Raw genomic sequence first — 115,343 nt, 5'->3', positions numbered from 1 at the left:
CCCGGCGGGCAGGAAGTACGGGTCGTTCCGGCCCCACACCGCGAGCAACGGCGGCCTGCTCTTCCTGAAGTACTCCTGGAACGTGGGATAGAGCGCGACGTTGGTCGCGTAGTCGAGGAAGATGTCGAGCTGGACGTCGACGGCGCCGGGCCGGGCGAGATAGAAGTTGTCCAGGCCGTAGCCGTCCGGGCTGACCCGCGTCTCGTCGGGCACCCCGTGGGTGTACTGCCAGACGGTGGTCTCCGGCTGGACGAGCATCCGGACCGCTTCCCGATTGGCCTGCGACGGCTCCTTCCAGTACGCCTGGACCGGCGCCCAGCCCTCGCTCAGTCCCTCTTCGTACGCGTTGCCGTTCTGCGAGACGATCGCGCTGATCCGCTCGGGGTGCCGCGCGGCGATCCGGAAACCGACCGGGGCGCCGTAGTCGAACACGTAGAGCGCGAACCGGTCCAGGCCCAGGATCTCGGTGAGGCGGTCGATCACCTCGGCCATGTGCTCGAAGGTGTAGTCGAAGTCGCCGCGCGCGGGCATGTCGGACTTCCCGAAGCCGGGTAGGTCGGGGGCGACGATGTGGAAACGGTCGGCGAGCAGCGGGATCAGCTCCCGGAACATGTGGCTCGACGACGGGTATCCGTGCAGCAGGAGCAGGGTCGGCGCGTTGGGTGCGCCGGCCTCCCGGTAAAAGACATTCAGACCGTCCACGCTCGCGGTGCGGTAGGCGATGTCGGCCATGGCGGGCCATCTCTTCTCTTCAGGACGCGGTGGGTGGTGTGCGGCCGCGTTGTAACTGTCTTGTAGGCCTGTAAAGGGTTATGCAATGCGAGACGCGAGCTCTCCGGCGCGGCGCCCCTTGCCCGGCCGTGCCCGATGAGGCCAGCCGGACCAGCCGGGCCGACCGGGCCTCAGCGCCCGGATTCGGCCTCGCGCACCGCTTCCATCACGATGCCGACGACCTCGCCCGGCGCCGTGATCATGGGCACGTGGTCGACGGGGGCCGTCCGGGTCCGCGCCTTCATCCGCTCGGCCATGAAGTGCTGGTTCGCGGCCGGGATCATGCGGTCCTCCTCGGCCACGAGGAACCGGCTCGGCCGGTCCCGCCACAGCGGCCGGCCCACCGGGGTCCCGATGCACGCGGCGGCGAGCGGCCGCTGGGTGGCGGCGAGCAGTGCCTGCTCCTCCTCGGACGCCTGCTGGGCGAAGGCGGCACCGAAGGCCTCCTCGGGCAGCCAGATCAGCTCGTGCGGGTCGGGGGCGAGTTCGGGGGCGCGCGGGTGGGGGTCGGTCCGGTAGAAGATGTCGGCCACCGTCTCGCCCTCGTCCGGGGCGAGTGCGGCGACATAGACCAGCGACGCGACCTTCTCGTCGTGCGTGGACGCGATGACCGCGCCGGCGTAGGCGTGCCCCACCACGACCACCGGGCCGTCGAAGCGCTCCAGCGTCCACTCGAGCGTCGCGACGTCGTCGGCGAGCGAGGTCAGCGGGAGCGGCGCGGCGACCGCCTTCACCCCTTCCGACCGCAGTCCCGCGATCACCTGGTGCCAACTCGATCCGTCGGCCCAGGCGCCGTGCGCCAGCACGACCCCGATGCTGCTCTCCTGCACTTCCTGCACTTCCCGCACTTCCTTCATTTCCTGCTCCTTCCACGTCATCTCTGCTCGGGCCACAGACAGGCGCTGCGAGCTAACCTCTCTGAAGACGTTCGTCAGGTTATGGAGCGCCGGATAACTTGTCAACAGGACTCAAGGCGGTTACTGTCGCCATCGAACGCTCCTTGTCCGAGGGAGCGGTCAGCAGACAAACCAGGCAGACACGACAGAGAGGACAGTCAGGATGGTCCAGCACGGTCCGGCTCTGTTCCTCGCCGACACGCTCGGCCTGGACTTCCTCAACTCGATCGCCACACCGGTCGACACCGAGATCGACTGGATCGACGACGGCGACGGTCTGCTGGCGTGGCTCGAACAGGCGGAGCTGGTGCCGGCCCGCACCCTCGCCGAGCTGCGGGAGCAGGCGCTGCCGGGCGAGCTCGACCAGATCGCGGCCCAGGCGCGCAGTCTGCGCGAGGACCTCAGGGCTTTCGTCCGCGAACACCGGGGCCGGCCGCTGGATCCCGGCGCCCTCCAGGAGCTGGCGCCGCTGAACCGGCTACTCGCGCGCGACGAGGGATTCCTCCAGCTCGTCGCGGACGGCCAGGGCGGGACGGACGGGGCGGACCGGGTGAGCAAGACCGGCCTCCGGCTACAGTCCACGCGCCGCTGGCGCTCACCGGACGCGCTGCTGCTGCCCATCGGCGAGGCGCTGGCGCGATTCCTCAGCACGGAGGACTTCTCGGACGTCAAGGCCTGCGAAGGCCCGGCCTGCACCCTGATGTTCGTCGACCACACCCGGGGCCGCGTCCGCCGCTGGTGCAGCATGGCGATGTGCGGCAACCGCGCCAAGCAGGCCGCCCACCGCGACCGGCTCAAGAAGGGCCGCGTCACCGGCTGACGAGCGGACGCGGCGCGCGCCGGGGTGTGAGACGCCCGCCCCGCTCGACCGGCTCCACCCGCTCCACCCGCTCCACCAGGGCGAGTTGCCGGCGGTCATCAGCGTAATCGGCCCGGGTACCGGTCGTTGGGACCGGGCCCGGGCCGACCGTTGGCGCCGGTGTGGGCCGTCGCCAAGCGGCTTGACCTCCCTGGGCGTTACGCGGTGATGAGGTCGCCCGGGTCGGTGACGGCGGTGGCCGTCGCGGCGGCGGTGCGGCGGCGGGCCAGGACTCCGGAGAGCCAGTAGCCGGCGATCATCAGGGCGATGACCAGAAGGGTTTCACCGGTCCCCCACACCCAGGTGGACGCGCCGACCTCCTTGGTGGGGATCTTGGGCAGGTCGTCGAGCGAGACCGCGGAGTGCTTGGCCGCGCCGGCCTGGAACGCCTGGTTGCGGGCCGAGCCGTGCAGGAAGGGCGCGACGAAGACCACCGACATGCCGAGGAGCGCCTCGATGGTGATCACGACCGGGAAGTCCCGGACGAGGACGGTACGCAGCGGACGTTCGTCGCCGGCCGCGCGCAGTGCGTCCACCCGGGGGTGCAGCCAGAACTGGTTGAAGCCGCCGAGCAGCAGCAGGGCGCCGAAGATGAGGATCTTCACGCCGAGCACCCGCCCGTACATCGTGGTGAAGAGCTGTGTGGGACCGTCCACATGCTCCCAGTAGAGGAAGAGCCCGGACAGCGTGATGGCGGCGACGCAGCCCATGGCGGCGACGGAGAAGCGGCGGATCACCGGGGACCAGAACGCGCCCCGGTCGTTCGCGCCGACAGCGCCCGGGAGCGTGAGCAGCGCGAGTCCCGCCAGGCCGCCGAGCCAGACGGAGCCGCCGAGCAGGTGCAGCATCCACATGAGCGTCTCGAAGACGGTACGGCCCCAGTCGTCCGGCACCTCGTCGGGGAATTTGGTGGTGCCGAGGGCGACGGCCCCCGCGCCCAGACCGGCCGCGAGCAGCCACCGCCGGGCGGGTCCCGCCGCGACCGGGCGGAAGGCGAGCGGGGCGACCAGCAAGGCTCCGACCAGGACGAGGGTCACCTCAAGTCCGAGCAGACGGCCCTCGTTGCTGCCGTCGTAGAGCGTGTGCCACGCGGCGGCGTAGTCGTAGCCGCCGCTCTGCGAGGCGTCGTGCGCGATGTCGGTGAGTACGGCCGGCCCGGCCAGGATCCCCAGCACGACCGCGACTCGGGAGAGCCGCACGGTCACGGCGGCGAGCGTGTCGGAGCCGATCCGCCGGGCGACCGGGCCCACCGCCACCAGCGCCAGCGCGGTGATGCCGACGAATCCCATCAGGGTTACCCAGGTCGCCCAGGCCACGGCACTGTCTTCGAACGGACCGAGCGGCGTCGACGGCGCCGCCGCGGCAAGCGGCAGGGCATGCGGAATCGAACCGGGCAGGGGCATGGCTGAACCATCCTCGCGCAGGGGACCGGGGGACAACGGCACATTAGGTTAGGCATGCCTAATTTGAATCGTCAACAATGCGGCGGTCAACAACCCCCGGCGGCCCCAACGGCCCCCGGCGGAACCAGCAGGCGAGCAGCGGCCTGGCGGTGAACTGCTCCTGCCCGGTCGGTCCCGCCGCCCCGTACAGGCTCTGGATCCTGACGCCGGCGCAACCCGCTGACGTCCCTCCCGCCGGGGTCCGGCGCATCGGGCGTGCTCCCGGCGGCTTGTGACGGCTCATCAGATCCGCATGGTCCACGGGTTCGCGGACGACGGACGACCGCCCGATGCGCGCACTCGCCCCCGTTTGGTCAGGTTTTCTACCGTTTACCGAGCATTTATTGGTGTTTCGGAAGAATTTTCCGCCAGCTCCGGGGTAGCAGCCCCTGGTCGCACCCGGCGGTCCGCCATGGGTGGCGCCGGGCGCGTCCCGGCGAGTGCCACCGCGCCGCGACCGCCGCCGCAACCGGTAGGACGGACCACATCATGGAGGGCCCCGTGAGCCACCACCACGTATCCACCACCGAACGCCTGCCGAAAGTGCTCGGCTGGGCCGGTCTCGGGCTGCGAGCCGCCCAGGTCACCGCGCCGAAGGCGGTCAGCCGGCTGACGGGCGTCCCCGACGCCCTCCTCACGGCGCGTACCGCCATCCCGCTGGTGGGCAACCCGGGCAGCCGGGAGCCGGGGCACGCCGCCCTGCTGCCGGCCGGCCGCGAGCCCGCCACCTGGGTGTGGACCCGGGTCACGGGCGACACGATCGACCTGACCGCACTGGGCCGCGCGCTCGCCGCCCGGGGCGCCGAGTTCAGGGGCAACGAGCGCAAGGACGCGGGCGCGGGCCGCGGCGGCCGGGGCGCCGGCGGCAAGCTCCGGACGGCGGTCACCGCCGCCGCGCTGGCCGCGATCACCGGGGCGGGCGTCTACGCGGCGATCCAGGAGCTGCGGCGGCAGAAGGACGAGGACCGCCGGGGCACCATGAGCCTGTACGCGAGCATCACCATCGACCGGCCGCGTGCGGAGGTCTACCGCTACTGGCACGACCTGGCCAACCTGCCGCGCTTCATGGCCCACCTCGAATCGGTGGAGACCGAAGGCGCCACCCGTTCGCACTGGAAGGCCAGGGGACCGGCCGGGCGCACCATCGGATGGGACGCCGAGATCACCGAGGACCGGACCAACTCGGTCATCGCCTGGCAGTCGAAGGGCCCCACGCCGGTGGGGAACACCGGCTCGGTGCGCTTCTCCGACGCTCCCGGCGACCGCGGCACCGAAGTGCGGGTGGAGCTGTCCTACGACCCGCCCGCCGGCAGCGCGGGCACCGCTGTCGCGAAGCTGCTCGGCGAACACCCCGAACAGCAGGTCCGCGACGATCTGCGGCGCTTCAAGCAGGTCATGGAGACCGGCGAAGTGGTCCGCTCGGACGCCAGCCCCGAGGGCACCCGCGCCTTCCGCCAGGCCAGGCAGCGGCCGGCCCAGCCGCTCGCCGCCGCCGCTTGATACCCGATCCGCCAAGGAGAACCGCCATGAAGGCCACCTGCTGGACCGGGCGCAACTCGGTCGACGTCCTCGATGTCCCTGACCCGAAGATCCTCAACGCGAGCGACGCGATCATCCGTGTCTCCTCCACCACGATCTGCGGCTCGGATCTGCACCTCTACGACGGCTACATCCCCACCATGAAGAAGGGCGACATCCTCGGCCACGAGTTCATGGGCGAGGTCGTCGAGGTGGGCCCGGCCGTCCGCAAGCTCAAGGTGGGCGACCGGGTGGTCGTCCCCTTCCCCATCGCCTGCGGCCAGTGCTGGGCGTGCCGGCACGAGCTGTACTCGGTCTGCGAGAACTCCAACCCGAACGCGGGCCTGGCCGAGAAGTTCATGGGCCACAGCACCGCCGGGATCTTCGGCTACTCCCACATGCTCGGTGGCTACGCCGGCGGGCAGGCGGAGTACGCGCGGGTGCCGTTCGCCGATGTCGGCCCGATCAAGGTCGAGGACGACCTGACCGACGAGCAGGTCCTCTTCCTCTCCGACATCCTGCCCACCGGCTATATGGGCGCCGACAACTGCGACATCACGCCCGGCGACACCGTCGCGGTGTGGGGCGCCGGGCCGGTCGGCCAGTTCGCCGCGGCCAGCGCCTACCTGCTCGGCGCCGAACGGGTCATCGTCATCGACCGCTTTCCGGCCCGGCTGGACCGCACCCGCGAGCACACCGGCGCCGAGACCATCAATTACGAAGAGGCCGACACGCTGAAGGCGCTGCGTGACATGACCGCGGGCCGCGGCCCCGACGCGTGCATCGAGGCGGTCGGCATGGAGTCACATCACCCGACCGGTCCGGTCAACGCGTACGACCGCACCAAGCAGGCGACCCGTACGGAGACCGACCGTCCGCACGCCCTGCGGGAAGCGATCCTCGCCTGCCGCAACGGCGGCACCGTCTCCACCCTCGGTGTCTACGGCGGGCTGGTCGACAAGTTCCCGATGGGCTCGCTGATGAACCGGTCACTGACCCTGCGAGCCGGCCAGTGCCACGTCCAGCACTACCTGCGGCCGCTGCTCGACCGGATCCGCAAGGGTGACATCGACCCGTCCTTCGTCGTCTCGCACCACATGCCGCTGGCGGAGGCACCCAAGGGCTACGAGATGTTCAAGAACAAGCGGGGCGAGACGAACAAGATCGTCCTCCACCCCTGAGGGGAAGCGCCGCCCGCTCGGGGCGCTGAGCGGTGGGCGGAACGGGCGTCAGGCGGACCGGTCGAGGTCCGCCTGACGTGTGCGCGGGTGGGGGGTGGGGGCCTGGCTCCGCGAACAGAAGGCCGCTCAGAAGGTGATGACCGCTCGGCCGGCATGCCACTTGCCCTCGACCATCCGGGACAGGGTCGCGGGCGCCTCGTCGAGGCCGATCGCGGTGATGTCGGGCATCAGGTCGTGCTGGGTGGCGAAGTCGAGGGTGTCCCGGGCGTCGTGCGGGGAGCCGGAGGGTGAGGCCATGACGTGCAGCCGGTTCAGGACCATCAACTGGGTCGGCAGCTCCAGCGGATCAGGACCGTACCCGAGCAGCGCCAGCGTACCGTCGGGGGCCAGACCGCCCAGCGTGTCGGCGGCGGCCTGGTTGGACGGCGTGCTGTTGATGATCACATCGGCGCCGTAGCCCCAGGATTTCAGGGCGGCGACCGGGTCTTCCTCGGCGGTGGCGATGAAGCGTTCGGCGCCGAGTTCCTTCGCCCGTTCCTCGCTGCGGTGGGAGCGGCCGAGCACGGCGACGCGCGCGCCCATGGCGATGGCGAACCTGACCGCCATACCGCCGATGGCGCCGGCGCCGAGCACCGCCACCCGGGAGCCCGAGGTGACGCCCGCCTTGCGCAGGCCGTTGAAGGCGGTGAGCCCCGCGCACATCAGCGGCGCGCCGGCCACCGGATCGAGGCTGTCGGGCAGCGGGGTCACAAATCCCTCGCGGAATACCGCGTACTCGGCGTAACCGCCGTCGGTGACGATGCCGGTAATGCGCTTGTTAGGGCAGAGGATCTGCTCACCTTGCACGCAGTAGTCGCAGCGCATATCCGAGTCGTACAGGAACTGGGCCCCTACCCGCGCCCCCACTTTCGGCCAGCTCACCCCTTCACCGAGTTCCTCGATGACACCGGTCACCTCGTGCCCCGGAATCGTGGGGAATTGCGCGAAGGGATATTCCCCGTGTACCAGGGTCACCTCCGAGTTGCACATCCCGCAGGCGGTCATCCTCACCAGGATCTCACCGCGCCCCGGGGTGGGAACATCGCGTTCGACCAGCTTGAGATCCGAGTGCGGGGCGGAAAGTTCGGCAGCACGCATGGTTTCTCCAAAATGGGAGACCACGACCCGGCCGCACCCTCTGCGGGTCCGACCGTCCGAGATGGACATTATCGCCGACCAGCACTCTCAGTATAAGGGCGCCCGGATATACGTGTCCAAGTTCGCCCATGACCCGGCCCCTCTCCCCGGGGATCCGGATTCTGGCGCCAGGAATCATGGTGACGGTGGACAACGGGATGAGCCGCTACGGGCGTTGGGCGGGGACCGGTCGGAGGGCTGGCCAGCATGCGGTCATGCGATGGAGCATGCCGGTGGTGAGCTGGGTCAGGGCGGTGAGGTCGGGGCGGTCCGCGGCGTGGCGGCTGACGACGGTGAGGCGGTGGACCAGTCGCTGCCTGGCGGTCGCGGTGCCCCACGTCCAGTCCTGGGACGGGATCCGGGCCAGGTGGTCGACGGTTTCCCGCTCCGCCCGCTGAACGAGTGCGTCGCCGCGCAGCAGCCAGCCGGCGCACGCGTCGGTGAGGTCCCCCTCGGGCTCGGCGCCGGTCGCGGCGCGCCAGGCGGTGCGGTAGGCGGCCTCGGCCCGGTCAAGCAGCGGAGCGTCCGCCGTGGTCACGCACCAGCAGGTGGGGAAGCCGACCCGCAGGTAGGCGAGTTCCGTCAGGCCGTTGCCCAGCGCGGCCTGCTCGAAGTCCACGAACTTCACGCCGTCGCCGGTGTGCAGATCGTTGCCGGGGCAGGGGTCACCGTGCAGCAGCGCGTTCCTCGGTGCCTGGGCGAGCCGATCGAGGAGGTCGTCGAGTTCGCCGGCCACGCCCGGCGGTACGGAGACCCCGAGCGCCTCGGCCAGCGTCAGGAAGGAGCCGATGTCGTCGCGGGTCGGGCCGGACCAGGCGGGCAGCGCGCCCACCTCCTGCCGGGCGCCGGCCGCGTGCAGCCGGGCCAGGGCCGCCGCGTAGTCGACGGTCCAGTCCGGCGGCGGTGGGCGGTGCGCCAGCTTCTCCAGGACCAGCACCCGGTTGCCGGAATCGGTGCCCAGCAGCACCGGTACGACGGGCGGCTCGACGCGGGCGGCCAGCCGGAGCGCGGACACCTCGCGCCCATAGCGCGCCGCGGCGTCCGGCGCATCCACGATCTGCTTGACCACCGCGGGGCCGGCGGCCAGCTCGACACTCCACACCCGCGAGCGGGGACTGCTGCTCAGCCGGCGGCTCCGCCGGGGTTCGCCCAGCTCAGCCCGCAATCCGTCGCCGAAGGGCAGTCGTGACCACATCGGTTCATCGTGCCACACGGGTGAACGGCCCTCGCGGCGCGACGAGTTCGCGGCCGGCACGGGGCGCGTTCGGCCCCCCGAGCCCTCCACCGCCCAGGCTGCCCGCCGACCGCCTTTGACAAAGCGGAACGTTGCTCCGTATCGTAAACGGAACAGTGATCCGCTTCGCTGTCGCCGACCATCCGGACGCCCCGGCGAGCCCGTAGTCCGCCCACGGCGGCCGCTCAGCCGCTCGGCGGGGCCCAGCCTCTCGGCAGGGAGCCGCCCGCGAGCCGCGGCCCGGCAGCAGCGCCCCAGGAAGGGAAACACCCGCCATGACCACCCCTCCGCACCCCGTGGAAACCGTCACCACACCCACCCCCGTCCTCTCCGTCAGCCCGGTGGTGCTGACTGCCCCCGGCCGCGCCGTCGACCTGGAGATACGTGTCTCCGCTCCGGTGACCGGGAGCGATCTGCCGGTCATCCTCCTCTCGCACGGCCACGGCCCCTCGAACAACCTCTCCTCGCTACACGGCTACGCCCCCCTCGCCAACTACTGGGCGGCGCACGGCTTCCTGGTGATCCAGCCCACCCACCTGAGCTCGAAAACGCTGGACCTCGATCCCAAGACACCCGGCGCGCCGCTCTATTGGCGGTCACGGGCCGAGGACATGCGGCTCATCCTCGACCGGCTCGACGTGATCGAGGCCGCCGTCCCCCAGCTCCGCGGCCGCCTGGACCGGGAGAAGGTCGCCGTGGCCGGGCACTCGATGGGTGGCCACACCGCGAGCCTGCTGCTGGGCGCCCGGCTCACCGATCCGGACGACGGGACGGAAGTCGACCTGGCCGAGCCCCGGATCAAGGCCGGTGTGCTGCTCGCCGCGCCCGGCGGCGGGGGCGAGGCCCTCAGCGCGGTCGCGGCCGAGAACTACCCCTTCTTCCTGACCACGGACTTCTCCACGATGTCAACGCCCACGCTCGTGGTGGCCGGCGACCAGGACGCCTCCACCCATCTGACGGTTCGGGGCCCGGCGTGGCACACCGACCCCTATGTCCTCTCCCCCGGCCCCACGTCCCTGCTCACCCTCTTCGGGGCGGAGCATGGGCTGGGCGGGGTCGCCGGATACGACGTGGCCGAGACGACCGATGAGGACCCTGGGCGGGTCGCCGTGGTCCAGCGGCTCACCACGGCCTACCTCCGCACCGCGCTCTCCCCCGGCGACCCCGCGTGGCAGGAGGCACGCGACGCGCTGACGGCCGACCCCAACTCGCGTGGGCGGATCGAATCCAAGTAGCCGCGCGACGCACTAGACCGGACAACCACCGCCGACCGGCCCACGGAGAGCCGGCGCAAGCGGCGGACCGTGCACCCGGGGCATCGACCGTCACGGCCTCACCGGGCGGACGGCTCCTGGTACGCCATGTCGGCCGCGGTGAGGCCTTCGAGGGCCATCCCGAGCTGGACGCCTTCGGCCAGCCGGCGGCTGAGGCGCTGGCGTATGGTCACGGCCAGGTAGCGGGTCAGCAACGCGGGCTTGGCGGCGAGGGTCTCGGCGAGTTCCTGGGCCCGCGGCAGCACCTGCTCAAGGGGCAGCACCTCGGCGACCGCTCCCCACTGCTGGGCCTCCCGCGCGCTGAACTCGCCGTGGGTGAGCGTGAGATACCGGGCCCGGTTCAGCCCGATGGCCTCCTCCCAGACGATGGCGATGCCGTCACCGGGCACGATCCCGAAGGTCAGGTGCGGGAAGTCGCGGAAGACCGTGGTGTCCGCGGCGATCGCGATGTCGGCGGCCAGGATGTACTCGCTGTGCACGGTCGTGGGCCCGTTGGCGGCGGCGATGATCGGCATCTCAAGGTCGACCAGGCGCTGCATGATCCGGCGCCCCTCTGCGACGGCCTGGTCCCAGACGACGGGCTTGGTGATGTCGCCGAGGCTGGGGCCGTCGATGTCGGTCATGAAGTGGTCGCCGGTGCCGGTCAGCACCAGCACCCGGTTGTCCCGGTCCTCGCCGATCTCGTACAGAGCGCGCGGGAAGTCGGTGTGGAGCTGTCCGGTGAAGGTGGCCGGTCCGCCGTCGGTGTGGAAGCGGACGGTCAGCACGCCGGAGTCGGTGCGGGTCATCGCCAGGTTCTTGAAGGCTGTGAAGTATGCGGGGTCGGTGGTGGACATGGTGCCGCTCCAGGTTCGCCGAGTAGATTAGAGCCGTTGCTCTAATCCTCCACCCGATCGAATAGACTGTCAACTCTAAAATGAACCCAGGAAAAAATAGACTGTTGCCTCCAGAACTTTGGTACGGTAATCGCATGGGTACCAGCACCGCACCGCAGCGTCTGACCCCGAAGGGACAGGCCACCCGCGACCGCATCGTGGCGGCCGCGGCGAAGCTGATGTTCGAACGCGGGGTCGCGGGGACCAGCACCGAGGACGTACTGAAAGCCGCCGGGGTCACCAGCCCCTCGCAGCTCTACCACTACTTCGGCGGCAAGAAGCCGCTCACCCAGGCCGTCATCACCTACCAGACCGACTACGTGCTCAGCGTCCAGCGGCCGCTGCTGAGCAGGCTGGACAGCTTCGAGGCGCTGGAGGCGTGGCGGGACGCCGTCGTCGACGTCCAGCGCGCGGGCAACTGCGAGGGCGGCTGCCCGATAGGCTCCCTGTCCGTCGAACTGTCCGACCACGACCCGCAGGCCCGCGCGCAGATAGTGGCCGGGTACAGCCAGTGGGAGGACGCGATCCGCGACGGCCTCAAGGCGATGCGGGACCGTGGCGAGCTGCGCGCGGACGCCGATCCCGACTTCCTGGCCCTGGCGCTGCTCACCGCCTTGCAGGGCGGCCTGCTGATGACCCAGGCGCGCCGCGACACCGCCGCACTGGAAGCCGTGCTGGACGCGATGATCGATCGCATCCGCTGCCACGCCACCGCCTGACCGGCGGTCACGGCGGACCGTCCGCGCGGGCCGTCCCCACTTCACCGGCGCGCCCAGCCGCGCGTCCGCGCGGGCCCCGCTCCCCGGCGGGACGCACCCGCCGCTCGCAAGCGGTCCAGCCACCGGCGCTGGGCCGCTTTTCGCGTCTTCGCGTCTTCGCGTCTTCGCGTCGTCACGTCGTCACGTCGTCACGTCTTCGCGCTCCCCTGCCCCCGACGCCCCTGCGAGCGGGCCCCAGCGACGACCGCAGGCCATCGGTTGACAGCGCCACCCTGCGCTCTCACTATAGAGTAAGCGCTCTAAAAACAGTGGCCGGCGCATCTCGCGTCAGCCGCGGCTCGCACTACCTGAGGGAAGAACACGATGAACACGTTGGGTACGTTGGAACTGAAGGACCAGGTCGCGCTGATCACCGGCGGCACGGCGGGCATCGGGCTGGAGGCGGCCAAGCTCTTCGTCCGCGAGGGCGCCACCGTCGTCATCTCGGGACGGAACACCGAGCGCGGCAAGGCGGCCGCCGCGAGCATCCCGGAAGGCCCCGGCTCGGTTCGGTTCATCGCCGCCGACCTGGCGGATCTGGAGTCGGTCGGCGAGCTGGCCGAGCAGGCAGGGCCGGTGGACATCCTGGTCAACAACGCCTCGGCGCTCCCGGTCGCGGCGACCGTGGAGCAGAGCGTCGCCGGCTTTGAGCAGTTGTTCGACACCAATGTGCGGGGCCCTTACTTCCTCACCGCCTCGCTGGTGCCCGCCATGCTCGCCAAGGGCAGCGGAAGCATTGTCAACGTCACCACCATGGCCGCCTCGATGGGCGTTCCCGGCTCCTCCGGCTACGCCGCCACCAAGGCAGCGCTCGGCTCCTTCACCCGCACCTGGGCGGCGGAGTTCGGCCCCAGCGGGGTCCGGGTCAACAGCGTGTCCCCGGGTCCGACCATCACCGAAGGTGTCCTGGTCGAGTGGGGCGACGGGGTGGCCGAGCTCGGTAAGGGGTTGCCGCTGCGCCGGACCGCCGAGCCGCTCGAGATCGCGGAGGCGATCTTGTTCCTGGCGTCGCCGCGCTCCAGCTTCGTCACCGGCGCCACGCTCGCCGCGGACGGCGGTGCCACCGCCGTCTGATCGGGTCCGACTGCCGTACGGCGCCTGCTTCACGGAGCTCAGCGTCGAGCGGATCGCCGCCGAGGCGGGGCTCTCTCGATCGACCTTCTATCTGTACTTCCGGGACAAGACCGAACTGATCCTGCGTCTGGCCGAGTCGCTGAAGGCCGGGACGTTCGAGGCGGGCGAGGACTGGGACCCCGACCGGCCTGAGGACGGGCTGGCCTGGCTGACCGACGCGTACCACCGCATCGTGCGGGGGGACCGGGCCCGCTCGGCCACCTTGGCGGCGATCCTCGAAGTGGCAGGCTACGACAGGGCGGTACGGGCGATGCTCGAAGCCAATCAGCGGCGGTTCATGGAGCGGATGGCGGCGCGGCTGGCGGACGAGCAGCGAGCTGGGCGGGCCGGCGGCGGGATGGATCCGCTGCTGGCGGCGAGTCTGATGATCTGGGGCGGCGAACAGGCGATCGCCACGTATGTGATCAACACGGTGGCCGACGAGGAGCGGGACGCGCGGATGGCCCACGAGCTGGCGGCGAGCCACTGGAACGGCATCTACCGCCGCCCGGCGGGCACCGCGCCCTCCCCGGCGGCCGACCCGGCGCGCTGAGCGGGCGCGGGCAAGGATTCAGGCGCGGCCGTCGAGCCCGTCAGCTTCCGCGTCAGGGTCCTCGGCGTCCCTGGCGGTCTGCCACTCGCTCCACAGCCGGGCCAGCTCCCAGCGCTCGTCCTCCGCCAGCGGCGACCGGCGCGCGAGATCCCGGATCCGCTCATTGATATCGGCCGCGGACACCACGGCGCCGCAGCCCGGCGCGTTCGCGAACATGATCCGACCCTACGCGCGCCCACCTAAGCGGAAGATATACGCCGAGATCAGACCGGCCGGCCCCGCCCCGCCCGCAGCCCCGAGCCCCGCCGGGCCCGGGCTCCGGCACCTCGCCTCCGGCGGGCCCGAGCGGCGCGCCGACCGCCCGGGCGATCGCCGCGAGCATCCGTGAGCCCGCACTTCCCGTCGCCGGACGCGAGGACGGCGGGGCGCAGCGCCCGGGTGGGGACGGCGCCGGGCCGACCGGCCGCACCACAGCCACCCCGCCGGACGACAGCCGCGGACGTACGGGATCGGTCGCCGCGCACGTACGGGCACGTCGCCGCGCACGTACAGCCACGTCACCGCGGACGTACGGCCGCGTTGCCATACGCGAAGCCGCCCGCCCGGAAGAAGGCCCCCCACCGAATGGCTGGACCTGGGCTCGACCCCGTCGGGTCTGCCGCCTTCCTCGCCGGGAAGCGGCGAGGATGGCCCGCGCCCTCCCCCTTCTCCGGGGGAGACCAGCAGCGACGGGAGTACGTGACGCATGAGCGAATCAGTCGGAGCCCGGGCAGGCGGCGCCTATGACGTCGTCGTCATCGGGGGCGGTCCGGTCGGTCAGAACGTCGCCGAGGGGGCGCGCGCGGCCGGGCTGAGCGTCGCGGTGGTGGAGCGGGAACTGGTCGGCGGCGAATGCTCGTACTGGGCCTGCGTCCCGAGCAAGGCCCTGCTGCGGCCGGTGATCGCGCTCGCCGATGCCCGCCGGGTGGACGGCGCGCGCGAGGCGGTCACCGGATCGATCGCCACCAGCGGCGTGTTCGGCCGCCGCAACCGCTACGTCACCGACTACGACGACACCGGCCAGGCTGACTGGGTCCGGTCCATCGGCGCGGATCTGGTCCGCGGCGACGGCCGGCTCGACGGCGTGCGGCGGGTGGTCGTCGGCGGCTCGGACGGGGAGCGGGTGCTGACCGCGCGGCAGGCGGTCGCCCTGTGCACCGGCAGCGACCCGGTACTTCCGGAGCTGCCGGGGATCGAAGAGGCCAGGCCGTGGACCAACCGCACCGCCACCGATGCGAGTACCGTGCCAGGCCGGCTCGTGGTCGTCGGCGGTGGCGGTGTCGGCGTCGAGATGGCCACCGCGTGGCAGGGGCTCGGCTCCGCCGTCACCCTGCTGGCCCGCCGTCCGCTGCTGCCCCGGATGGAGCCCTTCGCCGGCGAGATGGTCGCCGACGGGCTCCGGGAGTCGGGCGCGGACGTCCGGATCGGCGTCTCGGCGACCGAACTCCACCGGCCGGACCCCGCGGGACCGGTCGGCGTCCTGCTGGACGACGGCACCCGGATCGAGGCCGACGAGATCCTCTTCGCCACCGGCCGCTCCCCCCGCACCAAGGATCTCGGTCTCGAAACGGTGGGCCTGACCCCCGGGGCGTGGCTGGACGTGGACGAGACCTGCGCGGTCCGCGAGGTCGAAGGCGACTGGCTGTACGCGGTCGGCGACATCAACCACCACGCGCTCCTCACCCACCAGGGCAAGTACCAGGCCCGGATCACCGGCGCCGCGATCGCCGCCCGCGCGGCCGGGCAGCCGCTGGACACCGCGCCCTGGGGCGCGCACGCCGTCACCGCCGACTTCCACGCCGTGCCGCAGATCTTCTTCTGCGACCCGGAGGCCGCCGCGGTCGGGCTCTCCGCGGCGCAGGCCGAGGAGGCGGGGCACCGGGTGCGGACCGTCGACGTCGACTTCGCCGAGGCGCAGGGCGCCAACCTCTGGGCCGACGGTTACCGGGGCCGGGCCCGGATGGTGGTCGACCTGGACCGGGAGATCCTGCTCGGGGTGACCTTCGTGGGTCCCGGCGTCAGCGAACTGCTGCACTCGGCCACCATCGCGGTCGCGGGCGAGGTGCCCATCGGCCGGCTGCGGCACGCGGTCTCCTGCTTCCCGACCATCAGCGAGGTCTGGCTGTTCCTGCTGAAGGCGTACGGGGGCTGATCTCGTGGGCGGTACGGGAGCGGCGGCGTTCGGGTCCCTGCTGAAGGCGTACGGGGGCCGAGCGGGGGCCGAGCGCACGACGTACCACGCCGAGCGTCGCCAGGACCCCGCTCACGGCGTACCGACGCTGAGCACGCCCGCCCCCGCCCGCGGCCGGCGCGGGCCGAGCACGAAAGCGGCGGCGTGGACCGCGGTGGCGACGGCGACGATGGCGAAGCTGGGCGGCAATCGCGGGACGGCGTAACTGACGGCCAGCCCGGCCCACATCTCGGCGACCGCCAGCACGGTGGACAGCGCGAAGGCCAGCCCCGGCCGGTCGGTCAGCCGCTGGGCGGCGCCGGCCGGGGCGGCCAGCAGCCCGAGCAGCAGCAGCGACCCTACGGCCTGGGTCGCCTCCGCCGCGGTGACCCCCACCAGCGCCAGAAAGGCGAAGCCGAGGATCCGTACCGGCACCCCGCGCGCCGCGGCCACCGCCTCGTCGACGGACGCGAAGAGCAGCGGGCGGAAGACCGCGAGCAGCGCGAGGCAGACAACCGCCGCCACCGCGACGGCCGTTGTGGTCTGGGCCGCCGACAGACCGAAGATGGAGCCGAACAGCACCCTGACCCCGGCGCCGCCGTCGCTCGCGCCGCGCGACGTGGTGTAGAGGGTCAGGAAGAAGGCGCCGAGTCCGGTGATCCAGGCGAAGACATTGCCGATGGCGACGTCGTCGGCGCGGCCGGAGCGGGCCAGGGTGCCGAGCAGCAGGGCGACGGCGACGGTGGCCGCGTACAGCCCGATCCGCAGATCGACACCGCAGGCGAGCGCGGCCAGCGAGCCGGTGAAGGCCATATGGCTGAGGGCGTCCCCGGTGAACACCTGGGCGCGCAGCACGAGGAAGTAGCCGGTCATGCCCGAGGCGGCGGCGATGGCACCGCCGGCCAGCACCGCGTGCAGGAAGAACGGGTGGCCGAGCGCGCCGGGCCAGCCGGCGGCGATGGTGTTCACAACAGGGTCCCCGCTGTCCACAGTTCGCGCCCCGACGACCCCGACGCCCCGCCCGGCCCGGAGCCCCCGGACACCCCGGCCGACCCGGCGCCTCGGGTACGGGCGAAGCGCTCGCGCAGCACCCGTACGCCCCAACTGATCACGTACACCACGAAAGCGAAGGTCGTCACGAAGAATCCGATGGGATAGGGCGAGTAGTACGCCACGGTCAGGCTGGTCCAGGTGACGGCGAGCGCGATGAGCACGGACAGCGCCATGCCCAGCGCGGGCCGGGGGGTGAGGTGCTGCGCGGCCGCGGCCGGCATCACGAGCAGCGCGAACACCAGCAGGGCGCCGGTGATCTGACTGGTCGCCGCGGTCGCCACGCCGAGCACCACCAGGAACACGGCGGCCAGTACCCGCACCGGTACACCTCGCGCCGCGGCCACATCGGGGTCCACGGACGCGAAGAGCAGCGGCCGTCCGATGACCGCAAGGATCAGCAGCACACCGCCCGCCGCCAGCGCGAGCACCTCCACCTGAGCCGTGGTGATGCCCAGAAAGCTGCCGAAGAGCAGGGAGTTGACGCCGCCGAGGAAGCCTTTGTAGAGCGCGATGAACAGGAACCCGGCGGCGAGCAGGAACGCCTGGACGGTGCCGGTGACCGCCGCCTCCTCGCGGCCGGCGCCGTGTCCCGCGTCGTGTCCGGCCCGGGGGACGGCGGCGATGACCAGCGCGGCGCCCACGCAGAAGGCGAAGTAGCCGTAGAGGGCGGAGACGCCGAGCAGGGTGGCGCCGGCGGCTCCCGGGAAGGCCACCGTCGACAGGGTGTGGCCGGCGAAGCTCTGCCGGCGCAGCACCATGAACCAGCCGATCACCCCGGCCAGCACGGCGACGACCGTACCGGCGCGGAAGGCGTTGACCATGAAGGGGAACGCCCACATCTGCTGGAGGTCGGCGAGCGGGTTCCACGACCAGGCGGTGGCCGCGTCAGCGATCGGCATGGCCGGCTCCTCGCGGTGGCGGCACATCGGCGGGCGCCTCGCTGGGCGCCTCGGTGGGCGCCAAGGGAATCGCCTCGGGAAGCGCCTCGGTGGGCCCGGCCGACGACTGCCGAACGGTGTGCCGGTCTGTGTGGACGGCGGCCGGTTCCGGCTGGCCGACCACGACCAGCCGGCCGTCGGAGGTCCGCAGCACCTCGATCGGCGTACGGTACAGGCGCGTCAGCGTCTCCGAGGTGATGACCTCGGCCGGCGTCCCGGCGACCGCCCCGCCCTCGGCGAGATAGACCACCCGGTCCAGGTGGCCGAGGATCGGGTTGGCGTCGTGGGCGACCATCATCACGCTCACCCCCTCCTCCCGGCAGATCCGGCCGATCAGGGCCGCGACGGCCGCCTGGTTGGGCAGATCCAGGCTGTCGAGCGGTTCGTCGAGCAGCAGCAGCCGTGGCCGGCGGATCAGCGCCTGGGCGATCAGCAGCCGCTGCTGCTCACCGCCCGAGCACTGTCCGATCGGCCGGTCCGCGTACGCCGACGCGCCCACCAGGGCGAGGACTTCGGCGATCCGGGCCCGCGCGGCGCGCGCCGATCGCGGCCCGGGCAGCCCCCAGCGGTCGCCGTCCCAGCCGAGCCGGACGATGTCCGTGCCGCGGATGCGCAGGCTCGCGTCGAAACTGCGGCGCTGCGGCAAGTAGCCGACCAGGTGCGCCAGTTGGCCCGGCCGCTCGCCCAGCACGCTGATCTCGCCCGCCGCGAGCGGCACCAGGCCGAGCACGGCCTTGATCAGGGTGGACTTGCCCACCCCGTTGGGGCCGAGCACGGCGACGAACTCGCCGGGGCGGACGTCGAGTCGCACATGCGACCAGAGCGTGCGGCCACCGACGCGCACGGCCGCCTCCCGCAGCGACACCACGGGTTCGGTGCCGGCGGAAGCGTCGGCCGGATGACCGGCGGCGGCACGGCCCGGACAGTGGGCGGCGGCGCACCCCGAGGGGTGGGACGCGTTGTGCCGGACGGCATCACGGATCCGGGTGATCGGTCCCACCGCTATTTGCCCGCGGCTTGGGACAACACCTGCTGGATGCTCTTGAGTTGGGCGACCTGCCACTGCTGGAAGGAAGCACCGGCCGGGGTGAGGGTCTCGGTGACGGTGGCGACCGGGATGCCGTTGGCCTTGGCCGCCTTGACCTGCTCCCGCACATCGGGCGTGGCGTTCTGGCTGTTGTAGATGTAGACCTTGATCTGCTTGGCCGCGATCTGGTGGTCGATGGTGGCCTTGTCCCGCGCGGTCGGGTCCGAGCCCTCGCTGATCGCGCTGAGGAAGGAGTACGGGGTGAGCATCTTCAGCCCCAGCCCGTCGGCGAGCGGGCTGACGATCGACTCGGAGGCACCGATCGGCGTACCCGCGTACGTCGCCTTGATCTCGCTGATGAGGCTGTTGTATTCGCCGAGGGTCCGGGTCTCGAACGTCGTCTTCTCGGTGTCGAAGTACGCGGCGTCCGCCGGGTCGGCCTTCTTGTAGTCGGCGGTTATCCGCTCGATGACCCGGTGGACGTCGGCCGGCGAGTACCAGCGGTGCGGGTTGCCGCCGTCCTTGATCCCGACCAGGTCGCCGATGGTGAGCACCGAGCGCTGCGGGGCGGGGTTGGCGTTCACCAGTTTGGTGGCCCAGGAGTCGTAGCCGATGCCGTTGACGATCGCGTACTGGGCGGAGGCGACCTCGCGGGCGTCGGCGGCGGTGGGCTCGTAGTCGTGCGGGTCGGCGGCCGGGTTGTTGATGATGCTGGTGACCTTCACATGGGTGCCGCCGAGTTGCCCGGCGATGCTGCCCCAGAAGTTCTCCGCGGCCACCACGTGGATGACCTTGCCGCTGCCGGTGCCGCCGCCCGCGCCCGCCGGGTCGGCCGCCGCGGCGCTCGGCCGGTCGCCGCTGCCGTCCGACGGCCCCGTGGAACCAGAGGAGCCCGTCGAGCAGCCGGTGGCCAGCGTCAGCACGGTGATGACGGCCCCGCCGAGGCCGAGCCTCAGCCGGCTGCTTCGGGGGGTCCGGAAGGTGACGGGACTGCTCATCGTGGTTCTCCTCTGGGGTGCCGCTGGGGCGCTGTGGGCGGACGACCGCCGCCTCGAAGGGCACACTAATTGAAAATGACTTTCAATCCCAAGCGGATTTGCCGAAGATGAAAATCATTACCCAACCGTGACGAGCGGGGTCGCACCGGACGACCGGCGCCGTCGCCAGGTTTCGCCCGACCGCCCCGCGCGGTGAAGGGCCGCTCAGGGCGCCCGGGAGGGGATAGTCGGCGGGACGGGTACGCCCGTCAGGCCGAGCAAGAGGAGTGAGCATGCCTGATAACGAGCCCGAAGCGCCCGAACCGGGCGGCTCCCACCCGGCCGACAGCGCCGCGGCCGCCCCGTCACGGCGACCGCACGGCGGCCACCGCCAGCCCGCGCCGAACAAGTGGTGGACGCTGACCGCGGTCTGCCTGGGCACGTTCATGCTGCTGCTCGACATCACGATCGTGAACGTGGCGCTGCCCGACATCCAGTCGTCGCTGCACGCCAGCTTCTCCGACCTGCAATGGGTCGTCGACGCCTACGCCCTCACCCTGGCCGCCCTGCTGCTCACCGCGGGCAGCCTCGCCGACATGTACGGCCGCCAGAAGCTCTACGTGATCGGTCTGACGGTCTTCAGCCTCGCCTCGCTGCTCTGCGGCCTCGCCACCAGCTCACTGATGCTGCAACTGTCCCGCGGGCTCCAGGGCGTCGGCGGCTCCATCATGTTCTCGGTCTCGCTCGCCCTGCTGGCCGAAGCCTTCCGCGGCAAGGACCGCGGTATCGCCTTCGGCGCCTGGGGCACGATCACCGGACTCGCGGTGGCCATCGGGCCGCTGCTCGGCGGGGTGCTCACCTCGGGCCTGTCCTGGCGGTGGATCTTCTTCGTCAACCTGCCGATCGGCGTGATCGCCGTCGTGATCACCCTGCTCAAGGTCGCCGACTCCCGCCATCCGGCCGCCCGGCGGCCCGACTGGCCGGGCTTCGTGCTCTTCACCGCGGGACTGTCCAGCCTCGTCTACGCGCTCATCCAGTCCAGCCACGACTCCTTCTCCGACCCCGTCGTCATCGGGTGTCTGGCCGGCGCGGTGGCGCTGATCGCCGCCTTCGTGCTGCTCGAACTGCGCACCCGGCAGCCGATGTTCGACCTGTCGCTGTTCCGCAAGCCGACCTTCACCGGCGGCCTGGTGGCGGCCTTCGGTCTCAGCGGATCGCTGCTGTCGCTGCTGCTCTACCTGGTGCTCTATCTCCAGGACGTGCTCGGCTTCAGCGCGCTGGGCGCGGGCGTACGGCTGCTGCTGATCTCCGGCGGCATCCTGGTGATGTCCACCGTTTCCGGCCGGCTCTCGTCGAGGATGCCGGTGCGGTTCCTGATCGGCCCGGGACTGCTGCTGGTCGGCGGCGGGCTGCTGTGGATGCGTGGCCTGAACGCGTCCAGCGAGTGGACCCATCTGATCCCCGGCATGATCATGTCCGGCGCCGGCCTCGGCCTGGTCAACCCGCCGCTGGCGTCGACCGCCGTCGGAGTCGTCCAGCCGGCCAACGCGGGCATGGCCTCGGGCATCAACTCGACCTTCCGCCAGATCGGCATCGCGACCGGTATCGCGCTGCTCGGCACCCTCTTCTCCGGCAAGGTCAAGTCCTACGTGAGCGATCACATCGACGCGATCCCGGGTCTGCGCGGCCGCGGCTCGCAGCTCTCCACCGCGGTGCAGTCGGGGACGGTCACCCAGACCCTCGGCTCGCTCCCGGCCCGGGTCCGCGGCCCCGTCAAAAACCTCACCGCGGCGGCCTTCACCTCGGGCCTCAACGAGATCCTGCTGGTCGGGGCGCTCATCGCCCTCGGGGCGGGGGTGGTCTCCTTCGCCACCATCCGCACCAAGGATCTGGTCCAGCCCCCGTCATGACAGGGCCGGCGGCCAAGGCCGGCAGCCGGGGCCGGCAGCCGAGGGCCAGCGGGCGGCGGTCAGTCGCCGAGGACGAGCTTCTGAAGGGCGGCCCGCGCCCGGGCGTCGGACTGGGCCCGTCGCCCGACCGCCGTCGCCAGTTCCCTCGCCCACTCGTCCAGCGCGACCGGCTTACGGGACAGCACCACCCCCCGCACCACGGTGGCCACCTCGCCCTGGGGGTGTCCGTGCGCCAGGGTCAGGATCAGCCGGCGGTCGTCCAGGGACACCTCCAGCTTCTCCACCTTGCCGTTCCGGCCCGCGAGGCGGTCGCTCACGGTGCGCTTGCGGTCGAACGTCACCGAGCCCGGCGGCAGAGCCTCCGCGAGGGACTCCGTCAGGACCTTGGTGTAGATCTCCAGGTCGGCGGAGTCACGGCGCAGCGCGGCGGCCAGCATGTCGATCGACGTGCCCGGCGCGATGTCGCCGCCGCCGGCCGCGCTGTCCCCCGCCGCCGCGGCCTCCCGGCTCCCCTGGTCCTCCGGGCGCTCCGGCAGCCGATCGTGCTCGCTCATCCGTCTTTCCCCACCTTTGCCGTCGCTGCCCGTTGTCCGTTGCCCGTTGGTTGCCGCCCGCCGCTCCGCGCCGCTGCCCCACGGTGACGTTTCGCCGAGTCGGGAAACCTGCCGGGAGCGCCTGACGCGAAGCCGGTCACCCGTCGAGGCTCAAGACCATTGTGGGCCGTTCGATCTCGTGATCGGGGCGCAGGGGGCGAACGGCCGTGCCGATCGAGAAGAACTCGGTGGTGTGGCCGCCCCAGCGGTGGTTGTGCGCGTTGAGCTGCACGCCGACCACGCCTTCCGCCTGCAAGGACTCCGCCTCCGACTGCATCCGCGCCATGGCCAGCTCGCGGGCGTCGTAGAGCGCCTGGGTGAACTGCTCGATCTCGGTGTTACGGCCGAAGTTGGAGAAGACGGTGCCCATCTTCTGGTGGGCGATGTGGTAAACGCAGGTGCCCATCACCATGCCGAGGGGTGCGTAGCCGGCCCGGATCAGCGTCCAGAAATCCTGCCCGGACAGGTCGGAGGTGAAGGGCTGCTGCTTGTTGTTGCGCCAGGTGCCGCCACCGGGGGGCGGGTTGTCGGCCTTGACGGCGGTACCGATCGCGATGAACTCCGCGATGTCGTTGCCGAACTCCCGGGCCTCGACGGTCAGCCGGACCCCGACGATGCCGTCGGCGCCGAGCGCCGCCGCCTCCGCCTCCATCCGGGTCATCGCCAGCTCACGGGCGTGGTACATCGCCTGGCTGAGCGTCTCCAGCTCCTGGTTCCTGCCCCAGCGGCCGATCTGGATGCCCACGTGGTAGATCGAACTGCCGAGCACCAGGCCGATCGGTTTGAACCCCGCCTCGCGGACCAGCAGGAACTCGTTCACCGACAGGTCGCTGGTGAAGATCGACCCCGCCTTGCCCGGCGCGAGCTCCGACAACCGCCGCATCGCGTCGGCGGGAACGCCTTCGGCGCTCGGCTGTTCTTTCGTCATGTCAGTACCCCTCGTCACACCGTGCGGTTGGAAGAGTTGTCGGAGCGGCGCGGGCGGCGCTGCTGGTCGGACGCTGATGGCTGATGGCTGATAAGAGAGTGATCGGACCCTGATCAGAGGTCGAACGGACCGTGATCGGAGGCGGCCTAGTCGTTCAGCTCGCTGACCTCCTGCACCAGCCGCCGGTACTCCGCGCGGTCCCCGTACGGGCTGGACTCCACCGCCGCCAGCCGCTTGCGCAGCTTCGTGCCGCGGTCGCCGAGCGGCATCACCAGCAGGGTGCGGGGCGGCTGCTGCCCGGCCCGGAAGCGCGCGATCGTGGTTCCCACCATCGTCGACTCCGCCACGTGGTCCTCCTGCTCGGAGTTGCCCCGGTTGCGGGAGCGCAGGCAGCCCTCGGACCACACCCGCAGCTCGCTGTCGGCCATGATGACCCCGTCGCCGCCCAGCCGCGCGCCTTGGAGTTCCAACTGGTGCCGCGCGTCGGCGCGGACCGCGCCGACCATCTCGCTCCAGCCGTCCATCTCGATGTTGCCCCAGGAGTACGACTGCGACTGGGTCCTGAAGTCGTCGTGACGGACGCCGATCGACATGCCGACGAGGAGTTCGACCGGCACCCAGCCGGCCCCGATCAGTTTCGCGAAGCCCTGCCCGTCCAGGTGCGAGGTGAACGGCGTCGGCGCGCGGTACGGGCCCGCCGCCCGTACGGCGGTGCCGATGACCTTGAACTCGAAGCAGTTGAGCTGGCCGATGAACGGGGCCATGGTCAGCTCGGCGGCCACCACCCCGTCGCCGCCGAGCGCCCGGCACTCCTCGGTCATCCGGCCGAGCGCCGTGTGCCGGGCCTCGTCGAAGACGGCGACCAGGGCGTTGGAGGGGGCGCCTTCGCCGGAGACGGCGACGGGAACGGGGCCGTAGCCGCTGTAGCCGAAGCCGTAGCCGGCGCCGGGGAACTGGCAGTCGTGATAGCCCCAGTACCTGCTGCTGCGGCCGATGTGGAAGACGGTGGATCCCATCACCTGGCCCACCGGCTCGAAGCCGACCGAGCGGATCGCGGCGAACTCGCCGGTGGACAGCGCCGAGGTCCAGGTGCCGCTCCCCTCGATCGCGGCCATCCGGTCCACCGCGGCGGGCGGCAGGCCCTGGCCGCTCCATGGCTCCGACATGTGTCCCCGTCTCCCGTCCGGCGGATCAGCTCCGACGGCCCGGCCCGCCGAATCCGCGAACCCGCGCCCCTCGCACCTTAGAACCCACCACGCCGTCCCGACGGTATCCCCGCCCCACCTTCCGCTCCACAACACCCCCACAGACCCGGCCCCGGGGGTTCCGAAGGAGCCGGGTGGCCCGGGACCGGCCACCCATCCCCGGGGTGCGGTGCCGCGATCGCTACGGAGGCGAACGTCGGTGGAGGCCTACGCCGGGTTGGGGGCCTCGGGGGGGAGGCCGGGGGAGGGTCGGTGCGGGGCGGGGGGTCAGCCGAGTTCGATGGTGGTCGTGGCGTAGATGGCCGCGAGGTCGATGGTGGGGGCGGGGGCGGTGTACATGCGGGCGCACTCGAAGGTGGGGCGGAGGCCGAGGCGTTCGGCGAGTTTGACGGAGAGCGCGTTGACGTCGGGGATGTCGAGTGCGACCGAGGTGCCCGGTGCGGTCGCGGCGAGCGCGTGCACCAGGGCGAGGGCGATCTCCTCGGAGGCGGCGTAGAGCGGGCCGATCCGTGATCCGGCCCTGGCGGGGCGCATCACCGCCAGGCCGCGCAGTTCGCCGTCCCGCACGGCGGCGACCGACGTGTGCCCCGGCGTGCTGAGCCACGACGCCAGAAAGGCGTCCCGGTCGGCGGGGAAGAACCGGCGGTCATAGGCGGCGAGCAGGCCGAAGGGGACGGCGCGGGCGTCGACCAGCGTGATGTCGGCGGGGGGCCGCTCGGCGGCCGGCACCCCTTCGTACCGCACATGGGTCCACGCCCGGCGGAAGCCCGACCTTCGGTAGTTCTCCTGCTGCTCGACGACCCCGTCCAGCCCGACGTTCCGCCCGGCGAGCCGCTCCATGGCGGCGCGCCAGAGCTGGATCCCGTATCCCTGGCCGCGCACCGAGGGATGCGCGATGTAGAAGCCCAGGAAGCCGTGATCCGCTCCGTACCGCACCGCGGAGACCGAGGCGACCGGCGTCCCGGCGAGCTTTCCCAGGAGGAAGCCGCGTGGGTCGGCGCAGTGGAACGGGAGGGCGTCGGAGCGCCCCGGATTCCACTGCTCGCGCTCGGCCCACTCGGTGAACGTCGCCATCTCGTCCACGCTCGCCGTGGTGATCTCGAACCGCATCGTGCCGCTCCCCTCGCGCCGGCCCGCCTCGCTCCCGCTCACCCCGTCCAACGACCGCGCCGCCCCGGGGTCACCCCTCCGTCGTCGGGCCCGCCGGGTCCGTCAGGCCCGCCGCCCACTCGCTCGTGGTGATCGCGTCGCCGCGCCGGTTGAGCACCTTGGTGACCAGGGCCTCGTGCAGCTCCGGGTCGGCATCGGCGCAGGCGTCGGACAGCACGGTGACGCGGTAGTCCAGGTCGGCCGCCTGAAGAGCGGTGGAAAGGACGATGCCGCTGGTGGCGATGCCCACCAGCACGAGGTGGTCGATCTCCAGTACGCCGAGGATCTGCTGGAGGTTGTTGCCCGCGAAGGCGCTGACGCGGTTCTTGTGCACCACGATCTCGTCGCCACGCGGCGCGAGGTCCGGGTGGATCGCGGCGTCGGGGTCCTCGGCGACATACCGGTGGGACGGCAGCGAGCCGAAGATCTTGTTGCGGGGATGCGCGTCGACATGGCCGGGCCGGAACCGGAGGACGACGTGGATGACGGGTATCCCGGCCGCGCGGGCGGTTTCCAGCGCCCGTACGGCGGCCGGCAGGTAGTCGGCGGAGACGCGGGCGAAGTGGCCGAGCTGGAGGTCCATGGCGAGCAGAGCGGTACGGGGCACGGTGGTTCGGCCTTTCACGACGGTGACGGCAGGGGGCAGGGGGGCAGGGGAACGGCAACGGCAACAGGCAGGGCTAGGGCTACGGCTTGGACGCGGATCCGGCCGGGTCCGCCGGTTCGACCGGCCCCGCCGGGTCCGCCGGGTCCTTCGGTTTCGCCAGGCCGGCCGACAACCGCCGCAAACCCCGGTCGAAGACGGTGATCAGCAGGTACAGCACACCGGCCCCGAGCATGATCCAGGCGAGGTGGTGCATCCCCCCGGTCCCGGCGTGCTCCCCGAAGGACGCGGCGGTGGCGGACGAGGCGATCATCGAGCCCACGTAGCCGAAGGTCCGCAGCAGCCCCGCGGAGGATCCGGTGCGCTGCGGGTCGGACTGGAAGTACACCGAGTTCTGGAGCGCCAGGCTGTTGGAACCCTGCGGCACGCCGAAGATCACGGCGAGCAGGATCAGCGCCCACAGCGGGCTGGCCGCGGTGAGGGTCAGCATCAGCAGGCAGGCGACGATCTGGCCGACCGCGCCGAGCAGCAGCTTTCCGAAGATGGCGTTGCGCCGGCCGACGGTGACGGAGACCCCGATCCCCACCAGGAACATCGGTACCTGCACCAGTCCGGCGTGGAAGGGCGAGAGCCCGTAGCCCTCCTCCGTCCACTGGGTGAAGCCGTAGAGGAAGGCGTACGAGACGACGTAGGCGACCAGTGCACGTCCGTAGGTGGCCAGCAGTGGCACATTGCCGCCGAGCACCCTGAGGTCGATGAACGGTGTCCCCGCGCGCAGCTCCCGCACGGCGAAGGCGGCGCCGGCGGCGATCGTGATCACCGGCAGGTACCAGGTGCCGGTGTGCAGGTTCATCAGGAACAGCAGCAGTGTGAAGAGCATGGCGGCGAACAGGCCCATGCCCGGCAGGTCGATCTGCTCGGCCAGTCCGCCGCGGGCCGCCGGGCGGGGGCCCGACTGCTTGGGCAGCCGCAGCGCGCCGAGGGCGACCGAGACCACGGCCAGCGGGATGTTGAGCGCGAAGGTGGAGCGCCAGCCGCCGAGACCGATCAGCAGGCCGCCGAGCAGCGGGCCGATGACGGCGATGGTCTGGTTGGCGACCGCCAGCGTGGTGAGCACGCCGGCCGGGCTGTCCTGGCCGGTCCGCTTGGCCTCGCTGCGCAGCAGTGCCATGGCGGCGGGGTAGCCGGCGCAGGTGCCGAAGCCGAGCAGGACCCGTGCCGCGATCAGCACTCCGAGGGTGGGGGCGAGGGTGCCGATGACGCCGGCGACGCCGACGAGGCTGGTGCTGACCAGGAAGAGCCGGCGGGGGCCGAAGAGGTCGATCAGCCGGCCGACGATCGGCTGGCCCAGCGCGGTCGCCAGGTAGAGGGCCGAGACCAGCCAGGCGGTCTGCGAGGGCGGCGCCCCGAACGCGGCGCCGATGGGGACGAGCGCGACGGCGATGACGGTGGAGTTGATCGGGTTCAGAACCGAGCCGAGCATCATCGGCGGCACAAGCCGACGATCGAAGCCGGCTTCCCCGGTACCACGGCGCGCCACGGCGCTCCGGCCGGGCCCGTCGCCCTGCCCCGTCTGGCCAGGCTGACCGCTCGGGCTGCTCGGGCTCGTCACGCCGGTCCGGTCGCTCCGGCTGGTCTGGCCCATCTGGCCGGTCACGCCGGTCCGGTCGCTCGGGCCATTCAGGCCGCTCGGGTCGGGCTGAGGGGTCTGGTCGGTTTGGTCAGTCACGGATGAGTCGCCCCAGTACGGTCATGGCCGCGATCACGGCCTGGCGCTCCTCCTCGGTGCACTGTCGCTGGAGTTCGCCGGCCAGCCATTCGCCGCGGGCCTGCCGGCCCTCCGCCGCGCGGCGGCGGCCCTCGGCGGTGAGGGCGATCAGCAGGCGGCGGCCGTCGGCCGGATCGCGGCGCCGTTCGACCAGTCCCAGGGCCGCGAGCGCGGTGACCGCGGTCGTCATCGACTGGTGCCGCATGCCCTCGGCGGCGGCGAGGTCGCTGGCGGTGAGCCCGTCGCCGCCGGTGAGGCGGGCCAGCACCGATGCCTGGGTGAGGCTGATGTCCTCGCTGCCTCCGGCGGCGCCGATACGGCGCCGCAAGGGCCCGATCACCCCCCGGACCTCCTGCGAGGCACGGACGGCGGACGGCGAAAGCGACGGCCCGCGATCCTCACTCATGGCTCCACCCTAGGTTCGACAGCCCAGGCTGTCCAGTTTACCTGTGCAGGAAGACTGGATGATCGGCGGCCGGCTCGCGGGCTCCGGTGCCAGGAGCCTCGCCCCCTGGCCCGCCCCGCCGGCTCCGTGTGCGGCCGTCCTGGCCCGGTGCGACGATGGTGGGGACGGGCGGCCGCACCACGTGATCAGCCGACCCGGCCACGGCAGACGAGAACAGGCACGCGCCGACTGCCTCCTCGGTCAGGGCGCCACTCAGGGCGACACTCAGGTCGCCAAGCGCGGGGGCCGGAGGGCAGGTCGACACACCGCGTCGCGAGGAGTCGCCCGATGACACACATCAGGTCAGATCTGGTCCTGTCCGACTCGGCCTTCCACGCCATGATCAACGCGCCTCTCGAACAGGTGGACATCGCCGACTGGCTGCTCTCGCTGCCCGAGGCGGAGTACCAGCGGTGCGCGCCGCCCGACCACATCGCGGCGGGCGCCACCACGACCGACGACGGCCGGCCGATGTCGCTCAACGTCGAGATGATCGGCACCGGGCTGATGATCCAGCACTACGTGGCGGAGATCGCCGAGCGGGACCACTGCCACATGGTGTCGACGTCCGACGTCTTCACGTCCAACGGCCCCAGCAGGGTGCAGGTGATCTGGGACCTCAGCGCCAAGCGCACCGACGACACCCACTGCGAGTACACCAACTCCGTGCTGGCGCATCCCACCGATGAGTTCCTCGCCTTTCTCCACGAGCACGGCATGACGTTCGAGCAGGCCGCGCGGGAGCGGCAGGCGGCGGGCAGCGACCACAACCGGCGCGAGACGCCGAACTACGCGGCGAGCATCGAGCGGGCCGCCCTCGCCCGCTAGGCGGGGCCGACAGGCAGACGGTGCGGGCAGACGGTGCAGACAGACAGGCGAGGCAGACGGACACCGGGCGGAGAGGAGGAGCCGTGGCCGGATCCGCCGGACGGAGGGTGGCCGACGACCGGCCGCCGTCGCGGCGCGGCAGCCGACGGTGACATGGCGGAATCAACGAAACAGTCGATGGGACGCAGGCGATGGCCGAATCCTCCCGAGGAAGCACACCGTGGCCCGCCGACGCGCTCGGCCTGATCGGGGCGGCCGCCGCTCTGATCGGTGGCGACGGAACCATCCGGGGGTGGACGGACGCCGCCCGGCGGTCCCTGGGCTACCGCGCCGACGAGGTGGTCGGCCGCTCCGCCGCGATGCTGCTGCCGGACGGCGCGACCGCCCGTGCGTGCGAAGGTGCGGGCGAAAACGCGGGCGAAAACGCGCCTGAAGGCGCAAGTGACGGTGCGGGTGAGCGCGAGAGTGCGGGTGCCGGGGAGACCCCGGACTGGGCGGCCCGGGCGCGGGCCCGCGAGCCGTGGTCGGCGGTGGTCGCGCTGCGCCGCAAGGACGGCAGCGAGGCCCGGATGACGCTGGAGGGCTCCCCGCTCTTCGGCGGCGACTGGACCGACCGGGCCGACCGGGCCGACTGGTTCGTGACGGCGGCCGATCCGGCCAGTGCCTCCTTCTGGGCGCCCGCGCGGTCCAAGGTCTCCCAGGCGCTGCTGGCCCGCTCCCCGGTCGGCCTGTCCATCTGGGACACCGATCTGCGGTGCGTGTGGCTGAACGCCGCGGCCGAGCGACAGGACGGTCTGCTGCGCCGGCAGCGGCTCGGCCGGCTGATCACCGAGGTGCAGCCGGACAACGAGGGCACCGCGATCGCCGCGGGGATGCGGCGGGTGCTGGAGAGCGGTGAGCCGATCATCGAGCGCGAGTACACCTGGCGGGTCCCCGGCGAGGACGAGGAGCGGGTGCTGTCGGCGTCGTACTACCGTCTCGACGGCACGGACGGCGAGCCGATCGGGGTGGTCAACTTGGCCACCGACATCGACAAGTCCCGGGCCCGTCAGCACCTGCTGCTGCTCGGCCGGGCGGGCAACGGCATCGGCACCACGCTCAACGTGACGAGGACCGCGCAGGAGCTGGCCGACGCGGCGGTGCCGCTGCTCGCCGACTACGCCACCGTCGACCTCGGCGAGACGGTCCAGTTCGGCGAGGAGCCCATCGAGCGCCAGGCCGCCTCGGAATCGCGGATCCCGGTCTTCCGCCGGGCCGGCGTGGCCTCCATCCACCAGGAGTTGCCCGAGGCGCTGTGGAACATCGGCGAGGTGGTCCTCGTGCCGCCGGAATCCCCTTTCACCAAGGCACTCTTGTCCGGCGAGAGCCACTACGAGCCGGTCCTGAACACCGGTCCCGGCACCTGGCTCGACCACGACCCGGACCGCGCCCGGGTGATCGCCGCGACCGGCATGCACTCGCTGATCATCGTCCCGCTCCGGGCGCGCGGGGTGGTGCTCGGCGAGGCGGTCTTCGTCCGCACCGACAACAAGACACCGTTCTCCGGCGACGACCTGCTGCTCATCGAGGAGCTCGTCGGCCGCGCCGCGCTGAGCCTGGACAACGCCCGCCGCTACACCCGGGAGCGGGCCGCGTCGGTGGCCCTCCAGCGCAATCTGCTGCCGCACCACCTTTCCGGCGGCCGGGCGGTCGAGGTCGCCTCGCGCTATCTGCCGGCCGACACCCACGAGGGCGTCGGCGGCGACTGGTTCGACGTGATCCCGCTCCGCAAGGCGCGGGTCGGTCTGGTGGTCGGTGACGTGGTCGGGCACGGCATCAACGCCGCCGCCCTGATGGGGCAGCTCCGGACGATCATGCGCACGCTCGCCGACCTCGACCTGCCGCCGGCCGAACTGCTCGCCCGGCTCGACCGGCTGGTGCTGCTGATGTCGGAGCAGAGCGATCCGGCCGACGGCTTCGGCGGCCCGATGATGAGCTGTACGTGTCTCTACGCGATCTACGACCCGGTCACCCGGCGCTGCACCATGGCCTCGGCCGGGCACCCGCCGCCCGCGCTGGTCCACCCGGACGGCACCGTGGTCTTCCCGCGGGTGGCGCCGGGCCCGCCCATCGGCATGGGCATGAGGTCGTACGAGTCGCTGGCGGTCGAGCTGCCGGAGGGCAGCGTCATCGCCCTCTACACCGACGGCCTCATCGAGACCCGCACCGCCGACCTCGACGCGGGGCTCGACCGGCTGCGTGCGGCCCTCGACCGTCCCGGGCTGCCGCTCGAACAGCTCTGCTCCCATGTGATCAAGACGATGGGGACGAGGCGGCGGCTGGGCGCCGGCTACCGGGCCGGCCAGGCGCCCGCCGAGGACGACGTCGCCCTGCTGATGGCCCGGACCCTGGTGCTGACCCCGGAGGAGGCGGCCGCCCGCAAGGGCGCCTGAGCGCCGATCCGACGGCCCGTCACACAGCACCGGTGACGCTTTCGCGCCGCGCACCGAGCCGCGTATGCCCAGCTCAGCGCGGTTGAATATAACAAATCGGACGTTCTCCCGACAGGCCCCGGGGATAGGCCACCCGTTCACGTTCCGATAACCGGGCTACCGCCTACTGGGCCAAGTTGTACAGGCAACTACTTCTTGCGCAGCCAACCCAAAGCGTACGGCCGTCCCCAGGCTTGCCGGCGGGTCTGCACCTCCCTCCCGTCGTCCCTCACAGGAGAACCACCCGTGATATTCCATCGCGCTCGCGCCGCCTCCCTGGTCGTGGGCATCGCCGCCGCTTCGCTCACCCTGGCCGCCTGCGGCTCCTCAAGCGACTCGTCCAGCGGCTCGGCCGGCAGCAAGAAGGCCGCCGTCTCCGCCGCCGACTTCGGCGGCATGGACGCCCTGGTCACCGCCGCCAAGAAGGAGGGGAAGCTCAACGCCATCGCGCTCCCCGACGACTGGGCCAACTACGGCAACATCATCAAGGGCTTCGAGAAGAAGTACGGCATCAAGGTCGCCGTCGAGAACCCGGCGGGATCCAGCCAGGACGAGGTCAACGCGATCACCTCCCGCAAGGGCCAGGGCCGCGCGCCCGACGTCGTGGACCTCGGCAACTCCTTCGCGCTGAGCGCGGCGAAGCAGGGCCTGCTCGCCCCCTACAAGGTGTCCACCTGGAACGACATCCCGGCCAACCAGAAGGACGCCACCGGGCTGCGCTACGACGACTACGGCGGCTATGTCTCGATCGGCTGCGACGCCAGCAAGGTCAAGGAGTGCCCGACCACCTTCGCCGACCTGCTCAAGCCCGAGTACAAGGGCCAGGTCGCGCTGAACGGTGACCCGACCAAGTCCGGTTCCGCGTTCGGCGGGGTCTACGCGGCGGCGCTGGCGAGCGGCGGTTCGCTCGACGCCATCCAGCCCGGTCTCGACTTCTTCGGCAAGCTGAAGAAGAGCGGCAACTTCAACCCGGTGCAGTCCACCCCGGCGACCGTCGAAAAGGGCGAGACGCCGATCAGCATCGACTGGGACTACCTCAACGCGTCCTACGCCGCCGAGTTCAAGGCCAAGGGTCTTGACTGGAAGGTGAACATCCCCACCGACGGCCAGTACGCCCAGTTCTACAGCCAGGGCATCAACAAGTGGGCCCCGCACCCGGCCACCGCGCGTCTGTGGGAGGAGTACCTCTACAGCGCCGAGGGCCAGAACCTCTTCCTCCAGGGCTTCTCCCGTCCCGTCGAGCTGGCCGCCATGCAGTCGGCCGGCACCGTCGACGCCGCCGCCGCCGCGGCGCTGCCGCCGGTGACCGCCGCCGCCCAGTTCCCGACCCCGGACCAGATCACCGCGGCCCAGAAGGCCGTGGCGGACGGCTGGTCCAAGGCTGTCGGCGGCTGAGCGCCGAGATGACCACGGCTTCCGCCGCGACGCCGTCCCCGGCCGCCGGACCCTCCTTCGCGGAGTCCGGCGGCTTCGGGGCGGCCACGCCGCCCGACGCGGGCACGCCCGCCTCCCGCCGGCGGCCCCGCGCCACCGGCTGGCTCGCCGTACTCCCGCTGCTGGTCTTCGTGGTCGTCGTCTTCGGACTGCCGACGTACGCGATCACCGTCGGCGCCTTCAACACGGCCGCGACCGACCCCGGTGGCACCCACTGGACCACGTCCAACCTGACGCAGTCGGTGCACGGTTCGTATGTGACCGCGCTGTGGGGCAGCGTCAAACTCTCCGGCCTCACCGCGCTGCTCAGCGTGGTGCTCGGGCTGCCGCTGGCCCAGGCGGTGATCACCTCCCGCTTCCGCGCGCTGCGCGAGGCGGTGCTCGCCGCCTCCGGTGTGCTCGCCAACTTCGGCGGGGTGCCGCTGGCCTTCGCCTTCGTGGCCACCCTCGGCAACTCGGGTGAGCTGACCCAGCGGCTGAACCTGGCCAAGCACGGCTGGAGCCTCTACAACTTCGATGGCCTGACCATCGTCTATCTGTACTTCCTGGTGCCGCTGATGGTGCTCACCATCACCCCGGCGCTGGAGGGTCTGCGCACCCAGTGGCGGGAGGCGGCCCAGAACGCGGGCGCGACCGCCTGGCAGTACTGGCTCCATGTGGCGCGGCCCATCCTGCTGCCCTCGCTGATGGGAAGCTTCGTGCTGCTCTTCGGCAGCGCCTTCGCCGCGTACGCCACCGCCGCCGCGATGGTCGGCAGCTCGGTGCCGCTGATCACCCTCCAGATCGCCAACACCCTCTCCGGGAACGTGCTGGTCGGGCAGGGCAATGTGGCGCTCGCCCTCAGCCTGGACATGATCGTCATCGCCTGCGTGGTCATGGCCGCCTACATCCCCTTGCAGCGGAGGACCGCACGATGGCTGCACTGACCGCCGCCCCAGCACCCGAAACGTCCCGGGCCGTGCCCGCGGGCGGCACCCGGCGCCGCCCGCGCGTGTGGCGCGGCGTGGTCGGGCTGATCGCCGCGCTCTACTTCCTCGGCCCCATGGTCTTCTCGGTGATCTTCACCCTGGACGTGCCGGGGCAGGGCTTCACCCTCGACTCGTACAGCGGCATCCTCGGCACCGACGGCTTCTGGCCCGGAGTGCGGCTGACCGGGGAGCTGGCCGCCGCCACCATCGCCGGAGTGCTGCTCCTGCTGGTGCCGGCGCTGCTCGCGGTGCGGCTGACCGCGCCCCGGCTCCGGGTGCTGGTGGAGATCGTCTGCTCGCTGCCGCTCGTGGTGCCGGCGGTGGCGCTGACCGCCGGCATCAGCCAGGTGCTGAGCTGGGGCCCGGACCACTTCGCGAACACCCCGCTCTTCCAGACGTTCAACGACATCCAGAACCCGAGCTTTCCGCTGGTGCTGGTGCTCGCCTACATCCTGATGTCCATGCCGCTCGCCTACCGCACGCTGGACGCTGGGCTGCGGGCGATCGACGTCCCGACCCTGGTGGAGGCGGCCCGCAACTGCGGCGCTTCCTGGCCCAGGGCGGTGGTCCAGGTGGTGCTCCCCAATATGCGCGGGGCGCTGCTGAACACCGCGTTCCTCACCCTGGCCCTGGTCCTCGGCGAGTACACCGTCTCCTCGATCCTCGGCTACACGCCCTTCGCGGTGTGGATCGTCTCCATCGGTGACAGCCAGGCGCAGACCTCGGTGGCCGTCTCCGTGATCAGCCTGTTCCTCACCTGGGGCCTGTTGCTGCTGCTCGCCGCCGTCGGCCGGGGCCCCTCCCGCCGCCCGTCCCGTACGTCCCGCTCGTCCCGGCGCCTTGCCGCCGCGGCGGCCCCCGCCGCTCAGGAGATCCCGTGACCGCCATCGCGACAGAAGCCGCCGCCGCCCGCGAGGCGGACGGGGCCACCATCGAGTTCCGCGGGCTGCGGCGCTCCTTCGGCGCCACCGTCGCGCTCGACGGACTGGACCTGACGGCCCACCCGGGCGAGCTGCTCGCCCTGCTCGGCCCGTCCGGCTGCGGCAAGACCACCGCGCTGCGGATGCTGGCCGGGTTCGAGCACCCGGACTCCGGCCAGGTGCTGGTGGACGGCCGAGACGTCACCAGGATTCCCGCCCACCGCAGGGACGCGGGGATGGTCTTCCAGTCCTACAGCCTCTTCCCGCACCTCACGGCGGTGGACAACGTCGCCTTCGGGCCGCGGATGCGCGGTGTCGGCCAGGCCCAACGCCGGTCCAGGGCAGCCGAGTTGCTTGACCTGGTGGGCCTGCCGCAGTTGGCCGATCGCTATCCTCACCAGATGTCCGGCGGACAGCAGCAGCGGGTGGCGCTCGCCCGCGCGCTGGCGCTGCGGCCGCGGGTCCTGCTGCTGGACGAACCGTTGTCGGCGCTGGACGCGAAGGTACGGCTCAACCTCCGCGAGGAGATCCGCCGCCTTCAGCAGGAGCTCGGCATCACCACGTTGTTCGTGACCCACGACCAGGAGGAGGCGCTGTCGATGGCCGACCGGGTGGCCGTACTGCGCTCCGGCAGGCTGGAGCAGGTCGACGCGCCGGAGGTGCTCTACGCGCGGCCGGCCACGCCCTTCGTCGCCGAGTTCGTCGGCACCATGAGCCGGGTGCCCGCGACCCGGACCGGTGGCGCGGACGGCACGGTGGAGGTGCTCGGCCGCCGGATGCCGGTGACGGGACCGGTGCCCGCCGAGGGGGAGTTGGACGTCCTGGTCCGCCCCGAGGCGCTGCGTGTCGTGCCCGACCGGCAGGGCACCTCCCGGGTGGTGACGGCCGCCTTCCTCGGGGCCGTCACCCGCCTCACCGTGCGCCTCGAAGACGGCACCGAAGTCAAGATCGACATTCCGGGGCACGCCGTGTCGGACCTTCCGGTCGGCTCACCCGCCACCGTCTCCTTCCCGGACCACCCGGTGCTGGTCGACCGGCGCGTCGCCTGAACGAACGGTGGTGCGCCGCCCGGTCCGCCGGGCGGCGCACCACCGTGCCGGCGGTCCGTCGCCGGCCGTTTCCGCACCTCGCCGTACATCGCCGTACGGCGCCGCACGCCGCTGAACCTCGCTGTACGTCTCGTGTCCTGTCCGCCGCCGCGCGGTCCCCGCCGGGCCCGCGCACCCACCTCACCCCGCCGAGGAACCCTCACCCATGACCTCGCCCCTGAGCGACTCCCGTCCCACCCGGCCCGCCGCCGTGCTCTTCGACATGGACGGCACGCTCGTCGACACCGAGCGGCTGTGGTGGCAGGCCGCCGCGGAGGTCGCCGACGGACTGGGACACCGGCTCGGCGACGCCGACCTGCCGGATGTGCTCGGCCGGCCGATCGGCCACACCGCCGCCCATCTGCGGCGCGTCACCAGCACCGACCGTACGGCCGCGCAGGTGGGGGCGGCGCTCGAAGACGCCTTCGGCGGCCGGATCACCGCCCATGTGCACCCCCGCCCCGGGGTGCTGCGGCTGCTCGCCGAACTGCGGGACGCTCGGATACCGACCGCGGTGGTGTCGGCCTCACCGCGCCGGATCGTCGACCTGGTGCTCCAGGCGCTCGGCCCGCAGTGGTTCGCGGTGACCGTCGCGGCCGAGGACACCCCCGTCACCAAGCCGGCGCCCGACCCGTATCTGGCGGCGGCGGCGAAGCTGGGCGCCGAGCCGGCCCGGTGCGTCGCGGTGGAGGACAGCCCCATCGGGGTGGCGTCCGCGCGGGCGGCCGGCTGCCCGGTGCTGGCGGTCCCCTCGACCGTGCCGATCGACCCCTCTCCCGGGGTCACGGTGCGCACCGGCCTGGCCGAGGTCGATCTGGCGATCCTCGGCGCCCTGCTCACACCTGACGCCGGCGCCCGCTCCTGACCGGCCGATCGAACACCGCGGAGACCCCCGTTGCCGTACCTGCTGCTCGCCCTGGCCATCATCTCCGAGGTGTGCGCCACCACCTGTCTGAAGCTCACCGACGGCTTCAGCCGGCTGCTGCCGACCTTCGCGGTGGCGGCGGCCTACGTCCTGTCCTTCGCGCTGCTCGGCCGCGCCCTCAAGCAGATCCCGGTGTCCTTCGCCTACGCGGTCTGGTCGGGGGCCGGCACCGCGGCGGTGGCGGTCATCGGGGCGGCGGCCTTCGGTGAGGCGCTCGGCCGGCCGCAGTGGCTGGGCATCGCCCTGATCATCGTGGGCGTGGTGATCCTCAACATCCACCGGGCCTCCTGACGAGGTCGCCGACGCGAGACGGCGGCGACCCGGGCGGCCGGCAGCTCAGCGGCCGACGACCCCAGGCGAAGGCCCCGGGCGAGGTCCGGCGGGCTGGCTCAGACCACGCCGGCCCGTATCCCGTACGCCACCGCCTGGGTCCGGTTGCGCAGCCCGAGACGGTGGGTCAGCTCGTGAAGTACACCCTTGATGGTGCGCTCCGAGTAGCTGAGCCGGCCGGCGATCTCGGCGGTGCCGATCCCCTCGGCGAGCAGCCGCAGGATCTGCACCTCACGGGGGCGCAGTCCGGCCTGGACCCCGGACGCGTCGGCTGCCTGGCGCTTGCGCAACTCCCGCACCAGCCGCCGGGTGGAGGTGCCGGGCATGTTCGACCATTCGGTCGGCGCGTCGGCCAGCGCGGCCACGATGTCGGTGAATCGGGCCGCTCCCCTGGGCAGGAACCGCACCATGCCGAAATCGGCGGCCGCCAGCAACTGGCTCTCGCTCATGGCGTCGGCGACCACCACCAGCGGGCACGTGTACGCGTAGAGCCGGGTGTGGTGCCGCTTGATCGCGCCGAACACCCCCTCGTTCACCTGTGTGGCGAGGAACAGCGCCACCTCGGCCGCGCGCTCCCGCTCGGCCGGCAGCACCGCGATCCTGGGATTGCCGCGCAGCCACGCCCGCGCACCGCTCTCGGTGACGCGGTCGGTCGCCCGTACGGCCACGGCGACGGGGCTCTCCTCGACCGGGGCCTTCAGCCGCCTGCCGACCAGCGGCAGCACGGTGGCGCCGGCCGCCGACAGGTCCGACGGATCCAGCGACTCCAGCGGCTCCGGCGGGGCCGGGGAGTCCAGTGGGATCAAGGGGGTCTGCGGGACCATGGGGTCCGGGTGGGGATGCCGGTGGCTCAACGTGTTCTCCAGGACGCGACGGTGCCGGTCTGCCTGCTCTGTCCGCTCGATGTGCTCGGTCTGTCCGATCCGCCGGGTGGCTTCGGGGTGCTCCGACATCCACACGGTCGCGTCGGTGGGAAAGGTTCAATCCGCCGGAAAGGTTCATTGGCCCGGTCCGGGGAGCCGGCCGGGACGGCGTCAATACCGCGGCCCGGCAGTCGTTCTGCGCATCATGCCCCTTATGATCACGCTCACGTTCTCCGCGGCGTTCTTCACGTTCTTCTCCGTGATCGGCCCGCCCAAGGTGCTGCTCGCCTTCGCCGAGCTGGCGCAGAACCACTCGCGGGAGCGGCTGCGGGCCATCGCGCTGGTCTCCTCGGTCACCGCTGTGATCGTCGGCGTGGTGACGGGATTCGCCTCACCGTGGCTGCTGGAGTTCTTCCACATCTCCACCCCGGCGCTCGAACTCTCCGGCGGGGTGATCTTCTTCATCTACGCCATCGGGCTCGTCCTCGGCGTGCGCATCGGCAGGGAGCGGACCCAGCACGAGGACGACGCGGACTTCCCGAGCGGGGTCCGGGAGCTGCTGGTGCCCTACGTGGTGAGTCCGCTGTCGCTCACCGCCGTGCTGATCGAGGCGACCGAGCGGGACAGTTGGGACTGGCGCTGGACCGTCGTGCTGGCCTTCACCTCCGTCATCGCCATCGACCTGATCTGCGTGGTCGTGCTCGGCGGGCTGCTCCAGTGGACCCACAGCGCCATCGTCGAGCTCTTCGCCCGGCTGGTCGGTCTGCTGCTCGCGGCCGTGGGCGTCGACCTCGTGCTCGACGGGCTGTTCGACCTCGGCGTCAAGACGGTGTCGGCCCGCTCCTGAGTCCGCAGCCGTGGTCCGGCCGGCTCAACCGGCTGAGCCGGTCGGGCGATCACGCCGGCCCGGGCGGAACACTTGCCGCCGCCGAGGGGTTGAAGCTCGCATGGCGACTCTGGGACTCATCGGAAGCGGACAGATCGGCAGCACCCTCGCGCGGCTCGCGGTCGAGCGCGGGCTCGACGTGGTACTGAGCAACTCCCGCGGGCCGCAGACACTCTCCGGCCTGGTCGAGGAGCTCGGGCCACAGGCCAGGGCGGCCACCGCGGCGGAGGCCGCGGCCGCCGGGGACTGGGTGGTGGTGACGATCCCGGTCAAGGCGTATCCACTGGTGCCGGCCCCGCCCCTGGTGGGCAAGACGGTCATCGACACCGGCAACTACTACCCGGCGCGGGACGGGAAGATCCCCGAACTGGAGTCGGGGGAGACCACGAGCAGCGAACTCCTCCAGCGGCTCCTCCCGGGCGCGCACGTCGTCAAGGCGTTCAACAACATCTCCTACCAGCACCTCGCCGCCCTGCCGCAGCCGATGGGCGCGGCGGACCGCAGCGCGCTGGCGATCACCGGGGACGACGCCGCCGCCAAGGAGCGGGCCGGCGAGCTGATCTCCCGGCTGGGCTACGACCCGCTGGACGCCGGACCGCTCGCCGACGGCCGCTGGTACCAGCCGGGCACCCCGGGCTATGGCCGGCTGTACGCGCGGGACCGGGCGGAGGACTTCTGGGCGCGGCCGGCCGAGCCCGCGTCCCGCTCGGACGTCGAGGCCGCCCTCGCCGCGGCCCGCGCCTGACGGTGTCCGCAGGCAGGCACCCGGTCACTCCCCCGAATGGCGCAATGGACAAGCGGTTCGGGTGGTAGGAGAGTGGCTCCGCCCCGAGACTGAGTAGGCGAGTTCGGGTGGGCCGTTGTCCGCAGTGACCGGGTGCTCGTGTGTCGCATGGCGCCCGATCGATCAAGGAGCGACTGATCATGAGTGGACGTTTTGAAGTGCGTACGGAGATCGACCGGCCCATTGATGAGGTTTTCGCCTATCTCGCCGCCGGTACCAACGATCCCCATTTCAGCCCGCGGGTGCAGGAGATCGTGAAGGACCCGGCCGGCCCCACCGCCGTCGGCACCGTCTTCCGCAGCACCGTCAAGGACGCCGGGATGACGAGCAAGCGGGAGATCCGGATCACCGAACTGGAGGCGCCCTCGAAGGTGCGCTGGACGGAGACCTCCAAGAACACCGTGACCTCGTCCGAAGGCGGTTACGACCTGGCGCCGGGCACCAACGGGGGCACCCAGGTGACGCTCTACAACGTCCTCGAAGGGCACGGCATCGGCAAGGTCCTGCTCCCGATCGCGCTGAGCACGTCCCGCAAGGACGCGCCCGCTTTCGGCGAGCGGATCAAGAAGGCGGTCGAAGCGTCCTCGGGCCCCGGCCTCGACTGACACAATGTGCGGCTGACCGGCTGTCCGGTTCCGGCGGGAACCGGACAGCCGTTCGGCGCACGGCGGTTCGCACCCGCCGGGTCAACCCGTGATCGGCACCCCGGGGTTGACGAGGCCGGCGCCGCCGATCACGGTGTTGTCGCGGGTGACCGTGACCGGGCAGTTCGCCGCGTCGTAGTCGGTGACGTCGATGCCGTACGACGGGGCGACGCTCGCGCCGGTCAGATCGGCGGTGTTGTGCCGGAAGACCGTGCCGCAGCCCCATCCGGCGTACTGGCTGTGGGTCTGGAAGCCGTCCTTGAGGGTGTGCGTGCCACGGTTGTCCTCGACCGTGTAGCCGTTGCCCTTCACATCGATCCACGAGTCGTCGTAGTTGACATCGGTCAGGCCGTTGCCGTCGAAGGTGTTGCCGGAGATCAGCCCGCCGGTGGTGCCTTCCTTGATGTCGATGTTCTCGGCGCCGATGTTCGGGCCGATGGTGTTGTCGAGGATCTGCACGTGGTCGCTCTGGTCGGTGAGCGTGTTGGCGGTGCCGACGTAGACACCCTCGCCCTTGCCGTCGTGGGCGGTGCCGGTGTCGTGCACGGTGGAGTTCTCCAGCACGCCGTACTGGCTGGAGTCGCGGAAGTGGATCCCCTCCATCGTGGTGTCGTAGACGGTGACGGAGTCCAGCACCACGTGGTCGGCGGTGTCCAGCATGATGGCCTTCTGGGCGTGCGTGACGGTGATGCCCTTGACCGTCCAGTACGAGGCGCCGTTGAGATAGAGGCCGTAGCCGCCGCCGGTCGAGGTGGTGAGCACGGCGCGGGCCGAGCCGGTGAGGGTGATCCGGCTCTGCGCCGTGCCGGCCACGGTGGTCTTGAAGTTCCCGGTGTAGGTGCCGTCCGCGAGCTGGATCGTCTGACCGGGGGTGACCGCGGCCAGGGCGTCCTTGAGCTGGGCGCTGGTGCTCACCGCGATGACCGGGCCGCCGCCGGGGCTCGTGGGCGTGGTGGTCGGGGTGGGCGTGGGCGTCGGCGTACGGGTCGGGGTGGGCGTCGGGGTCGGCGTAGGCGTCGGGCTGCCGGTCGTCGGGGTCGGGGTGCCGCCACCGCCGCCCGGGCCGCTGAGCACCACGTCGTCGGCGTAGAACGTGCCCTGGCCGTACCACCCGTGGGTCCAGACCGACACCGAGGTCGTGCTCGCCCCGGTGGTGAAGGTGGTGCTGAGCGGGGTGTAGTCGGCGGCGCTCGGCGTCCACGTACTGGCGCTCACGCCGGTGCCGGTCGCGCCGAGGTAGACATACGCACCGCGCACATAAGCGGTCAGCGTGTACGTGGTGGCGGGCTGGACGGCGACGGTCTGGGCGCACTGGGCGAAGTCGCCCGCCGAGGCCGCGCCCTTGAGCGCCCATCCCCCGCTGTGCACGGGCGAGGTGACCGCGGAGTCGAGCGCCGAGCAGGTCCAGCCGGTGAGCGCGCCGGCCTCGAAGGAGCCGTTGGCCGGCAGCGGGTCGGTGGCGGCTTCGGCGGACTGGTGGCCGAGGAGTGCGACGCCGCCGAGGGCCGCGGTGGCCAGGGCGAGCGCGGCACTGACGGGTGTGCGCAGGACGGATGTGCGCATGGGGCTTCCTCGCGGGCGTGGTGGGGGGACGCGGAGGGTGCGCCCCACATTGGACTGGACCACAACGGGACCCGTCAAGGGCCCGTCCACGAGCCGGATTTGGCGCCGCCCGAGTGGACAGTCACCCGATGTCTCGCGCGACGGCTCCTTCGGTCTCCGGCCCGCGGGACCCCGCAATGTCCGCTTCGGTGCCCTGTGCCACAACTTGGCCGAAATCCGGCCCGGCCGTCTCGCCCGCAGTCTGCCCGGGAAGCTCGGCCGCCCGCACCCGGTCGAGCAGCGCCGCCGGATCCGCCGGGGCCCGCTGGAGCGCGACGAGCAGCACCAGCCACATGTCGCGAAGCTGCTCCTCGATGCGGCTGCGGCCGTCCAGCGCGTCGGAGACGGTGTGCAGGCCGAAGAACGCGTAGACGACGCTGAGCGCGGCCTTTTCGGGGTCGACACCGGCCGCCAGCTCCCCCGCGGCACGGGCGTCCTCAAGCAGTGCGGCGACCGTGGTGATCCAGCCGACGAAGGGCACCGGCAGCGGCTCGTCGATCGCCTTGCGCTCCATCCACAGCCGGGATCCGGCGCGTACCACCACGTCGTCCCGGAAGGCCCTGGCCACCGTGAAGCTCAGCGAGACCAGCTTCTCCAGCGCCGGCCGGTCCCCCGCCCGGACGGTTTCGACCAGCCCCGGCCAGGTCTCGAAGTGCGCCTCGACGACGGCGAGCGCCAGCTTCTCCTTGTTCGCGAAGTGGAAGTAGATCGCCCCACTGGTGCGGCCGGAGAGCGCGCTGATGTCGCTGATGCTGGTAGCGGCGTACCCACGCTCGTCGAACAGGGTCGCCGCGGCCTCCAGCAGGAACCGTCGCGTCGTCTTCGCCCGTACCTGCACGCTCACTCCGGATGCCACGTCATCGTCGCCTACTCCTAGCAATCTAGCGGCTGCGCGGGACATCCACGAGGCCATACGCAAGCAACGCGCCAGCAATACGTGAGCAACCCGCGTGCGTATCCGCTGACCGTGAGTTCTTCTTATGATATGAACACTTCGGTCGAAGGTGTCTCCGGGCATGACCGTGCACTGAACCGTTCACAAACGGTCCCCCGGGAAATGGTGCACCGCACATCGGTCGCCGAGGTCCTCCTTACGGATGTACGGCCGAACGGAGATGGCATTTTCTCGGCGGCCGCGAGCTGGCCTCGATCGCATACCACTTTTCCGCGCGACGGGACCGATCTGCACAGCCCGCTGATCCTGGTCGAGACCCTGCGCCAATTGGGGATCTACGTTCCGCTGCGGTTTTTCGGGGTACCGCAGGCGAGTCATCTGATCATCTCGGACCTGTACTTCGCCCTCGTGGCCGACCGGGAGCCGCGGGCCGGCAGCGGCTGCACGGAGATCACCTGCCGGGTGGCGGTGAGCGAGGTGCGCCGGGGCCCGCACGGCGCCGCGACCGGGATGCGCCTGGAGGTCACCTTCCACTCCCAGCGCGGCCTCTTCGCCCGGGCCGGCGGCGGCGTCCGCTTCCTCAACGAGCGCGGCTACGCGGCCGTGCGGCCGAACCCGCTGATGGGACGGCATCCGCCGATGACCGCGGAGAGCCGCCCGAACCCGACGACGCTTTCCGTCGCCGAGCGCCGGGACGTGGTGATCGTCCGGCGGGAAGGCGCCCTGGCGGTGGAGCCGGCCGATCAGCGCCACCCGTTCTTCTTCGACCACGTCAGCGACCACGTCCCCGGCATGGTGCTGCTGGAGGCGGCCCGGCAGGCCGCCGCCGAAGCCAGCGGCGGCCGGCTGCTCCGGCCGACCAGCGGACGGCTGACGGCGACCCGGTTCACCGAGTTCTCGCCGCCCGCCAGGGTGGAGGCGGTCGCACACCACCGCACCTGCGTCTTTCGTATCCGGGCCGGCGCCGAATGCACCGCCTACGGGGTACTCGGATACGGGCGACACGCCCGGTGACCCAACGCACTTCCTTGACTACCAAGGGTTTGGGTCCATAACATAACGATCGATATGTTCTTGGTGGGCGCCGAAAGCCCGATATCCGGGCTGTGTCCGCCAAGGGCCCGCGCCTGCCTGATTTTCCATGGCGCGTCGGCCGCTCGCCGCGTGAACGCGGCGTCTCCCGTCGACGCTTTCAGGCATTCCCGAACGGAAGCCCGTGATGAACTCTCATCGCATCCTTTCCTGGACCCCCGCGGCGATCGTCTTCGACTGCGACGGCACCCTCATGGACACCGAGCGTCATTGGCAGGACGCCCGCGAACTCGCCATGCTCGATTTCGGCGTGGCCGCCGCCCCGGATTTCGCGGAGCGGAGCAAGGGTCTGCACTACACCGAGTGCGGGCAGCTCATGGCCGACGAGGCCGGCCGCCCCGAGCTCGGCGACGAGCTGACCGCCGCCCTCCTCGAGCACTTCCGCGCACTGGTCGCGGGGAACCCGCAGACCATGCCGGGCGCCCGCGAGCTGGTGGCGAACGCGGCGAAGTTCGCCCCGCTCGCGGTCGCGAGCAACTGCCCGCGGGACGTCGTGGAGTCGTGCCTCGGCCACGCCGAACTGCGCGGCTACTTCGACCACATCGTGGTGCCCGACGCCAACAACCGCCCCAAGCCCCACCCGGACGTCTATCTCACCGCCGCCCGCTACTGCGGGGCGGCCCCGGCCGACACCTTGGCGGTGGAGGACTCCGGCTGCGGCGTGGAGTCGGCCGCCAGGGCGGGGCTGCGGATCATGGGCGTCGGCCCGTGGCCGGGCGAGGACGTCGCGGCGAGCGTCGACCTGTGGGTCGCCTCGCTCGACCAGCCGGACATCTTCGAGTGGGCGAGCCAGCGGGTTGCCCGGCAGCTGTCGGCGTGAGCCGCCGGGTGTCCGGATACGACAGCTGACAGAGACTGACAGAGTCTGTCGGAGACTGACAGAGACCGACGGAGACCGACAGAAACTGACGGTGCTGACAGCGGCTGACGCCCGCTGACGGCGGCCGACCAGCAGCCGACCAGCAGCCGACCAGCAGCCGACCAGCAGCCGACAGCAGCGCAACCTCAGATACACCAGGCGCGCGTCAGGCGCTCCGCTCCACCGTGACACCGCCGAGCTGCCGGTCCGGCAGCAGCGGCGCCAGCCGGGTGACGGTCCGCTCGGCGGCTGAGAAGAGCAGTCCGATACCCACCGCGCCGGGATCCGGTACCCCGGCGGCACGATCGCCCACGTAGCTGGCCCGGCCGCTGCGGGCGGTCAGCCGGGCGGTGTTCGCCACCCCCTCCCACGCGGCCCGGGCCGCGTGCGACAGCGCCTCGATCGGGTCGGCCGACGAGGGGCAGGCGGCGAGCGCACCGCAGGCCGGCACCAGTGCGTCGACGAGGGTCTTGTCGCCGACCGCCGCCTCTCCGACCCGCTGTATGGCCGACAGGCCGTTGCCGACGCCCATCGCCAGCGCGCCCACGTAGAGTCCGTCGCCCGCGGCCTCCACCGCGACGGCCATTTCCTGGAAGAGCAGCCCGAACAGGGGGCCGCTGGTGCCGCCGACCTCGTCGAGGAAGGCGGTGGCGGCGGCCTCCAGCGGCCCGCCGGCGCTGGCCGCGCGGACCTCGTCCAGTTCACCGAGCAGGCGGACCGCCGCCTGGAGCCCGGCCACCAGGTTGGCGCCGAAGTCGCCGTCGCCGACCTGCTGGTCGAGGGCGCTCAGTTCCGGTTCCGTGGCCACGGCGGAGGCCGCGTACCTGCGTATCCACGCGTTGGTGAAGCCCTCCGTGAACGCGGCGTCGATGCGTGTACCCATGGGTGCCCCTTCCGTCATGGTCCCGCCAGGCCCCTCAGGCCCCTCAGTCCCGTCAGTCCCCGCTGATCCCCGTTGGTCCCGTTCGTGGCCGCGTCGGCGGTCGTCGGTCCCCGCACCGGCACCGGGCCGCCTGGCCGGGGCCGGCTGCGCGGGGCCGCCGCCGCGTCAGGGCCGGGCGGCGACCGCTCCCGCCGGACCGGCGGGGTCCGCCGGGCCGGCTGTGGCGGTCGCCGGCCGGACCGGGATGTCCCGCGGCCAGGCCGCGGTGAAGGCCGGGGCGTCGTAGTGCGCGAGCATGGCGCGGTCGGCCAGCATCATCGTCAGTGAGAAGCCGCGCATGTCCAGCGCGGTGACGAAGTCGCCGACCAGGGTGCGTACCGTGTTCGCGCCGCGCGCGTCCAGCAGTTCCGTCACCTCGTGCAGTACGGCGTACAGCTCCATCTGGGTGATAGCGCCGAGGCCGTTGACGAGCACCACGACCTGCGTGCCGCGGCCCATGCCGAGGGAGTCGGCCACCGCGGTCACCATGTCCGCCGCCAGTTCGCGCAGCGGCAGCGGGCCGGTGAGGGTGCGGCGGGCGCGTTCGCCGTGGATGCCGACGCCGTACTCGATGTCGCCGTCGGCGAGGTCGAAGGCCGGCAGTCCGGTGGGGGGCGCGGTGTGGGCGGCCGAGGCCACGGCCAGGCTGCGGCTGCGGCTGACCAGTTCGGTGCCCAGGGTCTTCAGTTCGGCCAGACCCATCCCGCTGTCGGCCGCCGCGCCGAGGATCTTCTCCACCAGCACGGTCGCGCCGGTGCCCCGGCGGCCGGTGGACACGTCCGCCGACTCCGACGCCAGGTCGTCGTCGATGAGGACGCGTTCACAGGGGATGCCCTCGCGGGCGAGGCGTTCCGCGGCGATACCGAAGTTGATTTTGTCCCCGGTGTAGTTCTTCACCAGGTGCAGCACCCCGGCCTCGCGGGCCACCGCCCGGGACGCCTCGAAGATCGCCCGGTTGTGCGGGGAGGCGAAGATCCGCCCGGGGCAGGCCGCGTCCAGCATGCCCTGGCCGACGTAGCCGATGTGCAGGGGTTCGTGTCCCGACCCGCCGCCGGACACCAGGCCCACCCGACGGGTCGGGGCGGTCCGCAGCGATCGGATGAAGCCGTGCTGTCTGTTCCACTCGACCGTCCCGGCGTGCGCGCGGGCGAATCCGGCCAGCGCGTCGATGACCAGATCGTCAATCGCGTTCGCGAAGTAGAGGCCCATACCAGTGCCACACCTTTCCGGAGAACGGCGAGTCCGGAGAACGGCGAGCGGTCTCCTGCCCCCTCATGCTGAGGCGTGACGCTCCGACCGGCAACTCGCCGCCACGACCAGTGACACTATGTGATATAAGCTTGTCTGCCAGGAGAGGTCGGATGTTCCGCGGTCCCTGACCGCCGGCCCGGCCGCGGTCACAGCGGCTGCCTCGACTGCCCGGTTGGCGCTCATCCGGCGATCACTGGACCCTCGCGTTGGCCGCGTCGGCCTCGTCGCTGTCGTCGCCGGGCACATGGACGTCGCGCACGTTGATGTTGATCTCGACCACGTCGAGACCGGTCATCCGCTCCACCGCCGTCGCCACCTCGGTACGGATCTCGGCGGCGGCGTCGGATATCTCGGTGCCGTAGAGCACGACGACGTCCAGGTCCACGGCGGCCTGCTTCTCGCCGACCTCCACCTTGACGCCACGGGTCGGGTCGGCGCCGGAGCGGGCCACCCGGTCCCGCATCGCGCCCACGGCGCGCGCCGCGCCCGCGCCCATGGCGTACACGCCGTCGACCTCGCGGGCGGCGATACCCGCGATCGTCGCCACCACGGAGTCCGCGATGGTCGTCCTGCCCGCTACGTCCCGCTTCCGACCGGAGATGGTCGGGGAGACGGTGTCGTTGTTCGCCATGGGTTTGCCCCTTCGCTGGGAGGGTGGCACTGTCACCGCCCGGCTCGGGTCCGCCGCCTGGCGGCGGATCTCGGGCCCCCGCGCGGCCTGGCCCCAGGGGAGGCTGGTTCGGCGCGCCAAGGGTGAACAGCCCTGTTCTTTCACTGTGCGTCCGGTGGCCCGGCCTCGCCACTTCGCCGAGCCTCGCCACTTCGCCGGGCCTCGCCCGCGGCGGCGTCGCAGGCCCATGGCACCATCGGGGATGCCGCCGGCGGCCGGTCCGGGCGGACCGGCGGCCGGGCGGACCGGGCCGCCACCGACCGGGGCCGCCCGCATCCGTGAGCTGGACGAGAGAACCGGGGCGTGCCGTGCCGTTGCAGATCCAGGCGTTCGACGCGGAGCATCCGTCGGCGCTGCTCGACCTGGCGTGGCATCTGCCGCTCGACCAGTGGCCGGACGCGTCGCTGGTCGCGCTGCCCCGCGGCATCTCCCGGCATGTGGTGCGCTTCGCCCGGGCCGGCCAGGAGGTGGTGGCGGTCAAGGAGGTCAGCGAGTGGGCGGCGGTGCGGGAGTACGGCCTGCTGCGCGACCTCGACCGGCTCGCGGTCCCCGCCGTGGACCCGATCGCGGTGGTGACCGGGCGGGTCGCCGCCGACGGCACACCGCTCGAACCGGCGCTGATCACCCGGCACCTGAACGGCTCGCTGCCGTACCGCTCGATGTTCGAGACGACGATGCGCCCCGGCACCGTCAACCGGCTGCTCGACGCGCTCGCCGTACTGCTGGTGCGGCTGCACCTGGCCGGCTTCGCCTGGGGCGACTGCTCGCTGTCCAACACCCTCTTCCGCCGGGACGCCGGCGCGTACGCCGCGTATCTGGTGGACGCCGAGACCGGGCAGATCCAGCCGGGTCTCAGCGACGGGCAGCGCGACTACGACATCGACCTGGCCCGGGTGAACATCGCCGGCGAGCTGATGGACCTGGAGGCGGGCGGTTCGCTCCACCCGTCGGTCGACCCGATCACCTTCGGAACGGCGATCGCCGCCCGCTACAACGACCTGTGGCAGGAACTGACCCGCGAATCGGTCTACCCGGCGAGCCAGCGGCACCACATCGACCTGCGGATACGCAGGCTCAACGAACTCGGTTTCGACGTGGCCGAGATGCAGATCGTGCGCTCGCCCACCGGGGACACCGTGACCTTCCTGCCGAAGGTGGTGGACGCCGGCCACCACCAGCGGCAACTGCTGCGGCTGACCGGTCTGGACACCGAGGAGAACCAGGCCAGGAGCCTGCTCAACGACCTGGAGAGCTGGATGGCGACCCAGGACGACTACGCCCCCGGGGACCCGCTCGGCGCCCGCCCCGAGGTGCTGGCCCACCGCTGGGTGCGCGAGGTCTTCCGCCCGGCGGTCCGGACCGTACCGCCGGAGCTGCGGCGCGGCATGGACGCGGCCGAGGTCTACCACGAACTGCTGGAGCACCGCTGGTACCTGTCCGAGCGGGCGGAGCGCGATGTCGGTCTGGAGGCGGCGGCCGCGAGCTACATCAGCGACATCCTCCCCCACCTGCCCGACCCCTCGGCCCCCGCACCCGAGGCGGAGTGAGGCGCCCCCCGGCGGCATGACCGCCGGGGGGCGCCGGTGCTTCGGTGGCGGTGGCCCGGAGGTCAGCCCACCGAGATGGCGAACACGTGGATGCCGCTGTCGTCGGGCAGCGTCACCGTCGCGACCGTCTTGGCCGGGTCGAGGGCGCCGCCGGTGGTGTAGAGGCTCACCGGGTGGTTGCCGAGGGTGTCGGTCGGCGGGCGGTTCCAGTTGGCGGTGGTGACCGCCAACTGGCTGTTGCCGCTCGCCTTGTTGCTGTACCAGTCGGGGAAGTCCACCGGGACGGCCGCCGTGCTGCCGTCGGTGTAGGTGACGGTGACGGTCGCCGAGTGGGCCGAGCTGATACCGGTGCCGAGCAGGCCGAGGGTCGGGCCCTGGCCCTGGAGGCGGATCACCTGTCCGGCGGCCGAGATGTTGTCGGGCTCGCCCGGCTGGGTGTCGGGCCAGGTGTACGTCAGGCCGTTCGCGGTCACCGTGGCGCCCGGGGTGTAGCCGACCGCGGCGAGCTGGGTGGCCGAGAGGCTGTAGCCGCCCGGGTCGAGCTCGCCGGTGGTCGGGTCGCTGTCGGCGCTGATGCCGGCGTTGTCGAAGGCCGCCGCCGGGCTGTCGTACGGCACGGTGGTGGTGGCGTCCGCGGTCCTGGTCTGCCGGCCGTTCAGCTCGAACGCCGCCTTGCCGGTGAGCGTCGCCTGTCCGGCCGTGGCGGCCGTGGCCGCGCGCACCGTCCAGGTCGTGCTCACCGAGGCGTGCGCCCGCACCTCGCGGAAGGACGTCGAAGCGCCCTTGGCGGGGGTGGCCGTCCAGCCGGTCGGCAGATCGAGGGCGAGCCGCAGGTCCCGCACGGTGGAGTCACCGGTGTTGGTGAAGCTCTGCTCGACGGTCTGGGTGCTGCCGGCGTTGGTCTGCGCGGGCGCGGTCAGGGTCACGTACTGCACCCCGACGGTCTTCTTGACCGTCACCGTGCCGGCCGGCGAGACGTCGGCCGAGGACGGGCCCACGTAGACCGGGTAGCGGCCGTCGAGCACCGTCCAGTCGTGCGCGTTGCTGTCCCACACCCGCAGCGCGTCCGAGCCGAGGGTGAGCCGTACGGTCCTGGTCTGCCCCGGCTTGAGCTGCACCTTGGCGAAGGCCTTGAGCGCCTTCGGGGGCTCGCCCGCGCCTTGGGGGTAGGCGACGTACGCCTGCACCACATCGGTGCCGGTGCGGTGGCCGGTGTTGGTGACGTCCACCGAGAGCCGGACCGGCGAGGTGCCGCGGCTGGTCGCCTGGACGCCGCCGCCGCTCACCCGGAGGTGGGACTGGCGGAAGGTGGTGTAGGACAGGCCGTAGCCGAACGGGAAGAGCGGGGTCTCGTCCTCCTGGTCGTACCAGCGGTAGCCGACGTCGAGTCCCTCGCTGTAGTCGTAGACGCCGCCCACCGCCGGGTAGCGGCCGGGGGCGGCCGCGGTCGCGGTCTGGGTGTCGGTCCGCGGGAAGCTGACCGGCAGCCGGCCGCCGGGTTCGGCGTCACCGGTGAGCAGCGCGGCCAGCGCGTTGCCGTCCTCCTGGCCCGGGTACCACATGTCCAGGACCGCGGGGACGTCGGCGAGCCATGGCATCAGCACCGGGGCGCCGGCCCGCAGCACCACGACGGTACGGGGGTTGGCGGCGGCGACGGCCCGGATCAGGTCGTCCTCGTTGCCGGGCAGCGCCAGTGTCGTACGGTCCGAGCCCTCGCTCGAGGAGTCGCCGACCACCACGACCGCGGCGTCGGAGGCGGCGGCCGCCGCCGCGGCGGCCTGGATCGTCGGGTCCTGCACGCCGGGGGCGGACCAGCCGACGGAGACCGAGGCGTTCTGCGCGCTGTCGTAGAACTCCACGCGCAGCGTGTGCGGTTGGCCCGCGGTGAGCTGGACCGGGTCGCTCTTGACGGTGGCGGAGCCGTGGTCGCTCCAGTTGTCGACGATCAGCTTGTCGTCGAGGTAGATCCGGCTGCCGTCGTCGCTGGTGGCGGAGAAGGTGTACGCGGCGGTGGCCGGCGCGGTCACCGTGCCGGTCCAGCGCGCCGAGAAGCCGTCGACGGGGATGCTCGGGTCGGGTGAGCCGAGCACCCAGTCGAAGTCGATGTTCGGGTCGTCCCGGGTCAGCGCGGGGGTGCCGGAGAGCGTCTTGTTGGTGAAGTACTCGCCCTTGAGACCGGTGAGCGCGGAGGCCGGGATGACCGGGAAGCCGCTGCCCTGGCCGGCCTTGACCGAGGTGACGGTGACCCCGCTGCCGAGCCGCGCCTTGAGCCCGGAGACCGGGTCGACCTTCTTGTACGGGGTGACGGCCGAGCTGCCCCCGCCGCCGGTGATCGCGGTGTCGGCATTGGGGCCGATGACGGCGAGCGAGGTGAGCTTCCTGGTGTCGAGCGGCAGCGTGGCCCCGCTGTTCTTCAGCAGCACGCTGCCGTCCTCGGCGGCCTTGCGGGCGAAGGCGCTGTCCTGGTCGAAGTCGACGGCCGGCGCCGGCTTCGGGTCGAAGAGGCCGGTACGGAACTCCAGGCGCAGGATCCGGCGGGCCGCGTCGTCGAGCACCGACTGGGGGACCTGTCCGGCGGCGACCGCGGCGGGCAGTTGCTGGAAGTAGGTGGTCCCGCTGAACTCCTGGTCGAGGCCGGCCAGCGCGGAGGCGACGGTGCTGTGGTTGGCCGGGTAGTCGGTGTCGATGACGCCGTCGTACTTCCAGGTGTCGATCAGCACGTCGCGCAGGATCTGCGCGTTCTCACAGGCGTAGGTGCCGTTGACCTTGTTGTAGGCGCACATCAGCGACCAGACGTGGCCGTCCTTGACCGCCTTCTCGAAGGCCGGCAGATAGATCTCGTGCAGCGTCCGCTCGTCGATGTTCGAGCTGGACGTCATGCGGGCGTTCTCCTGGTTGTTGCCCGCGAAGTGCTTGACCTGGGCGGCGACGCCCTGGGCCTGGATGCCGCGGATCTCGGAGGCGCCGATGTCGCCGGCCAGCTCCGGGTCCTCGCCGAGCGTCTCGAAGTCGCGGCCGCCGAGCGGGGTCCGCACGATGTTGACCATCGGTCCGTAAATGGCTTGGTAGCCGCGGTATTTGGCCTCCGAACCCATCACCGTGCCGTACTGCTTGGCCAGTTCGGTGTCGAAGGAGGCCGCGAGCGCCACCGGGGAGGGCAGCGCGGTCTCCGGCTGGCCGTCGCGTACGCCGCCCGGGCCGTCGGTGAACTGCATCCCGGGGATGCCGAGGCGGTCGACGCCGGGGATGTAGCCGGTGGCGTGCGATCCGGTGGGGACGCCCACCGCCGTCATCAAGGAGGCCTTCTCGGCGTTGGTCAGCTGCGAGAGCAGCAGGTCGATCCGCTTCTCCAGCGGCAGACGGGAGTTGAGCCAGGGGCGGGCGGTGGCGGAATCGTTTACGGAGCCGGTCGTCTTCGAATGGGCGGTTCCGGCTGCCGCCGGGATGGCCAGAGGTATGGCCAGAGCGGCGGCGGCCGCTGCCGCCAGCGCCAGGCGAGCCATGCGCATACGTTTTCTCCAAAAGGGCGTCATTGCCTGCGGGTTCAGGAGGTGAACGCAAACGAGTGGCAGTCTGCGCTTGCCCCAAAGATGTCGTCAAGGACATGAACGCAAAACGTCTTTGTGAACGGGAGGGCTGGTGGGCGGGACCCACCCGGCGGGTCGGTTCCGCCAGTGCCGGGACCACCGGCCGGTGGTGGGTTGCTCGCGCAGTTCCTCGCGCCCCCGACGGGGCACGGATCCCCCTCTCGGGAGGCGAACGCGCACCGACTCACCGCGGGGTGGGGATTGACAGGTATCTGTCAGTAAGGTTACCTATCAAATCGGTTACCCACCCCCACCCCCCACCTTCGTTCGGAAGATCCGAAGATCGGAAAAGGTGACCCATGACCCGCAACCGCTTCCGCCTGGGCCTCGCCGCCCTCGGCGTCGCCGCCGCCACCCTCACCGCCGCCGTCAGCGTCGGGGCGGGCGTCTCGGACGCCGCCGGTACCACACCGAGCGCCGCGGCCGCCGGGCCGACCGCGGCCCAACTCCTCACCAAAGCCCAGAACTGTACGCCGGCGTCCAACGGCAAATACGCCACTGACGAGGGCGGCGCCGCCACCGTACAGATCTGCAAGAACGGCTCCGCGTACACCTGGACGTCCGACATGGACATCGACTGCGACGGGATCACCACCACCCACTGCAGCAACTCCACCGACCCGTCCTACTACAACGAGACCTCGTTCGAGACCTCGACCGGGCAGTTCTTCACCTCGGAGGTCACGCACTACTACGTGATCCCGCTGCCCTCCAGCCGCTTCAACTACCAGTCGGCCGGCATCTCCCCCGGCAGCGTGGCCGCCGTGGTCTACAACAACAAGGTCGTCTACGCGGTCTTCGCCGACGAGGGCCCGGACGACATCATCGGCGAGGGCTCCTACTCCCTCGCCACCGCGCTCGGCATCGACCCGAACCCCGCCACCGGCGGCACCGAAGGGCCGGTGACCTTCATCGTCTTCCCGGGCAAGGTGCCGAGCCCGGTGGAGAACAACACCGCCATCGACTCGGTGGGATCGGCCGCGGCCAGTACCTGGGTCGGCAGCACCACACCGCCCACCACACCGCCCGCGGGCGGCGGCGGCCCGATCCGCTCCGGCTACACCGGCAAGTGCGTCGACGTGGCCGCGGCCAGCAGCGCCAACGGCACCGCCGTACAGCTCTACGACTGCAACGGCACCACCGCCCAGAACTGGACCACCGCCTCCGACGGCTCCCTCCAGTCCCTCGGCAAATGCATGGACGTCACCTCGGCCGGCACCGCCAACGGCACCAAGGTCGACCTCTACGACTGCAACGGCACCGGCTCCCAGAAATGGCAGAAGTCCGGCAGCACCCTGGTCAACCCGCAGTCCGGCAAATGCCTCGACGCCACCGGACCCAGCTCGGCCAACGGCACCCGACTCCAGATCTGGACCTGCGCCGGCGGCACCAACCAGCAGTGGACGCTGTCGTCCTGACGCCCTGACCGTCCCAGAAGGGACCACAAGCGGCCACAAGAGCCCACGGCCCGGCGTCCGGCGGATCGACTTCCGCCGGACGCCGGGCCGTTCGCCGTCCCCCGGGCGCCCCGCGCGCCCCCCACCCGGCCCCCTCCCGGATGAGCCCCGCGAAAACGCTCCGCCGCAGGCGGACGCGCATAGGGAAATCCCTACAGGTCCCGCCGGCCCCTTAACGCGGCCCGCGACGCCCCGCACACTCCTGTCGCGTCTGGTCAGTCGTCCTTCCCCTACCCCAGAGGATCCGATGCGCAACAGACTTCTCACCCTCCTCAGTGCCGCGGCCACCGCCGGGCTCGTGGTGACGGCCGCCGTCACCGGCGTCGCCCAGGCCAAACCGCAGGCCCAGGCGCAGGCGGCGACCTGCACCCCGGCCCAGGTGATCGGCAACGGCGGCTTCGAGAGCGGCAGTTCGCCGTGGACCGCGTCCAGCGGCGTGATCACCACCGGGGGCGGCCAGAGCGCGCACTCCGGCAGCCGCTTCGCCTGGCTGAACGGCTACGGGTCGACGCACACCGACACCCTGTCCCAGTCCGTCGCCGTCCCGGCCGGCTGCACCACGGCGACGCTGACCGTATGGCTGCACATCGACACCGCGGAGACGACCACCACGACGGCGTACGACAAGCTCACCACCAAGCTCGGCAGCACCACGCTGGCCACGTACTCCAACCTCAACGCGGCCAGCGGCTATGTGCAACGGACCTTCGACGTCTCGTCGTTCATCGGGCAGAGCGCGAGCCTGGCGTTCAACGGGACCGAGGACTCCGGCGCGCAGACCAGCTTCGTCATCGACGACGTGGCGCTCAACGTCTCGGGCGACGGCGGGACCACCACTCCCCCGACGACGCCGCCGACCACCCCGCCCACCACACCGCCGACCGGTGACAGCACCCGGACGCCGGCCACCCCCGCCTACACCGTCAGTCTGACCAGCGACGCCTCCGGCGCCACCTGGACCGGGCACGAGAGCGTGACCTTCTCCAACGCCTCGGCGTCACCGCTCGCCGACGTCTACCTGCGGCTGTGGGACAACTACCACGGCTCCTGCCCGACGACGCCGATCACCGTCTCCAACGTCACCGGCGGTACGGCCGGCGCGCTGACGGTGGGCTGCACCGCCCTGCACATCACCCTGCCGAGCGCCCTCAACCAGGGGCAGAGCGGCACCCTCGGCTTCGATCTGTCGATCGTCGTGCCGAGCGGCGCCGACCGGTTCGGCCGCGACGGAGCCTTCTCCTTCATCGGCAACGCGCTTCCGCTGCTGGCGATCCGGGACGGCTCGGGCTGGCACCTGGACCCGTACACCAACAACGGTGAGGCCTTCTACTCGCTGGCCGCCGACTTCGATGTGACCCTGGACCACCCGACGAGCCTGCTGGTGCCCGCCACCGGCACCTCGGTGGACACCCCCGGCGCCTCCGGCCGCACTGTCACCAAGGCGACCGCCCGCAAGGTGCGCGACTTCGCCTGGGGCGCGGGCGCGTTCAGCAAGGTCTCCGGCACCTCGCCGGGGGGCGTGAAGGTGAACGTCTACGCCGTCAGCGGGATCAGCTCCGCCAACGCCCAGTCGATGCTGACCACGTCGGAGAACGCGATCGACGCGCACGCCCAGCGCTTCGGGGCGTACCCGTACACCGAGGTGGACGCGGTGCTCGACAACAACTTCTGGTTCGGCGGGATGGAGTACCCGGGCTTCGTGCTCGACCTGGTGGACAGCAACGCGCTCACCCATGAGCTCGGCCACCAGTGGTGGTACGGCATCGTGGGCGACGACGAGTACAACAGCCCCTGGCTGGACGAGGCGTTCACCGACTACTCGACCGATCTCGCCGAGAACAAGACCGGGACCAACTGCTGGAACAGCGTCTCCTGGGCGTCCTCCAGCGAGAAGATCACCAACTCGATGGCGTACTGGGACGCGCACTCCTCCCGCTACTCGACCGTCATTTACGGCTACGGCAAGTGCGCGCTGCACGACCTGCGCCGGCTGATCGGCGACACCGCGATGACCAAGCTGCTGCACGACTACGCGGCGGCGCACTGGTACGGCGTCTCGACCACCGCGGAGTTCAAGGCGGCGGCGCAGGCGGCGACCACCACCGACCTGACGTCCTTCTGGACCCAGCACCGTATCGACGGCTGACCGGCCCGCGAACCACTGGTCCCGGGCGGCCCCCCATCCCGCCCAGGACCGGCTCTCCCCGGCGCCCCGGCCGGAAGCGTGTCACGCGCTTCCAGCCGGGGCGCCGCCCTTGCCGCCGGCGCCGGGCACTCTTCCGCTGTCGTCCGGGCCGGGTGGCCGTCCCGCCTCGCTGTGTGCTTGGCGTTCTTGGCGTTCTAGAGGCTTTTGACGCTCTTGACGCGCCATTGACCAATGGACCGCCCCTTCCGACACTGGGTTCACCCGGCCGGTTGGCAGGTTCACGCTCAGTGGGGTCTTCAAGAAGGGGGCCATGAGAGGCAGCCCGTACCCGCAGGCCCGCGTCACCGGCCGTGACGCGCTGCTCGTCACCGCCGCGCGGGCCCTGACCTCGGGCACCAGCGTGCTGCTCACCGGCGCGGCCGGCCTCGGCAGGACCACGCTGTTGAACCGGCTCGCGGCCGAACAGGTCGCCGAGGGAAGAAAGTTGATCGGCTGCAACCCGGCGCCCGACGAGCAGCGGCTGCCGCATCTCGGGCTGATCGACCTCTTCGCCGAGGTCGGCGACGCCTTCCTCGACGGGGCCGCCGGCCTCTCCCGGCATGAACAGACCGTGCTGCGGGCCGTGTTGCACCGTTCACCGGCCCCCGACGGGCCGCCGCCGGCGAACACTGATCACGCTGGTCACGCCGACACCGAACTCGCCTTGCACATGGCGGTGTTGAAGACGCTGACCGCACTCTGCGCGCGGGGTCCCGTGCTGCTCGCCGTCGACGACGCCCAGTGGCTCGACCCGCCCACCGCCCGTTCGCTCGTCTTCGCCGTCCGCCGGACCCGCCACCTGCCGCTGACCGTGCTGGCCACAGCGCGCACGCCCGGTGCCAACCTCGGGCGGCTGCTGCCGCCGTCGAGCCTGCGGCTCACCGTGCCCCCGATGACCGAGCGGGAGACCACCACACTCCTCGCCGAGTCCGAACTGCCCGCCTGGCCGCACCCGTTGCCGGCCAGGATCGCCCAGGCCGCGGCCGGCAACCCCTATATCGCGCTGGAGTTGGGCCGCGCCCTCGCCGCGGCGGGCCACCCGCCGGGCCGCCCCGACCCCGGTGGGCCGCTGCCGCTGCCGGCCGGCGTGAGGGACCTGCTGCTCGACAGGCTGGCGCCGCTCTCCGCGCGGGCCCGCCGCACCCTGCTGGCGGCCGGCGCCGCCGACCGCCCGACGTCGGCGCTGCTCCGGCGGGCCGGGTACGAGTTCGCCGCCGCCGACCTGGCCGAGGCGGCGGTACTGGGCATCATCGAGGCGCCCACCCCCGGCAGCCCAGGCGCCGCCCCCTTGTCCGGCGCCGCCCGCCCCGCCCAGACGGTGCGCTTCACCCACCCGCTGATGGCCAGGGCCGTCTACGAGGCCGCCACGCCGGGCGGGCGCCGCCGGGTGCACGCGGCACTCGCCGAGGCGGCCGAGGACCCGGTCGAACGGGCCCACCACCTGGCCTCGTTGACCCCCGGCTGGGACGCGCGGACCGCGGCGCTGCTGGCCGACGCGGCGAGCGCGGCCCGGCGCCGGGGCGCCCCGGCGATCGCCGCCCGGCTCGGCCAGCTCGCCGCCGACCACACCCCGCCGGGCGATCCGGCGGCGGACACCGACCGCCGGCTGACCGCCGCCGAGGACGCAGTGGCCGCCGGCGACTATCCGCTGGCCCGCCGTATCGCGCATGAGGTGCTGGCCGGCTCCGGGCGGCCGACCGAGCGGGTCAGGGCCTGGATCGTCGTCCTCGACTCGTGCGGACAGGCGCTCGCCGAAGTCGCCGATGTCTTCCCGCAGGCACTTCAGGACGCCAGCGGGGACCCGGAGTTGCTGGCCCGGCTGCACTACCGGATGAGCTGGCGGGCCTGGGTGGTGGCGGGTTCGGCGGACGAGGCGCACACGCACGCGGCGCGGTCGGCCGTACTCGCCCGGGAGGCGGGTGACCGCCGTACCGAACTCCTCGCGCTCAGCCAGCAGTCGGCGCTGGAGTTCTACCTCGGCCGGGCCGCAGCCGAGCAGACGCTCGCGCTCGCGCTGGCACCGCCGCAGGACCCGCGGGTGCTCTTCGACCACAACGGGCCGGTGTTCCTCAAGCACCGCCGGCACGTGCTGCACGACCGGCTGGACGACGCGCGCACCGAGCTGCGGGCGCTCGTCTACACAGTGCGGCACCGGGGTTCGGCCGAGAGCTTGTGCCAGTGCCTGTCCGGGCTCGCCCAGGTGGAGATCCTGCGGGGCCGCTGCGAGCGGGCGCTGGACCTCGCCCACCAGTGTCTGCGGGTCACCGAGCAGGCGGGGCTCAGCCAGGGCCCGGCCTGGTACGCGGTCGCGCTCGCCGAGGCGTCGGGCGGCAGCCCTGACCGGGCGCTGGCCGCCGCCGAGCGGGCCAGACGGCACAGCGAGGACGACGACGACCAGCTCTTCCTGCCACGCGCGCTGCACGCCGAGGGCCATGTCCGGCTGCTGCGGGGCGAGACCGCGGCGGCCGTGCACGCGCTTCAGCGGACCCGGCTGCTGGAGCTCGGCCAGGGCCAGGGCGATCCGGCGGTACGCCGCTGGCAGGGCGATCTGGCCGAGGCGCTCGTCGCCGCGGGCTGCGCGGACGAGGCGGCGGCGCTGCTCGCCGAGACCAGGGCCCAGGCGTTACGGCTCGGGCGGCCCGGTGTGCTGGTGGTGCTCGACCGCTGCGCGGCGCTGGTCACCGAGGCGCGGGGGGAACCGGACGCGGCGGTGGCCCAGCTCGAACGGGCGGCGGCGGAGTCGGCGGCGCTGCCGTACCGGCTGGAGGAGGCGAGGACCCGGCTGACGCTGGGCCGGGTGCACGCGCGGCGCGGCGACCCGAGGGCCGCCCGCGCGGCGCTCGCGGAGGCCGCCCGGCTCTTCACCCGCGCCGGGGCCCGCCCCTGGCTGGCCCTCACCAGCGCGGAGCTGGACCACCTCGACCTGCCCGCGGCGCCGCCCGCGCCCGGCCTCACCGCGCTGACCGCCACCGAGCGCCGCGTCGCCCTCCTCGTCGCCCAGGGCGCCACCAACCGCGAGACCGCCGCAGTCCTCACCGTCAGCGTCAAAACCGTCGAGGCCGCCCTGACCCGCGCCTACCGCAAACTCGGCGTCCGCTCCCGCGTCTCCCTCTCCCGCGCGCTCCTCTCCTCCCCCCAGGAAGAGGCCACGCCCTGACGCCCCGTCAACCCCGAACCAGCCCAAACCGCCTCCCACCCCTCGTGCCCTGGCAGTGCTTCGGCCCCTGCGGGGCGCGGAAGCAGCCCCGGGGTCCGCAGCGACCGACTAAAACCACCGTGCCCAGCCCGCGCCCGAGCAGCGCCGCGCAAAATCCCGCCCCCGAACACGCCGCCACCCCACAGGGCGTGAAAGCAGCCACGAGGTCCGCAACCTCCGACCAGACCGCCCCCACCCGGCGACCAAGCAGCGCCGCGGCGCCCCGCACCGCCCATCACACCGCCGCGCTGCGGGGCGCAGGAGCGGCCTCGGGGTCCGCAACCCGCAACCGAAATCACCGCCCCCAGCCTGCGGGCGGGCGACCCCGCGCCGCCCAAAAAATCCCACCCCCGGACATGCCGCGGCCCCGCGGGGGGGAAGTGGCCGCGGGGACGGTGTGGCGAGGGGCGGGCTGAGGGGTCAGTGGCCGAAGAGGTGGCGGAGGTTTTTGCGGTGCGGGGTTTTGGTGGCGGCCGGGGTCGCCGGGCGGTAGTCGGGGTCGGCCACCGGATCGCGTTCCTCGGCGTAGGAATAGCCGGTGTCACCGGTCGTGCCGGTGGTGCGGTAGTCGTCCGGGGCGGAGGTCACCGTGGTGGTCTCCAGCCGGGCGGCCAGTTCGTCACGCTCCCGCGCCGTCTCGCGGACCTCGCGGCGGGCCTCGGCGAGCTGCCGGGACTTGCGGCGGCGCAGCGACATACCGCCGCCCGCGATGGCCGCGCCCAGGCAGAAGACCAGGGCCAGGGCGAGCCCCGCGCAGAACAGGTCGAGACCGTTCATGGTCGCGATGTGGTGCCCGAGTATCGTGACGTCGTGTTCGGGGCCGCCGCCCCGGTTGTCGGCGATGGCGAGCCCGGTGAACGCGGCCGTACAGGCGAGCAGCAGCAGTCCCAGGATCAGCATTGCGGTCACCTCCAAGTGGTGTGCTGGTGACCGGTCGGATACCCCGGACTCCGCGCGGCACGCACCGCGCCCGCCCCTCACGCCAGCCGCAGCGCCGCCTCCCGTACCGCGAGCGTGTCCCGCCGTACCTCGGCGAGGCCGGGCAGCGGGGGCGCGGCGTCCTCGGTCAGGCTCCGGGCCCAGGCGACGAGTTGCCCGCCGAAACCGGTGTGCCCGGGCTCGGCCGTCCATGTGCCGCGGGCGCCGAGCGCCGCCGCTTCGTCCCAGGTGTCGATGTGCAGCGTCGCCGACTCGTCGCGGGCGTAAGGAGAGGGCAGCGTCAAGGTGGCCACCGACGACGCGGCGGTGAACTCCAGCGTCTCCCGGTAGCGGCGGTGGGCCGGCACCCGCAGATGGGTCGCGTCGACCACCAGCTCGGGGTCGGGCCGCCACCGCACCCCCACCCCGGCGCCATCCGCCCACCGGTCGGCGTGCAGCAGCCGCCCGTACAGCGCCCGCCCGCTCCCTTCGAGGATCGCGTGCACGATGTTGACCTGGTGGATCAGCGAACCGCCGAGCCCCCGCGCGTACGCCTCCCGCCGCGCCGGCCCGGCGCTCTCCCCCAGCGCCCGGCGCAACGCCTCCTCGGCCGGCGGCGGTTGCGGGCCGAAGGGCGCCGGGGCGTACGGCATCAGGTGCGCCACCTGATGCGGCGCGTTGGGGTCGTGGATGTCGACGACGATCCGCCGGGCGGCCGGCAGCTCGGCGCGACAGTGCGTCACGAACCGCTGCACCACCGGGTCGTGCCGCTTCATGTAACCGGCCGCGACCGGCACCCCGGCCTTCTCCTCGGCCGCGAGGAGCTCATCGATCTCGGCAGGGTCCAGGCTCACCGGCTTCTCGCAGAGCACCGGAAGACCCTGGTCGAGACAGTCGAGCACCACATCGCGGTGCGTCCACCACGGCGTGCAGACCAGCGCGGCGCGCGCCCCGGCCCGCACCGCCTCGGCCGGCGTCCCGCACACCGGCACCTCGGGGAAGCCGGCCGCCGCGACCGCCGCGACGCGCTCCGGGTCGCTCTCCACGAGCGCCGCGAGCCGTACGGTGTGCGGAAGGTCACGGATCGCCCGCAGGTGGGCCGCGTGGGCGACCTTGCCCGCGCCGATGAGCACGACCGGCAGGCTCCCCCCGCCCCGCCGGGGCGCCGTCCGCTCGCGCATACCGTTACCGCCTCCGCCTCGCACTCATGCCGCAGAACTGCGTCTGTTGTTCGGACTTTTGGACGTTTTTCGAGCTGTTCGGGCTGTTCGGGCTGTTCGAGTTACCGGCCAGCCGAGAATCGACCCCGATACTGGCGGGAAAGCCGCCGATGATCGACCATGAAGACGCTCACGGGGCGTCGCCGGACCGGGGCCCGGCTCTCACGATGGCACACGGCCGATCCATTGCTAGAGTCGCCTCAGGTGCTGCGGACGGTCCGGGGACAGTCAGGGGATGGTGCCGCGGGTTCGGAGTGCGGCGAGGAAGGGGGATAGCGTGTCCAATTCCGTTCGGGCCGGTGGGCCGGATGCCGCTCAAATCGGTCTTGCCCTGTACCAGACGCTGCGGACCAACGGCTCCTCCTCGCCGAGCCTCGCGGCGTCGGGTCTCGGGCTCACCGAGAGTGAGGCGGAGGTCGGCTGGTCCGAGTTGCGCGCCCTGGGGCTGATACGGCCCGGGGCGGCGTCCGAGGAGGTCGACTCCGTAGAGCCGGACACCGCGTTGATCGGGCTGCTCGCCCGGCAGCGCGACGCCCTGCGGGCGCAGCGGGACGAACTGACCTCGATCGTCCAGGCGGCCGAGTCCCTTATCGAGCGCTATCGGCCCGCCGTATTGCGGGAGTCCGCCGATATCGAGGTCGAACTCGTCAGGGGTGACAGCCGGAAAAGAGGGCTCCTCAGCGATTTCAATGCGCGGATCGCGGTTTCCACCGGCTCTATGCATCCGGGTCCGCTGCCGCCGGCCGAAATTCTCGCGCAATCCCTCAAAATCGACGGCGAAATGGTCGCCCGGGGTATCAAGATGCGTGCCATTTACGGGCAGAGCATCGACTCGGCGCCGCGCCAGCGCAAATACCTTTCGGAACTGACGGAGCTCGGTGTGGAGGTGCGTCTGGCGCCCCAGGTTCCTTTCGACCTGATCATCGCGGACTCGCACAGCGCACTGCTCGCGGCCAATCCGGAGGACCCCGCCTACGCCCTCATCGTGGTCCGCGGCGCCGCGCTGGTCAGGTCATACGTCGCCCTGTACGAGGACTGCTGGCTGCGGGCCGCGCCGCACGCGGCCAAGTCGGTGAGCGCCTTCGGCCCGGGCAGCGAACTCACCGAACAGCACCGGACAACGATGCGACTTTTGGCGAACGGTTTGACTGACGAGCGTATCGCACGGAAACTAGGGGTGTCTCTGCGCACGGTGAGTCGCCTGGTGTCTGAGATCATGAGGTACCTACAAGCGGACAGTCGATTCCAGGCAGGAGTCCTGGCCGCCGCACATGGATTGATTTGAGCTGCGTATTCGCGCACTGGCGCGATGACGCAGTACTGGAACCTGGCGTTCAGGTGTTCCCTTTTGGCATGCTTGGTGGGATCACGGCTGCCTTCTCATAGCTACCACAGGCCCCTCCCACCCTTATCAAGGATGACGATGTCGCGATTCCTGCGTACGACGACCAGGACGACGGCTGCCGCCCTGTTGCTCCTTGCCCTGTCCGCCGCCGGCGGGACGGCATTGACGACCGCGCAGGGCGGGGTCCCGGCCGAGCCGGCCCCCGGAGGGGCGCTGACGCCCTCGGGACCGGACAACTGGATGCCGGGGTCGGCCACCATAGCCCCGGACAACTGGATGCCCGGTGTCGTACCGGCCAACTGGATGCCCAACGTCGTCGCCAGCGATCCCGCCATCGAACCGGACGCCGAATCGGCCGTGGAGAACGGCAATTGGATGCCCGTGCCGGAGCCGGTCAACTGGATGCCGGCGATCGCGCCGGAAGCTCCTGTCGCCGTCGAGCCGCCGACCCTCCTTGCCGCCTGACCGTCGCTGATTCCTTACTTTGTCCAGCCTTGTTCACCACGTGCACCGTGCTGATCACGTTGATCCCGTTGATCACGTTCACTACTGACCCGGTCGTCCGTACGGACCGGCCGCGGATCAAGCTGTACGGCCCATGATGGATCACGGGCCGTACAGCTTTCCTGTGGGGGGGATCCAGGGGCGGTGCCGATCACCGGTGCGCTGTGCTGGGTCAGGTCGGTCTGTCGGTCGGTCTCAGGCGCTGATGGGAAGCGATTGGCCGTGGCCGTGGGGCCGGTCGGCCACCCGCAGAGCGTGTTGCAGCAGTGCGTCGATCTCCGTGGCCGCGTCGTCGGCGGCCGGGTGAGCCGCCAGCCACCCGAGGTGGCGGCGGAGGAATGCCGCGAGGGCCGGCACCGTCCGTAGGGGGAGACGGACGGTGCGGCCCTCGACGATCAGATCGGCCCAGGAGGCGAGAGTGCCTCGAATAGCGGCGCGCGCCTCGACAGCCGGCCCGTTCAGGGGGATGCCGGGCCGGGCAGTGCCGGTCACTCGGTCGCCGGAGTTCGGCGCCGTTACGAGCGCAACCTCCAACTCGCCGTATACCCGGGGAAGCAAGGCGAGTTGCCGATCCAACCGCTCCTGGCAAGGAACGCACAGGGCAGGGTCCGTGTCGACACAAAGGTGTCCGCTACGGAACTCGTTCTCCTGCACTGCCGCTGTCCCTTCCTCGCTTTGGGGCGGTAAGAAGAGCCTTCCAGGAAGGGGTGATCCGGACAATGGCCACCGACCGGCCTGATTCTGCCATGGCGCGATCGCGCATCTAGGCAGCCGCGGCGGCACCCCCCGTGGCCTGGCACGTCCGCCCCGGCCGCCCCGCGCGACGCCGTCCGACTACGCCGGCAGATGCTGCTCGATCGCCTCGGTGACCTCCGGCGCCTCGGGAACGGTGAGGGTGCGGAACCGGCCGACCACCTCGCCGTCGGTACCGAGCAGGAACTTCTCGAAGTTCCAGCCGATGTCCCCGGCCTCGCCGTTGGCGTCGGCCACCTTGGTCAGCTCGGTGTAGAGGGGGTGCCGGTCGGCGCCGTTGACGTCCGTCTTCTCCAGCAGCGGGAAGCTGACGCCGTAGGTGGTGGTGCAGAAGGTCTGGATCTCCTCGGCGGTGCCGGGCTCCTGGCCGGCGAACTGGTTGCAGGGCACCCCCAGCACGGTGAAGCCGCGGTCGGCGTACCGCTTCTGGAGCCGCTCCAGGCCCTCGTACTGCGGGGTCTGGCCGCACTTGGAGGCGACGTTCACCACCAGCAGCACCTTGCCGCTGTGCTCGCCGAGTGTGGTGGGCGAGCCGTCGATGGTCCGCAGCGGGATGTCGTACAGAGCGCTCATGGGATCTCTCCTCGATATGACGGTCATTACGGTGTGCGGCGGTGGGCCCAGCGGTGCACAAGCGGGCTCAGCGGTGGTCAGCGGTGGTCAGCGGTGGTCAGCGGTCCAGTACGGTGATGCCGAGGGTCTGGGCCAGCGCGGGCGCCAGATCGAGCAACTGCGGGGAGCTGATGATCGCACCGCGCAGCGCGTCGTAACCGTCGGCGAGGTCGATGGTGAGCGCCCCGCGCAGATCCGCCTTCTTCAGCACCGCCCGGCCGAAGCGCGCCTGCTCCAGCTTGCTGCCGGGGAAGGTGACCCCGTCCAGCCGGGCCTCGCCGAAGTCCACGTCGCGCAGGACGCAGTCCTCGAAGACCACCTCGTGCAGCCGGGCCCCGCGCAGATTGACGGAGTCGAGCTTGCAGCGGCGGAAGACCACCCGGCGCAGCACCGCGCCGAAGGCCTCGACCCCGGCGAGTGAGCAGCCGGTGAGCGAGGAGTCCAGCCAGTCGGTCTCGGCGAGGGAGACACCGGTGAACCGGCTCCCGGTGGCGAAGACGTCGTTGAAGCGGGCCCGGCGCAGATCGGTGCCGGTGAAGACGCAGTCCGTGACGGCGGACTCCAGGAACCGGGCCCCCCGGGCGCTGTCGCCGCCTTCGAAGGAGAGCTGCTCGAAGTGGACCGTGTCGTAGTCCCCTTCGACCCCGAGCGGGCCGTGGTGCGGACGCAGGTGCGCGGCGTAGGGCAGGTCGGCGAGTTCGCTCCGGGCGGTCACCGGAACAGCGTACGACCGCCGCGCCCGGCACCGGCGGCCACCCTGGCGAAACCCACGGTGACCGGGAAACCGGCCCAACCGGTCCAACCGGCCCAATCGACCTGATCAACCCAACCGACATAGCCGACCTGACGGACAAAAACCTCGGCCGTTGCTAGCGTGACGCCCCATGAGCGCTCCGTCGGCGACCGCGCCCACCGCTCCGCCCGCCCGGTCGGCCGCCCGCCGCGGGGTCGAGCTGTCGCTGATCGTCGCCGCGGTGGCCGTCTCGATGTACGGCTACGCGGAGGTCGGCCTCGCCTCGGACGGGACGCTGCCGCGCGGCGCGGCGGGCTACGGGGCCGGTCTCGCCGCCCTGGCGGTCCTGGCCCACCTGGCGGTACGGGCCAGGGCCCGGTACGCCGATCCGCTGCTGCTGCCGATCGCGGTGCTGCTCAACGGGCTCGGCCTGGTGCTGATCCACCGGCTGGACGAGGTGCCCTCGCTCGGCGCCCGGGCGGCCGGCGCCCAGCTCGTCTGGTCGGCGCTGGGCGTCGGGCTGTTCATCGCGGTGGTGCTGGGGCTGCGCGACCACCGGGTGCTCGCCCGCTACACCTATCTGAGCGGGACGGCCGCGCTGCTGCTGATGGCGGTGCCGATCTTCTTCCCGGCCGTCAACGGCGCCAAGATCTGGATCAGGCTGGCCGGATTCTCCCTCCAGCCGGGCGAGTTCGCCAAGGTGCTGCTCGCGGTCTTCTTCGCCGGGTACCTGTCGGCGAACCGGGCCGCGCTGGCTTACGCGGGCCGGCCGGTCATCGGGGCGCGGCGGCCGCGCGGCGCGGGCAAGCCGCGGCTGCCCACCGGCCGGGTGTTCGGCCCGGTGCTGGCGATCTGGCTGGTCAGCGTGGGCATGCTGGTGCTTGAGCGGGATCTGGGCACCTCGCTGCTCTTCTTCTGCCTCTTCGTGGTGATGCTCTACGTGGCCACCGGCCGCACCGGCTGGATCGCGGTGGGGCTGCTGCTCGCCTCGGCGGGGGCCTTCGCGGCCGGTTCCCGCGTCCCGCACGTGCGCGGCCGGGTGCACGACTGGCTGCATCCCTTCGCCGGGGTCGCCGGGGTCGCCGGCGTCGCCGACGGGCGCGGGCCCAGCCAGATCGCCCAGTCGCTCTTCGCCTTCGCCGGCGGCGGCACCCTCGGCACCGGGCTCGGCCAGGGGAGTTCCTATCTGATCGGCTTCGCCGCCAAGTCGGACTTCATCCTGGCCACGGCGGGCGAGGAGCTGGGTCTGGTCGGGCTGTGCGCGGTGTTCGCGCTCTACGCCCTGCTGGTGGCCCGGGGGTTCCGGGCCGGTCTCGCGCTGCGGGACCCTTTCGGCCGGCTGCTGACGGTGGGGCTGGCGTCGCTGCTGGCCCTCCAGGTGTTCGTGATCGCCGGCGGGGTGATGGACCTGATCCCGCTGACCGGGATGGCGATGCCGTTCCTCGCCCAGGGCGGCTCGTCGGTGGTCGCCAACTGGATCCTGGTGGCGTTGCTGGTCCGGGCCAGCGACCTGGCCCGCCGCCCCGAGCCGGAACCGGCGCCGCGGCCCGGCACGTCCCTGGCGGTCGGCGGATGAACCGCTGCATCCGGCACGGCGCCGTCTTCTGCGCACTGCTGCTGGCCGCGCTGCTCGTCAACGCCGGCCGGGTGCAGTTGCTCGCCGCCCACGGTTACGCCGCGAACCCCGCCAACCGCCGTGTCATGATCGCCCGTTACCACCAGCCGCGCGGCGACATCCTGGTCGGCGGCCACCGGGTGACCGGCTCCCGGCGGACCGGCGGCCCGTTGCGGTACGAGCGGACGTACGCCGACGGGCCGCTCTACGCGCCGGTGACCGGCTTCGGTTCGCAGCTCTACGGCTCGACACTGCTGGAAGGCACCGAGGACGCCCTGCTCTCCGGCGCCGACCCGAAGCTGGACGCGGTGCCGCTGTGGCACGAGATCACCCGGGCCGGGCAGCGCGGCGGCGATGTGCGCACCACCATCGACCCGGCGGCGCAGCGGGCCGCCTTCAGCGGGCTCGCCGGGCGCAGGGGCGCGGTCGCCGCGCTCGACCCGGCCACCGGGCGGATCCTGGCGCTGGTCTCCTCGCCGTCGTACGACCCCGGGGCGCTGGCCGGCGCGGGCCGCGCCGCCCGCGACGCCTGGACCCGGCTCAACGCCGACGCCGACCAGCCGATGCTGGACCGGGCGATCCGGCAGACCTACCCGCCGGGCTCCACCTTCAAGGTCGTCACGGCCGCGGCGGCGCTCGAAGGCGGGCTGGTGAAGGACGCGCGGGCGCGTACCGACTCACCCGACCCGTACCGGCTGCCCGGCACCACCTTCTCGCTCACCAACGAGGGCCCCGGCTGCCGGGACGCGAGCGTCTTCGACGCCTTCCGGATCTCCTGCAACACCGTCTTCGCCAAGCTGGGCGCGGACCTCGGCGGCGGTCTTGTCGACCAGGCCGAGCGGTTCGGCTTCAACGACACCGGACTGCGGATCCCGCCGGGCGTCGCCAGGAGCACGGTGGACCGGGAGATGGGCCCCGACCAGGTGGCGCTCTCCGCCATCGGGCAGTTCGACACCACCGCGACGCCGCTGCAGATGGCGATGGTCGCGGCGGCGGTCGGCGACGGCGGGCGGCTGATGCGGCCCTATCTGGTGGACCGGGTGACCAACCACGCCGGGCTGACGGTGTCGGTCACCCGGCCCGGGGTGCTGCACCAGGCGGTGAGCCGGCGGACGGCCGGGCGGTTGCGGCAGTTGATGGAGGCGGTGGTGACGTCCGGCACCGGCACCGGCGCGGCCGTTCCCGGCGCGGTGGTGGGCGGCAAGACCGGCACGGCGCAGCACGGCCCGGGCAACGCGGGGACGCCGTACGCGTGGTTCATCAGCTACGCCAGGCCGCACGGCGCGGCGACGGCGGCGGTCGCGGTGGCCGTGGTGGTGGAGGACGCCGAGGCGGTCCGGGCGGACATCTCGGGGGGCGGCACCGCGGCGCCGGTGGCCCGCGCGGTGATGGCGGCGGTGCTGGCGTCGAAGGCGGCGGCGCGCTCGGCTGGTCGGCCGGCGGGCCGGGCCGCGGGTCAGTCGACCTTGGGGAAGCTGAAGCCGTAGCCCTGCTGCTTGAGCCAGGTGAGCGCCTGGTCGAGGGCGGCGACGGTCTGCGCGCGGTTGCCGCCCCCGTCGTGGAAGAGGATGGTCGGCCCGTTGTGGATCTCGTGCTTCATGGTGTGCAGGATGATGCCCACGCCCGGCCGGTCGAAGTCCTTGGTGTCGATGTTCCAGCCGAGCGGGCGCATGCCGTGCTGGGCGGCCACCGCGCGGCTCGGCGGGGTGAAGGCACCGCCGGGGGCGCGGTAGTAGTAGACGCGGGCGCCGCCGGCGGCGTGCTGGATCATGTTCCAGGCGTCGAGGATCTCGGACGTCTGGTAGGCCATCGGTTTCTTGTCCATCGCCGTGTTGTGGTGGACGGTGTGGTCGCACAGCCGGTGGCCTTCGCCGACGACGCGCTTGACCAGCGCGGGATTGGCCTGCGCCTGCGGGCCGATCATGCAGAAGACCGCGTGCACATGGTGTTTCTTCAGCACCTGGAGGACCTTGGGGGTCCACTCGGGGTCCGGGCCGTCGTCGATGGTGATGTTGACGTACTTGCCCGGGCTCTCCGCCTGGTGCTGGATCGAGTCGGGGACCGCGGGCGGTCCCGCGGGTATGTGCCCGTGGGTCGGGGTGGGCGGCCGGTTCGGCGCGGTGCGGCCGGGCGGCGGGGCGGCCGAGCGCCCCTTGGCGTCGTCGGCGGGTGCGGCCGCGCCGTCGGAGCCTGGCTTCAGCAGCGCGGAGACGGTGGCCGCTATCACCACCACCAGGACGGCGAGGATGATCGCCACCAGCTGGGGCGTCGACCTGAACCTCGCCAGAGCGACCGAGGTGAAGCGCCGTCCCGTCATCGTGTGTACCCGCCCGCCTGTCGCGCTTGCTTCCGTGCTCGAACGCGGTCCGCTCCAGCCTGCCCGGACTCGCGCACGAATAGATGCGGGGATCGGCGGTACGGTTCCTCGTCCTCCCGGGTCGGCCGGTGGCTGTTACCGAACCCGCACGTTACGGGCGCGTATCGCCGTTGTCGGCGGACCCGCCCCGGGCGATCGCGTGCTGGACCTCGGCGACGCGGGCGGCCTCCTCGGTCGCGAACCGTTGGGCGTCCAGGCGTTCGGCGACCTCCTCGTCCTCGGCCATCAGCAGGTCGAGACTGGAGTCGCCGAGTTCGAAGACGCCCATGTCCACGTACGCCTGCTGGAGCCGCGGCCCCCACAGCCCGATGTCCTTGACGCACGGCACGATCCGGCTGAAGAGCAGCTTGCGGAAGAGGTGCAGGAACTCCGACCGCTCGGTGAGTTCGGATGCCTCGGCGGTGGGGATGCCCCAGTTCTCCAGCACCTCGATGCCGCGCAACCGGTCCCGCATCAGATAGCAGCCCTCGATCACGAACTCCTCGCGCTCGCGGAGTTCGGCGTCGGTGAGCTGCTGGTAGTAGTCGCGCAGCGCCATCCGCCCGAAGGCCACATGGCGGGCCTCGTCCTGCATGACGTAGGCCAGGATCTGCCGCGGCAGCGGCTTGGTGGTGGTGTCGCGGATCATGCCGAAGGCGGCCAGCGCGAGCCCCTCGATGAGCACCTGCATCCCGAGGTACGGCATGTCCCAGCGGGAGTCGCGCAGGGTGTCGCCGAGCAGCGCCTGGAGGTTGTCGTTGACGGGGTAGAGCATGCCGATCTTGTCCCGCAGGAAGCGGCCGTAGATCTCGGCGTGCCGGGCCTCGTCCATGGTCTGGGTGGCGGAGTAGAACTTCGCGTCGAGGTCGGGCACCGACTCCACGATCCGCGCCGCGCAGACCATCGCGCCCTGCTCGCCGTGCAGGAACTGGCTGAACTGCCAGGAGGTGTAGTGCTGGCGCAGCAGCCCGCGGTCGCGCTCGTTCATGGCGTCCCAATACCGGGTGCCGTACAGGGACATGGCCTCGTCGGGGGTGCCGAGCGGGTCGTACGGGTCAACCGGGAGGTCCCAGTCGATCCGCCGGACGGCGTCCCACTGCTTGTCCTTGCCCTTCTGGTAGAGCGCGAGCAGCCGGTCGCGGCCGTCGTCGTACTCCCAGGAGAAGCGGGCCGCGCCGTTGGCGGGCACCTGCCAGGACCAGGCGGCGGGCTGCTGGGTGTAGAGGCCTTCCGTCGACATCGATGACTCCTTCGGCGCGAGGGGTTGACGGCCTTGTTGACACAGAGTCTCATAAGACCGTACCGCAGGTAACCCTCGTGCACCGGGAGCCGTTTCACATGGAAGCTGGACTGAGAGCTGGAATGGAAGCCGGACTGGACGCTGGACCCGAGACCGCGGTGGCCGCCGCGCCGGCCGCGGGGCCGGACACCACGCTCACCGGCCGGGAGAAGACCGCCGAGCGGCTGCTCGCCGCCTCCGCCAGGCACTCCTTCGACCCGGACACCGAGCTGGACTGGGCGGCGCCCTTCGAGGAGGGCAAGTGGTTCTGGCCGCCTGAGCTGGTGTCCCTCTACGACACCCCGCTGTGGAAGCGGATGACGCCCGAGCAGCGGATCGAGCTGAGCCGGCACGAGGCCGCCTCGCTCTGCGCGACCGGGATCTGGTTCGAGACCATCCTCATGCAGCTACTGCTGCGCCACACCTACGACTTGGACCCGACCAGCGGCCATGTCCGGTACGCGCTCACCGAGATCGCCGACGAGTGCCGGCACTCCCAGATGTTCGCCCGCGCCGTGACGGTGATGGGCACGCCCACCTACCGGCCGAGCCGTCTCGACCACCACCTCGGCCGGGTGCTCAAGTCGGCCTCGACCACGCCGGGTTCGTTCACCGGCACGCTGCTGGCCGAGGAGATCCTCGACTGGATGCAGCGGCTGACCTTCCCCGACGAGCGCGTCCAGCCGCTGGTGCGTGGCATCACCCGGATCCACGTGGTGGAGGAGTCCCGCCATATCCGCTACGCCCGGGAGGAGTTGAGCCGCCAGATGACGGCCGCGCCGCGCTGGGAGATCGAGTTGACCCGGCTCACCGCGGCCCAGACCGGCCGGGTGGTGGCCCGCGCGCTGATCAGCCCGCGGGTCTACGCGTCGGTCGGCCTGGACCCGGCGCAGGCGGTGGCGGCGGCCCGCACCAGCCCGCACCGGCGCGAGGTCATGACCCAGTCGGCTAAGCGGCTGATGGACTTCCTGGCGGAGATCGGCCTGGTGCGGGGCCCGAGCCGGCGGATGTGGCGGGCGTCGGGGCTGCTGGCCTGAGCCGGCGGGCCGGCTCCCCGAGGGTGGGCGTCGAGGCGCGGGCCTGCGGTCGGCCGCGCGGGGCCTCAGCGCAGCAGGTGGGAGAAGGCGGGCAGCAGCGGCGCCAGCTTGGCGGCGAGCGTGCCCGCCGGGCTCTGCGGGGTCTCCAGCGCGAGCGCGGCCGCGGCGGCCGTGGCCGCCTCCGGATCGGTGGCCGCGGTCACCATCAGCAGACCGGTGAAGTGGTCGACCAGCCAGTCCCGCAGCTCGTCGCGCGGGGTCCGCTTGCCCTCGTCCAGCCAGGTGAGCGAGACCGCCTCCACGGCGGCGATCCAGGAGCGGACCATCATCGCCAGCCGGGGGCCGGGGGCCGCGACCCCCAGATGACGCAGCACCTGTTCGACGGCCCGGCGGCGTACGTCGTCCACGATCGCCTCGGTGCGGCTGGTCTCGGCGACGCTGCCGCCGCGCAGCAGCGCCCCGTAGGCCGCGTCGTGCTCGTCGACGTAGGCGAGGTAGCGGTCGAGGGCGTCGGCGAGCCGCCGGGTGGGCGGCCCCTGGGACGGGACCTCGAACCGGCCGATCAGCTCCCGCGCGGCGCCGAGCACCGCGGCCTCGTACAACTGCTGCTTGCCGCCCGGGAAGTAGCGGTAGACCAGCGGCCTGGAGACACCGGCCGCGGCGGCCACGTCGTCCACCGAGACCTCCTCGGGGCGGCGGTGGCCGAAGAGGTCGACGGCCGCCGCGAGGAGCTGGGCACGGCGCTGTTCGACGCTCATCCGGCGGTACGCGGGGACCGCCCTGCTGGCCATGGGCGAAGCCTAACCGCCCGCCGTCCGCCGGGGGCGGTCCGTGCGGAGGCGGCACCCGGGGCGGGCCGGCATGCCATGGTTGGCCGGTGAGACACGAGAAGACCGAATTCGTCGGCGGGCCGCTCGACGGGCGGGTCCTTGACGTCCTGGTGGGGATGACCGGGCAGCCGCCACGGGTCTACACGGTGCCGGTGCCCGATCCGGACGGCGGCCCGCGGCACGAGTACGTCTACCACCGCGAGCCGAGCCCGGGACCGCGTGACGCCCGCAAAACCCGCTGGGTGTTCGTCTACGACCCGGCGGGAAAGCGGCCCGACCGGCTCAAATGGCCGTGGTCCAAGGGAGTTTGAGCAAGCCGGATATTGCATACGGTCTTGGTCCGCACCATTGACACGATTGGTCTGGACCTGTTTGCTGCCCGGTGACCGACCGGCGACCTCCTCACCCAAGGAGCATCCCCCCATGCTCACCTCCGCATCGCGCACCGGTTCCGCACTCCGCAGAAGATCACTCGCCGCCGCCGGAGCCGCCCTCGCCGGGGCCGTCGCGGTCGGCGGTCTCGTCGCCCTGGCCCCCTCGGCCAGCGCGGGCGAATTCCTGGCCAACGGCGGCTTCGAGACCGGCACGCTTTCCGGCTGGACCTGCGACGCCGGCAGCTCCGCCGTCACCGGCCAGGCGCACACCGGCACCTGGGCGCTCAAGGCCACCCCCACCGCGAGTGCCACCGGCCAGTGCAAGCAGAACGTCACCGTCGCCCCCAACACCACCTACACCCTCACCGCCCAGGTCAAGGGCAGTTACGTCTACCTCGGCGTCGACGGCGGCACCAGCACCTGGACCCCCGGTACGGGTACCGGCTACGGCCAGTTGAGCGTCTCCTTCACCACCACCGCGAGCCAGACCAGCGCGGCGGTCTACGTGCACGGCTGGTACGGACAGGCCGCGTACTACGCCGACGACATCTCGCTCCAGGGCCCGGGCAGCGGCACCACCACGCCGCCGACCACGACACCTCCCCCCACCACGCCCCCGCCGACCACGACGCCACCCCCCACCACACCTCCGCCCACCTCGCCGCCGCCGTCCGGCGGGCTGCCCACCCACGCGCTGGTCGGCTACCTCCACTCCACCTTCGCCAACGGCTCCGGCTATCTGAAGCTGGCCGATGTGCCGGACGGCTGGGACATCATCGACCTGGCCTTCGGTGAGACCTCCTCCCCCACCTCCGGCAGCATCCACTTCAACCGCTGCTCGGTGAGCGAGTGCCCGTCGGTGGAGTCCGACGCGGACTTCAAGGCCGCGATCAAGGCCAAGCAGGCCAAGGGAAAGAAGGTGCTGCTCTCCATCGGCGGCGCCAACGGCGAGGTCCAGCTCACCACCACCGCGGCCCGTGACACCTTCGTCTCCTCGGTCAGCTCCATCATCGACCAGTGGGGGCTGAACGGCGTCGACATCGACTTCGAGGGCCACTCGCTCTCGCTCAACACCGGGGACACCGACTTCAAGAACCCGACCACGCCGGTCGTGGTCAATCTGATCTCCGCGCTCAAGACGCTCAAGGCCCGCTACGGCAGCGGCTTCGTGCTCACCATGGCGCCCGAGACCTTCTTCGTCCAGATGGGCTACCAGTTCTACGGCTCAGGACCGTTCGGCGGCCAGGACCCGCGCTGCGGCGCCTATCTCCCGGTGATCTACGCCCTCCGCAACGATCTGACGCTGCTGCACGTCCAGGACTACAACTCCGGGCCGATCATGGGTCTCGACAACCAGTACCACACCATGGGCGGCGCGGACTTCCACATCGCGATGACCGACATGCTGCTCACCGGCTTCCCGGTCGCGGGCAACACCGCCAACATGTTCCCGCCGCTCGCCCCCTCCCAGGTCGGCATCGGCCTGCCCGCCTCCGGCAACGCGGGCAACGGCTACACCGCCCCCGCGACGGTCGACCAGGCGCTCGACTGCCTCACCAGGAAGACCAACTGCGGCAGCTACGTCACCCACGGCACCTGGCCGGCCCTGCGCGGCCTGATGACGTGGTCGGTCAACTGGGACAAGTTCGGCAACTGGGAGTTCGAGAACAACTTCGACAGCTACTTCGGCTGAGCGAGTAGGCCCCCAGACAGCCCGCACAGCCCGAACAGCCCCGCACAGCCCCGCACAGCCCGGACAGCCCGGACAGCCCCGAACAGGCTCCGGCCACCCCATCGGCCGCCCCCCGAACGCGTACGGCCCGGTCCCCGAGGGCGGTGACCGGGTCGTACGCCTGTGCGGGTGCAGGGGTCCGTCGGTGCGGACGTCCCGGCGCGCCGCCAGGGGTTGAGGATGTTCGGGTGGCGCCGCCGCGCGGCGGCCCGGGAAGGACCGGCCGCCTCCTATCGTGGGGCGGGTGATCACAGTGGAGATCGTGCAACTCCTGGTGTCCCCGCTGCACCGCTACGAAGGGCGCCCGGCGAGCGGCCCCGCGCCGGTCTCCGGCGAGGAGTTCGTCGAGCGGATCGAGATCCGCCGCGCCCTCGGCATCGTCGGCGACCGTTATTACGCCAGGCCCGCCCACCGCAACGCCGCCATCACCCTGATGGCCGCGGAGAACCTGCCGACCGCGATCAACCCGGCGGTCGACCTTCGGCAGACCCGCCGCAACATCCTGCTGCGCGGTGTCGACATCGACGCCCATGTCGGCTCGACCATCGCCCTGGACTCCGGGACCGGCCCCGTGCTGCTCTCCGTACGCCGCCCGGCCCGCCCCTGCGCCTGGATGAACGCCACCATCGGCCCGGGCGCCCAGCGCGCCCTCCGCGACAAGGGCGGGGTCCGCTGCGCGCCGCTCAGCGACGGGGTGCTGACGCTGGGTTTGACCGGGTTCTCGGTGATCCCGGCCGACTCGGGGTGACCCGGGGCGACACGATGTGACCCGGGGTCATCCGAGGTGACCCGGGGTCACCCGGCGGGAACTTCGGCCGCCGAGGACAACCCATCGGTGTGGCGGGTCGTCAGAAGAGGTGGGTCGGAGATCGGAAGCGCCGGGAGGTGGAGCGGCGCCAGAGGATGCCGCCCAGCTCTGTCGAAGATATGACTAACCATGACAGGATGCCCCCCGGCAAGCGTGTTACCCGCCGGTTACCTGAGATGAGGGATGTCAGTGGCCCGCCGGACCAGAACCTGGCCTCGTTCCGCGGTCGTCTGCGGCACCCTGCTCGCCGCGGCCGCGCTCTCGCTGCCCGCCGCCGAGCAGGCCGTCGCCCGTCCGTACGACCCGGTGCTCACCCCCGCCGTCCCGCTGCCGACGCTGCTCGGCCGGCTGAAGACCTCCTACCAGCAGACGGAGACGGCCACCGAGGCGTACAACCAGGCCAAGGAGACCGCCGACCAGCAGCGGGCCAAGGCCGAGGCGGTGGACCGGCAGCTCGCCGACCAGCGGGTCGCGATCGCCACCGCCAAGGACGAGATCGGGCTGATGGCGCGCCAGATGTACCAGGACGGCGCCGTGTCGCCGTATCTGTCGATGCTCACCGGCGAGACCCCGCAGGACTTCTTCGGGCAGCGGCACATCGAGGAGCGCGCCGCCGGCCACCAGCAGAACGTGCTCGACCGGCTCACCAAGGGCGAGGCCGAGCTGACCGCGCTCAACACCAAGGCCCAGCGGGCCCTGGACACGGCCCAGCGGGCACAGCGCGCGCTCGCCGCGCGCAAGACCCAGGTCGAGTCGGATCTGAAGCAGGTCGAGACGATGCTCTCCGGCCTCACCGGCGTACAGATCGACCAGCTCCAGGCGCTGGAGGAGAACGGCGACGACAAGGCGCAGCAGAGGTTCCTGGCCGCCCACTCGCTCGGCGCGGAACCCGAACTGCGCGCCCCCTCGCAGCCCGGCGACCAGGCCATCGACTACGCCTTCGCGCAGCTCGGCAAGCCGTATGTGTGGGGTGCCCAGGGTCCCAACTCCTTCGACTGCTCGGGTCTCACCTCGCAGGCGTGGTCGCACGCCGGCGTGGTCATCCCGCGCACCAGCCAGGAACAGTGGGCGCGGCTGCCGCACGTGCCGATGGAGCAGCTTCGCCCCGGCGACCTGGTGATCTACTTCCAGGGCGCCACCCATGTGGCCCTCTACATCGGCCGGGGTCTGGTCATCCAGGCGCCGCGCCCCGGCGCCGTGGTCAAGGTCTCGCCGATCGCGGCCAACCCGATCCTCGGCGCGGTCCGCCCGGACCCCGGCCGGCAGCCGCTGAAGGACTACCGGCCGAAGCCCGTACCCAAGCAGGCCGAGCGGCCGACCCCGATCGCGGTGGCCAGCCCGAAGCCGCCCATGGCGCCGGTGAAGCCCACCAAGCCCGCCAAGCCGGCCCAGCCGCCTGCCCAGCCGACGCGAGCGCCCAAGCCCGCCAAGCCGCCGGTCACCGGCGCCCCGAAGCCGTCGCCCGCCCCGACACCCACCGGGGCGACCGGTGCGACCCCGACGGCCCCGACTCCGACGGCCGCCGGCACGAGCCGATCGCACTGAGCACGCCGACGCCCCGCCGGGCGGGCTCGGCGCGGGCTCAGGAGGTGCGGGACGCCGCTCGCCCGGCCGCCGCGAGGTACGCCTCGGCCTTCGCCTGCTCGAAGAACCACTGCTCGAAGTCGGCCGGGTCGTCGAAGCCGTTGGCGAACCGGTCGGCCACCGGCTGGAGCGCGCCCGCCGCGCCGATCAGGCCGAGTACGTGCTCGGGCGGCGGCGCCAGCATCGCGTTGGTCCACTTGGTGGCCGGAGCGGCGAGCGACCAGTAGTGGGCGAAGGTGCTTTCCATCCACTCCCGGTCGAACGGGCGGTCGCCGTGCGCCACGATGTCGGCCAGGTAGGAGGCCGCACACCGGGCCGCGTTGTTGGCGCCCTGGCCGGTGATCGGGTCGTTGGACACCACCACATCGGCGACCCCCAGCACCAGTCCGCCCGAGGGCAGTTCGCCGACCGGACGGCGGACCGTCGGTGCGAAGCGCCCGGACAGCGTGCCGGCCGCGTCGGTCAGTTCGACGTCGGCCGCCCGTTCGTGCTCGCCCGGGGTGAAGCGCCGCATCAGCTCCAGCGTCAACTTCAGGTGCTCCGCCGGGTCCTTGACGTGCTGGAAGACATCGGCCGGGCCGCCGGGGACGCCCTCCCAGAAAAGGATGTCGGCGGGACCGGACGTGGTGAGGGTCGGGACCACGATCAACTCACCGACGCCGGGGACCAGATCGCAGCGGACCGCGTTGAGGTCCGGGTGTTCCGGGCGCGGGCCCAGGCCGTGCACATACGCCACGGCGAGCGCCCGCTGCGGGGTGTCGTGGAGCGAACGGGCCTCGTCCCGGGCGAACATGGCGCCGAGTTCGCCCTTGCCCGCCGCGACCAGTACCAGGTCGTAGGCGGCGGCGAGGTAGTCCAGGTCGGAGACGGCGACGCCGTGCACCACGACCTTGCCGCCGCGCTCGGCGAAGGTCTCCAGCCAGCCGGCCATCTTCAGGCGCTGGTCGACCGATTGCGCGTAGCCGTCGAGCCGGCCCAGCCAGTCGATCGGCCGCTCCAGCGGCGTGACCGACGGCCCGTCCGGGGCCTGTCCCGCGGCTCCCGGCGGGGTGCCGGGGGCGAAGACCGAGACGCCCAGGCCCTCGATCCGCGGCGCCTGCGACTCCCAGAAGTTCAGCCCGAGATCCCGCTCGTGCCGGAGCGCGGTGGCGAACAGGCACTGCGTCGACATGACGCGTCCGCCGCGTATCTCGTCGGGCGTGCGGCTGGACATGACGGTGACGTCGTAACCCCGCGACTGGAGACCCAGGGCGAGTTGGAGTCCGGCCTGACCGGCTCCGACGATGAGTAATCTGCGCACGGCGGCTCGCTCTCTGGCGGTCGGGCTCTGTTCGTAGGGCGCTGCCGGTCGGGCCCCGGGGCCGGGCCGGCTCCCGCCTACAGGGGCTGTTCGTTCATCGCGTGGGTCACCAGCGAGAGCAGCGCCTGGACCACCGAGTACCGCTCACGGGCGTCGATGATCTCCACCGGGATGTGCCGCGGGACCGCCAGCGCCTCCCGGACGTCGTCCGAGGTGTACTCCGCGGTGCCCTCGAACCGGTTGACGGCCACGGTGTAGGGCAGTCCGGTGCCCTCGAAGTAGTCGAGCGCCGGGAAGCAGTCGGCGAGCCGGCGGGTGTCCGCGAGCACCACCGCGCCTATCGCGCCGCGCACCAGGTCGTCCCACATGAACCAGAACCGCTGCTGGCCCGGCGTCCCGAACACGTAGAGCACGAGGTCCTGTTCGAGGGTGATCCGGCCGAAGTCCATGGCCACCGTGGTGGTGGTCTTGTCCGGGGTGGCGGCGAGGTCGTCCAGTGCCTCGCTGGCCTGGGTCATCACCGCCTCGGTGGTCAGCGGGGTGATCTCCGAGACGGCGCCGACGAAAGTGGTCTTCCCCACGCCGAAGCCGCCCGCGACGACGATCTTCGTGGAGATCGGCGCGCGGGCGTGCTCGGTCTGCCAGTCCTGCAGGCCTTCCTGCTGGTCAAAGCCTGCGAAGTCCACTGAGCACCCTTTCGAGCAGTTCGCGGTCGGGTCTGCCGGGCCCGTGCCCGGTGCCGTACACGCGGATTCGTCCCTGGTCGGCCAGGTCGCTGATCAGGACCCGGACGACCCCGAGCGGCATCCGCAACAACGCGGAGATCTCGGCAACCGACCGCATTCTGCGGCACAGTTCGACGATCGCCCGGAATTCCGGCATGACCCGCTCGGTCCAGCTTCCCCTTGTGAGGGCGGGCTGTTCCTCTGCAGCGTCGATGGTAGCGACGAAGGTCTCGACCAGCAGCACATGTCCGAAGCGGGTTCGCCCGCCGGTGAGAGCGTACGGGCGCACCCTGGACGTCCGGCGGTCGGCTCCGCGATGGGGCAGGGGCACCATCAGTGGGCACTCTCCATGACGGTGCGCAACTCGGTACGCAGCGCCGGAGTGAGTACGTGGCCGGCCCGGCCGACGAACAGGGCCATGTGGTAGCCGACGACGCTGATGTCGCAGTCGGCGGTCGCGTGCACGCCGAGCAGCGAACCATCGCTGATGGATGTGACGAACAGCATGCCGTCGTCCATGGCCACGGTGGTCTGCCGGACCTTGCCGCCGTCCATCAGCCGGGCGGCGCCGAAGGTGAGCGAGGCCACGCCGGAGACGACCGCGGCCAGGTCCATCCGGTTCTCGGCGATCCGCCCGGGACGGCCGGCGCGCTGCGCGGGAATGACCGGCGCGGGGGTCGTCCCGGCGACCGCAGGTGCGCTCTCCTCCGAAGCGCCGTCCGTCGGCGCGGGGGTCGTGGGCGCGGAGGTCGTGGGCGCGGAGGTCGTGGGCGCGGAGGTCGTGGGCGCGGGGGTCGCCGGTGGGGCTGCCGCCGGCCCGGTGCCCGACGGCGCGCTGTCCGCCGACCGGGCGGTGGGCGGCTCGGCGTCCGTCGGCTCGGGCTGCGAGGTGAGCAGGAGCAGTCCGTCGGAGGAGACCACCGCGACCGAGTGGACGCCGGGCACCTCCTCCACGAAGTTCTGCAACAGCCACCGGATGTTGCGGGCGTCGTGGCTCAGTTCACTTGTGTACGTTCCGACCGCGTTCAACGGGTCGCCTCCTCGGCGGTTTCTGCTGGGCCTGCGTGTGCGGCTTCCCCCGGGTCCCCTGTGTCCCCCTGCGTCCGCGGCTCGCCCCGCGGGCCCGACCGGCCCGTGGCTCCTGGCGCCGGTGTCGCGGCGGAGTCGGGGGCCGCGTGGCGTGGTGCGCCGGGCCGGGGCGGGCCGGCCTGCTGGGCCGGCAGCCGAACGGGGCCGCCGGGCGCGCCCTCGGTCGGGACGGTGCCGGCGCTGATCTCCTGCTCGGCGTCCCGCCGGCCGGCCTGCACTCCTCGCTGCAACCCACCGAGCTTGCGCCGGAGTTCGGCCGCGTCGACCGGTCCGCTACGAGGACGGCGCCGTTCCGGCACCTCGGCCCGGCCGGTGGCCCGGGGGGCCCGGCGGGGCAGCCCCATGGGGGTGAACTCCGCGGCGGGCGAGCCGGTTTCGGTGGCTGACCCCGATGCGGCGCCCGCTCCGGCGCCGGCGCCCGCTCCGGCGCCGGCGCCCGCTCCGGCGCCGGCCGCCGGACCGGCCTCGGATTCGGCGCGGTCGTGCCGTTCGGCTTCGGCCGCCGGGAAGTGCGCCGGCTGGGGGGCGCGCACGGACGGCACGGCGGAACCCATGGAAACCGAAACGGCCTCCACCGACGACACCGACGACACCGACGGCGAAGACGGCGGCGCCGGGCGGAGGAAGCCGGGTTCGAGCGGGGGCGGCCCCCCGGCCTCGGGTGGCGGCGGCCCGGTCGGCGCGGCGGGGCGGGCCGGATCGGCCGACCTGGCCCCGGCGAGCGCCGCTTCCAGCGGGGTCACCGGCGGCTCGTCGGGATCGACGGCGGGCAGCAGAAGCTGCGGCAGTACGACGACGGCGGCGGTGCCGCCGCCCGCCTGCGGACGCAACTGGGTGCGGACGCCGTGCCGGTGGGCCAGCCGCGCGACCACATAGAGGCCCATGCCCGCGGCGGCCCCCGGCGGCGGCGGGTCGGCGTCGGCGAGCAACTCGTTGAGTTCGTCGAGCCGTTGGTCGGGCATCCCGATGCCGCTGTCCTCCACCGACAGCATCACCTCGCCGTTCTCCAGCACCCAGCCGGCGAGCCGGACCGGGGAGTCGGGGTCGGAGAACCCGGTCGCGTTGTCGAGGAGTTCGGCGATCAGGTGGCCGATGTCGTCGGCGGCCCGGCCGGCCACCCGGGCGTCGGGCATCCGGTCGATACGCACCCGCTCGTACCGCTCTATCTCCGAGATGGCGGCTCGGGCCACGTCGATGAGCGGGATCGGGCGGGCGGTGGCGCCGTGGCTGTGCTCGGTGCCGGACAGGACCAGCAGGTTCTCGCTGTTGCGCCGCATCCGGGTGGCCAGGTGGTCGAGCTTGAAGAGCTGGTCGAGCCGCTCCGGGTCCTGCTCGCGCTCCTCCAGGCTCTCGATGAGGGCGAGTTGGCGCTCCACCAGGCCGAGGGTGCGCAGGCCGAGGTTGACATAGGTGACCTGGGTGCCGTTGCGGGCGCTGGCCGTCTGGAGCCGGCCGCCCAGCTCCTCGCGGCTGCGCAGCAGGTCGTCACGCGTACGCAGCAGGCCTTCGCGTTCGCTGATCAGGTCGTTGTGCGCGAGCGACAGCGAGTTGCGCTCGGCGGTGAGTTCGTGGACCCGGGCGCGCAGTGCCTGTGCCTCGTGGGTGAGGGCGTTGATCCGGTGGGCGATGGTGGCGAACTCGTCGGTGCCCACGGCCTGCACGCCCTGGCCGCTGGCGGCGTCGGCGCGAGACCAGCGGTGCAGGGCGGCCAGCGGCCGCCTGATGCCGCGGAAGAGGGCGCTGAGTGTGATCACCAGCAGGATCAAGCACAACACTGCATAGGCCGACCGCAGTTCGAGTGCGGTGACCTCGTGGTCGCGGTGGGCGGCGGCCTGTCGGACCGCGTCGGTGGCGGCCACCGCGCGGACCTCGCGCATCAGGGCGAGCCGGGCGGTGAGGGCCTCGTCGGTCGGTTGCGCGCCCAGGGCCGCGTCCGCCGAGGTGAGTTCGGCTCCCCCGAGGAGTTCGGCGAGGTCGCGATCGGCCCGGTGGACGTCGGCGCCGGTGACCGCCGCGTCGTAGCGGTCGCGCAGCCGGGCCGGCGCGGCGGCCCGGAATTCGTCGAGCGCGATCTGTTCCTGGAGGTGCGCGGCCTGCGCCGCGGCGACCGGGCCGCGCTGGCCGCCACCGGCGGTGAGCGCGGCGACCAGCAGGGCGCGCTGGCGGGCGGCGGCGTCCACCGCGCGGCCGAGCGGACCGGTGACCGGGCCCGCGAGCCGGCCGAGCGCGTCGATCAGCGGCTGATAGCCGGCCACGACGGCCTGCGGGCCGCCTTTGCCGCCGGCGGCGGCCGTGCGGACGGCCGGCAGCCCGGCCAGGGCGGCCCGCACCGCGGCGGGGGCGCCCGGCAGCACGTCCTCGGCCGCGCGGTCGGTACGGGCCCGGTCGGCGGCCGTGCGGGCCGCTCCGCCGGCCGCCGCGCCCGCCGCGTGGACCGCCGCGCCGTCGCGCTCGTCGGCCAGGGCGTCGGCCAGCAGGGCGGCGCGGGCGGCCAGTTGGGCCGCCGTCACGGCGTGCCGGGCCGTGCTGAGGTCGTGCGCGGCGAGGGCCACACCGGGGGTGGCGGCGGCGAGGAGCGCGGCGGCGCAGACGAGCAGGGCGGCGAGCATGCGCCGTCCCGCCCGCCCCTCGCGTCGCGGGTGACGTCCTTCTCGCAATGTGGTGCTCTCAATCACGTATCGCCCGGGCCCGGGGTAGCGCACCCCGGGAATATGCAGAAGTCACTCCGACCCTTGCAGCCCGGCGCGGAGGGGGGCCAGGCGTCACCGCCCCGGACACCCGAACGAGTGAATCGCACAGGTGAGTTGACCGACAAGTCCGGCACGGGAAGCTGCCTGCGATTGTCCCCCAGCTACCGCTGGGGGGTGCCCCTGTCCCCGGGCGCCGGGCCCCGCCCGCCGCGATGCCCGGCACGCAACTGCCGGTCAGCACGGGGGCGTCTCCGACTGCGGTTCGCGGCAGCCCCTCGCGCGATTTCCCCGCCCGCGGGCGCGTCGTGGCCTGCCGCGCAGTTCCCCGCACCCCTGACGGGGCAGGTGACAGCCCCTCGCCCGATTTCCCCGCCCGCGGGCGCGTCGTGGCTTGCCGCGCAGTTCCTCGCGCCCCTTTCAGGCAGGTTTCCCCCACCCGGGCAAGCCCCTCGCCCCCGCCAGGGGCGCGAGTAACTGCGCGGGCAACCACGGCGGACGCGCGGACGGGACACAGCCGCAAGCAACCCTCATCCGGCAGACTGAAACCCATGCGGATCGAGACGGCGACCGAGCCGGGCAGGCCCGACGTACCCAACGAGGACTTCGTGGCGGTGGCGGCGCCGGCCGGCGGCCGGGGCGGGGCGGTGGTGCTGCTCGACGGGGTGACACCGCCGCCGGACAACGGCGGCTGTGCGCACTCGGTGCCGTGGTTCACCACCAGACTGGGCGGGGCGCTGCTCGAACTGTCCGTTTCGCGACCAGACTTGGCACTCGCCGCATGTCTCTCCACGGCCATCTCCCGTACCGCCGGGCTTCACCGGGACAGCTGTGATCTTTCTCACCCGCTCACTCCGCAGGCCACCGTGGTCGCGGTGCGCTGGGACGCGGCGGCGGTCGAGCACTTGGTGCTCTCCGACTCGGCGCTGCTGCTCGAAGCCCCGGACGGTTCGGTGACCCCGGTGCTCGACGACCGCATCGACCGGCTGCGGGCGGCGGGCCGGCGGGTGGCGCCACTGCGCAACGTGGCGGGCGGCTTCTTCACCGCCGCCGCCGACCCGGCGGTGGCTTCCCGCGCGGTCACCGGCCGTACGCCCGTCGCCGAGGTGCGCGCGCTGGCCGCGGTCACCGACGGAGCGGCCCGGGGCGTCGAGGTCTTCGGCTCCGACGACTGGCCCGGCCTCTTCGCCCTCGTCCGCAAGGCCGGTCCGCACGCCCTGATCGCCCGCGTCAGGGCGTTGGAGGACGCGGACCCCACCGGCACCGCGGTCCCGCGCGGGAAGCCGTACGACGACGCCACGGCGGTCCTGGTCGAGCTCTGAGCCACCCGGGTGAGCCGGGGCCTGGGAGCAGAGCCCGGCAGCAGGGCCCGGAAGCGGCTGGGGCAGATCTCAAGGCGCGCCGTCGTCGAACTGGAGCTCGTTCAGGCCGTGCAGCAGCCGGGCGAGTTCGGCGATCTCCCCCTGGTCCCAGGCGGCGAGCCGGCGCAGATAGCGGTCGCGCCGGGCGGTGCGGACGCGGTCGAAGCGGTCGCGGCCCTCGTCGGTGAGCCGCATCAGAAAAGCGCGGCCGTCGGCGGGGTCGGGCTCCCTCGCGACCAGGCCCAGTTCCTCCAGGGCCCGGAGCTGACGGCTCATCGTGGCCTTGCCGACGCCGAAGTAGCCGGCCAGTTCGGTGGCCCGTTCCGGCTCAGTCTCCTCCAGCCGGAGCAGCAGTCCGTACGCGGCCGGTTCCAGTTCGGGGTGGACCGCACGGGCCAGCTCACCGGAGACCGCTCTCCCCCGCCGGAAGAGCATGGTCAGCTCCCGCTCCAGCGCGTCGGTGGCGCAGTCCCGCGCGGCTCCGGCCGGCTCGTTCGCCGCCACGTCGGCGGCGTCGGCGGCGGCGTCGGCGGCGGCGGCGGCGTCGGCGCCTGCCGCAGGACCCCGCGGGGGCCCCGCGCCCCACTGGCCGCCGGACACGCCGCCGTTCGTGTCGGTCACACGCTCCCCGCTTTCAGCACCTGAAACTTTTCCCGCTCAGCGGTGGTTTCCGCAGCACGCCAAGTATTTCGCAGGCGTAGACCATCGGCGGTTCCAGGCGCCCCTTCCACGCGCGTAGCGCCCCCCGTACCGTCGCACCTGTCATGGCCCTATCAAGGCCATGCCGAGTCCCCCACCCTGCCAACTGGAGGCACGTATGTCCCACGGAGGTCACTCCGTCGTGCACGGCACCGACTCGGCCCGGACCAGGCCCACCCGCCCGGCCGGTCTCCCCACCTCCGCCACCCGCGCCGCCCTCTCCATGCTGCCCGCCCGGTCCACCCGGCCGGCCCTGCTCACCGTGCTCGCCCTGGTCACGGCCCTGCTCGCCGCGGTCCTCGCCCTGCCGGGGACGGCCCACGCGGCGGCGAGCGGCCCGATGACCCACCCCGAACTGGACTGGATGGGTTCCACCGTCCGCGCCCACGAGGGCGCCGGCGCACCGGCCGGCGGCGGCGCGGCCGTCCCGCTCGCCACCCAGACGCCCGGCATGGACGTCTCCGGCTACCAGGCCAACGTCGACTGGGCCGGCGCCTGGGCCAACGGCGGCAGGTTCGCCTATGTGAAGGCCACCGAGGGCACCTCCTACACCAACCCGTACTTCGCCCAGCAGTACAACGGCTCCTACAACGTCGGCATGATCCGCGGCTCGTACCACTTCGCAGTCCCCGACGTGTCGGCAGGCGCCACCCAGGCCGACTACTTCGTCGCGCACGGCGGCGGCTGGTCCGCCGACGGCAAGACGCTGCCCGGCGCGCTGGACATCGAGTACAACCCGTACGGCGCGACGTGTTACGGCCTCAGCGCCGGCTCGATGGTGAGCTGGATCGCCTCGTTCAGCAACGAATACCACGCCAGGACCGGCCGCTATCCGACGATCTACAGCACCACCGACTGGTGGACCCAGTGCACCGGCAACAGCGGCGCCTTCACCGCCACCAACGCGCTGTGGATCGCCCGCTACACCACCGCCGTCGGCACGCTGCCGGGCGGCTGGGGCTTCCAGACCATCTGGCAGTTCTCCGACGCCGGGGCCTTCCCCGGTGACCAGGACCGGTTCAACGGGGCGATCGACCGGGTGCAGGCGTACGCCAGGGGCTGATCCGCCGGACCGGCCGGCGTACGCACACCGCCGTACGGACGCCGACCGGACCGGACCGACCCGGAACAGATCCAGAGCGGCCCGGGCAGGCCCATACACAAACGGACAGACGTGAGCCGGCCCCCCGCCCGGCAGTTCGGGTGGGGGGCCGGCTCGTACGCGGTTGACGTCTCGGCCACCCGCGGGCCGGCCGGCCCGTCAGGCCGCCAGGTGGCGGCGCCGCGCGACGCGCACCGTCAGGCAGCCACCGGCACCGACTCGGCGCCGGATCCGGCCGGCTCCAGTGCCAGCTTCAGCACCTGCCGGACGTCGCTCACCGGGTGCACCTCGAGCGCTTCCAGGATCTCGGCCGGGACGTCGTCCAGGTCGGCCTCGTTGCGCTTGGGGATGATCACCGTGGTGATCCCGGCCCGGTGCGCGGCCAGCAGCTTCTGCTTGACCCCGCCGATCGGCAGCACCCGGCCGGTCAGCGACACCTCACCGGTCATCGCCACGTCGGTCCGCACGCGCTGACCGGAGAGCAGCGACGCCAGCGCGGACGTCATGGTCACACCGGCGCTCGGGCCGTCCTTCGGCACCGCGCCCGCCGGGACGTGCAGGTGCACGCCGCGCTCCTTCAGATCGCCCACCGGCAACTCCAGTTCGGCGCCGTGCGAGCGCAGGAAGGAGAGCGCGATCTGCGCCGACTCCTTCATCACGTCGCCGAGCTGACCGGTGAGCTGGAGGCCGGAGCCGCCGCTCTCCGGGTCGGCCAGCGACGCCTCGATGTAGAGGACGTCACCGCCCGCGCCGGTGACCGCCAGACCGGTCGCCACCCCGGGCACCGCGGTCCGCCGCTCCGCCGGGTCCTGCGCGGCCTCCGGCACGTGGTGCGGCCGGCCGATGAGAGCCCGCAGATCGCCGGCGCCGACGGTGAAGGGCAGTTCCTGGTCGCCCAGCTCGTGCCGGGCCGCGATCTTCCGCAGGATCCGGGCGATGGTCCGCTCCAGGTTCCGGACGCCGGCCTCACGGGTGTACTCCCCGCTCAGCTTGCGCAGCGCCTCCTCGTCCAGGCTCACCTCGTCGGCCGCCAGGCCCGCCCGCTCCAGTTGGCCGGGGAGCAGGTGGTCGCGGGCGATGACGATCTTCTCGTCCTCGGTGTAGCCGTCGAGCCGCACCAGCTCCATCCGGTCGAGCAGCGGCTCGGGGATGGCTTCCAGCACGTTCGCGGTGGCCAGGAAGACCACGTCCGACAGGTCGAGTTCGACCTCCAGGTAGTGGTCGCGGAAGGTGTGGTTCTGCGCCGGGTCGAGGACCTCCAGCAGGGCGGCCGCCGGGTCGCCCCGGTAGTCGGAGCCGACCTTGTCGATCTCGTCGAGCAGCACCACCGGGTTCATCGACCCGGCTTCCTTGATGGCGCGGACGATCCGGCCGGGCAGCGCGCCGACGTACGTCCTGCGGTGGCCGCGGATCTCCGCCTCGTCGCGGACGCCGCCGAGCGCCACCCGGACGAACTTCCGGCCCATGGCGCGGGCCACCGACTCACCGAGCGAGGTCTTGCCGACGCCGGGCGGGCCGACGAGGGCCAGCACCGCGCCGCCGCGCCGGCCGCCGACCACACCGAGGCCGCGGTCGGCCCGGCGCTTGCGGACGGCCAGGTACTCGGTGATGCGCTCCTTGACGTCGTCGAGTCCCGCGTGGTCCGCGTCGAGCACGGCCCGGGCGCCGGAGACGTCGTACGTGTCCTCGGTGGTGGTGTTCCACGGCAGTTCGAGGACGGTGTCGAGCCAGGTGCGGATCCAGCTTCCCTCCGGGGAGGCGTCCGAGGAGCGTTCCAGCTTCTCGACCTCCTTCAGGGCCGCCTCGCGGACCTTCTCCGGCAGATCGGCGGCCTCCACGCGGGCGCGGTAGTCGTCGCTCTCGTTCTCCGGGTCGCCGTTGAGTTCGGCCAGCTCCTTGCGGACGGCTTCGAGCTGCTGGCGGAGCAGGAACTCGCGCTGCTGCTTCTCCATGCCCTCCTGGACGTCCTTGCGGATCGTCTCGGCGACATCCTGCTCGGCGAGGTGGTCGCGCACCCACTGGATGGCGAGCCGCAGCCGGGCGACCGGGTCGGCGGTCTCCAGCAGCTCCACCCGCTGCGCGACGGTCAGATAAGGGGAGTAGCCCGAGTTGTCGGCGAGCTGGCTCACGTCGTCGATCTGCTGGACGCGGTCCACCACCTGCCAGGCGCCGCGCTTGCGCAGCCAGCTCGTGGCCAGCGCCTTGTATTCCTTGACCAGCTCCGCGACGGTGCCGGGCGCTTCCTGATCGACCGGCTCGTCCACCACGGTGCCCTCGACCCACAGAGCGGCGCCGGGGCCGGTGGTGCCGGCGCCCACCCGGATCCGGGACCGGCCGCGGATGACCGCGCCCGGGTCGCCGTCGGAGAGGCGTCCCACCTGCTCCACGGTGCCGAGCGTGCCGATCGCGGTGTACTTCCCGTCCACCCGCGGCACCAGCAGCACCTGCGGCTTCCCCGATCCCGCGGCCGCCCCGGACCCGCCGAAGGCCGACTGCGCGGCTTCGACGGCGGCCCGGACCTCGGAGTCCGTGAGATCCAGGGGGACGACCATGCCGGGCAGGACGACCTCGTCGTCCAAGGGGAGGACGGGCAGGGTGAGGCGGGCGGGGGTTCGAGGCTCAAATGCCATGATCGCTCCCTATGCAAGCAAGTTGAGTACACCGGACTCAATGCACGGGACCCCGCCGATGTTCCCCCCGCCCTGTTCGCTCTGAGCGATCAGCCGCCTACCCGGAGATCGGCAGGTCAGAGGCGTGCCCGCAGGAAGGCCGAGGTGGCCGCCCGGCCGAGCATCTCGAAGCGGGTGTCCCCGGCCAGATGCCGGTCCGTCGCCTCCTGGACCCCCAACCAGTTCTTGTCGCCGTAGTCGTCGAGGACCACGATGCCGCCGGGCGCGGCGATCGTCTCGGCCCACTCCAGGTCGGCCGCGACACCCGCCGCCGAGTGGTCGCCGTCGACGATGATCACACCGTACGCACGGTCGGAGACGGCCTCGCGGACCTCCGGGTCGGTGGAGAAGCCCTGCTGGACGCGGGCCGCCGCGCCCGCCGCGCCGCCGAGCGCCAGGTTGGCGCGGAGCACGTCCATCCTGACGGGGGTGCCGGTCGGCTCCGAGCCCATGGTGGCGCCGGGCTGGAGCTGATCGCCGGCCAGCGGATCGACGATGGTCAGCCGCGCCTCGACACCGGCCCGGTGCAGCATCGGCAGGAAGGCGGCGGAGAAGAGGCCGTAGAGGGTGCCGATCTCCAGCACCTCGCCGTTCGGCGGGTCGAGCAGCGGCACGGTGGCGAGCTTGCCGCAGACGTTGGAGGTGGTGCCGGCCAGCCGGCCGACGCCCAGCGCTTCGAGGGCTATGACGGTCCGGAAAGCGCCCTTGACGTTCCGGCGGGCGAAGCCGACGTGCTGCCCGGAGACCTTGGCGACCTCCTGGGAGAGCTGCTCGATCTCCTCCCGGGTCGGCATCCGGTTGCGGCCGGCGCCGGGGCGCTCGAAGAGCAGTTCGGCCGGGTAGAGGCGGGTGCGGAGCTCGGCCACCTCCGCCCGCAGGGCCGCGAGATCCTTCCGCATCGCCTCACCGCCGGCGAGCGCCGCCTTGTCCATGTCCTTGCGCAGGCGGGAGACCGGGCGCTGCACCCGCTGGTCGATCAGCGTGGCGGCCGGGCGCAGCAGTCGCCGCGCCACAGGGTTCCTCAGCAGAGATGACATGGGCGGAACCTACGCACGACCACGGCAGGAGTCCATGGCTCAACCCCCAACACCTAAAGAAGTCCTCATATCCCTGCGATGAACTCCCCATCGGTGAACGGGTCTTCTGCCTGCTGGGAGACGCTCGGAGGCACTCGGAGACAATGGGCGCATGTCGCAGCCTCCTGCCACCGGCAACTCCGCCCAACCCGTCGATGCCGATGCCGATGTCAACGCCGAGGTCGATGTCAACGTCAACGCCGACGTCAACGTCGTCGAACGGCACGACGGACCGAACGGGGAGGTGGTGCTGCGGCGGCGCGGCGAGCGCTTCGAGATCATCGCCAACGGCTGCTTCCTGATGGACACCTCCGACGGCCGCTCCGAGCGGCTGCTGGTGGACGCGGCCCTGGACGCGCTGGACGAGGTCCGTCCCCGGGCCGCCGCGAGCGTGCTGATCGGCGGCCTGGGCGTCGGCTTCTCGCTGGCCAGAGCCGCCGCCGAGCCCCGCTGGACGGCGATCACCGTGGTCGAGCGGGAGGCCGCCGTGGTGGCGTGGCACCGGAGCGGCCCGCTGGCCCCGTTCTCCGGGTACGCGCTGGACGATCCACGGGTTTCGGTGCTGCGCGAGGACCTGGTGGCGTACGTGTCGGGGGCCGCACATACGTACGACGGGTACGCCACTTACGACGCATTGTGTCTGGACATCGACAACGGCCCGGACTGGACCGTCACCGAGGACAACGGGAGTCTTTACACGCCGGCCGGTCTCGCGGCCTGCCGGGAACGGCTGAATCCCGGGGGTGTGCTCGCCCTCTGGTCGGCCCGGCCGTCGGCCGCCTTCGAGGAGGCGCTGCGCGCGGCGGGCTTCTTACGGGTGCGCACACTGGAGGTCCCGGTCGAACGCGGTGTGCCCGACGTGGTGCACGTAGCTGTCAAGGCGTGAAGGCGACATAGTCAGGGCGGTCGCCCGCCCCGTACGCTCCTCGTATTCGGACGACCTTGTGGGGCGGAAGTGGACAGCACGCAGACTTCGGGCGCGCAGCGCCGGGTGCTGGTCGTCGAGGACGACCAGACGATAACGCAGGCGATCGCGGCCCGGCTCCAGGCGGAAGGGTTCCAGGTACGGACCGCGGGGGACGGCCCGTCCGCCGTGGAGGCGGCCCACTCCTGGCAGCCCGACCTGCTGGTCCTGGATGTGATGCTGCCCGGCTACGACGGGCTGGAGGTCTGCCGCCGGGTGCAGGCCGACCGGCCGGTGCCGGTGCTCATGCTGACCGCCAGGGACGACGAGACCGACATGCTGGTGGGGCTCGGCGTCGGCGCCGACGACTACATGACCAAGCCGTTCTCCATGCGGGAGCTGGCCGCCCGGGTCCATGTGCTGCTGCGCCGGATGGAGCGCGCCGCGACCGCCGCGCACACCCCGCGCGGCGCCAGCATCCACCTCGGCGACCTGGAGATCGACCACACCCAGCGCCGGGTGCGGGTGGCGGGCTCGGACATCCATCTGACGCCCACCGAGTTCGAGCTGCTGGTCTGTCTGGCCCAGCAGCCCCGGGCGGTGCTCTCCCGTGAGCAGTTGCTGGCCGAGGTGTGGGACTGGGCGGACGCCTCCGGCACCCGTACCGTCGACAGCCACGTCAAGGCGCTGCGCCGGAAGATCGGCGCCGAGCGGATCCGTACCGTGCACGGGGTGGGGTACGCGCTGGAGACCCCCGCGCCATGACCGCGGGGGCGCAGCGGCCGGCGGAACGGGCGCGCGGGACGGCCGGCCCCGATGGCGCACGCGAGCGGATCGCCGAGGACGCGGGGCCGGACCGCCGGCGCGCCGGCCGGGTGATGAACGGCTGTTGGCGGCGGATCTGGGCGGCACTGCGGCCCTGGGACCCGTTCCGCTCGATCAAGGCGGCGCTCCAGCTCCTGGTGATCGTCTCGGTGCTGATCACCACCCTGCTGGTGATCGTGGCGATCCACTCGGCCACCGAGCTGCGGGTGATCACCATCTTCTCGATCATCGCCTCGCTGCTGATCACCCAGATCGTCGCCAACGGGCTGACCGCGCCGCTGCGCGAGATGACCGCGGTGGCCAGGGCGATGGCCGGCGGCGACTACAGCCGCCGGGTGACCCGGGTGCGCCGGGACGAGGTGGGCGAGCTGGCCGGCACCTTCAACCGGATGGCCGCCGACCTGGCCGCCGTCGACCGGCACCGCAAGGAGCTGGTGGCGAACGTCTCGCACGAGCTGCGGACCCCGATCGCGGCGCTGCGGGCGGTGCTGGAGAACGTGGTGGACGGGGTGTCGGCCGCCGACCCCGAGACGATGCGGCTCGCCCTCCAGCAGACCGAGCGGCTCGGCAAGCTGGTCAGCCAGTTGCTGGACCTCTCCCGGCTGGACAGCGGGGCGGTCCGGCTGGACGCCAAGCGGTTCGAGGTGTGGCCGTATCTGTCGGCGGTGCTGCGGACCGCCAGCCTGGGCATGGGCAGCACCAAGCCCACCGGCTCCCGCTCCCGGCCGCGGGCCGACGTCCATCTGCACCTCGATGTCTCGCCACCGGAGCTGGTCGCGTACGCGGACGGGGAGCGGCTCCACCAGGTGGTGGCCAACCTGGTGGACAACGCGGTCAAGCACAGCCCGCCCGGCGGCCGGGTGACGGTCAGGGCCCGCGGCGGCGCCACCCCCGGCAGCCTGGACCTGGACGTGCGCGACGAGGGCCCCGGTATCCCCGAGGCGGACCGCAAGCGGGTCTTCGACCGCTTCCACCGCGGCTCCCACCCGGGCGGCGACGGTGGTACGGGGCTGGGCCTCGCCATCGCTCGCTGGGCGGTGGATCTGCACGGCGGCCGGATCGAAGTGGCCGAATCTCCTCGCGGTTGCCGGATCCACGTCACCCTTCCGGGTGGACCGATGGCATCACCTTGACGAACGCGCCGCCCGCCGAGGCACCCCGACCGCACCCGGACGCCGTACCTTGGCGAACCCCCGCCGCACCCCGCCGTACCCTGGCGAACCCCGCCGTACCCTGGCGAACCCCGCCGTACCCTGACGGCCGTTCGGGGCCCCGGGTGCATCATGGAGGGGACGCCGCCTGGCCGGCGCGCGGCCGACGCTGCCCGCGCTTCATGCGAAGAACCGCCTGAACCCTGAAGAGGGACCACTTTCCCGCCAGGAATGGCGCCGAAACCACGTTCAGGGTGTGACATGCGCGACGACTGGACCCCACGCCAGCGAGCAGGGGTCTTGAAGGCGTAGCCTTAATTCCCGCTGTCCACCATTTTTGTGAAGCGGAAGAGGGCGGTTGCCGCCGTGTCGCCACAGTCCCCCAATAGCTCTAGCGTCTCGACCGACCATCAAGCGCAGGGCGATGGCCCCGCCGCGGGTTTCGGCCCGAACGAGTGGCTCGTCGATGAGATCTACCAGCAGTACCTCCAGGACCCGAACTCGGTAGACCGAGCCTGGTGGGACTTCTTCGCGGACTACAAGCCGGACGGCTCCGCCGCTCCGGCCGCACCCGCGGGGCAGGGCGGCGCCTCGGGCGCGGCCGCCCGGGCCGTCGCGGGTGGCGCTCCCGCCCCCGCCGCTCCCCCCGTCGCCTCGGTCCCGGTGGTCGGGCCCGCCACGATCGTGCCGCCGGCCACCCCGGCCCCCGCGGCGCCGGCTCCGGCTCCCACCCCGGCCGCCGCTCAGGCGCCCGCACCGGCCGCCCAGGCCGCGGCGCCGGCTCAGCCGGCCGCCCCCGCGCGTCCGGCCGCACCGGCCAAGGCGCCCGCACCCGCGGCGCCCGCCGCCCCGGCCGGGCCCGCCGCGAAGGCGGCCGCCAACGGCGGGACACCCGCCGAGCACGAGACCGAGTACGTCACCCTGCGCGGCCCGGCCGCCGCCGTGGCCAAGAACATGAGCGCCTCCATCGAGGTGCCCACCGCCACGTCGGTGCGGGCCATTCCGGTGAAGCTGCTCTTCGACAACCGCATCGTCATCAACAACCACCTCAAGCGGGCGCGCGGCGGCAAGGTCTCCTTCACCCACCTCATCGGCTACGCCATGGTGCAGGCGCTGAAGGCGATGCCGTCGATGAACAACTCCTTCGCGGAGAAGGACGGCAAGCCCACGCTGGTCAAGCCCGAGCACATCAACCTGGGCCTGGCCATCGACCTGGTGAAACCCAACGGCGACCGCCAACTCGTCGTCGCGGCCATCAAGAAGGCCGAGACGCTGAACTTCTTCGAGTTCTGGCAGTCCTACGAGGACATCGTCCGCCGGGCCCGCAACGGCAAGCTGACGATGGATGACTTCTCGGGTGTCACCGCGTCGTTGACCAACCCCGGCGGCCTCGGCACCGTGCACTCGGTGCCGCGGCTGATGCCCGGTCAGTCGATGATCCTCGGCGTCGGCTCGATGGACTACCCGGCCGAGTTCCAGGGCACCTCCCAGGACACCCTGAACAAGCTGGGCATCTCCAAGGTCATGACGCTGACCAGCACCTACGACCACCGGGTCATCCAGGGCGCGGCGTCCGGCGAGTTCCTGCGGATCCTCAACCAACTGCTGCTCGGCGAGAACGACTTCTTCGACGACGTCTTCGCCGCGCTGCGCATCCCGTACGAGCCGGTCCGCTGGCGCACCGACATCGACACCGCGCACGACGACGACGTGACCAAGGCGGCCCGGGTCTTCGAGCTGATCCACTCCTACCGGGTCCGCGGCCATGTGATGGCCGACACCGACCCGCTGGAGTACCGCCAGCGCAAGCACCCCGACCTGGACGTGCTGGAGCACGGGCTGACGCTGTGGGACCTGGAGCGGGAGTTCGCCGTCGGCGGCTTCGCCGGCAAGTCCCTGATGAAGCTGCGCGACATCCTCGGCGTGCTGCGCGACTCCTACTGCCGCACCGTCGGCGTGGAGTTCATGCACATCCAGGACCCCAAGCAGCGCAAGTGGATCCAGGACCGCATCGAGCGCCCGCACGCCAAGCCCGAGCGTGAGGAGCAGTTGCGGATCCTGCGCCGGCTCAACGCGGCCGAGGCCTTCGAGACCTTCCTGCAGACCAAGTACGTGGGCCAGAAGCGCTTCTCGCTCGAAGGCGGCGAGTCCGTCATCCCGCTGCTCGACGCGGTGATCGACGCCGCCGCCGAGTCGCGGCTCGACGAGACCGTGATCGGTATGGCGCACCGCGGCCGGCTCAATGTGCTGGCCAACATCGTCGGCAAGTCCTACGCCCAGATCTTCCGCGAGTTCGAGGGCAACCTGGACCCGAAGTCGATGCACGGCTCCGGCGACGTCAAGTACCACCTGGGCGCCGAGGGCACCTTCACCGGTCTGGACGGCGAGCAGATCAAGGTCTCGCTGGCCGCCAACCCCTCGCACCTGGAGGCGGTCGACCCGGTGGTCGAGGGCATCGCCCGCGCCAAGCAGGACATCATCAACAAGGCGGGCACCGACTTCACCGTGCTGCCGATCGCGCTGCACGGCGACGCCGCCTTCGCCGGCCAGGGCGTGGTCGCGGAGACGCTGAACATGTCCCAGCTCCGCGGCTACCGCACCGGCGGCACCGTGCACGTGGTCATCAACAACCAGGTCGGCTTCACCGCCGCCCCGGAGTCGGCCCGCTCCTCGATGTACTGCACCGACGTGGCCCGGATGATCGAGGCGCCGATCTTCCACGTCAACGGCGACGACCCGGAGGCCGTGGTCCGCGTGGCGCGGCTCGCCTTCGAGTTCCGGCAGGCGTTCAACAAGGACGTCGTGATCGACCTGATCTGCTACCGCCGCCGCGGCCACAACGAGTCGGACAACCCGGCCTTCACCCAGCCGCTGATGTACGACCTGATCGACAAGAAGCGCTCGGTGCGCAAGCTCTACACCGAGTCGCTGATCGGACGCGGCGACATCACCCTGGAAGAGGCCGAGCAGGCGCTCCAGGACTACCAGGGGCAGTTGGAGAAGGTCTTCACCGAGGTGCGCGAGGCCGCCTCCGCGCCGGCCGAGCCCGCCACCCAGCAGCCCGCCGCCCCGCAGCCGGACTTCCCGGTCGCGATGCCCACCGCGGTCTCCGCCGAGGTGGTCAAGCGGATCGCCGCGTCGCAGGTGAACATCCCCGAGAACGTCACCGTGCACCCGCGGCTGATGCCGCAGCTCCAGCGCCGGGCGACCATGGTCGAGGACGGCACCATCGACTGGGGCATGGGCGAGACGCTGGCGATCGGTTCACTGCTGCTGGAGGGCACCCCGGTGCGGCTGGCCGGCCAGGACTCCCGGCGCGGCACCTTCGGCCAGCGGCACGCGGTGCTCATCGACCGGGAGACCGGCGAGGACTACACCCCGTTGCAGTACCTCGCGGAGGACCAGGCCCGTTACAACGTCTACGACTCGCTGCTCAGCGAGTACGCGGCGATGGGCTTCGAGTACGGCTACTCGCTCGCCAGGCCGGACGCGCTGGTGATGTGGGAGGCGCAGTTCGGCGACTTCGTCAACGGCGCGGCGACCATCGTCGACGAGTTCATCTCGTCGGCCGAGCAGAAGTGGGGCCAGACCTCCGGCGTCACCCTGCTGCTGCCGCACGGCTACGAGGGCCAGGGCCCGGACCACTCCTCGGCCCGGATCGAGCGCTTCCTCCAGCTCTGCGCGCAGAACAACATGACGGTCGCCGTCCCGTCCACCCCGGCCAACTACTTCCACCTGCTGCGCTGGCAGGTGCACAACCCGCACCACAAGCCGCTGATCGTCTTCACCCCGAAGTCGATGCTGCGGCTGAAGGCGGCGGCGTCGAAGGCCGAGGACTTCACCACCGGGCAGTTCCAGCCGGTGATCGGTGACACCACGGTGAACCCGGAGGCGGTGCGCAAGGTCGTCTTCTGCTCCGGCAAGGTCTACTACGACCTGATCGAGGAGCGGGAGAAGCGCGGCGCCAACGATGTGGCGTTCATCCGCATCGAGCGGCTCTACCCGCTGCCCGGCACCGAGATCCAGGCCGCGGTGGCCCCGTACACCAAGGCGCAGAAGTTCGTCTGGGCCCAGGCCGAACCGGCCAACCAGGGCGCCTGGCCGTTCATCGCGCTCAACCTGATCGACCACCTGGACCTGCTCCTCGGCGCGGCCCCGGACAACGCGGACCGGCTCCGCCGGGTCTCCCGCCCGGCGTCGTCGTCCCCGGCGGTCGGCTCGGCGAAGCGGCACGCGCAGCAGCAGGAGGAGCTCATCCGCGAGGTCTTCGAGATCTGACCTCGCCCGAGCGGCGGCCGACGGCCGGGGGCCCGTACCACGTCGGTACGGGCCCCCGGCCGTCGGTCAGGAGCTGAACGGCTCGAAGTCCCAGTGCGGGCGGGTGCGGGACATGGCCGCCACCGTGTGCGGGTGCTGTCGGCCGAGCGTCGCGGCGAGCGCGTCCAGCGCCTCCTCCTCGATCTTGTCGGCCTCCTGCCGTCTGCGCAGGTTCCGCAGGTCGGCGGCGAGCGCGAGCCGGCAGGAGAGCGTCAGCGGGTGGTGCTTGCCGAGTCCCGCCGCCGCCCGGTCCCCGGTGATCCGGCTCAGCTCGGCGGCGCTGTCCGGGTCGCCGCCGAGATTGCGGGCGGAGGCCGCGTTGAGCGCGCAGCCCAGCGTCCAGTAGTGGTCGGGGCCGAGCACCCGGGTCATGGCGTCCAGCGCGTCCTCGATCTCGATCTGCGACCGCTGGCGTTCGCCGGAGGCCCGCAGGATCAGGCCGTGGTTGCCGAGCGCGCCGGCGGTGAGCGGGTGCCGCTCGCCGAGCCGGTCCCGGTAGCGGGTCAGCACCCGTTCGTTGAGGTCACGGGCCCGGTCCAGGTCGCCGTGGTCCCGTTCGAAACTGGACAGGGTGAGCGCCACCCGCAGGCTGAGCGGGTCGTAGTCGCCGCGCACCCGCTCACAGCGTTCCAGCAGGCCGGCCAGCAGATGGCCGGCCCGGGTCCGGTCGCCACCGCGGTGGTAGCACTGGGCCAGGTTGTGCTCGGCGCGCAGGGTCTGCGGGTTGTCCACGCCGAGCACGGTGCGGTGCACCTCGGAGTTGCGCTCCTGCACCGACAGCGCCTGGTCGTAACGGCCCAGCAGCCGCAGGTCGTGGGCGTAGGAGTTCTCCGAGGAGAGCGTCCAGTTGTTGCGGTCGCGCAGCAGCTCGCGGCGGATCTCCATGGTGTCGCGGTCGAGTTGGAGCGCGTCCTCGAAGCGGCCGAGCAGCCGGTAGGTGAGCGCCATGTTGTTCTGCGCCATCAGCGTCACCGGGTCGCGGTCGCCGAGCAGTTCGAGATAGGCGTCCCTGACCGATTCCGACAGGGCCAGCGTCTCGGCGTACCGGCCCAGGTTGCGCAGGTCGGAGGCGAGGTTGGCGGCGGCGCGCAGGGTGAGCAGATCGCGTGGGCCGCGGTCGGCGAGCAGCCGTTCGTACGCCTCGCGGTCCACTCGCTCGGTGGTGGTGTAGTCACCGGTGGCCCGCAGCAGATTGGCCTGGTGGTGCACGAGGTCCCACAGCCGGGGATGGCCGGCCTCCAGCAGCCGTGGCCAGTGCTCGCCGGCGAGTTCGGCGACGCGCAGACCGGTACGGTACTCGCCGGAGAGATAGAGATACCGCAGACAGTTGATGACGGTCATCTGGATCTCGGGGTTGGTGCTCTCCAGCGCGCCCGAGGCCGACAGGTGCGGGACGATCTCGGCGTACCGCGGCCAGAGCCGGGTGTCGTTGGGGCGGCCGGGGTCGGCGGCGGAGAGGATCTTGCGGACCACCCGGGAGTAGGTGTTCTGCTCCTCCTCCAGCATGTCGCTGCGCACGGCCTGGTAGACCAGCCGGTGCATCTGGACGACCTCGGTGGATCCTGGCGGCTCCTCGGTGCCGACCTCCTGCGGGTCGGACTGGATCACCGACCACTGGGCGAGCTTGCCGATCGCCGAGTTCCACAGCAGTGGGTCCTCGATCAGCCCGGCGAGCTGCTCGGGCATGTCCCGGATGGGCAGGTCCCGCAGCAGCCGGACCGGGATCGGCCCGGGGGCGAAGAAAACGCACAGCCGCAGCAGGTCCACCGCTTCCGGCTTGTCCTCGCGCAGCCGGTTCAGCAGTATCGAGAAGGCGGTGTAGTAGGTCATCTGGAAGTCGGCGGCGACCTTCAGCCCGGACTCCACGTCGGCGCCGCGGCGCAGCATCTCGATGTACTCGTCGACCGGCATGGCCGAGTCGTTGAGCGAGCCGGCGTTCTGGTCCAGGGCCAGGGCCAGGTCGCCGAGGGCCTCGGCGAGCTTGTTGGCGTCGGTGTCGTCGATCCGCGGCGCCCGGCGGCGGATGAAGGCGACCGACTCCACCCGGTCGTAGACCGGCACTTCGATGAGCGCGCTGTTGTGCTCGCCCCACTCGCGGTTCTGCGAGGTGATCAGCACATGACCGGGTCCGGTGGGCATCAGGTCGTGGATCTCGTCGGGGCGGTCGGCGCCGTCCAGCACGATCAGCCAGCGGTAGTACGGATCGCCGCGGCGCAGCGCGTCGTGCACGGCGCGCAGCCGCTCGCCGTACTCCCGGCCGGTGGTGAGCCTCAGGGCCGGGGCGAGCGCGGCCAGCTTCTCCCGGAGGGTGCCGCGTTCGGCCGCGCGGACCCACCACACCACGTCGTACTCGGGGGCGAACCGATAGACGTACTCGGCGGCGATATGGGTCTTGCCCACACCGGACAGGCCGTGCAGGGTGGCGACGGCGGCGCCGGGCTCGGCCTGCTGGAGCTGCTGGTGGAGGTCGGCGATCAGCTCCTCCCGGCCGGTGAAGCGGGTGTTGCGGCGCGGCACACCGCCCCAGACGGCCGGCGGTTCCAGCGGGAAGCGCGGGCCGCTGCCGGCGCCCAGGGTGTCGGTGCTGGACGAGCCGCCGGACGGGGTGATGTCGAGCCGGGCCAGCAGCCGGCGCTCGGCCTCGGCCGCGCCGAGGCCCCACAGGTCGGCGGCGCCGAGGGCGGCGACGGCGGTCGGCAGCGCGGCGGTGGTGACGGAGACGGCGGCGAAGCGGTCGCTGTTGGCCGGGACGACCTCGCGCAGCGCGGTGTTCCAGTCCTGCTGGGTGCGCGGACCGAGCCGGAAATACCACTCGCTGAGCACGATCAGCACCCGGCCCTCGGAGAGCAGCAGGTCGCGTAATCCCTGCTCGATGTCGGCCTCGGGGGTGACGTCCCAGCGCTGGAGCACCACCTGCCGGCCGTGTTTCTCCAGCCGGCTGGCGATCCACGACGCCCAGGCCCTGTTGTATCCCGCGAAGCTGACGGTCACGGGTGCCCGCTCCACCGCCGCCGCGGTGTTCCGCCCTCCGGCCATGTGACCGACCCCCTCGTTGCGCGTGTGACGATCCGACAGCCCCCTGACCAACCGATCGGGCCGCTGAGCCAGAAACTACACCGATCAGGTCCGCCGCCGGTCCGGCATCATGCCCCTTCCTGTGGATAAGTACTGGTTCACCGTCAGCGCCGACCGCGCCGCCAGATCACCCGGCTGGTCTCGACGTACGCCGTCGCGCGGGCGAGATGGCCGTTCGGCGGCGCGTGCTCCCTGAGTCGAGTGTGATGGGCCGCCATCGCCTTGACCAGGGTGAACCCGTGCGGGGTCAGCCGGCTGGAGCCGAGCAGTTGCGGCAGCGCGGCGCCCACCTGCTGGCGGCAGCGGCAGTGGTCGGCCCAGGCCGCGTCCCGGTGGGCCGGCGAGGCGTCGCTGAGCGCCACGTCCAGATGGAAGTCGGCCAGTGCCAGATGGGCGTAGGCGCCCTGGAAGAGGCCGTCGAAGGGGCGCGGGTCGGGGCGCCAGGGGGCCCAGTATCCGGGGGTGCCGTCGGCGGTGTGCAGCACCGTCAGCGCGGACAGGGCCAGCAGCTTGGCGTGCTGGAGTTCGTGGACGAGGGTGGCGGCGAGGTCGAGTCCGCCGCGCGGGGTGCTGCTCAGCAGCGCGCCGAACGCCTCGCCGCGGGTCGCGCTGCACCGGGCGGTCGCCGAACCGGCCAGCGGCACGAAGCAGTCGAGCAGCGCGTCCACTTCACGGGCCCGCGAGCCGTCCCCCAGGCCCAGCCAGACCTGGGCGTCCTGCCACGCGGTGCGCCAGCGGGCGTGCTCGGCGCCGTCAAGGGCCGCGACGGCGGTCAGACCGTAGGGGTTGGTGGGGTGCTCCTCGTCGCGGTACGGGTCGGCGTCGTCCAGCAGCACGGTGCGGCCGCTCGCCGAGCGCAGCGCCCGTAGCGGGAGCCAGCCGGGCGCGGCCGACCGCCACACCCCGTCCGGGCCGGGACGGATCACCACCGGACGGGCCGCGCCGCCGGGCCCGGGGCCGCGGCTGACCCGCCGGGAGCGGGCCTGGCGGGAGCCGTCGTGCTGGGAGCCGTCCTGCCAGGGGCCGTCGTGCCGGGACCCGTCCGGCAACGGATCCTCCCGCCACGGGTCCTCCCGCCGGGAGCCGCCGTACGGAGCCGGCTCTGGGCCCGCGGCCGTCCACAGCCACAGCGCGCGGCCGTCGCCCGCCACCCGGGCCCGGGTGTGGCCGGCCGGCGGCCGGTAGTTGCCCAGCGTCGGCAGCAGCACCGCCCCCTCGTGGAGCGGCAGGTCGGCGGCGAACCGCAGCCCGGCGCGAGCGGCCGCCGCGGCCGCGATCGACCCGAGGTGGCCGAGCCCGGCGACCGGCGGCGGCTCGCCCCGGCCGAGCGCCCGCAGACAGCGCTCGGCCCACGCTCCGGTCAGCGGATAGTGCACCACCGCGCGGGCCGCGCCGGGATCGGCCCGCTCGGCGCGTTCGAGCAACCGCCAGTCGCGGGTGAGCCGTTCGGCGGCGCCGGCCGGCAACACCCCGGCCGGCGCGGCCCGTACCGCGTCGAGCAGGGCCCGCAGGGTGAGCAGCCGCCGGCCCCGCTGCCCGGCCACCAGCGCCTCCAGGGACTCCGGGTCGCCACGGGTCGCCCCGAGGGCCGTCAGTATCCCGTCACCGACCGCCGCCCCGTTCACACCGATCACCGCACCGCCTCCGCGGGGCCCGGACCGGCCGCCCCGCGAACCCCTGCTGACGCCAACAGGCCGCCGGGCGCGCGGAAATGCGCGTCGACCTTCACCGCAACCGCCCCGGGTGCCCGTATGCGTCCACCCCGTCCGGCACCGGCCCGGCCCGCGAAACCCCGGCCGCCGACGGCGCGTTGCCGGACGTGCCGGGGCTGCCGGAAGACCCGGGCGGGGCGGCGGCGGTCAGCCGGGCGGCGATGTGGCGGATGAGGTGGGCGAGGTCGGCGCAGTAGACGGAGGGGTGGCCGAAGCCGTCCGGCGACCGGTAGCGGTGGACGTAGTGGCCGCCGCCGCAGACGGTGACCAGCGGGCAGGCCCGGCAGGTGGCGGCGAGCCCGGCCAGGCCTGACTGGCGGGCGGCGACGGCGGGGTGCGCCAGGGCGTCGTCGAAGCTGTGCCGGAAGACGTCGAGGCCGGTGGCGGCGGCTCCCTCGTAGGCGGACTTGAGCGAGTCCACCTGCTCGATGGCGCCGTCCGCCTCCACCACGATGCTGGTGAACGGGTGCAGCCCGAGCCGCTCGATGGCCGCGGGCACCCCGAGCAGCAGGGACACGCACTCCTCGAAGAGCCGGATCCTGGTCCGGCGCCGGTCGGCGTCCCACCAGCGGTCGAAGACCGCGGTCAGCCATCGTCCGTACGGCGCCGGGTCGGCGGCCGGGGCCGGCAGTCCGGGCGGCGGCGCGCTCCAATTGCCGTGCGGCAGCAGCAGGTCGATCATCGGCGGCCGGAAGCCGAGCAGTGACTCGTAGACCTCGACCGGGTCGTGCCGCACGTCGACGACGCACAGGATGCCGCCGTACGCCTCGGGCGCCTCCTCGGCGAGCAGCCATATCCCGGCGGCGGCGGCCGGCCAGGCGGGGCGCCCCGCGTGGTCGGTGCGGGCGGTGTTGTGCGCGGGCAGGCCGCCGTCGAGGCTGACGCCGATCCGCAGGCCCGCGTCCCGCAGCCGGCGTATCCGCTCCCGGCTGAGAAGCGTCGCGTTGGTCTGCACGCTCGCGTGCACGGTGGCCGGTACGAGGCCGCGGATCAGGGCGATGTCGGCGGCGAGCCGGTCCGCCCCGGCCAGCAGCGGCTCACCGCCGTGCAGCACCACCGCGACCTCGCGCAGCCGGTGGGTGACGGTGTGTTCCGCGATACGCGCCGCGGTGCGCCGGATCACCTCGGTGGTGGGGACGCGGGGACGGTCCCGCCAACCGCTGTCAGGACCGGCGTAGATGTAGCAGTAGGAGCAGGCGAGGTTGCACCGGCTGTGCACCTTGAGGATGAACTGCCGTACCGGGGACGGGTGTACGGGCGGGTCCGCGGCCACGTCCGGCGGCGGCCGGACGGAGCGGGGCACGTGCGCGGGCCGGTCCACGGGCACATCGATGGGCAGGTGTAGGGGCAGGTCCACGGGCACATCTACGGGCAGGTGTACGGGCCCGGTCGGCGCGGCGCTGCCGCCGCCGTTCAGCGGCCCGGTGTCCGTCGGCTGCTGAACCACCTGCCCGCTCCTTTCCCTGCCCGGCCGCCCCGTTCGGCCTCCGCGGTTGTTCCCGCCGGGCCACCGGCCGCAAACTCCGGGCGGCGGTTTTGGCGTGTCCCGGCCCGCGCGCGGCCTGAAGCAGGCCGGGGCCTCAAGCGGATGGCGCCGGACCGCCACGGCCGGGTCCGCGCGGTCACACCGAACTGTCGTGGCCCCACAGCGACTCGCCCCGGGTCCCCGCCACCCGTTCCCGCAACTCCGCGACCAGTTCCGACAGTACGGGGTGGTCGGTGTTCCGCAGGGTCTCCAGATCCATGCCGAGCAGGTCGATGCCGTCCCCGGCGGGCGGTGCCGCGACCGGACCGGGCCCGTCCGTCCCGGTGGCCTCGGCGGCGGCCGGCCCCTCGGCCGTCGCCGCCTCCCGCGGCCCCGAAGCCTGGACCTGCGGCTCTTGCGTCGCCATCGTGGATCTCCCGTCTCCCGCCGTCCGGGTGGGCTCTCATGCCTTCCGGGTCAGCGCGTCCAGTCGCCGTGCGGTGCGCCGGGCCTCGGATCCGTCCCCGCCGCCGGGCGCCCTGCGCCACTCGGCCAGCGCGGCCCGATAGGCCTCGGCGGCGGCCCGGGGCCGGCGGGCCGACTCGTAGACGACGCCACGCCAATGATGCGCCAGTGCGGACAGCCGCGCCATGGGGCCGGGTTCGGCCGCCTCCTCGCTGGCGGCCGCCGCCGACTCCGCGGCCCTGCGATAGGCGTCGGCGGCCATGTCGAGGCGCTCCGGCCGATGGGTGTGCAGAAAGCCGAGCCGGTGCGACTCCCCCAGCTCGTACCAGATCCTGGCCACCTGCCCCGGCTCCACGGCGGGCTTGGCGGCCAGGCCGAGGATGTTCTCCGCCTCCCGGAGGTCGACCAGGTCCTGCTCCGCGCGATAGCGCAGGATCAGCGCGCGGCCCAGCATCAACAGCCGTTCCGGCAGCATCGGGTCGCTCTCCGGGGTCTCCATCCGGCAGTCCCGCAGCACCTGGACGGCCCGGTGCACAAAGCCCCCGCCGCCCGGGAGTTCGGCCCGGTCGAGCAGCGCCCCGCCCCACTCGGCGACCATCTCACGGTATTCGGGCCGGTCCCGCGAGGTGAGCCGGCAGGCCTCCGCGAACCGCGTGGCGGCCGACTCCAGTTCGGCGGGCGGGCCGCCCGCGGCATACCGCGCGACCGCGATCCGGCCGTCGCGCAGCAGCAGCGCCGCGCGCACGCCCGGGTCGGCGCCGGCTTCGCCGAGCGCCCGGTCGACCAGCCGCTGGGCCTCCTCCAGCCCTCCCCCGCGCAGGAGTTGGGCGTCGATCAGGGACAAGGTGGCCGGGTGCCGCAGCTCGGGTGCCGCGTCCTCGCGTTCCAGCGCGTCGAGTCCGGAGGCGAAGGACACCGCGGCCCGCTCGGCGAAGATCTCCGCGCCCTCCCCGTCCCTGGCGCTCTCGGCGAGCCGCAGCAGCGCCCGGCCGTGGGCCAGCGGCAGCCCGCTGGGACGGGCCCGGACCGGCGGCCAGGCGTCGGCGAACGCCTCCAGCATGCCGAGCGTCTCGTGCAGCAGCCCGGCGTCACCGCCCAACCGCCACTGGTCCTCGAGGACCCGGACCCGTTCCAGGGTCGCGTCCAGCAACTCCCGCGGTTCGAGCTCCGGCGAGGCGCACACCGCGGTGAACTCCCGGTCGGCGCGCCGCAGCAGCTCCAGTGCGGCGCGGTCGTCACCGGCGGCGGCCCGGTCCTCGGCCGCGGCCTGGAAGACCCGGGCGCGCACCGCCCTGGCCCGGACCGAGCCGGGGTGCGCGGCGGCGGTCGCGGCCGCCTCCTGCGCCTCCCGCAGCAGATCGGCGCCGCCGCGTACCCGCCACAACACGGTGAGCTGCTGGGCCAGTTCGCTCCACAGGTCGGGGTCGATGCCGCGGACACCCTCCCTGGCGGTGGCGGCGCGCAGGAGCTGTACGGCGTCGAGCAGGTTCTGCACCATGCCCTCGACGTGGAAGCGGGCGGCCAGGGCCCGCGCCTGGCGCACCACCGAGGAGGGCGCGAGCGGCCCGGTCGCCGCCTCGGCGGCCCCGGGGCCGTGCGGCAGCGGCATGAAGCGTTCGAGCACCCGGGCGGCGACCTCGGCGAAGGGCTGTGGGGACTCGCTGCCGACCGCGGGGACCGGTTCGTCGTCCCGGCTGTCGCGCACCGCGTCACGGGCGCCCGAGGCCCGGGCCGCCTGCTGCACGGCGCTACGCACCGACTCGTCGGCGGCGAGGTCGCCGAGCCCCTCGGTGAGCTGGGTGATGGCCAGCGCGGGGAAGTTGGGGCCTCCCTTGCCGAAGCGCTGTTCCACGTACTGCGAGCAGTGCTTGAGCACCAGCAGCGCCTCGTCACGGCCGAGCGACGTCAGCAGCGCGTCGCGTACGCCGTCGGCGAAGTGGTACCAGCGGTGGTCCGCGTCGGTGCCGCGCACCAGCAGCCCGCTGAGCAGCACTTCGGCGAGTTCGGCGGGGCCGGAGTCGGGCAGCATGGTGCGCTGCACGAGCTGCATGACGGGCAGGAAGAGGGGAGCCGCGGCCAGGTAGACGGCGAGTTGGGCGGCGGCGGGTGAGGCGGCCGAGCGGAAGCGGCCGACGAGCGCGGGCACCGGCACACTGGTCCGGCGCGGGGCGCTGTGGGTGGCGGGGTGGTCGGCACGCACCCAGCCGACGGCGGCCGGCACCTCCCCCGCGCCCATCCCGGCCAGCAGCCGCGCCCAGGCGCCCAACGCGGCGGCGGTGGGCGGCAGTACGGGCACCGGCAGGGCGTCGGCGTCGCTGCTGAAGGTGCCGGGACCGGCCGAGAAGCGCAGCGGCGCGGCGGTCGACAGGCCGGCCGCGCGGTGCAGTACGCCGTAGGAGACCGGCAGCCGGGTGCGGTTCCACAGCCGGGCGGGCAGCGGCTGGAGTACGGCGGCCGGGCCGATCCGCAGCAGCCGGTCCAGCAGCCGGTGGGCCTGTCCCGACCGCCACAGCGGGCCCACGCAGTCGCTGACGAGCAGCGTGACGCGCCGCCCGGTGGGGTCGCTGAGCTGCTGCGGGGAGCGCAGCCCGGCCGGTTCGGGGTCGAAGCGGCCGGAGACGGCGAGATCGCCCTCGGGGGTGGCGTGCAGATAGCGGACCTGGACCTCGTGGAAGGCGCCGAGCCGCTCGAAGACGGTGGCGAGTTCGCGGAGCATCCGCTCCCAGACGAACATCGAGGAGGAGGCGTCCATCAGCAACTGCATGGCGGCGTCACCGCGTGGCTCGGGGCGGAAGACCGGCCACATCAATCCACCTGAGCGGGCGGTGAGTTCGGCGGTGGCGGCCTCGTCGAGGACTTCCCTGCGCGGCCGGGCCGGGCTGTGGTAGCGCTGCAACGGCCGCAGTGCCGCCTGGAGTTCGAGGAGTTTGGGCAGGGCGGCGGCTTCCGGCACGGTGACGCCGAGCGCGGTGGTGCCCGGGAGCGGGCGGCCGCGGCCGGGGGTGCCGGTGCCCGGGTAGAGGCTGATCACACGGTGGTCGGGCGGCTGCTCGGTGGGTGGGACGAGCCGCATGCCCTTGCCGTCGGTGCTCTCTCCTTTCAGGGTGCGCAGAAAGCCGGGCGACGCGGTGGGCCCGGCGTCGCCGCCCGGGGTGTCGGCCGGCCTCGGGCCCGCCGGGGCGGTGGTCGGCCGGGACCAGCGGGCGAGCCAGAGGGCATCGGCGAGTTCGGGCCCCGCCGGGTCGAGACCGGCCCGGTCGAGGGCGGCCACCATCTCGGCCAGCGGATCGGCCGGTGAACCGGCCGGCGGATCGGCCGACGAACCGGCTAGCGAGTCGGCGCCGGCCGGCGCGGCGTCGGCCCCGGCGCCGATCGGCTGATCGGGCGCGTCACCGGGCGGCGGGTCGGGGCGCGGCCCGGGGTTCGGCTCGTCCATCGTCGGTCACCTGGGCCGGTCGAGCCGCTGGATGAGCATGTCGGCCAGCCGGGTGCGGGTGGGCGGCGCGGCATGGTGGGTGAGGTAGATCGCGTTCAGCAACTGGTCGGTGGCGAGCAGTTCACCGCGCGACCGTTCCAGGAACCGTTTCACCAGGTCGTCGCCGACGGTCGCCGCCTCCTCGCCGAGGTGGGCGCGCACCACGGTGGAGAGCCGTTCGTAGTCGGGGCGGCCCAGCTCCAGATGGATACAGCGGCGCAGCAGCGGCGGCGGGAAGTCCCGTTCGCCGTTGCTGGTGAGCACGACGAACGGGAAGGCGCGGCAGCGGATCCGGCCGTCGCGCGCGGTGACCCGGGTGCCGTCGTCGGTGAGCACGTCGACCTCGGGCTCCCGGTCGGCGAGGCGCTCCAGCTCGGGGATGCCGAACTCGCCCTCCTCCATGACGTTGAGCAGGTCGTTGGGCAGGTCGATGTCGCTCTTGTCCAGCTCGTCGATGAGCAGCACCCGCGGCTTGGCGGTGGGCAGCAGCGCGGTGCCGAGCGGGCCGAGCCGGATGTAGCGGCCGATCCCGCCGGGCGGCGCCTTGCCGGAGTTGGCGGCGATCTGGGTGTCCTGGAGCCGGCCGATGGCGTCGTACCGGTAGAGGCCGTCCTGGAGCGCGCTGCGGCTGACGATGGGCCAGTGCAGCACCCGGCCGAGGCCCAGTTCGTACGCGACCGCGTGCGCCAGGGTGCTTTTGCCGGTGCCGGGGCTGCCGGTGACGAGCAGCGGACGGCGCAGGTAGAGGGCCGCGTTGACCAGTTCGAGCTCCTCGGGGCTCGGCCGGTGCAGCTCGGCCATGTGCCGGTACGCGCCCAGCCGCCGGGCCGACGAGCTGTCGGGGCCCGGCCCCGCCTCGACCAGCGGGCTGCCGTCGAAGTCCCGCCAGGGCGGCGGTTCCGGCAGGCCGTCGATGCCGCTGTGGGGTTCGCCGGTGCCGCGGTAGATGAGCCATTCGCCGGCCGGCGCGGCGTCGGTCGTGTCATCGCTCACTGGATGCCCCTTTCGATCCCGAGTCGTCCGGTGTGGTCATGGATTCTCCAGCAGCTCGCCGACCCCGGGCAGGGGCCTGGTCGGATCGTCGTACAGCAGCGTGAGACCGGTGGACCAGTACGCCTCCGGGACGCCGTCGGCGACCCCGGCCCGCAGCCCGACCAGCGCCGCTGGCAGCCCGGCGGCCGTGCGCGCGGCCCGGGCGGTACGGGAGGTGCCGCGGTGGAAGTCGGCGCACACCGTCTCCTCGTCGACCGGCTCCCGCCGCCACAGCGCGACCGGGTAGCCGCCGCCGACCAGGGTGCGCAGCGCCTCGGGGGCGTCGAGGCCGCTGCGGCACAGCACCGGCAGCAACTGGCGCGGTCTGGACCGCAGTTCGTCCTCGCCGGGGACGCTGCCCCGGGCCCCTTCGTCGCAGTCGAGCACTTCGGCGGCGAGCCACTGCCGGTGCAGGGTGTGCCAGCGGGCGAGGCGCTCCTCGGCGACCGCCTCGTCGGTGTCCTCCGGCGGGTCGGCCCGGCGGACCAGGACCGGGCGGGTGGCGCCGAGGGCGCGGGCCCCGGCGCCGAGCCGCCAGGTGTCGGCGGGCAGGTCCACCAGGATGTCGGGCAGCGCGACGTGCAGCGCGGCGGTGTGGTCGCGTTCGTCGCAGCGGCGGAACGCCTCGGTGAGCGGTTCGGTGAGCCGGGCCGGCAGCTCGGCGAAGTCGGTGGAGCGGTCCTCGCCGACCGGCACCACCTCGCCGTTCTCCGGCATGACGCAGACCCGCCAGTCGTAGCGGCCCGGTTCCCAGCCGCGGTGGACGATCTCCAGCAGCACGTCGGGGCCGGTGCGGGCGGCCCGTGGCGTGACGGCCTCGGGCGCCTCGGGCGGTCGCTCGCGCAGCCGGAGCCGGGCCCGGCGTTCGGTGGGCAGCGCGCTGCGGAAGGGCCGGCTGGGGGTCGCCGACTCGGCGGCGATCATCTCGGCCCACCGCCAGAGCGCGGCCTCCGCGGGGTCGGCGGCGGCGCCCGGCCGTTCGGCGGTGGCGGCGTGCACCGCGTAGCGCAGCACCGCCTCCATCTCGGCGCCGCCGCGGCGCAGGTCGTAGAGGAGGCCGAGGCCGTCCCGCCAGGCGCGGGGCGCCAGCGGAAGGCCCTGCGCGGGCGCGCCGCGCACCTCGGTGACGATCCGCTCCAGGCTGCGGGCGCCGGCCGGCGGCGGGACCTGGGCGAGCAGGCCGAGCAGCCGGGTGCGCTGCCCGGGGGTGAGGGCGCGCCCGGCCATGGCGCCGATCTCGGTGTGCGCGTCGGTCCAGGTGGGCTCGGTCCTGGCCACGAAGCCGTGCCGGTCGGCGTGGTGCAGGTCGTGGGCGGTCATCACCCGGTGGTAGAGGTCGTCGCCGGCCGGACCGGCGGCCGGCAGCCGCCGCAACTGCTGGACGCCGACGGCCAGTCCGCCGTCCCTGCCGCTCCGCCGTGACTTGAGCACCCCGATCACCTCCCCCCGGGCCAGGTCCACCACGGGTCCGCCGGACAGTCCCGCCGGTATCTCGTCGTCGTTGCTGAGTTTGAGCAGACCGCCGCTCCCGGCGCCGAGCTGGCCGCTGATGGCGCAGCGGCCGTTGTACGCGTAGACCTCGCCGTCCATCGGGGTCCAGCCGAAGAAGGCGACCTGGTTGGTGGTGTAGCCCTTGGCGGTGCGCTCGCTGAGCCAGACGCAGGGGTGGTCGACCAGGTCCAGCAGCCTGATCAGCGCCAGGTCGGGGGCGGGCCACCGGGCGTCGGCCGCGTGCTCACCGGGGTCGGCGGGCTCGGCCCATTCGACGACCCCGGTGAGCACGCGATCGCCGTAACCGATCGCCACCTTGCGCGCCGCCGCCCCCACGGTCGCCTCCTGTCCTGCCAGCGCCACGTGCGCGCAGGTGAGCACCCAGTTCGGGGCGACGAAAAAGCCGCTGCCCAGAAGAGCGTTCCCGGATTCGGTGCTGTGGATGCGTACGGTGGCCGCACTCGCCAGAGGCACCAGGATCTCGGCCGCCTCGGCCGGCTCCCGCTGTGCGCCCCCCGGCATCACGGTGCGCCCTCCGGCGTCTTCCGTGCTCCGGTAGTGGCGGTGCGCACGACGCTCGTCCCCCCTGGCCCGTTCCGTCGGCCGGTGCCCGGAAGCGGGCCTTCGGCCTGATCGTCTTCGAAGGCTAGCGGCCCCGCGTACCACCGCGGGGCGGTTCCCCGACACTGCCTATCCTTGTGGTGTACGTCCCGTTACCTTCCCGCTGTCCTGCGGTGTTCCCGGGCGTTCTTTCCCCGTCCGCCATCCGTCCCATCCCTGTTTCCGGAGCAGATCTTGTACTTCACCGACCGCGGTATCGAGGAGCTGGCAGACCGGCGGGGCGAGGAGGAGGTCACCTTCGACTGGCTCGCCGACCGGCTGCGGGAGTTCGTCGACCTCAACCCCGAGTTCGAGATCCCGGTGGAGCGGCTGGCCACGTGGCTGGCCCGGCTGGACGATGAGGCCGCCGAGGACGAGTGACGACAAACGCGGATGACTGACGGCCGCGCTTGACGTGGCGCTCACGCGATATATCGTGTCTTCTGACAGACGCGATATGTTGCGTCCTAGGCGTACCCGAGGAGGGGCCCATGAGCGGCACGTCGGAGCGGACCGTCACCGAACCCGAGAGGTTCGTCTTCACCGAGCAGGTGACCGCCCTGAACGTCAGGATCGTCAACGGCGCGGTCAACGTCGTCGGCATCGAGGAGGGTCCCTCCCGGGTCGAGGTGACCGAGATCGAGGGACCGCCGCTGAAGGTCCGGCTCGACGGATCCACCCTCACCGTGACCTATGACGACCTGCCGTGGAAGGGCCTGCTGAAGTGGTTCGACCGCAAAGGGTGGAAGCGCCACGCGGTGGTCTCGCTCGCGGTGCCGCAGCACACCAGGGTCGAGGTCGGGGTGGTCGGCGCGGGCGCGGTGATCTCCGGGATCTCCGGGGCCACCAGCGTCCAGGGCGTGGGCGGTGACACCACGCTGGTCGGCCTCACCGGTCCGGTACGGACCAACACCGTGGCCGGCAGCGTGGAGGCGCAGTCGGTCTCCGGCGATCTGAAGTTCAACACCGTCTCCGGCGACCTCACCGTGGTCGAGGGCAGCGGCTCCGAGGTCAGCGCCGACTCGGTGAGCGGCAACATGGTGCTCGACCTGGATCCCTCGGCCGACGCCCAGGTACGGCTGACCACCGTCTCGGGCGAGATCGCCATCCGCATCCCCGAGCCGGGCGACGCCGAGGTGGACGCGAGCACCGCCAGCGGCTACGTCTCCTGCGCCTTCGACGAACTGTCGGTCACCGGGTGGGGTCCGGGGAAGCTGGCGGCCAAGCGGATCAGCGGCCGGATCGGCGACGGACGCGCCCGGCTGAAGGCCACCACCGTGTCGGGGACGATCGCGCTGCTGCGCAGACCACCGCTCGACGGCATGGACGGCGTCGACGGCCCCCACGCCAGTGATGGTTCGGACAGTTCGAACCGTTCGGACAGCTCCACCGGCTCGAACGCTTCCGCCACGGCCCCGGACTCGTTGCGAAAGGACATCTGACATGGCGCCCGTCTTCGCCCACGGCCGGCTCCGGCTCTACCTGCTCAAGCTGCTCGACGAGTCACCCCGCCATGGCTACGAGGTGATCCGGCTTCTGGAGGAGCGCTTCCAGGGCCTCTACGCCCCCTCGGCCGGCACGGTCTATCCGCGGCTGGCCAAGCTGGAGAAGGAGGGACTGGTCACCCACTCCACCGAGGGCGGTCGCAAGGTCTACGCCCTCACCGACGCCGGCCGCGCCGAACTGGCCGACCGGGCGCAGGAGATCGCCGGACTTGAGGCGGAGATCCGCGAGTCGGTCTCCACCCTGGCCGCCGAGATCCGCGAGGACGTCCGGGGCGCCGCCGGCGATCTGCGCCGCGAGGTGCGGGCGGCCGCCCAGCAGGCCAGGAACCGGCCCGCCGGCCAGGGCTCGCCGCGGCAGGAGTGGTGGGAGCAGGCGTGGCGGGACAAGGAGGAGAGCCGCCGGGCCAAGGGGGAGGCCCGCGACGCCCGCCGGCAGGCCGAGGCGGAGCGGGACGCGGCGGACAGCGCCAGAGAGGACGTGCAGCGGATCGCCCGGCAGGTGCAGGAGCAGGTCCAGCGGTACGCCAAGAACGGCGACTGGCAGACCGGGCTGCGCGAGGGGCTGGCCGAACTCACCCGTGAACTGGGCCGGTTCGGCCAGCCGGCCGGCTCCGGCAAGCCGCCGGCGGCGGACGCGTACGCCAACGATGCCGCGGGTTCCGGTGCCGGTTCCGCTGCCGATGCCGCCACCGAAACCGCCACCGGTGCCGAAGCGGCCCCGGGTGAGCGCGCCGCGGCGGACGACGACACCCCGCCCTCGCAGGACCCGCTGCGCGACCTCGAACGCCTGCTTGACCGCTTCCGCGACGACATCCGCGACGCCGCCCGGGACCGGGGAGTCGACGACGGCCGGCTCCGCGAGGTGCGCCACCACCTCGCCACGGCCGCGACCCACATCGCGGCAGCCCTGCGCACCACCCCCACCAAGGAGAACGACCAGGCCTAGACCGCCCCGAGCCGCACGCCTGGGCCGGGGTTAGGCGGTCAGTACGATCTTGCCGAACACCTCGCCCGCGGCGAGGTGTTCGAACCCCTCACGGGCCCGGTCGAGCGGCAGCACCGAGTCGATCACCGGGCGTACCCCGGTCACCGCGCAGAAGTCGAGCAGGCCCGCCAACTCGTCCTTGGTGCCCATGGTGGAGCCGACGACCTTCAGTTCGAGGAAGAAGATCCGGTTCAGCTCGGTGGCCGGCGGGTTGGCGCCACTGGTGGCGCCGGAGATCACCAGAGTGCCGCCCGGCCGCAGCGACTTGAGGGAGTGGGACCAGGTGGCCGCCCCGACGGTCTCGATCACCGCGTCCACCCGCCGCGGCAGCCGGGCCCCCGGCTCGTACACCCCGTGCGCTCCCAGCCCGGCGGCCCGCTCACGTTTGGCCGCGTCCCGGCTGGTCGCGTAGACCCGCAGCCCGGCCGCCCGGGCCAGGACGATCGCCGCGGTCGCCACCCCGCCGCCGGCGCCCTGCACCAGCACCGAATCCCCGGGCCTGACCCCGGCGTTGGTGAAGAGCATCCGGTACGCGGTCAGCCACGCCGTCGGCAGACAGGCCGCCTCCTCGAACGACAGCTCCTTCGGCTTCGGCAGCACGTTCCAGGCCGGCACGGCCACCTGCTCCGCGAACGTCCCCTGATACCGCTCGGTGAGCAGCGATCGCCGCTCCCCCGGCGCCACCCCGTGTCCGGTCTCACCGATCACCGAGTGCACCACCACCTCGTTGCCGTCCTCGTCCACCCCGGCGGCGTCGCAGCCGAGGATCATCGGCAGCGCCTGCTCGCCGAGCCCGACGCCGCGCAGGGACCACAGGTCGTGGTGGTTGAGCGAGGCCGCCTTCACCGTGATCCGGGTCCACCCGGCCCGTTCCCGCGGCGCCGGCCGCTCCCCGGACTCCAGCCCCTTGAGCGGTTGCCCGGCATCGATGCGCGCTGCGTATACGGCAAACATGTGCCGACCTTACGAGCCGGGCCGCCGGTACGGAACAGCCGCGGCTGACGGAACGGCGTCCGCCGCCGGCCGCCGCCGAGGAACCGCCGAGGAGCGGCCGGGCAGGCGACGCGCCCCGACGACGGCCCGGTGCGCGGGAGCCGAAGCGGCGGAGACCGCCCCGCCGGCGCCCGGGCCGGCCCGCGAGGGGCTGCCCGGGGCGGCCGACGAGGCGGCGAGGGCGGTGCCGGCGGGGCGGCCGGCCTCAGCGCCGCGCGACCCCCTCCGCGCGGGCGGCGGCCGCCACCGCGGCGGCGACCGCGGGTGCGACCCGCTCGTCGAAGGGGGACGGGATCACGCACTGCGGGCTGAGTTCGCCGGCCACCACGGCCGCCAGCGCCTCGGCCGCCGCCAGCTTCATGCCCTCGGTGATGGCGGAGGCGCGGACCTGGAGGGCGCCGGCGAAGATGCCGGGGAAGGCGAGCACGTTGTTGATCTGGTTGGGGTAGTCGCTGCGGCCGGTGGCCACCACGGCGGCGTACTTGTGGGCCACGTCGGGGTGGATCTCCGGCGTGGGGTTGGCCATCGAGAAGATGAACGCGCCGGCCGCCATACTGGCCACCGCCGCTTCGGCCACCGAGCCGCCGGAGACGCCGATGAAGACGTCCGCGCCGGCCATCGCGTCCGCCAGCGAGCCGTCGAGCCCCGCCTTGTTCGTATACGAAACCAGCTCGCGCTTGATCGGATTGAGGTCGTCCCGGCCGGCGTGCACCACGCCCTTGCGGTCGGCGACGGCGACATCGCCGATACCCGCCTCCACCAGGAACCTGGCGATGGCGACACCGGCCGCGCCGGCCCCGGAGACGATCACCCGGAGGTCGCCGAGGCTCCGGCCGGTCAGCGTGCAGGCGTTGCGCAGCGCCGCCAGCGTGACCACGGCGGTGCCGTGCTGGTCGTCGTGGAAGACCGGGATGTCGAGCCGCTTCTTGAGCTGCTTCTCGATCTCGAAGCAGCGGGGGGCGGAGATGTCCTCCAGGTTGACGCCGCCGAAGGACGGCGCGAGCCGGACCACGGTCTCCACGATCTCGTCGACCTCGGTGCAGGCGAGCGCGATCGGCACCGCGTCCACCCCGGCGAACT

General features: G+C 72.4%; 94 protein-coding genes and 1 pseudogene (2 of these 95 only partly in view). 44 read left to right on the top strand and 51 right to left on the bottom strand.

Translation table 11 applies throughout. The features are described from left to right. Together OG519_RS24070 and OG519_RS24065 are read right to left on the bottom strand one after the other, a co-directional pair. Nucleotides 1-732, bottom strand: partial view of an alpha/beta fold hydrolase gene (locus OG519_RS24070; RefSeq protein WP_405587623.1) — the 5' portion only. Its footprint begins 123 nt before the window's first position; the window shows 732 of its 855 coding nt (coding positions 1-732); the start codon lies at nt 730-732; its stop codon lies beyond the left edge, outside the window. 170 nt (nt 733-902) lie between these two features. Then, nucleotides 903-1,628 (bottom strand): alpha/beta fold hydrolase, encoded by a 726-nt coding sequence (locus OG519_RS24065; protein WP_405587621.1) that lies wholly within the window; start codon nt 1,626-1,628, stop codon nt 903-905. A 202-nt stretch (nt 1,629-1,830) separates the two neighbouring features. Between OG519_RS24065 and OG519_RS24060 the strand changes: the two genes are divergently transcribed. Further along, nucleotides 1,831-2,487 carry a CGNR zinc finger domain-containing protein gene (locus OG519_RS24060; RefSeq protein ID WP_405587619.1) on the top strand — a complete coding sequence of 219 codons (657 nt, stop codon included), beginning with the start codon at nt 1,831-1,833 and terminating at the stop codon, nt 2,485-2,487. Nucleotides 2,488-2,684: 197 nt separating this feature from the next. On the opposite strand, the gene OG519_RS24055 is transcribed toward OG519_RS24060, so the two are convergent. Next, entirely contained in the window at nt 2,685-3,929 is a 1,245-nt protein-coding gene (locus tag OG519_RS24055; protein WP_405587617.1) for a copper resistance D family protein, read from the bottom strand. A 540-nt stretch (nt 3,930-4,469) separates the two neighbouring features. On the opposite strand from OG519_RS24055, the gene OG519_RS24050 reads away from it, so the two are divergent. Both OG519_RS24050 and OG519_RS24045 read left to right on the top strand, forming a co-directional pair. Continuing rightward, the gene (locus OG519_RS24050; protein ID WP_405587615.1) at nt 4,470-5,468 is read left to right on the top strand and encodes an SRPBCC family protein; all 999 of its coding nucleotides are present in this window, start codon (nt 4,470-4,472) and stop codon (nt 5,466-5,468) included. Nucleotides 5,469-5,494: 26 nt separating this feature from the next. Further along, entirely contained in the window at nt 5,495-6,667 is a 1,173-nt protein-coding gene (locus tag OG519_RS24045) for a zinc-dependent alcohol dehydrogenase (protein ID WP_405587612.1), read from the top strand. A gap of 126 nt (nt 6,668-6,793) precedes the next feature. On the opposite strand, the gene OG519_RS24040 is transcribed toward OG519_RS24045, so the two are convergent. Together OG519_RS24040 and OG519_RS24035 are read right to left on the bottom strand one after the other, a co-directional pair. Further along, complete coding sequence (locus OG519_RS24040) at nt 6,794-7,804, bottom strand: alcohol dehydrogenase catalytic domain-containing protein (protein ID WP_405587609.1); 1,011 nt, start codon at nt 7,802-7,804, stop codon at nt 6,794-6,796. A 205-nt stretch (nt 7,805-8,009) separates the two neighbouring features. Then, the gene (locus tag OG519_RS24035) at nt 8,010-9,038 is read right to left on the bottom strand and encodes a phosphotransferase (RefSeq protein WP_405587607.1); all 1,029 of its coding nucleotides are present in this window, start codon (nt 9,036-9,038) and stop codon (nt 8,010-8,012) included. Nucleotides 9,039-9,352: 314 nt separating this feature from the next. On the opposite strand from OG519_RS24035, the gene OG519_RS24030 reads away from it, so the two are divergent. Then, a complete protein-coding gene (locus tag OG519_RS24030; protein ID WP_405587604.1) occupies nt 9,353-10,312 on the top strand; it encodes an alpha/beta hydrolase family protein in 960 nt (319 codons plus the stop codon). A gap of 98 nt (nt 10,313-10,410) precedes the next feature. Here OG519_RS24030 and OG519_RS24025 read toward each other — a convergent pair whose 3' ends face one another. Then, a complete protein-coding gene (locus OG519_RS24025; protein WP_405587602.1) occupies nt 10,411-11,187 on the bottom strand; it encodes an enoyl-CoA hydratase/isomerase family protein in 777 nt (258 codons plus the stop codon). Between the two features lie 134 nt (nt 11,188-11,321). On the opposite strand from OG519_RS24025, the gene OG519_RS24020 reads away from it, so the two are divergent. The 3 genes from OG519_RS24020 (at nt 11,322) to OG519_RS24010 (ending at nt 13,650) form a co-directional block, all read left to right on the top strand. After that, entirely contained in the window at nt 11,322-11,945 is a 624-nt protein-coding gene (locus OG519_RS24020) for a TetR/AcrR family transcriptional regulator (RefSeq protein WP_405587599.1), read from the top strand. 363 nt (nt 11,946-12,308) lie between these two features. After that, entirely contained in the window at nt 12,309-13,058 is a 750-nt protein-coding gene (locus tag OG519_RS24015; RefSeq protein WP_405587596.1) for an SDR family NAD(P)-dependent oxidoreductase, read from the top strand. After that, complete coding sequence (locus OG519_RS24010; protein ID WP_405587593.1) at nt 13,042-13,650, top strand: TetR/AcrR family transcriptional regulator; 609 nt, start codon at nt 13,042-13,044, stop codon at nt 13,648-13,650. Before OG519_RS24015 ends, OG519_RS24010 begins: the two co-directional genes overlap by 17 nt. An 18-nt stretch (nt 13,651-13,668) precedes the next feature. Here OG519_RS24010 and OG519_RS24005 read toward each other — a convergent pair whose 3' ends face one another. After that, a complete protein-coding gene (locus tag OG519_RS24005) occupies nt 13,669-13,866 on the bottom strand; it encodes a hypothetical protein (protein ID WP_405587591.1) in 198 nt (65 codons plus the stop codon). 529 nt (nt 13,867-14,395) lie between these two features. On the opposite strand from OG519_RS24005, the gene OG519_RS24000 reads away from it, so the two are divergent. Beyond that, a complete protein-coding gene (locus tag OG519_RS24000) occupies nt 14,396-15,841 on the top strand; it encodes a dihydrolipoyl dehydrogenase family protein (protein ID WP_405587588.1) in 1,446 nt (481 codons plus the stop codon). 111 nt (nt 15,842-15,952) lie between these two features. Here OG519_RS24000 and OG519_RS23995 read toward each other — a convergent pair whose 3' ends face one another. Genes OG519_RS23995 through OG519_RS23980 form a run of 4 tightly spaced genes read right to left on the bottom strand, consistent with a single transcriptional unit; the run spans nt 15,953 to nt 19,875 of the window. Beyond that, complete coding sequence (locus tag OG519_RS23995; protein WP_405587585.1) at nt 15,953-16,828, bottom strand: metal ABC transporter permease; 876 nt, start codon at nt 16,826-16,828, stop codon at nt 15,953-15,955. Beyond that, the gene (locus tag OG519_RS23990) at nt 16,825-17,811 is read right to left on the bottom strand and encodes a metal ABC transporter permease (RefSeq protein ID WP_405587582.1); all 987 of its coding nucleotides are present in this window, start codon (nt 17,809-17,811) and stop codon (nt 16,825-16,827) included. Before OG519_RS23990 ends, OG519_RS23995 begins: the two co-directional genes overlap by 4 nt. Further along, entirely contained in the window at nt 17,798-18,850 is a 1,053-nt protein-coding gene (locus OG519_RS23985; RefSeq protein WP_405587579.1) for a metal ABC transporter ATP-binding protein, read from the bottom strand. The genes OG519_RS23990 and OG519_RS23985 overlap by 14 nt, the downstream gene beginning before the upstream one ends. Before the next feature lie 2 nt (nt 18,851-18,852). Continuing rightward, nucleotides 18,853-19,875: a metal ABC transporter solute-binding protein, Zn/Mn family gene (locus OG519_RS23980; protein WP_405587577.1), complete on the bottom strand. Its 1,023-nt coding sequence runs from the start codon at nt 19,873-19,875 to the stop codon at nt 18,853-18,855. Between the two features lie 272 nt (nt 19,876-20,147). Here OG519_RS23980 and OG519_RS23975 point away from each other — a divergent pair, with 272 nt between their 5' ends. Continuing rightward, on the top strand, nt 20,148-21,764 hold the full coding sequence (locus tag OG519_RS23975; protein ID WP_405587574.1) for a DHA2 family efflux MFS transporter permease subunit: 1,617 nt from the start codon (nt 20,148-20,150) through the stop codon (nt 21,762-21,764). Nucleotides 21,765-21,823: 59 nt separating this feature from the next. On the opposite strand, the gene OG519_RS23970 is transcribed toward OG519_RS23975, so the two are convergent. From OG519_RS23970 to OG519_RS23940, 7 genes are all read right to left on the bottom strand, one after another. Further along, nucleotides 21,824-22,318 (bottom strand): hypothetical protein, encoded by a 495-nt coding sequence (locus OG519_RS23970; protein WP_405587571.1) that lies wholly within the window; start codon nt 22,316-22,318, stop codon nt 21,824-21,826. 136 nt (nt 22,319-22,454) lie between these two features. Then, nucleotides 22,455-23,285, bottom strand: coding sequence for a heavy metal-binding domain-containing protein (locus tag OG519_RS23965; RefSeq protein ID WP_405587568.1), 831 nt, complete (start codon nt 23,283-23,285; stop codon nt 22,455-22,457). Nucleotides 23,286-23,431: 146 nt separating this feature from the next. Next, a complete protein-coding gene (locus tag OG519_RS23960) occupies nt 23,432-24,451 on the bottom strand; it encodes a heavy metal-binding domain-containing protein (protein ID WP_405587565.1) in 1,020 nt (339 codons plus the stop codon). 306 nt (nt 24,452-24,757) lie between these two features. Next, a complete protein-coding gene (locus OG519_RS23955) occupies nt 24,758-25,600 on the bottom strand; it encodes a GNAT family N-acetyltransferase (RefSeq protein WP_405587563.1) in 843 nt (280 codons plus the stop codon). Between the two features lie 70 nt (nt 25,601-25,670). Further along, a complete protein-coding gene (locus OG519_RS23950) occupies nt 25,671-26,246 on the bottom strand; it encodes a cysteine hydrolase family protein (protein WP_405592953.1) in 576 nt (191 codons plus the stop codon). 79 nt (nt 26,247-26,325) lie between these two features. After that, nucleotides 26,326-27,729, bottom strand: coding sequence for an MFS transporter (locus OG519_RS23945; protein WP_405592951.1), 1,404 nt, complete (start codon nt 27,727-27,729; stop codon nt 26,326-26,328). 235 nt (nt 27,730-27,964) lie between these two features. Beyond that, nucleotides 27,965-28,417, bottom strand: coding sequence for a MarR family winged helix-turn-helix transcriptional regulator (locus OG519_RS23940; RefSeq protein ID WP_405587560.1), 453 nt, complete (start codon nt 28,415-28,417; stop codon nt 27,965-27,967). Between the two features lie 327 nt (nt 28,418-28,744). Here OG519_RS23940 and OG519_RS23935 point away from each other — a divergent pair, with 327 nt between their 5' ends. The 8 genes from OG519_RS23935 (at nt 28,745) to OG519_RS23900 (ending at nt 37,381) form a co-directional block, all read left to right on the top strand. Continuing rightward, on the top strand, nt 28,745-29,284 hold the full coding sequence (locus OG519_RS23935) for a hypothetical protein (protein WP_405587557.1): 540 nt from the start codon (nt 28,745-28,747) through the stop codon (nt 29,282-29,284). Between the two features lie 191 nt (nt 29,285-29,475). Further along, entirely contained in the window at nt 29,476-31,716 is a 2,241-nt protein-coding gene (locus tag OG519_RS23930; protein ID WP_405587555.1) for a SpoIIE family protein phosphatase, read from the top strand. A gap of 285 nt (nt 31,717-32,001) precedes the next feature. After that, on the top strand, nt 32,002-33,150 hold the full coding sequence (locus OG519_RS23925; protein ID WP_405587552.1) for an ABC transporter substrate-binding protein: 1,149 nt from the start codon (nt 32,002-32,004) through the stop codon (nt 33,148-33,150). A gap of 8 nt (nt 33,151-33,158) precedes the next feature. Next, nucleotides 33,159-34,115, top strand: coding sequence for an ABC transporter permease (locus OG519_RS23920; RefSeq protein ID WP_405587550.1), 957 nt, complete (start codon nt 33,159-33,161; stop codon nt 34,113-34,115). Next, a complete protein-coding gene (locus tag OG519_RS23915) occupies nt 34,103-35,038 on the top strand; it encodes an ABC transporter permease (RefSeq protein ID WP_405587547.1) in 936 nt (311 codons plus the stop codon). The genes OG519_RS23920 and OG519_RS23915 overlap by 13 nt, the downstream gene beginning before the upstream one ends. Next, nucleotides 35,035-36,126 carry an ABC transporter ATP-binding protein gene (locus tag OG519_RS23910; protein ID WP_405587545.1) on the top strand — a complete coding sequence of 364 codons (1,092 nt, stop codon included), beginning with the start codon at nt 35,035-35,037 and terminating at the stop codon, nt 36,124-36,126. The genes OG519_RS23915 and OG519_RS23910 overlap by 4 nt, the downstream gene beginning before the upstream one ends. A 205-nt stretch (nt 36,127-36,331) precedes the next feature. After that, the gene (locus OG519_RS23905; protein ID WP_405587542.1) at nt 36,332-37,030 is read left to right on the top strand and encodes an HAD family hydrolase; all 699 of its coding nucleotides are present in this window, start codon (nt 36,332-36,334) and stop codon (nt 37,028-37,030) included. Nucleotides 37,031-37,060: 30 nt separating this feature from the next. Further along, on the top strand, nt 37,061-37,381 hold the full coding sequence (locus tag OG519_RS23900; protein WP_405587539.1) for a DMT family transporter: 321 nt from the start codon (nt 37,061-37,063) through the stop codon (nt 37,379-37,381). A 98-nt stretch (nt 37,382-37,479) separates the two neighbouring features. Here OG519_RS23900 and OG519_RS23895 read toward each other — a convergent pair whose 3' ends face one another. Next, on the bottom strand, nt 37,480-38,373 hold the full coding sequence (locus OG519_RS23895) for a response regulator transcription factor (RefSeq protein ID WP_405587536.1): 894 nt from the start codon (nt 38,371-38,373) through the stop codon (nt 37,480-37,482). Nucleotides 38,374-38,497: 124 nt separating this feature from the next. Here OG519_RS23895 and OG519_RS23890 point away from each other — a divergent pair, with 124 nt between their 5' ends. From OG519_RS23890 to OG519_RS23880, 3 genes are all read left to right on the top strand, one after another. After that, entirely contained in the window at nt 38,498-39,130 is a 633-nt protein-coding gene (locus OG519_RS23890) for a MarC family protein (protein ID WP_405587533.1), read from the top strand. A gap of 10 nt (nt 39,131-39,140) precedes the next feature. Next, on the top strand, nt 39,141-39,914 hold the full coding sequence (locus OG519_RS23885) for an NADPH-dependent F420 reductase (RefSeq protein ID WP_405587530.1): 774 nt from the start codon (nt 39,141-39,143) through the stop codon (nt 39,912-39,914). A 179-nt stretch (nt 39,915-40,093) separates the two neighbouring features. After that, nucleotides 40,094-40,558: an SRPBCC family protein gene (locus OG519_RS23880; protein WP_405587527.1), complete on the top strand. Its 465-nt coding sequence runs from the start codon at nt 40,094-40,096 to the stop codon at nt 40,556-40,558. 81 nt (nt 40,559-40,639) lie between these two features. Here the strand turns inward: OG519_RS23880 and OG519_RS23875 are convergent, their stop codons facing one another. The 3 genes and pseudogenes from OG519_RS23875 to OG519_RS23865 form a co-directional block, all read right to left on the bottom strand. Beyond that, nucleotides 40,640-41,674, bottom strand: a complete 1,035-nt coding sequence (locus OG519_RS23875; RefSeq protein ID WP_405592949.1) for a right-handed parallel beta-helix repeat-containing protein — start codon at nt 41,672-41,674, stop codon at nt 40,640-40,642. 45 nt (nt 41,675-41,719) lie between these two features. Beyond that, nucleotides 41,720-42,160 (bottom strand): annotated as a pseudogene (locus tag OG519_RS23870) (carbohydrate binding domain-containing protein); the annotation flags it as partial. A 121-nt stretch (nt 42,161-42,281) separates the two neighbouring features. Beyond that, a complete protein-coding gene (locus OG519_RS23865; protein ID WP_405587524.1) occupies nt 42,282-43,055 on the bottom strand; it encodes a ScbR family autoregulator-binding transcription factor in 774 nt (257 codons plus the stop codon). 129 nt (nt 43,056-43,184) lie between these two features. Between OG519_RS23865 and OG519_RS23860 the strand changes: the two genes are divergently transcribed. Then, nucleotides 43,185-44,108 carry a ScbA/BarX family gamma-butyrolactone biosynthesis protein gene (locus OG519_RS23860; protein WP_405587521.1) on the top strand — a complete coding sequence of 308 codons (924 nt, stop codon included), beginning with the start codon at nt 43,185-43,187 and terminating at the stop codon, nt 44,106-44,108. A gap of 205 nt (nt 44,109-44,313) precedes the next feature. Continuing rightward, complete coding sequence (locus OG519_RS23855; protein WP_405587518.1) at nt 44,314-45,006, top strand: HAD family hydrolase; 693 nt, start codon at nt 44,314-44,316, stop codon at nt 45,004-45,006. Between the two features lie 205 nt (nt 45,007-45,211). Here OG519_RS23855 and dhaL read toward each other — a convergent pair whose 3' ends face one another. From dhaL to OG519_RS23840, 3 genes are all read right to left on the bottom strand, one after another. Continuing rightward, nucleotides 45,212-45,928 (bottom strand): dihydroxyacetone kinase subunit DhaL, encoded by a 717-nt coding sequence (dhaL, locus tag OG519_RS23850; RefSeq protein WP_405587515.1) that lies wholly within the window; start codon nt 45,926-45,928, stop codon nt 45,212-45,214. 165 nt (nt 45,929-46,093) lie between these two features. Next, complete coding sequence (locus OG519_RS23845) at nt 46,094-47,176, bottom strand: dihydroxyacetone kinase subunit DhaK (RefSeq protein WP_405587513.1); 1,083 nt, start codon at nt 47,174-47,176, stop codon at nt 46,094-46,096. Nucleotides 47,177-47,408: 232 nt separating this feature from the next. Next, nucleotides 47,409-47,849: an Asp23/Gls24 family envelope stress response protein gene (locus OG519_RS23840; RefSeq protein ID WP_405587510.1), complete on the bottom strand. Its 441-nt coding sequence runs from the start codon at nt 47,847-47,849 to the stop codon at nt 47,409-47,411. Nucleotides 47,850-48,196: 347 nt separating this feature from the next. Here OG519_RS23840 and OG519_RS23835 point away from each other — a divergent pair, with 347 nt between their 5' ends. Beyond that, nucleotides 48,197-49,435 carry a DUF4032 domain-containing protein gene (locus tag OG519_RS23835; RefSeq protein ID WP_405587507.1) on the top strand — a complete coding sequence of 413 codons (1,239 nt, stop codon included), beginning with the start codon at nt 48,197-48,199 and terminating at the stop codon, nt 49,433-49,435. Between the two features lie 62 nt (nt 49,436-49,497). Here the strand turns inward: OG519_RS23835 and OG519_RS23830 are convergent, their stop codons facing one another. Continuing rightward, nucleotides 49,498-52,944, bottom strand: a complete 3,447-nt coding sequence (locus OG519_RS23830) for a glycoside hydrolase family 3 C-terminal domain-containing protein (RefSeq protein ID WP_405587504.1) — start codon at nt 52,942-52,944, stop codon at nt 49,498-49,500. Nucleotides 52,945-53,321: 377 nt separating this feature from the next. On the opposite strand from OG519_RS23830, the gene OG519_RS23825 reads away from it, so the two are divergent. The 3 genes from OG519_RS23825 (at nt 53,322) to OG519_RS23815 (ending at nt 59,821) form a co-directional block, all read left to right on the top strand. Then, nucleotides 53,322-54,440, top strand: a complete 1,119-nt coding sequence (locus OG519_RS23825) for an RICIN domain-containing protein (RefSeq protein WP_405587501.1) — start codon at nt 53,322-53,324, stop codon at nt 54,438-54,440. Nucleotides 54,441-54,726: 286 nt separating this feature from the next. Beyond that, nucleotides 54,727-56,625 carry a M1 family aminopeptidase gene (locus OG519_RS23820; protein WP_405587498.1) on the top strand — a complete coding sequence of 633 codons (1,899 nt, stop codon included), beginning with the start codon at nt 54,727-54,729 and terminating at the stop codon, nt 56,623-56,625. Nucleotides 56,626-56,935: 310 nt separating this feature from the next. After that, nucleotides 56,936-59,821, top strand: a complete 2,886-nt coding sequence (locus OG519_RS23815) for an AAA family ATPase (protein WP_405587495.1) — start codon at nt 56,936-56,938, stop codon at nt 59,819-59,821. Between the two features lie 459 nt (nt 59,822-60,280). Here the strand turns inward: OG519_RS23815 and OG519_RS23810 are convergent, their stop codons facing one another. Then, nucleotides 60,281-60,760: a hypothetical protein gene (locus OG519_RS23810; RefSeq protein WP_405587492.1), complete on the bottom strand. Its 480-nt coding sequence runs from the start codon at nt 60,758-60,760 to the stop codon at nt 60,281-60,283. Between the two features lie 77 nt (nt 60,761-60,837). Beyond that, the gene (locus OG519_RS23805; protein ID WP_405587489.1) at nt 60,838-61,959 is read right to left on the bottom strand and encodes a Gfo/Idh/MocA family protein; all 1,122 of its coding nucleotides are present in this window, start codon (nt 61,957-61,959) and stop codon (nt 60,838-60,840) included. A 316-nt stretch (nt 61,960-62,275) separates the two neighbouring features. Here OG519_RS23805 and OG519_RS23800 point away from each other — a divergent pair, with 316 nt between their 5' ends. Next, nucleotides 62,276-63,283, top strand: a complete 1,008-nt coding sequence (locus tag OG519_RS23800) for a LuxR C-terminal-related transcriptional regulator (RefSeq protein ID WP_405587486.1) — start codon at nt 62,276-62,278, stop codon at nt 63,281-63,283. Nucleotides 63,284-63,421: 138 nt separating this feature from the next. Further along, nucleotides 63,422-63,808, top strand: a complete 387-nt coding sequence (locus tag OG519_RS23795; protein WP_405587483.1) for a hypothetical protein — start codon at nt 63,422-63,424, stop codon at nt 63,806-63,808. A 234-nt stretch (nt 63,809-64,042) separates the two neighbouring features. Here the strand turns inward: OG519_RS23795 and OG519_RS23790 are convergent, their stop codons facing one another. From OG519_RS23790 to OG519_RS23780, 3 genes are all read right to left on the bottom strand, one after another. Next, on the bottom strand, nt 64,043-64,339 hold the full coding sequence (locus OG519_RS23790; protein WP_405587480.1) for a hypothetical protein: 297 nt from the start codon (nt 64,337-64,339) through the stop codon (nt 64,043-64,045). A gap of 342 nt (nt 64,340-64,681) precedes the next feature. Next, nucleotides 64,682-65,173, bottom strand: a complete 492-nt coding sequence (locus OG519_RS23785) for a glutathione peroxidase (RefSeq protein WP_405587477.1) — start codon at nt 65,171-65,173, stop codon at nt 64,682-64,684. 97 nt (nt 65,174-65,270) lie between these two features. After that, nucleotides 65,271-65,927 (bottom strand): pentapeptide repeat-containing protein, encoded by a 657-nt coding sequence (locus OG519_RS23780; protein WP_405587475.1) that lies wholly within the window; start codon nt 65,925-65,927, stop codon nt 65,271-65,273. A gap of 169 nt (nt 65,928-66,096) precedes the next feature. Here OG519_RS23780 and OG519_RS23775 point away from each other — a divergent pair, with 169 nt between their 5' ends. Both OG519_RS23775 and OG519_RS23770 read left to right on the top strand, forming a co-directional pair. Next, a complete protein-coding gene (locus OG519_RS23775; protein WP_405587472.1) occupies nt 66,097-67,521 on the top strand; it encodes an FtsW/RodA/SpoVE family cell cycle protein in 1,425 nt (474 codons plus the stop codon). Beyond that, nucleotides 67,518-69,047, top strand: a complete 1,530-nt coding sequence (locus OG519_RS23770; protein ID WP_405587470.1) for a penicillin-binding transpeptidase domain-containing protein — start codon at nt 67,518-67,520, stop codon at nt 69,045-69,047. Before OG519_RS23775 ends, OG519_RS23770 begins: the two co-directional genes overlap by 4 nt. Here the strand turns inward: OG519_RS23770 and OG519_RS23765 are convergent. Together OG519_RS23765 and OG519_RS23760 are read right to left on the bottom strand one after the other, a co-directional pair. After that, complete coding sequence (locus OG519_RS23765) at nt 69,017-69,877, bottom strand: polysaccharide deacetylase family protein (RefSeq protein WP_405587467.1); 861 nt, start codon at nt 69,875-69,877, stop codon at nt 69,017-69,019. The genes OG519_RS23770 and OG519_RS23765 overlap by 31 nt on opposite strands. Before the next feature lie 151 nt (nt 69,878-70,028). Beyond that, nucleotides 70,029-71,156 carry a ferritin-like domain-containing protein gene (locus OG519_RS23760; protein ID WP_405587464.1) on the bottom strand — a complete coding sequence of 376 codons (1,128 nt, stop codon included), beginning with the start codon at nt 71,154-71,156 and terminating at the stop codon, nt 70,029-70,031. Nucleotides 71,157-71,278: 122 nt separating this feature from the next. Between OG519_RS23760 and OG519_RS23755 the strand changes: the two genes are divergently transcribed. Continuing rightward, a complete protein-coding gene (locus OG519_RS23755) occupies nt 71,279-72,232 on the top strand; it encodes a diiron oxygenase (protein ID WP_405587461.1) in 954 nt (317 codons plus the stop codon). 65 nt (nt 72,233-72,297) lie between these two features. Here the strand turns inward: OG519_RS23755 and OG519_RS23750 are convergent, their stop codons facing one another. Continuing rightward, nucleotides 72,298-73,023, bottom strand: coding sequence for a TetR/AcrR family transcriptional regulator (locus OG519_RS23750; protein ID WP_405587458.1), 726 nt, complete (start codon nt 73,021-73,023; stop codon nt 72,298-72,300). 86 nt (nt 73,024-73,109) lie between these two features. Here OG519_RS23750 and OG519_RS23745 point away from each other — a divergent pair, with 86 nt between their 5' ends. The 4 genes from OG519_RS23745 (at nt 73,110) to OG519_RS23730 (ending at nt 77,521) form a co-directional block, all read left to right on the top strand. After that, entirely contained in the window at nt 73,110-73,373 is a 264-nt protein-coding gene (locus OG519_RS23745; protein ID WP_405587455.1) for a hypothetical protein, read from the top strand. Nucleotides 73,374-73,485: 112 nt separating this feature from the next. Next, a complete protein-coding gene (locus OG519_RS23740; protein ID WP_405587453.1) occupies nt 73,486-75,129 on the top strand; it encodes a chitinase in 1,644 nt (547 codons plus the stop codon). Nucleotides 75,130-75,412: 283 nt separating this feature from the next. After that, nucleotides 75,413-75,916: a molybdenum cofactor biosysynthesis protein gene (locus OG519_RS23735; protein ID WP_405587451.1), complete on the top strand. Its 504-nt coding sequence runs from the start codon at nt 75,413-75,415 to the stop codon at nt 75,914-75,916. Nucleotides 75,917-76,159: 243 nt separating this feature from the next. After that, entirely contained in the window at nt 76,160-77,521 is a 1,362-nt protein-coding gene (locus OG519_RS23730; RefSeq protein ID WP_405587448.1) for an NlpC/P60 family protein, read from the top strand. Between the two features lie 37 nt (nt 77,522-77,558). Here the strand turns inward: OG519_RS23730 and OG519_RS23725 are convergent, their stop codons facing one another. From OG519_RS23725 to OG519_RS23705, 5 genes are all read right to left on the bottom strand, one after another. Beyond that, nucleotides 77,559-78,860 (bottom strand): styrene monooxygenase/indole monooxygenase family protein, encoded by a 1,302-nt coding sequence (locus OG519_RS23725; RefSeq protein ID WP_405587445.1) that lies wholly within the window; start codon nt 78,858-78,860, stop codon nt 77,559-77,561. A gap of 77 nt (nt 78,861-78,937) precedes the next feature. Continuing rightward, on the bottom strand, nt 78,938-79,546 hold the full coding sequence (locus tag OG519_RS23720) for a GTP-binding protein (RefSeq protein WP_405587444.1): 609 nt from the start codon (nt 79,544-79,546) through the stop codon (nt 78,938-78,940). After that, a complete protein-coding gene (locus tag OG519_RS23715) occupies nt 79,527-79,919 on the bottom strand; it encodes a DUF742 domain-containing protein (protein ID WP_405587442.1) in 393 nt (130 codons plus the stop codon). Before OG519_RS23715 ends, OG519_RS23720 begins: the two co-directional genes overlap by 20 nt. Next, complete coding sequence (locus OG519_RS23710; RefSeq protein ID WP_405587440.1) at nt 79,919-80,614, bottom strand: roadblock/LC7 domain-containing protein; 696 nt, start codon at nt 80,612-80,614, stop codon at nt 79,919-79,921. Before OG519_RS23710 ends, OG519_RS23715 begins: the two co-directional genes overlap by 1 nt. After that, nucleotides 80,611-83,283, bottom strand: a complete 2,673-nt coding sequence (locus OG519_RS23705; protein WP_405587437.1) for a nitrate- and nitrite sensing domain-containing protein — start codon at nt 83,281-83,283, stop codon at nt 80,611-80,613. The genes OG519_RS23710 and OG519_RS23705 overlap by 4 nt, the downstream gene beginning before the upstream one ends. 629 nt (nt 83,284-83,912) lie before the next feature. Here OG519_RS23705 and OG519_RS23700 point away from each other — a divergent pair. Continuing rightward, nucleotides 83,913-84,683 (top strand): hypothetical protein, encoded by a 771-nt coding sequence (locus OG519_RS23700; protein ID WP_405587435.1) that lies wholly within the window; start codon nt 83,913-83,915, stop codon nt 84,681-84,683. Nucleotides 84,684-84,752: 69 nt separating this feature from the next. Here the strand turns inward: OG519_RS23700 and OG519_RS23695 are convergent, their stop codons facing one another. Further along, a complete protein-coding gene (locus OG519_RS23695) occupies nt 84,753-85,226 on the bottom strand; it encodes a MarR family winged helix-turn-helix transcriptional regulator (protein ID WP_405592947.1) in 474 nt (157 codons plus the stop codon). A gap of 418 nt (nt 85,227-85,644) precedes the next feature. On the opposite strand from OG519_RS23695, the gene OG519_RS23690 reads away from it, so the two are divergent. Further along, nucleotides 85,645-86,484: a lysozyme gene (locus OG519_RS23690; RefSeq protein ID WP_405592945.1), complete on the top strand. Its 840-nt coding sequence runs from the start codon at nt 85,645-85,647 to the stop codon at nt 86,482-86,484. 236 nt (nt 86,485-86,720) lie between these two features. Here the strand turns inward: OG519_RS23690 and lon are convergent, their stop codons facing one another. Both lon and OG519_RS23680 read right to left on the bottom strand, forming a co-directional pair. Further along, nucleotides 86,721-89,153: an endopeptidase La gene (lon, locus tag OG519_RS23685; protein ID WP_405587432.1), complete on the bottom strand. Its 2,433-nt coding sequence runs from the start codon at nt 89,151-89,153 to the stop codon at nt 86,721-86,723. A gap of 116 nt (nt 89,154-89,269) precedes the next feature. Further along, nucleotides 89,270-90,229, bottom strand: coding sequence for a class I SAM-dependent methyltransferase (locus tag OG519_RS23680; protein ID WP_405587429.1), 960 nt, complete (start codon nt 90,227-90,229; stop codon nt 89,270-89,272). A 151-nt stretch (nt 90,230-90,380) separates the two neighbouring features. Between OG519_RS23680 and OG519_RS23675 the strand changes: the two genes are divergently transcribed. From OG519_RS23675 to OG519_RS23660, 4 genes are all read left to right on the top strand, one after another. After that, entirely contained in the window at nt 90,381-91,154 is a 774-nt protein-coding gene (locus OG519_RS23675; protein ID WP_405587427.1) for a spermidine synthase, read from the top strand. A 69-nt stretch (nt 91,155-91,223) separates the two neighbouring features. Next, nucleotides 91,224-91,937 (top strand): response regulator transcription factor, encoded by a 714-nt coding sequence (locus OG519_RS23670; protein WP_405587425.1) that lies wholly within the window; start codon nt 91,224-91,226, stop codon nt 91,935-91,937. A gap of 113 nt (nt 91,938-92,050) precedes the next feature. After that, nucleotides 92,051-93,130, top strand: coding sequence for an ATP-binding protein (locus OG519_RS23665; protein ID WP_405592943.1), 1,080 nt, complete (start codon nt 92,051-92,053; stop codon nt 93,128-93,130). A 384-nt stretch (nt 93,131-93,514) separates the two neighbouring features. After that, entirely contained in the window at nt 93,515-97,426 is a 3,912-nt protein-coding gene (locus OG519_RS23660) for a multifunctional oxoglutarate decarboxylase/oxoglutarate dehydrogenase thiamine pyrophosphate-binding subunit/dihydrolipoyllysine-residue succinyltransferase subunit (protein ID WP_405587423.1), read from the top strand. 66 nt (nt 97,427-97,492) lie between these two features. Here the strand turns inward: OG519_RS23660 and fxsT are convergent, their stop codons facing one another. From fxsT to OG519_RS23625, 7 genes are all read right to left on the bottom strand, one after another. Then, the gene (fxsT, locus tag OG519_RS23655; protein ID WP_405587421.1) at nt 97,493-100,501 is read right to left on the bottom strand and encodes an FxSxx-COOH system tetratricopeptide repeat protein; all 3,009 of its coding nucleotides are present in this window, start codon (nt 100,499-100,501) and stop codon (nt 97,493-97,495) included. A 143-nt stretch (nt 100,502-100,644) separates the two neighbouring features. Then, on the bottom strand, nt 100,645-102,174 hold the full coding sequence (locus OG519_RS23650) for an aKG-HExxH-type peptide beta-hydroxylase (RefSeq protein WP_405587419.1): 1,530 nt from the start codon (nt 102,172-102,174) through the stop codon (nt 100,645-100,647). 91 nt (nt 102,175-102,265) lie between these two features. After that, nucleotides 102,266-103,555, bottom strand: coding sequence for an FxsB family cyclophane-forming radical SAM/SPASM peptide maturase (locus OG519_RS23645; protein ID WP_405592941.1), 1,290 nt, complete (start codon nt 103,553-103,555; stop codon nt 102,266-102,268). A 319-nt stretch (nt 103,556-103,874) separates the two neighbouring features. Next, nucleotides 103,875-104,144 carry an FxSxx-COOH cyclophane-containing RiPP peptide gene (fxsA, locus tag OG519_RS23640; protein WP_405587416.1) on the bottom strand — a complete coding sequence of 90 codons (270 nt, stop codon included), beginning with the start codon at nt 104,142-104,144 and terminating at the stop codon, nt 103,875-103,877. A gap of 36 nt (nt 104,145-104,180) precedes the next feature. Continuing rightward, nucleotides 104,181-107,618 carry an SAV_2336 N-terminal domain-related protein gene (locus OG519_RS23635; RefSeq protein WP_405587413.1) on the bottom strand — a complete coding sequence of 1,146 codons (3,438 nt, stop codon included), beginning with the start codon at nt 107,616-107,618 and terminating at the stop codon, nt 104,181-104,183. Between the two features lie 6 nt (nt 107,619-107,624). Beyond that, nucleotides 107,625-108,650 (bottom strand): AAA family ATPase, encoded by a 1,026-nt coding sequence (locus tag OG519_RS23630; RefSeq protein WP_405587410.1) that lies wholly within the window; start codon nt 108,648-108,650, stop codon nt 107,625-107,627. A 36-nt stretch (nt 108,651-108,686) separates the two neighbouring features. Continuing rightward, on the bottom strand, nt 108,687-110,702 hold the full coding sequence (locus tag OG519_RS23625) for a trypsin-like peptidase domain-containing protein (RefSeq protein WP_405587407.1): 2,016 nt from the start codon (nt 110,700-110,702) through the stop codon (nt 108,687-108,689). A 273-nt stretch (nt 110,703-110,975) separates the two neighbouring features. Between OG519_RS23625 and OG519_RS23620 the strand changes: the two genes are divergently transcribed. From OG519_RS23620 to OG519_RS23610, 3 genes are all read left to right on the top strand, one after another. Continuing rightward, the gene (locus OG519_RS23620) at nt 110,976-111,161 is read left to right on the top strand and encodes a DUF6104 family protein (protein WP_405587404.1); all 186 of its coding nucleotides are present in this window, start codon (nt 110,976-110,978) and stop codon (nt 111,159-111,161) included. Nucleotides 111,162-111,271: 110 nt separating this feature from the next. Further along, nucleotides 111,272-112,222, top strand: coding sequence for a DUF4097 family beta strand repeat-containing protein (locus tag OG519_RS23615; RefSeq protein ID WP_405587401.1), 951 nt, complete (start codon nt 111,272-111,274; stop codon nt 112,220-112,222). Nucleotide 112,223: 1 nt separating this feature from the next. Further along, entirely contained in the window at nt 112,224-113,231 is a 1,008-nt protein-coding gene (locus OG519_RS23610; protein WP_405587398.1) for a helix-turn-helix transcriptional regulator, read from the top strand. A gap of 30 nt (nt 113,232-113,261) precedes the next feature. On the opposite strand, the gene OG519_RS23605 is transcribed toward OG519_RS23610, so the two are convergent. Next, nucleotides 113,262-114,224, bottom strand: coding sequence for a zinc-binding dehydrogenase (locus tag OG519_RS23605; protein WP_405587395.1), 963 nt, complete (start codon nt 114,222-114,224; stop codon nt 113,262-113,264). Between the two features lie 244 nt (nt 114,225-114,468). Next, a protein-coding gene (locus tag OG519_RS23600; protein ID WP_405587392.1) for an NADP-dependent malic enzyme crosses the window boundary here: on the bottom strand, nt 114,469-115,343 show its 3' portion. Its footprint extends 382 nt past the window's final position; 875 of the gene's 1,257 nt are visible here — the last part of the coding sequence; its start codon lies beyond the right edge, outside the window; the stop codon is at nt 114,469-114,471.

The organism is Streptomyces sp. NBC_01190, assembly GCF_045039895.1.
GTDB lineage: Bacteria > Actinomycetota > Actinomycetes > Streptomycetales > Streptomycetaceae > Actinacidiphila.
Note: the sequence above shows the minus strand (reverse complement) of the source record. Positions and strands in the feature narration are given on the sequence as shown.

What these genes read in the sequence shown, in the direction of transcription:
- OG519_RS23930 (WP_405587555.1), top strand. Translation starts at nt 29,476, where the DNA reads ATGGCCGAATCCTCCCGAGGAAGCACACCGTGGCCCGCCGACGCGCTC.
- OG519_RS24015 (WP_405587596.1), top strand. Translation starts at nt 12,309, where the DNA reads ATGAACACGTTGGGTACGTTGGAACTGAAGGACCAGGTCGCGCTGATC.
- OG519_RS23975 (WP_405587574.1), top strand. Translation starts at nt 20,148, where the DNA reads ATGCCTGATAACGAGCCCGAAGCGCCCGAACCGGGCGGCTCCCACCCG.
- OG519_RS23845 (WP_405587513.1), bottom strand. Translation starts at nt 47,176, where the DNA reads ATGGGCCTCTACTTCGCGAACGCGATTGACGATCTGGTCATCGACGCG.
- OG519_RS23750 (WP_405587458.1), bottom strand. Translation starts at nt 73,023, where the DNA reads ATGGCCAGCAGGGCGGTCCCCGCGTACCGCCGGATGAGCGTCGAACAG.
- OG519_RS23970 (WP_405587571.1), bottom strand. Translation starts at nt 22,318, where the DNA reads ATGAGCGAGCACGATCGGCTGCCGGAGCGCCCGGAGGACCAGGGGAGC.
- OG519_RS23880 (WP_405587527.1), top strand. Translation starts at nt 40,094, where the DNA reads ATGAGTGGACGTTTTGAAGTGCGTACGGAGATCGACCGGCCCATTGAT.
- OG519_RS23700 (WP_405587435.1), top strand. Translation starts at nt 83,913, where the DNA reads ATGCGGATCGAGACGGCGACCGAGCCGGGCAGGCCCGACGTACCCAAC.
- lon (WP_405587432.1), bottom strand. Translation starts at nt 89,153, where the DNA reads ATGGCATTTGAGCCTCGAACCCCCGCCCGCCTCACCCTGCCCGTCCTC.
- OG519_RS23915 (WP_405587547.1), top strand. Translation starts at nt 34,103, where the DNA reads ATGGCTGCACTGACCGCCGCCCCAGCACCCGAAACGTCCCGGGCCGTG.
- OG519_RS23955 (WP_405587563.1), bottom strand. Translation starts at nt 25,600, where the DNA reads ATGCGGTTCGAGATCACCACGGCGAGCGTGGACGAGATGGCGACGTTC.
- OG519_RS23855 (WP_405587518.1), top strand. Translation starts at nt 44,314, where the DNA reads ATGAACTCTCATCGCATCCTTTCCTGGACCCCCGCGGCGATCGTCTTC.
- fxsA (WP_405587416.1), bottom strand. Translation starts at nt 104,144, where the DNA reads ATGGCGACGCAAGAGCCGCAGGTCCAGGCTTCGGGGCCGCGGGAGGCG.
- OG519_RS23820 (WP_405587498.1), top strand. Translation starts at nt 54,727, where the DNA reads ATGCGCAACAGACTTCTCACCCTCCTCAGTGCCGCGGCCACCGCCGGG.
- OG519_RS23935 (WP_405587557.1), top strand. Translation starts at nt 28,745, where the DNA reads ATGACACACATCAGGTCAGATCTGGTCCTGTCCGACTCGGCCTTCCAC.
- OG519_RS23775 (WP_405587472.1), top strand. Translation starts at nt 66,097, where the DNA reads ATGAGCGCTCCGTCGGCGACCGCGCCCACCGCTCCGCCCGCCCGGTCG.
- OG519_RS23610 (WP_405587398.1), top strand. Translation starts at nt 112,224, where the DNA reads ATGGCGCCCGTCTTCGCCCACGGCCGGCTCCGGCTCTACCTGCTCAAG.
- OG519_RS24060 (WP_405587619.1), top strand. Translation starts at nt 1,831, where the DNA reads ATGGTCCAGCACGGTCCGGCTCTGTTCCTCGCCGACACGCTCGGCCTG.
- OG519_RS23675 (WP_405587427.1), top strand. Translation starts at nt 90,381, where the DNA reads ATGTCGCAGCCTCCTGCCACCGGCAACTCCGCCCAACCCGTCGATGCC.
- OG519_RS23895 (WP_405587536.1), bottom strand. Translation starts at nt 38,373, where the DNA reads ATGTCGGAGCACCCCGAAGCCACCCGGCGGATCGGACAGACCGAGCAC.
- OG519_RS23765 (WP_405587467.1), bottom strand. Translation starts at nt 69,877, where the DNA reads ATGACGGGACGGCGCTTCACCTCGGTCGCTCTGGCGAGGTTCAGGTCG.
- fxsT (WP_405587421.1), bottom strand. Translation starts at nt 100,501, where the DNA reads ATGGCCGGAGGGCGGAACACCGCGGCGGCGGTGGAGCGGGCACCCGTG.
- OG519_RS24055 (WP_405587617.1), bottom strand. Translation starts at nt 3,929, where the DNA reads ATGCCCCTGCCCGGTTCGATTCCGCATGCCCTGCCGCTTGCCGCGGCG.
- OG519_RS23785 (WP_405587477.1), bottom strand. Translation starts at nt 65,173, where the DNA reads ATGAGCGCTCTGTACGACATCCCGCTGCGGACCATCGACGGCTCGCCC.
- OG519_RS23795 (WP_405587483.1), top strand. Translation starts at nt 63,422, where the DNA reads ATGTCGCGATTCCTGCGTACGACGACCAGGACGACGGCTGCCGCCCTG.
- OG519_RS24035 (WP_405587607.1), bottom strand. Translation starts at nt 9,038, where the DNA reads ATGTGGTCACGACTGCCCTTCGGCGACGGATTGCGGGCTGAGCTGGGC.
- OG519_RS23830 (WP_405587504.1), bottom strand. Translation starts at nt 52,944, where the DNA reads ATGCGCATGGCTCGCCTGGCGCTGGCGGCAGCGGCCGCCGCCGCTCTG.
- OG519_RS23815 (WP_405587495.1), top strand. Translation starts at nt 56,936, where the DNA reads ATGAGAGGCAGCCCGTACCCGCAGGCCCGCGTCACCGGCCGTGACGCG.
- OG519_RS23665 (WP_405592943.1), top strand. Translation starts at nt 92,051, where the DNA reads ATGAACGGCTGTTGGCGGCGGATCTGGGCGGCACTGCGGCCCTGGGAC.
- OG519_RS23805 (WP_405587489.1), bottom strand. Translation starts at nt 61,959, where the DNA reads ATGCGCGAGCGGACGGCGCCCCGGCGGGGCGGGGGGAGCCTGCCGGTC.
- OG519_RS23740 (WP_405587453.1), top strand. Translation starts at nt 73,486, where the DNA reads ATGCTCACCTCCGCATCGCGCACCGGTTCCGCACTCCGCAGAAGATCA.
- OG519_RS23810 (WP_405587492.1), bottom strand. Translation starts at nt 60,760, where the DNA reads ATGCTGATCCTGGGACTGCTGCTGCTCGCCTGTACGGCCGCGTTCACC.
- OG519_RS23755 (WP_405587461.1), top strand. Translation starts at nt 71,279, where the DNA reads ATGGAAGCCGGACTGGACGCTGGACCCGAGACCGCGGTGGCCGCCGCG.
- OG519_RS24005 (WP_405587591.1), bottom strand. Translation starts at nt 13,866, where the DNA reads ATGTTCGCGAACGCGCCGGGCTGCGGCGCCGTGGTGTCCGCGGCCGAT.
- OG519_RS24040 (WP_405587609.1), bottom strand. Translation starts at nt 7,804, where the DNA reads ATGCGTGCTGCCGAACTTTCCGCCCCGCACTCGGATCTCAAGCTGGTC.
- OG519_RS23760 (WP_405587464.1), bottom strand. Translation starts at nt 71,156, where the DNA reads ATGTCGACGGAAGGCCTCTACACCCAGCAGCCCGCCGCCTGGTCCTGG.
- OG519_RS23940 (WP_405587560.1), bottom strand. Translation starts at nt 28,417, where the DNA reads ATGAGTGAGGATCGCGGGCCGTCGCTTTCGCCGTCCGCCGTCCGTGCC.
- OG519_RS23625 (WP_405587407.1), bottom strand. Translation starts at nt 110,702, where the DNA reads ATGCCGGGGGGCGCACAGCGGGAGCCGGCCGAGGCGGCCGAGATCCTG.
- OG519_RS23615 (WP_405587401.1), top strand. Translation starts at nt 111,272, where the DNA reads ATGAGCGGCACGTCGGAGCGGACCGTCACCGAACCCGAGAGGTTCGTC.
- OG519_RS23905 (WP_405587542.1), top strand. Translation starts at nt 36,332, where the DNA reads ATGACCTCGCCCCTGAGCGACTCCCGTCCCACCCGGCCCGCCGCCGTG.
- OG519_RS23945 (WP_405592951.1), bottom strand. Translation starts at nt 27,729, where the DNA reads ATGATGCTCGGCTCGGTTCTGAACCCGATCAACTCCACCGTCATCGCC.
- OG519_RS23960 (WP_405587565.1), bottom strand. Translation starts at nt 24,451, where the DNA reads ATGTCGGAGCCATGGAGCGGCCAGGGCCTGCCGCCCGCCGCGGTGGAC.
- OG519_RS23770 (WP_405587470.1), top strand. Translation starts at nt 67,518, where the DNA reads ATGAACCGCTGCATCCGGCACGGCGCCGTCTTCTGCGCACTGCTGCTG.
- OG519_RS24000 (WP_405587588.1), top strand. Translation starts at nt 14,396, where the DNA reads ATGAGCGAATCAGTCGGAGCCCGGGCAGGCGGCGCCTATGACGTCGTC.
- OG519_RS24065 (WP_405587621.1), bottom strand. Translation starts at nt 1,628, where the DNA reads ATGAAGGAAGTGCGGGAAGTGCAGGAAGTGCAGGAGAGCAGCATCGGG.
- OG519_RS24025 (WP_405587602.1), bottom strand. Translation starts at nt 11,187, where the DNA reads ATGTCCACCACCGACCCCGCATACTTCACAGCCTTCAAGAACCTGGCG.
- OG519_RS23990 (WP_405587582.1), bottom strand. Translation starts at nt 17,811, where the DNA reads ATGCCGATCGCTGACGCGGCCACCGCCTGGTCGTGGAACCCGCTCGCC.
- OG519_RS23980 (WP_405587577.1), bottom strand. Translation starts at nt 19,875, where the DNA reads ATGAGCAGTCCCGTCACCTTCCGGACCCCCCGAAGCAGCCGGCTGAGG.
- OG519_RS23890 (WP_405587533.1), top strand. Translation starts at nt 38,498, where the DNA reads ATGATCACGCTCACGTTCTCCGCGGCGTTCTTCACGTTCTTCTCCGTG.
- OG519_RS24045 (WP_405587612.1), top strand. Translation starts at nt 5,495, where the DNA reads ATGAAGGCCACCTGCTGGACCGGGCGCAACTCGGTCGACGTCCTCGAT.
- OG519_RS23680 (WP_405587429.1), bottom strand. Translation starts at nt 90,229, where the DNA reads ATGTCATCTCTGCTGAGGAACCCTGTGGCGCGGCGACTGCTGCGCCCG.
- OG519_RS23635 (WP_405587413.1), bottom strand. Translation starts at nt 107,618, where the DNA reads ATGGACGAGCCGAACCCCGGGCCGCGCCCCGACCCGCCGCCCGGTGAC.
- OG519_RS23605 (WP_405587395.1), bottom strand. Translation starts at nt 114,224, where the DNA reads ATGTTTGCCGTATACGCAGCGCGCATCGATGCCGGGCAACCGCTCAAG.
- OG519_RS23825 (WP_405587501.1), top strand. Translation starts at nt 53,322, where the DNA reads ATGACCCGCAACCGCTTCCGCCTGGGCCTCGCCGCCCTCGGCGTCGCC.
- dhaL (WP_405587515.1), bottom strand. Translation starts at nt 45,928, where the DNA reads ATGGGTACACGCATCGACGCCGCGTTCACGGAGGGCTTCACCAACGCG.
- OG519_RS24020 (WP_405587599.1), top strand. Translation starts at nt 11,322, where the DNA reads ATGGGTACCAGCACCGCACCGCAGCGTCTGACCCCGAAGGGACAGGCC.
- OG519_RS23715 (WP_405587442.1), bottom strand. Translation starts at nt 79,919, where the DNA reads ATGGTGCCCCTGCCCCATCGCGGAGCCGACCGCCGGACGTCCAGGGTG.
- OG519_RS23860 (WP_405587521.1), top strand. Translation starts at nt 43,185, where the DNA reads ATGAACACTTCGGTCGAAGGTGTCTCCGGGCATGACCGTGCACTGAAC.
- OG519_RS23920 (WP_405587550.1), top strand. Translation starts at nt 33,159, where the DNA reads ATGACCACGGCTTCCGCCGCGACGCCGTCCCCGGCCGCCGGACCCTCC.
- OG519_RS23965 (WP_405587568.1), bottom strand. Translation starts at nt 23,285, where the DNA reads ATGACGAAAGAACAGCCGAGCGCCGAAGGCGTTCCCGCCGACGCGATG.
- OG519_RS24030 (WP_405587604.1), top strand. Translation starts at nt 9,353, where the DNA reads ATGACCACCCCTCCGCACCCCGTGGAAACCGTCACCACACCCACCCCC.
- OG519_RS23705 (WP_405587437.1), bottom strand. Translation starts at nt 83,283, where the DNA reads ATGCTCGCCGCCCTGCTCGTCTGCGCCGCCGCGCTCCTCGCCGCCGCC.
- OG519_RS23690 (WP_405592945.1), top strand. Translation starts at nt 85,645, where the DNA reads ATGCTGCCCGCCCGGTCCACCCGGCCGGCCCTGCTCACCGTGCTCGCC.
- OG519_RS23730 (WP_405587448.1), top strand. Translation starts at nt 76,160, where the DNA reads ATGTCAGTGGCCCGCCGGACCAGAACCTGGCCTCGTTCCGCGGTCGTC.
- OG519_RS23840 (WP_405587510.1), bottom strand. Translation starts at nt 47,849, where the DNA reads ATGGCGAACAACGACACCGTCTCCCCGACCATCTCCGGTCGGAAGCGG.